This is a genomic window from Streptomyces sp. Sge12 (genome assembly GCF_002080455.1).
Taxonomy (GTDB): domain Bacteria; phylum Actinomycetota; class Actinomycetes; order Streptomycetales; family Streptomycetaceae; genus Streptomyces.
The window spans coordinates 5835607-5949065 of record NZ_CP020555.1 but is presented as its reverse complement, the minus strand read 5'-3'; the positions used below and the strand labels follow the sequence as shown (position 1 = coordinate 5949065).

The 113459-nt window shown below is 71.4% G+C and carries 102 protein-coding genes and 1 tRNA gene (2 of these 103 only partly in view); 43 read left to right on the top strand and 60 right to left on the bottom strand.

Annotation, left to right across the window (positions count from 1 at the left end):
• Positions 1 to 16, bottom strand: the start of a protein-coding gene (locus B6R96_RS26685; RefSeq protein WP_081523848.1) for an MFS transporter. 1226 nt of this gene lie to the left of the window's left edge; only the first 16 of its 1242 coding nucleotides appear in the window; its start codon is at positions 14 to 16; its stop codon lies off the left edge, out of view.
• Between the two features lie 80 nt (positions 17 to 96).
• Here B6R96_RS26685 and B6R96_RS26680 point away from each other — a divergent pair, with 80 nt between their 5' ends.
• Positions 97 to 1038 carry a winged helix-turn-helix transcriptional regulator gene (locus B6R96_RS26680; RefSeq protein ID WP_081523847.1) on the top strand — a complete coding sequence of 314 codons (942 nt, stop codon included), beginning with the start codon at positions 97 to 99 and terminating at the stop codon, positions 1036 to 1038.
• Here the strand turns inward: B6R96_RS26680 and B6R96_RS26675 are convergent.
• The 11 genes from B6R96_RS26675 to B6R96_RS26625 form a co-directional block, all read right to left on the bottom strand.
• Positions 1029 to 1580, bottom strand: a complete 552-nt coding sequence (locus B6R96_RS26675; RefSeq protein WP_030388900.1) for a TetR/AcrR family transcriptional regulator — start codon at positions 1578 to 1580, stop codon at positions 1029 to 1031. The two genes, B6R96_RS26680 and B6R96_RS26675, sit on opposite strands and share 10 nt — an antisense overlap.
• Positions 1580 to 1900: a DMT family transporter gene (locus B6R96_RS26670; protein ID WP_030388901.1), complete on the bottom strand. Its 321-nt coding sequence runs from the start codon at positions 1898 to 1900 to the stop codon at positions 1580 to 1582. Before B6R96_RS26670 ends, B6R96_RS26675 begins: the two co-directional genes overlap by 1 nt.
• A gap of 50 nt (positions 1901 to 1950) precedes the next feature.
• Positions 1951 to 3321: a hypothetical protein gene (locus B6R96_RS26665; RefSeq protein ID WP_443069967.1), complete on the bottom strand. Its 1371-nt coding sequence runs from the start codon at positions 3319 to 3321 to the stop codon at positions 1951 to 1953.
• A gap of 171 nt (positions 3322 to 3492) precedes the next feature.
• Entirely contained in the window at positions 3493 to 3837 is a 345-nt protein-coding gene (locus B6R96_RS26660; RefSeq protein ID WP_030388904.1) for a metal-sulfur cluster assembly factor, read from the bottom strand.
• A complete protein-coding gene (gene sufU / locus B6R96_RS26655) occupies positions 3834 to 4295 on the bottom strand; it encodes a Fe-S cluster assembly sulfur transfer protein SufU (RefSeq protein ID WP_030388905.1) in 462 nt (153 codons plus the stop codon). The genes B6R96_RS26660 and sufU overlap by 4 nt, the downstream gene beginning before the upstream one ends.
• A 22-nt stretch (positions 4296 to 4317) precedes the next feature.
• Complete coding sequence (locus B6R96_RS26650; protein WP_030009137.1) at positions 4318 to 5574, bottom strand: cysteine desulfurase; 1257 nt, start codon at positions 5572 to 5574, stop codon at positions 4318 to 4320.
• Entirely contained in the window at positions 5571 to 6335 is a 765-nt protein-coding gene (gene sufC / locus B6R96_RS26645) for a Fe-S cluster assembly ATPase SufC (protein WP_030388906.1), read from the bottom strand. Before sufC ends, B6R96_RS26650 begins: the two co-directional genes overlap by 4 nt.
• A 7-nt stretch (positions 6336 to 6342) precedes the next feature.
• Positions 6343 to 6660: a bifunctional 3-phenylpropionate/cinnamic acid dioxygenase ferredoxin subunit gene (locus B6R96_RS26640; protein WP_030388907.1), complete on the bottom strand. Its 318-nt coding sequence runs from the start codon at positions 6658 to 6660 to the stop codon at positions 6343 to 6345.
• A complete protein-coding gene (gene sufD, locus B6R96_RS26635; protein ID WP_053172044.1) occupies positions 6660 to 7838 on the bottom strand; it encodes a Fe-S cluster assembly protein SufD in 1179 nt (392 codons plus the stop codon). The genes B6R96_RS26640 and sufD overlap by 1 nt, the downstream gene beginning before the upstream one ends.
• Positions 7839 to 7913: 75 nt before the next feature.
• Positions 7914 to 9329: a Fe-S cluster assembly protein SufB gene (gene sufB, locus B6R96_RS26630; RefSeq protein ID WP_030388909.1), complete on the bottom strand. Its 1416-nt coding sequence runs from the start codon at positions 9327 to 9329 to the stop codon at positions 7914 to 7916.
• Positions 9326 to 10087: a helix-turn-helix transcriptional regulator gene (locus B6R96_RS26625; protein WP_030388910.1), complete on the bottom strand. Its 762-nt coding sequence runs from the start codon at positions 10085 to 10087 to the stop codon at positions 9326 to 9328. The genes sufB and B6R96_RS26625 overlap by 4 nt, the downstream gene beginning before the upstream one ends.
• Before the next feature lie 400 nt (positions 10088 to 10487).
• On the opposite strand from B6R96_RS26625, the gene B6R96_RS26620 reads away from it, so the two are divergent.
• From B6R96_RS26620 to B6R96_RS26605, 4 genes are all read left to right on the top strand, one after another.
• Positions 10488 to 11414: an ABC transporter ATP-binding protein gene (locus B6R96_RS26620; protein WP_081523846.1), complete on the top strand. Its 927-nt coding sequence runs from the start codon at positions 10488 to 10490 to the stop codon at positions 11412 to 11414.
• Entirely contained in the window at positions 11411 to 12193 is a 783-nt protein-coding gene (locus tag B6R96_RS26615) for an ABC transporter permease (RefSeq protein ID WP_053172047.1), read from the top strand. The genes B6R96_RS26620 and B6R96_RS26615 overlap by 4 nt, the downstream gene beginning before the upstream one ends.
• Positions 12194 to 12260: 67 nt before the next feature.
• Positions 12261 to 13394, top strand: coding sequence for a hypothetical protein (locus B6R96_RS26610; protein ID WP_159396372.1), 1134 nt, complete (start codon positions 12261 to 12263; stop codon positions 13392 to 13394).
• Between the two features lie 34 nt (positions 13395 to 13428).
• Positions 13429 to 14388, top strand: coding sequence for a COX15/CtaA family protein (locus B6R96_RS26605; protein WP_384508679.1), 960 nt, complete (start codon positions 13429 to 13431; stop codon positions 14386 to 14388).
• A 31-nt stretch (positions 14389 to 14419) separates the two neighbouring features.
• Here B6R96_RS26605 and B6R96_RS26600 read toward each other — a convergent pair whose 3' ends face one another.
• The 3 genes from B6R96_RS26600 to B6R96_RS26590 form a co-directional block, all read right to left on the bottom strand.
• Complete coding sequence (locus B6R96_RS26600) at positions 14420 to 15511, bottom strand: amidohydrolase family protein (RefSeq protein ID WP_081523843.1); 1092 nt, start codon at positions 15509 to 15511, stop codon at positions 14420 to 14422.
• 127 nt (positions 15512 to 15638) lie between these two features.
• A complete protein-coding gene (locus tag B6R96_RS26595; protein WP_037861155.1) occupies positions 15639 to 16016 on the bottom strand; it encodes a hypothetical protein in 378 nt (125 codons plus the stop codon).
• Positions 16017 to 16031: 15 nt separating this feature from the next.
• A complete protein-coding gene (locus tag B6R96_RS26590) occupies positions 16032 to 16979 on the bottom strand; it encodes a heme o synthase (RefSeq protein ID WP_078626602.1) in 948 nt (315 codons plus the stop codon).
• Positions 16980 to 17306: 327 nt separating this feature from the next.
• On the opposite strand from B6R96_RS26590, the gene tkt reads away from it, so the two are divergent.
• From tkt to pgl, 5 genes are all read left to right on the top strand, one after another.
• A complete protein-coding gene (tkt, locus tag B6R96_RS26585; protein ID WP_081523842.1) occupies positions 17307 to 19394 on the top strand; it encodes a transketolase in 2088 nt (695 codons plus the stop codon).
• 34 nt (positions 19395 to 19428) lie between these two features.
• Positions 19429 to 20547, top strand: a complete 1119-nt coding sequence (gene tal / locus B6R96_RS26580; protein WP_053702625.1) for a transaldolase — start codon at positions 19429 to 19431, stop codon at positions 20545 to 20547.
• 5 nt (positions 20548 to 20552) lie between these two features.
• Positions 20553 to 22079, top strand: coding sequence for a glucose-6-phosphate dehydrogenase (zwf, locus tag B6R96_RS26575; protein ID WP_052874932.1), 1527 nt, complete (start codon positions 20553 to 20555; stop codon positions 22077 to 22079).
• Positions 22076 to 23098, top strand: a complete 1023-nt coding sequence (gene opcA / locus B6R96_RS26570) for a glucose-6-phosphate dehydrogenase assembly protein OpcA (protein ID WP_081523841.1) — start codon at positions 22076 to 22078, stop codon at positions 23096 to 23098. Before zwf ends, opcA begins: the two co-directional genes overlap by 4 nt.
• A 124-nt stretch (positions 23099 to 23222) precedes the next feature.
• The gene (gene pgl, locus B6R96_RS26565; RefSeq protein WP_081523840.1) at positions 23223 to 24005 is read left to right on the top strand and encodes a 6-phosphogluconolactonase; all 783 of its coding nucleotides are present in this window, start codon (positions 23223 to 23225) and stop codon (positions 24003 to 24005) included.
• A gap of 84 nt (positions 24006 to 24089) precedes the next feature.
• Here the strand turns inward: pgl and pgi are convergent, their stop codons facing one another.
• The 13 genes from pgi to B6R96_RS26500 all read right to left on the bottom strand — a co-directional run bounded on the left by pgi (position 24090) and on the right by B6R96_RS26500 (position 39890).
• Entirely contained in the window at positions 24090 to 25796 is a 1707-nt protein-coding gene (gene pgi, locus B6R96_RS26560) for a glucose-6-phosphate isomerase (RefSeq protein ID WP_081525272.1), read from the bottom strand.
• A gap of 163 nt (positions 25797 to 25959) precedes the next feature.
• Positions 25960 to 26295 carry an RNA polymerase-binding protein RbpA gene (locus B6R96_RS26555; protein WP_010352468.1) on the bottom strand — a complete coding sequence of 112 codons (336 nt, stop codon included), beginning with the start codon at positions 26293 to 26295 and terminating at the stop codon, positions 25960 to 25962.
• Positions 26296 to 26476: 181 nt separating this feature from the next.
• Positions 26477 to 26707: a preprotein translocase subunit SecG gene (secG, locus tag B6R96_RS26550; protein WP_030388924.1), complete on the bottom strand. Its 231-nt coding sequence runs from the start codon at positions 26705 to 26707 to the stop codon at positions 26477 to 26479.
• A gap of 129 nt (positions 26708 to 26836) precedes the next feature.
• Positions 26837 to 27613, bottom strand: coding sequence for a triose-phosphate isomerase (tpiA, locus tag B6R96_RS26545; RefSeq protein ID WP_030388925.1), 777 nt, complete (start codon positions 27611 to 27613; stop codon positions 26837 to 26839).
• 6 nt (positions 27614 to 27619) lie between these two features.
• The gene (locus tag B6R96_RS26540) at positions 27620 to 28834 is read right to left on the bottom strand and encodes a phosphoglycerate kinase (RefSeq protein WP_081523839.1); all 1215 of its coding nucleotides are present in this window, start codon (positions 28832 to 28834) and stop codon (positions 27620 to 27622) included.
• Between the two features lie 131 nt (positions 28835 to 28965).
• A complete protein-coding gene (gap, locus tag B6R96_RS26535) occupies positions 28966 to 29973 on the bottom strand; it encodes a type I glyceraldehyde-3-phosphate dehydrogenase (RefSeq protein ID WP_081523838.1) in 1008 nt (335 codons plus the stop codon).
• A gap of 208 nt (positions 29974 to 30181) precedes the next feature.
• Entirely contained in the window at positions 30182 to 33142 is a 2961-nt protein-coding gene (locus B6R96_RS26530; RefSeq protein WP_081523837.1) for a M14 family metallopeptidase, read from the bottom strand.
• Positions 33143 to 33295: 153 nt separating this feature from the next.
• Positions 33296 to 34291, bottom strand: coding sequence for a DNA-binding protein WhiA (gene whiA, locus B6R96_RS26525; protein ID WP_030009075.1), 996 nt, complete (start codon positions 34289 to 34291; stop codon positions 33296 to 33298).
• On the bottom strand, positions 34282 to 35346 hold the full coding sequence (locus B6R96_RS26520; RefSeq protein WP_030388928.1) for a gluconeogenesis factor YvcK family protein: 1065 nt from the start codon (positions 35344 to 35346) through the stop codon (positions 34282 to 34284). Before B6R96_RS26520 ends, whiA begins: the two co-directional genes overlap by 10 nt.
• Positions 35343 to 36290, bottom strand: a complete 948-nt coding sequence (gene rapZ, locus B6R96_RS26515; RefSeq protein ID WP_030388929.1) for an RNase adapter RapZ — start codon at positions 36288 to 36290, stop codon at positions 35343 to 35345. Before rapZ ends, B6R96_RS26520 begins: the two co-directional genes overlap by 4 nt.
• Positions 36287 to 38296 (bottom strand): excinuclease ABC subunit UvrC, encoded by a 2010-nt coding sequence (gene uvrC, locus B6R96_RS26510; protein WP_081523836.1) that lies wholly within the window; start codon positions 38294 to 38296, stop codon positions 36287 to 36289. The genes rapZ and uvrC overlap by 4 nt, the downstream gene beginning before the upstream one ends.
• 188 nt (positions 38297 to 38484) lie before the next feature.
• Positions 38485 to 39276, bottom strand: a complete 792-nt coding sequence (locus B6R96_RS26505; RefSeq protein WP_081525271.1) for a hypothetical protein — start codon at positions 39274 to 39276, stop codon at positions 38485 to 38487.
• 5 nt (positions 39277 to 39281) lie between these two features.
• Positions 39282 to 39890, bottom strand: a complete 609-nt coding sequence (locus tag B6R96_RS26500; protein ID WP_030388932.1) for a papain-like cysteine protease family protein — start codon at positions 39888 to 39890, stop codon at positions 39282 to 39284.
• Between the two features lie 229 nt (positions 39891 to 40119).
• On the opposite strand from B6R96_RS26500, the gene B6R96_RS26495 reads away from it, so the two are divergent.
• Complete coding sequence (locus B6R96_RS26495) at positions 40120 to 41052, top strand: hypothetical protein (protein ID WP_081523835.1); 933 nt, start codon at positions 40120 to 40122, stop codon at positions 41050 to 41052.
• Positions 41053 to 41073: 21 nt separating this feature from the next.
• Here B6R96_RS26495 and B6R96_RS26490 read toward each other — a convergent pair whose 3' ends face one another.
• Positions 41074 to 41505 (bottom strand): Rieske (2Fe-2S) protein, encoded by a 432-nt coding sequence (locus B6R96_RS26490; protein ID WP_030388934.1) that lies wholly within the window; start codon positions 41503 to 41505, stop codon positions 41074 to 41076.
• A gap of 162 nt (positions 41506 to 41667) precedes the next feature.
• Here B6R96_RS26490 and B6R96_RS26485 point away from each other — a divergent pair, with 162 nt between their 5' ends.
• Complete coding sequence (locus B6R96_RS26485) at positions 41668 to 42552, top strand: carbohydrate kinase family protein (RefSeq protein WP_030388935.1); 885 nt, start codon at positions 41668 to 41670, stop codon at positions 42550 to 42552.
• On the opposite strand, the gene B6R96_RS37355 is transcribed toward B6R96_RS26485, so the two are convergent.
• Complete coding sequence (locus tag B6R96_RS37355) at positions 42542 to 42679, bottom strand: hypothetical protein (protein ID WP_159396371.1); 138 nt, start codon at positions 42677 to 42679, stop codon at positions 42542 to 42544. The two genes, B6R96_RS26485 and B6R96_RS37355, sit on opposite strands and share 11 nt — an antisense overlap.
• Before the next feature lie 119 nt (positions 42680 to 42798).
• Complete coding sequence (uvrA, locus tag B6R96_RS26480; protein ID WP_081523834.1) at positions 42799 to 45795, bottom strand: excinuclease ABC subunit UvrA; 2997 nt, start codon at positions 45793 to 45795, stop codon at positions 42799 to 42801.
• A gap of 187 nt (positions 45796 to 45982) precedes the next feature.
• On the opposite strand from uvrA, the gene B6R96_RS26475 reads away from it, so the two are divergent.
• From B6R96_RS26475 to B6R96_RS26465, 3 genes are all read left to right on the top strand, one after another.
• Positions 45983 to 46672 carry a maleylpyruvate isomerase family mycothiol-dependent enzyme gene (locus B6R96_RS26475; protein ID WP_053702617.1) on the top strand — a complete coding sequence of 230 codons (690 nt, stop codon included), beginning with the start codon at positions 45983 to 45985 and terminating at the stop codon, positions 46670 to 46672.
• 9 nt (positions 46673 to 46681) lie between these two features.
• A complete protein-coding gene (locus B6R96_RS26470; protein WP_030388938.1) occupies positions 46682 to 47338 on the top strand; it encodes an MBL fold metallo-hydrolase in 657 nt (218 codons plus the stop codon).
• A 207-nt stretch (positions 47339 to 47545) separates the two neighbouring features.
• On the top strand, positions 47546 to 48862 hold the full coding sequence (locus B6R96_RS26465) for an MFS transporter (RefSeq protein WP_081523833.1): 1317 nt from the start codon (positions 47546 to 47548) through the stop codon (positions 48860 to 48862).
• A 13-nt stretch (positions 48863 to 48875) separates the two neighbouring features.
• Here B6R96_RS26465 and B6R96_RS26460 read toward each other — a convergent pair whose 3' ends face one another.
• The 4 genes from B6R96_RS26460 to uvrB form a co-directional block, all read right to left on the bottom strand.
• Positions 48876 to 49859: a TerC family protein gene (locus B6R96_RS26460; RefSeq protein ID WP_030388940.1), complete on the bottom strand. Its 984-nt coding sequence runs from the start codon at positions 49857 to 49859 to the stop codon at positions 48876 to 48878.
• Between the two features lie 241 nt (positions 49860 to 50100).
• The gene (locus tag B6R96_RS26455; RefSeq protein WP_081523832.1) at positions 50101 to 52056 is read right to left on the bottom strand and encodes a TerD family protein; all 1956 of its coding nucleotides are present in this window, start codon (positions 52054 to 52056) and stop codon (positions 50101 to 50103) included.
• A 40-nt stretch (positions 52057 to 52096) separates the two neighbouring features.
• Complete coding sequence (locus B6R96_RS26450) at positions 52097 to 52675, bottom strand: TerD family protein (protein ID WP_053702614.1); 579 nt, start codon at positions 52673 to 52675, stop codon at positions 52097 to 52099.
• A gap of 87 nt (positions 52676 to 52762) precedes the next feature.
• On the bottom strand, positions 52763 to 54928 hold the full coding sequence (gene uvrB, locus B6R96_RS26445; RefSeq protein WP_081523831.1) for an excinuclease ABC subunit UvrB: 2166 nt from the start codon (positions 54926 to 54928) through the stop codon (positions 52763 to 52765).
• A 279-nt stretch (positions 54929 to 55207) separates the two neighbouring features.
• Here uvrB and B6R96_RS26440 point away from each other — a divergent pair, with 279 nt between their 5' ends.
• From B6R96_RS26440 to B6R96_RS26430, 3 genes are all read left to right on the top strand, one after another.
• Positions 55208 to 56158, top strand: coding sequence for a glycerophosphodiester phosphodiesterase (locus B6R96_RS26440; protein ID WP_081523830.1), 951 nt, complete (start codon positions 55208 to 55210; stop codon positions 56156 to 56158).
• A gap of 83 nt (positions 56159 to 56241) precedes the next feature.
• Positions 56242 to 56805 carry a methylated-DNA--[protein]-cysteine S-methyltransferase gene (locus B6R96_RS26435; RefSeq protein WP_081523829.1) on the top strand — a complete coding sequence of 188 codons (564 nt, stop codon included), beginning with the start codon at positions 56242 to 56244 and terminating at the stop codon, positions 56803 to 56805.
• 336 nt (positions 56806 to 57141) lie between these two features.
• Positions 57142 to 58362: an MFS transporter gene (locus B6R96_RS26430; RefSeq protein ID WP_081525270.1), complete on the top strand. Its 1221-nt coding sequence runs from the start codon at positions 57142 to 57144 to the stop codon at positions 58360 to 58362.
• Here B6R96_RS26430 and B6R96_RS26425 read toward each other — a convergent pair.
• Both B6R96_RS26425 and B6R96_RS26420 read right to left on the bottom strand, forming a co-directional pair.
• On the bottom strand, positions 58352 to 58732 hold the full coding sequence (locus tag B6R96_RS26425) for a cupin domain-containing protein (RefSeq protein WP_030388946.1): 381 nt from the start codon (positions 58730 to 58732) through the stop codon (positions 58352 to 58354). The two genes, B6R96_RS26430 and B6R96_RS26425, sit on opposite strands and share 11 nt — an antisense overlap.
• Before the next feature lie 11 nt (positions 58733 to 58743).
• Positions 58744 to 59580: a class I SAM-dependent methyltransferase gene (locus B6R96_RS26420; RefSeq protein WP_081523828.1), complete on the bottom strand. Its 837-nt coding sequence runs from the start codon at positions 59578 to 59580 to the stop codon at positions 58744 to 58746.
• 82 nt (positions 59581 to 59662) lie between these two features.
• Between B6R96_RS26420 and B6R96_RS26415 the strand changes: the two genes are divergently transcribed.
• Both B6R96_RS26415 and B6R96_RS26410 read left to right on the top strand, forming a co-directional pair.
• Positions 59663 to 60607 carry a pseudouridine-5'-phosphate glycosidase gene (locus tag B6R96_RS26415; protein ID WP_053702610.1) on the top strand — a complete coding sequence of 315 codons (945 nt, stop codon included), beginning with the start codon at positions 59663 to 59665 and terminating at the stop codon, positions 60605 to 60607.
• Positions 60604 to 61503, top strand: a complete 900-nt coding sequence (locus B6R96_RS26410) for a carbohydrate kinase family protein (RefSeq protein WP_081523827.1) — start codon at positions 60604 to 60606, stop codon at positions 61501 to 61503. Before B6R96_RS26415 ends, B6R96_RS26410 begins: the two co-directional genes overlap by 4 nt.
• A gap of 286 nt (positions 61504 to 61789) precedes the next feature.
• Here the strand turns inward: B6R96_RS26410 and B6R96_RS26405 are convergent, their stop codons facing one another.
• Positions 61790 to 62437, bottom strand: coding sequence for a uridine kinase (locus B6R96_RS26405; protein WP_053702608.1), 648 nt, complete (start codon positions 62435 to 62437; stop codon positions 61790 to 61792).
• Between the two features lie 93 nt (positions 62438 to 62530).
• Between B6R96_RS26405 and B6R96_RS26400 the strand changes: the two genes are divergently transcribed.
• Complete coding sequence (locus tag B6R96_RS26400) at positions 62531 to 63976, top strand: WGR domain-containing protein (protein ID WP_081523826.1); 1446 nt, start codon at positions 62531 to 62533, stop codon at positions 63974 to 63976.
• Positions 63977 to 64008: 32 nt separating this feature from the next.
• Here B6R96_RS26400 and B6R96_RS26395 read toward each other — a convergent pair whose 3' ends face one another.
• On the bottom strand, positions 64009 to 64392 hold the full coding sequence (locus B6R96_RS26395) for a hypothetical protein (RefSeq protein WP_203351660.1): 384 nt from the start codon (positions 64390 to 64392) through the stop codon (positions 64009 to 64011).
• Positions 64393 to 64531: 139 nt separating this feature from the next.
• On the opposite strand from B6R96_RS26395, the gene B6R96_RS26390 reads away from it, so the two are divergent.
• Positions 64532 to 65200, top strand: coding sequence for a DUF2293 domain-containing protein (locus B6R96_RS26390; RefSeq protein ID WP_237291529.1), 669 nt, complete (start codon positions 64532 to 64534; stop codon positions 65198 to 65200).
• Between the two features lie 220 nt (positions 65201 to 65420).
• A complete protein-coding gene (locus tag B6R96_RS26385; RefSeq protein WP_159396370.1) occupies positions 65421 to 66419 on the top strand; it encodes a S1C family serine protease in 999 nt (332 codons plus the stop codon).
• A 139-nt stretch (positions 66420 to 66558) separates the two neighbouring features.
• Here the strand turns inward: B6R96_RS26385 and B6R96_RS26380 are convergent, their stop codons facing one another.
• The gene (locus B6R96_RS26380; RefSeq protein WP_107475587.1) at positions 66559 to 67266 is read right to left on the bottom strand and encodes a chaplin; all 708 of its coding nucleotides are present in this window, start codon (positions 67264 to 67266) and stop codon (positions 66559 to 66561) included.
• Positions 67267 to 67393: 127 nt separating this feature from the next.
• On the opposite strand from B6R96_RS26380, the gene B6R96_RS26375 reads away from it, so the two are divergent.
• Positions 67394 to 67942, top strand: a complete 549-nt coding sequence (locus B6R96_RS26375; RefSeq protein WP_030388956.1) for a hypothetical protein — start codon at positions 67394 to 67396, stop codon at positions 67940 to 67942.
• Here B6R96_RS26375 and B6R96_RS26370 read toward each other — a convergent pair.
• The 3 genes from B6R96_RS26370 to B6R96_RS26360 form a co-directional block, all read right to left on the bottom strand.
• The gene (locus B6R96_RS26370; RefSeq protein WP_081523823.1) at positions 67923 to 69128 is read right to left on the bottom strand and encodes an SWIM zinc finger family protein; all 1206 of its coding nucleotides are present in this window, start codon (positions 69126 to 69128) and stop codon (positions 67923 to 67925) included. The genes B6R96_RS26375 and B6R96_RS26370 overlap by 20 nt on opposite strands.
• Positions 69125 to 71953 carry a DEAD/DEAH box helicase gene (locus B6R96_RS26365; protein WP_384739612.1) on the bottom strand — a complete coding sequence of 943 codons (2829 nt, stop codon included), beginning with the start codon at positions 71951 to 71953 and terminating at the stop codon, positions 69125 to 69127. Before B6R96_RS26365 ends, B6R96_RS26370 begins: the two co-directional genes overlap by 4 nt.
• Positions 71954 to 72063: 110 nt before the next feature.
• Positions 72064 to 73425 (bottom strand): helix-turn-helix domain-containing protein, encoded by a 1362-nt coding sequence (locus tag B6R96_RS26360; protein WP_081523822.1) that lies wholly within the window; start codon positions 73423 to 73425, stop codon positions 72064 to 72066.
• 186 nt (positions 73426 to 73611) lie between these two features.
• Between B6R96_RS26360 and B6R96_RS26355 the strand changes: the two genes are divergently transcribed.
• A complete protein-coding gene (locus B6R96_RS26355; RefSeq protein ID WP_159396369.1) occupies positions 73612 to 74229 on the top strand; it encodes a hypothetical protein in 618 nt (205 codons plus the stop codon).
• A 78-nt stretch (positions 74230 to 74307) separates the two neighbouring features.
• On the top strand, positions 74308 to 74568 hold the full coding sequence (locus B6R96_RS26350; protein WP_030388960.1) for a DUF6343 family protein: 261 nt from the start codon (positions 74308 to 74310) through the stop codon (positions 74566 to 74568).
• Positions 74569 to 74590: 22 nt separating this feature from the next.
• Here B6R96_RS26350 and B6R96_RS26345 read toward each other — a convergent pair whose 3' ends face one another.
• From B6R96_RS26345 to rpsA, 4 genes are all read right to left on the bottom strand, one after another.
• On the bottom strand, positions 74591 to 74992 hold the full coding sequence (locus tag B6R96_RS26345; RefSeq protein ID WP_081523820.1) for a tetratricopeptide repeat protein: 402 nt from the start codon (positions 74990 to 74992) through the stop codon (positions 74591 to 74593).
• Between the two features lie 66 nt (positions 74993 to 75058).
• Positions 75059 to 75667: a dephospho-CoA kinase gene (gene coaE / locus B6R96_RS26340; RefSeq protein ID WP_081525267.1), complete on the bottom strand. Its 609-nt coding sequence runs from the start codon at positions 75665 to 75667 to the stop codon at positions 75059 to 75061.
• A 31-nt stretch (positions 75668 to 75698) separates the two neighbouring features.
• Positions 75699 to 76637 (bottom strand): PAC2 family protein, encoded by a 939-nt coding sequence (locus B6R96_RS26335; RefSeq protein ID WP_052876653.1) that lies wholly within the window; start codon positions 76635 to 76637, stop codon positions 75699 to 75701.
• Between the two features lie 210 nt (positions 76638 to 76847).
• Positions 76848 to 78356 (bottom strand): 30S ribosomal protein S1, encoded by a 1509-nt coding sequence (gene rpsA, locus B6R96_RS26330; RefSeq protein WP_030010959.1) that lies wholly within the window; start codon positions 78354 to 78356, stop codon positions 76848 to 76850.
• A gap of 353 nt (positions 78357 to 78709) precedes the next feature.
• Here rpsA and B6R96_RS26325 point away from each other — a divergent pair, with 353 nt between their 5' ends.
• Together B6R96_RS26325 and hrpB are read left to right on the top strand one after the other, a co-directional pair.
• Entirely contained in the window at positions 78710 to 79558 is an 849-nt protein-coding gene (locus B6R96_RS26325) for a class I SAM-dependent methyltransferase (RefSeq protein ID WP_030388964.1), read from the top strand.
• 1 nt (position 79559) lies between these two features.
• Entirely contained in the window at positions 79560 to 82139 is a 2580-nt protein-coding gene (gene hrpB / locus B6R96_RS26320; RefSeq protein WP_081523819.1) for an ATP-dependent helicase HrpB, read from the top strand.
• Here the strand turns inward: hrpB and B6R96_RS26315 are convergent.
• From B6R96_RS26315 to B6R96_RS26310, 3 genes are all read right to left on the bottom strand, one after another.
• Complete coding sequence (locus B6R96_RS26315; protein WP_081523818.1) at positions 82129 to 83118, bottom strand: DUF3068 domain-containing protein; 990 nt, start codon at positions 83116 to 83118, stop codon at positions 82129 to 82131. The two genes, hrpB and B6R96_RS26315, sit on opposite strands and share 11 nt — an antisense overlap.
• Before the next feature lie 14 nt (positions 83119 to 83132).
• Entirely contained in the window at positions 83133 to 83273 is a 141-nt protein-coding gene (locus B6R96_RS36975; RefSeq protein ID WP_106971437.1) for an SPW_0924 family protein, read from the bottom strand.
• Positions 83274 to 83457: 184 nt separating this feature from the next.
• Entirely contained in the window at positions 83458 to 84720 is a 1263-nt protein-coding gene (locus B6R96_RS26310) for a lytic transglycosylase domain-containing protein (RefSeq protein WP_081523817.1), read from the bottom strand.
• Positions 84721 to 84904: 184 nt separating this feature from the next.
• Here B6R96_RS26310 and B6R96_RS26305 point away from each other — a divergent pair, with 184 nt between their 5' ends.
• Positions 84905 to 85765: a DUF4184 family protein gene (locus B6R96_RS26305; protein WP_081523816.1), complete on the top strand. Its 861-nt coding sequence runs from the start codon at positions 84905 to 84907 to the stop codon at positions 85763 to 85765.
• Positions 85766 to 85801: 36 nt separating this feature from the next.
• On the opposite strand, the gene polA is transcribed toward B6R96_RS26305, so the two are convergent.
• Entirely contained in the window at positions 85802 to 88456 is a 2655-nt protein-coding gene (gene polA / locus B6R96_RS26300; RefSeq protein WP_384509400.1) for a DNA polymerase I, read from the bottom strand.
• Between the two features lie 265 nt (positions 88457 to 88721).
• On the opposite strand from polA, the gene B6R96_RS26295 reads away from it, so the two are divergent.
• The 8 genes from B6R96_RS26295 (at position 88722) to B6R96_RS26260 (ending at position 98569) form a co-directional block, all read left to right on the top strand.
• Positions 88722 to 91007, top strand: a complete 2286-nt coding sequence (locus tag B6R96_RS26295; RefSeq protein ID WP_053705228.1) for an FdhF/YdeP family oxidoreductase — start codon at positions 88722 to 88724, stop codon at positions 91005 to 91007.
• 54 nt (positions 91008 to 91061) lie between these two features.
• Positions 91062 to 91535, top strand: coding sequence for a PaaI family thioesterase (locus B6R96_RS26290; protein ID WP_030385463.1), 474 nt, complete (start codon positions 91062 to 91064; stop codon positions 91533 to 91535).
• A 291-nt stretch (positions 91536 to 91826) separates the two neighbouring features.
• Positions 91827 to 92249: a hypothetical protein gene (locus B6R96_RS26285; protein ID WP_063782835.1), complete on the top strand. Its 423-nt coding sequence runs from the start codon at positions 91827 to 91829 to the stop codon at positions 92247 to 92249.
• A 541-nt stretch (positions 92250 to 92790) separates the two neighbouring features.
• Positions 92791 to 94026 (top strand): branched-chain amino acid ABC transporter substrate-binding protein, encoded by a 1236-nt coding sequence (locus tag B6R96_RS26280; protein WP_052876636.1) that lies wholly within the window; start codon positions 92791 to 92793, stop codon positions 94024 to 94026.
• Between the two features lie 109 nt (positions 94027 to 94135).
• Positions 94136 to 95068, top strand: coding sequence for a branched-chain amino acid ABC transporter permease (locus tag B6R96_RS26275; protein WP_030385466.1), 933 nt, complete (start codon positions 94136 to 94138; stop codon positions 95066 to 95068).
• 5 nt (positions 95069 to 95073) lie between these two features.
• The gene (locus tag B6R96_RS26270) at positions 95074 to 96795 is read left to right on the top strand and encodes a branched-chain amino acid ABC transporter permease (RefSeq protein ID WP_053168249.1); all 1722 of its coding nucleotides are present in this window, start codon (positions 95074 to 95076) and stop codon (positions 96793 to 96795) included.
• Between the two features lie 5 nt (positions 96796 to 96800).
• The gene (locus tag B6R96_RS26265) at positions 96801 to 97856 is read left to right on the top strand and encodes an ABC transporter ATP-binding protein (protein WP_203351752.1); all 1056 of its coding nucleotides are present in this window, start codon (positions 96801 to 96803) and stop codon (positions 97854 to 97856) included.
• Positions 97853 to 98569 carry an ABC transporter ATP-binding protein gene (locus B6R96_RS26260; RefSeq protein ID WP_030385469.1) on the top strand — a complete coding sequence of 239 codons (717 nt, stop codon included), beginning with the start codon at positions 97853 to 97855 and terminating at the stop codon, positions 98567 to 98569. The genes B6R96_RS26265 and B6R96_RS26260 overlap by 4 nt, the downstream gene beginning before the upstream one ends.
• A gap of 65 nt (positions 98570 to 98634) precedes the next feature.
• Here the strand turns inward: B6R96_RS26260 and B6R96_RS26255 are convergent, their stop codons facing one another.
• Positions 98635 to 99288, bottom strand: coding sequence for an ANTAR domain-containing response regulator (locus B6R96_RS26255; protein ID WP_030008501.1), 654 nt, complete (start codon positions 99286 to 99288; stop codon positions 98635 to 98637).
• A gap of 99 nt (positions 99289 to 99387) precedes the next feature.
• Here B6R96_RS26255 and B6R96_RS26250 point away from each other — a divergent pair.
• Positions 99388 to 99462 (top strand) — tRNA-Leu (locus tag B6R96_RS26250).
• A gap of 111 nt (positions 99463 to 99573) precedes the next feature.
• Positions 99574 to 100320 carry a helix-turn-helix domain containing protein gene (locus B6R96_RS26245; RefSeq protein ID WP_081525265.1) on the top strand — a complete coding sequence of 249 codons (747 nt, stop codon included), beginning with the start codon at positions 99574 to 99576 and terminating at the stop codon, positions 100318 to 100320.
• On the opposite strand, the gene B6R96_RS26240 is transcribed toward B6R96_RS26245, so the two are convergent.
• Both B6R96_RS26240 and B6R96_RS26235 read right to left on the bottom strand, forming a co-directional pair.
• Entirely contained in the window at positions 100317 to 100763 is a 447-nt protein-coding gene (locus tag B6R96_RS26240; protein ID WP_081523815.1) for a hypothetical protein, read from the bottom strand. The two genes, B6R96_RS26245 and B6R96_RS26240, sit on opposite strands and share 4 nt — an antisense overlap.
• A gap of 124 nt (positions 100764 to 100887) precedes the next feature.
• Positions 100888 to 101343, bottom strand: a complete 456-nt coding sequence (locus B6R96_RS26235) for a MarR family transcriptional regulator (protein WP_081523814.1) — start codon at positions 101341 to 101343, stop codon at positions 100888 to 100890.
• A 63-nt stretch (positions 101344 to 101406) separates the two neighbouring features.
• Here B6R96_RS26235 and B6R96_RS26230 point away from each other — a divergent pair, with 63 nt between their 5' ends.
• Positions 101407 to 101658 (top strand): EF-hand domain-containing protein, encoded by a 252-nt coding sequence (locus tag B6R96_RS26230; RefSeq protein WP_081523813.1) that lies wholly within the window; start codon positions 101407 to 101409, stop codon positions 101656 to 101658.
• 60 nt (positions 101659 to 101718) lie between these two features.
• Here B6R96_RS26230 and pyk read toward each other — a convergent pair whose 3' ends face one another.
• Both pyk and B6R96_RS26220 read right to left on the bottom strand, forming a co-directional pair.
• On the bottom strand, positions 101719 to 103146 hold the full coding sequence (gene pyk / locus B6R96_RS26225; protein WP_081523812.1) for a pyruvate kinase: 1428 nt from the start codon (positions 103144 to 103146) through the stop codon (positions 101719 to 101721).
• Positions 103147 to 103293: 147 nt separating this feature from the next.
• A complete protein-coding gene (locus B6R96_RS26220) occupies positions 103294 to 104016 on the bottom strand; it encodes an SIMPL domain-containing protein (protein ID WP_053169863.1) in 723 nt (240 codons plus the stop codon).
• Positions 104017 to 104145: 129 nt separating this feature from the next.
• Between B6R96_RS26220 and B6R96_RS26215 the strand changes: the two genes are divergently transcribed.
• Positions 104146 to 105948, top strand: a complete 1803-nt coding sequence (locus B6R96_RS26215) for a bifunctional metallophosphatase/5'-nucleotidase (protein ID WP_081523811.1) — start codon at positions 104146 to 104148, stop codon at positions 105946 to 105948.
• Positions 105949 to 106069: 121 nt separating this feature from the next.
• Here the strand turns inward: B6R96_RS26215 and B6R96_RS26210 are convergent, their stop codons facing one another.
• The 4 genes from B6R96_RS26210 to B6R96_RS26195 all read right to left on the bottom strand — a co-directional run bounded on the left by B6R96_RS26210 (position 106070) and on the right by B6R96_RS26195 (position 112604).
• Positions 106070 to 107479, bottom strand: coding sequence for a lysine N(6)-hydroxylase/L-ornithine N(5)-oxygenase family protein (locus B6R96_RS26210; RefSeq protein ID WP_081523810.1), 1410 nt, complete (start codon positions 107477 to 107479; stop codon positions 106070 to 106072).
• The gene (locus B6R96_RS26205; protein WP_081523809.1) at positions 107476 to 108867 is read right to left on the bottom strand and encodes a pyridoxal phosphate-dependent decarboxylase family protein; all 1392 of its coding nucleotides are present in this window, start codon (positions 108865 to 108867) and stop codon (positions 107476 to 107478) included. The genes B6R96_RS26210 and B6R96_RS26205 overlap by 4 nt, the downstream gene beginning before the upstream one ends.
• A gap of 786 nt (positions 108868 to 109653) precedes the next feature.
• On the bottom strand, positions 109654 to 112203 hold the full coding sequence (gene pepN, locus B6R96_RS26200; RefSeq protein ID WP_203351659.1) for an aminopeptidase N: 2550 nt from the start codon (positions 112201 to 112203) through the stop codon (positions 109654 to 109656).
• A 32-nt stretch (positions 112204 to 112235) separates the two neighbouring features.
• Entirely contained in the window at positions 112236 to 112604 is a 369-nt protein-coding gene (locus B6R96_RS26195; RefSeq protein ID WP_051779125.1) for a chorismate mutase, read from the bottom strand.
• A 145-nt stretch (positions 112605 to 112749) separates the two neighbouring features.
• On the opposite strand from B6R96_RS26195, the gene B6R96_RS26190 reads away from it, so the two are divergent.
• Positions 112750 to 113169, top strand: coding sequence for a hypothetical protein (locus B6R96_RS26190; protein WP_159396368.1), 420 nt, complete (start codon positions 112750 to 112752; stop codon positions 113167 to 113169).
• A gap of 14 nt (positions 113170 to 113183) precedes the next feature.
• Positions 113184 to 113459: the 5' portion of a winged helix-turn-helix domain-containing protein gene (locus B6R96_RS26185; RefSeq protein ID WP_237291528.1), read on the top strand. 75 nt of this gene lie beyond the right edge of the window; the window shows 276 of its 351 coding nt (coding positions 1–276); the start codon lies at positions 113184 to 113186; its stop codon lies off the right edge, out of view.

Below are 113459 nucleotides of genomic sequence, written 5' to 3'. Positions count from 1 at the left end.
TGAACCCTTGCAGCATGCCCCGCCCCCGAGTTAGTTCCTTTTGGGAACTGACTATGTCAGCATGACAACCTCGGGTCAACGGACAAAGGAGCTCCCATGGCCCAGCGCACACACCTCGGCGACGCGGACTGCGCCATCGCCCAGGCCCTCGATGTGGTGGGTGACTGGTGGACGCTGCTGATCGTGCGCGACGCCGCGCGCGGCTTGCACCGCTTCGACGAGTTCCAGCGCGAGCTGGGGATGTCCCGCAAGGTGCTGGCGGAGCGGCTCAAGCTGCTCGTCGAGGCCGGGGTGCTGACGCGCGAGCCGTACCAGGAGCGCCCGGTGCGGCACGCATACCGGCTGACCCCGCGCGGGCGGGGGCTGCTGCCCGTCCTGGTGGCCCTCCAGGACTGGGGAGACACCTGGGTCCTGGGAGAGGGAGAGATGACGGCGACGACGGGCGAGGCCTCGCGCGAGGCGGAACGGGTGCACGCGCTGCGGGGTACGCGGGTGCCGCCGCTGGTCCTGCCGGACCGTTTCGGCGGACTGAGCGACCCGGTGGCGGACACCCCGTTCACGGTCCTGTACTGCTTCCCGGGCGCGTACGCGCGCGCCGAGTCCTACCCGCCCGGCTGGGCCGGGATCCCGGGCGCCAAGGGCTGTACGTTCGAGTCGTGCACGTACCGCGACCAGCTCGCGGAGTTCACCGCGGCAGGGGCGACCGTGCACGGGGTGTCGGCCCAGCGCCCCGACGAGCAGCGGGAGTTCGCGGAGCATGAGCGGCTGCGGTTCCCGCTGCTGTCGGACGCGGACCTGGCGCTGACGGCCGCGCTGCGCCTGCCGACGTTCCGCACGGCGGGCACGAGCCGGCTCAAGCGGCTGACGCTGGTGATCGACCGCGACCGCACGGTCCGCGAGGTGATCTACCCGATCCAGGACATCGAGGCGAGCGTGCAGGCCGCTCTCGCCGCCGTCCGCACGGCCGCGGGCACGGCGGACACAGGAGCCGCCGCGGACACGGGAGCCTCGGCCGCCGCGGATCCGGCTCAGTCCTGACGCAGGATCCGCCGCAGCACCTCGCGGGCGTACGCCTCGTCGTAGGCGGTGTCCGTCAGCAGGACCTGGAGGCCGATCCCGTCCATCGCCGCCACCAGGGCCCGCGCCGTCACCGGGTCGGTCCGCGGAGTCAGCGCCGCCGCGGACGCCTCGCACCACTGCGCCGCCACCGGCCGCAGCGCCGGGCGGCGCAGGGCCGCGAGGTAGAGCTCGTACTCCAGCTCCACCCGGCCCCGGTCCGCCGCCAGGAGCTTCCCGAGCAGGCGGGCCAGGGCCGCGGCGAGGTCCGCGTCCGGGTCGGCCAGCGCGGCCGAGCCGGCCACCGCCTGCGCGAAGCCCTCGTTGGCCTGGTGCAGCGCGGCGACCAGCAGGTCGTCCAGCGTCTTGAAGTGGTAGGTCGTCGACCCGAGCGGTACGTCGGCCTCCGCCGCGACGCTGCGGTGGCTCAGCCCCGCGATGCCCCGGTCGCCCACCACCCTGATCGCCGCGTCGATGATCCGCTGGCGCCGGTCCGGGTCGTAGCGCCGCGCGCCGGAGGGCATCAGTGGGCCCCGCCGAGATTCAGCAGGACCACTCCTGCTATCACCAGGGCGATCCCGGCGATCTTGGCGGCGGTGGCCGCCTCCCCCAGGAACACCATGCCGATCGCGGCGATCGCGGCGGTGCCGACGCCCGCCCATATGGCGTACGCCGTGCCGACCGACATCGACTTCAGCGTCTGCGCGAGCAGGGTGAAGGCGATGACGTAGCCGAGCAGGGTGCCCAGCGACGGCCACAGTTTCGTGAAGCCGTCGCTGTACTTCATCGCGGTGGTTCCGGCGACCTCGGCGGCGATGGCCGCGGCAAGCATGACGTAGGGCATGCGTACAACTGTACACATCGATGCGTACGACCGTACACAACGACAGGGCATCAGCCCAGCGTGAACCAGGCCGCCCGGGCCTTCTTCCACTCGGCGTGCGTCAGGTCCTTGGCCTCGGCGCCGTCCCCGTACAGGTCCGCGGACCCGCTGTCGGTGATCAGCTGCACCCGGGCGCCCGCGACCGACAGGTCCGGCACCTCCACGATGGCCTCCCAGCCGCCGGGGTCGGTGGTCGGCAGGTCCGCGCGCTTGACCGGCGCGTGGCCGGGGACGCCGTCCCACTGGTACAGCGCGTACGGGTCGGAGTTGTCGTCCGCGGCCCAGGAGCCGGCCAGGATCAGGTACTGCCCGGCGGCGTTCTTGCGGAGGTCCCGGACGGAGAGCCCGCCGAGGTCCAGCTCGATGCCGGCGCCGAAGGTGGCCCTGGCCCCGCTCGCCAGGACCTGGTCGAAGTTGGTGACCGGCACGACCAGGGCCTTGCCGCCCGGCACGACCGGCGCCAGCGGCGCCCGGAAGCCCAGGTAGGCGGTGGTGGTCGAGCCCGGGGCGAATTCCAGCCCCTCCACGTTGAAGCCGTCGATCTGCTTCGGCGCCTCGCCCGCCGCCGTCCCGGCCGCGAAGCCGTACCGGTTCCCGTTCGCGACGTCCCAGGCCACCAGGTCGTCACGGAGCTTCTTGTACGAGCGCCCGTACGCCAGCTGCGTGCCCGAGCCGGAGCCGCTCACGGTGGTGGTGAAGACCGTGTTCCGGGGCGCCTTGTACTCGCCGTCCTTGTTGTTGCCGAGCGAGCCCGTCCAGTAGATCGTGTTGCCGATCCGCGTCGCCCCCTCGATGTCCACCTCCTTGCTGACACCGAGCTGCGCACTGAAGTCCCAGGTCTTCACCGGCGCGCCCGAGCGGGAACGGTCGTACAGGCGCAGCACGTTCGACTCGTCGTCGGCCACCACCGCGAAGCCGCCGCCCACGTCCACGGCGGCCGAGGCATCCGCGGAACCGGTGAGGTAGCGCGCGTCGGCCGGGTTCTGCACGGCCGCCGAAGCCGCGTAGTACAGCGTCTTGGTGGCGGTCTTGCCGCCGAGCCCGGTCACCTTGACGGTGAGGTTGGTGTAGCCGCGGCCGCGCGCGGCGACGGCCAGCTGCCGCACCGCCCCGGCGCCGGTGACGCTCACGTCCCCGGTCCCGGCGACCGAGGCCCTGCTCGACGCGGACGCGCTGACGGTGAGCGCGGAGGCATCGGCCCCGCTCTGGCCCACGGTGACGTTCACGACGGGGTCCCCGACCGCCCCGACGGCCCCGGAGAGGTAGGAGGCGGACAGCGCGATCGTCGGCGTCCCGTACGTCACGGCCTGGGCGGGCACGGTCAGCGCGGCAACCAGCAGGGCGGCAACACCGGCGGTGCCGGCGGCAAAACGAACGGTCACGGAAGGTCCTCTCGTCCACGGCGCCACGTCGTGACGGCCGTCGAGAAGATTCGGCCACGGCGGCCAACTCCCGGTGCACACCACCCATCCACCCGGAAAACAGCCTTCCGGAAAACCGCGAGGGCCCCCGGCACGAGTGTGCCGGGGGCCCTGTTGTGCGAGCGGGGGTGATCAGACGTTGAAGCCGAGTGCGCGCAGCTGCTCGCGGCCGTCGTCGGTGATCTTGTCCGGGCCCCACGGCGGCATCCAGACCCAGTTGATCCGGAGCTCGTTCACGATGCCGTCCGTCGCCGACTTCGCCTGGTCCTCGATGACGTCCGTCAGCGGGCAGGCCGCCGACGTCAGCGTCATGTCGAGGGTGGCGATGTTGGCGTCGTCGATGTGGATGCCGTAGATCAGGCCCAGGTTGACGACGTCGATGCCCAGCTCGGGGTCGACCACGTCGTAGAGGGCCTCGCGGACCTCTTCCTCGGTGGCCGGCTTGATCGACGCCTCGGGCGTCGCGTTCTCGGTCATGCCGTCTTCCTCTCCGCGCTGCCCAGAGCCTGGGCCGTCGCGTCCTTCCACGCCATCCAGCTCAGCAGAGCACACTTCACACGAGCCGGGTACTTGGAGACGCCGACGAACGCGACCGCGTCCTCCAGCACCTCCTCCATGGCCTCGTCGGGCTCGATCTTGCCCTTGGACTGCATCATCTCCAGGAAGACTCCCTGGATCTTCTGTGCCTCGGCCAGTTCCTTGCCCACGAGCAGCTCGTTCAGTACGGACGCGCTGGCCTGGCTGATCGAGCAGCCCTGGCCCTCGTAGGAGACGTCGGTCAACGTCTCGCCGTCGTACTTCACGCGCAGCGTGATCTCGTCACCGCACGTCGGATTGACGTGGTGCACCTCGGCGTCGCCGTCGCGCAGGCCACGCCCGTGCGGGTGCTTGTAGTGGTCCAGGATCAGTTCCTGGTACATCGAATCCAGCTTCACTGCGTCCTCGTCGCCTCGTCCGTCAGCCGAAGAAGTTCCGTACGTGCTCCAGCCCGTCGATCAGCGCGTCGACCTCGGCCGGAGAGGAGTACAGGTAGAACGACGCTCGCGTCGTCGCAGGAATTCCGTAGCGCAGGCAGACGGGGCGCGCGCAGTGGTGTCCCACGCGGACCGCGATGCCCTGCTCGTCGAGCACCTGGCCGACGTCGTGCGGGTGGATGTCACCCAGGACGAAGGAGATCGCGGCCCCGCGGTCCTCGGCCGTGGTGGGGCCGATGATCCGCAGGTCGGGCACCTCGGCGAGGCGCTTGATCGCGTACTCCGTGATCGCGTGCTCGTGCGCGGCGATCTTGTCCATGCCGATCGCGGTCAGGTAGTCCACGGCCGCGCCGAGGCCGACGGCCTGGGCGATCGGGGGCGTACCCGCCTCGAACTTGTGGGGTGCCGGGGCGTAGGTCGAGGCGTGCATCGACACGGTCTCGATCATCTCGCCGCCACCGAGGAACGGGGGCAGGTCCTCCAGGAGCTCCTGGCGGCCCCACAGGACGCCGATGCCGGTCGGACCGCACATCTTGTGACCGGTGAAGGCCACGAAGTCGGCGCCGAGCGCCTGCACGTCCAGCGGCATGTGCGGGGCGGCCTGGGAGGCGTCGATCAGCACGAGGGCGCCGACGTCCTGGGCGCGCCGGACGATCGCCTCGACCGGGTTGACCGTGCCCATGATGTTGGAGACCAGCGTGAAGGAGACGATCTTCGTCTTCTCCGTGATGACCTCTTCGATGTTGGACAGGTCGAGCCGGCCGTCGTCGGTGAGGCCGAACCACTTCAGCTTGGCGCCGGTGCGCTGCGAGAGCAGCTGCCACGGCACGATGTTGGAGTGGTGCTCCATCTCCGTGATGGCGATCTCGGTCTCGCGGTCGACCCGGTAGGGCTCGTCCGCCCAGCCGAGCATGTTCGCGACCAGGTTGAGCGACTCCGAGGCGTTCTTGGTGAAGATCACCTCGTCGCGGCTCGGCGCGTTGATGAAGGCGGCGACCTTGTCGCGGGCGCCCTCGTACAGCGCCGTGGCCTCCTCGGCGAGCACGTGCACGCCACGGTGGACGTTGGCGTTGTGCTGCTCGTAGTACTCGTTCAGCGCGTCGAGCACCTGGCGCGGCTTCTGGGAGGTCGCCGCGTTGTCCAGGTAAACGATCTTCTTCCCGTCGTGGACCACACGATCCAGCAGGGGGAAGTCCTTGCGGATCGCCTCGATGTCGAGGAGGCCAGGCAGCTGTGTCACGCGGTCGCGCCACCCTTCACGTACTTGTCGTAGCCCTCGGCCTCCAGCTGGTCGGCGAGCTCGGCGCCACCGGACTCGGCGATACGACCGTTCGCGAACACGTGCACGAAGTCGGGCTTGATGTAGCGCAGGATGCGCGTGTAGTGGGTGATCAGCAGGGTGCCGACCTCGCCGGTCTCGCGGACGCGGTTGACGCCCTCGGAGACGATGCGCAGCGCGTCGACGTCCAGGCCGGAGTCGGTCTCGTCGAGGATCGCGATCTTCGGCTTCAGGAGCTCCAGCTGCAGGATCTCGTGGCGCTTCTTCTCACCGCCGGAGAAGCCCTCGTTGACGTTGCGCTCGGCGAAGGCCGGGTCCATCTGGAGCTGCTCCATCGCGGACTTGACCTCCTTCACCCAGGTACGCAGCTTCGGCGCCTCGCCGCGGATGGCGGTGGCCGACGTACGCAGGAAGTTGGAGACCGAGACACCGGGGACCTCGACCGGGTACTGCATCGCGAGGAAGAGGCCGGCGCGGGCGCGCTCGTCGACGGACATCTCCAGGACGTCCTCGCCGTCGAGGGTCACGGTGCCACCGGTGATGGTGTACTTCGGGTGACCGGCGAGCGAGTACGCCAGGGTGGACTTGCCGGAGCCGTTCGGACCCATGATGGCGTGCGTCTCACCCTGCTTGACGGTGAGGTCGACGCCCTTGAGGATCTCGCGGGCGCCGTTCTCGGCCTCGACGGAGACGTGCAGGTCGTGGATTTCAAGCGTTGCCATGGATACCTCAGGACTCCTGGGTGAGGGAGACGAGCACGTCGTCCCCTTCGATCTTTACGGGGTATACGGGTACGGGGCGCGTCGCGGGCAGACCCGAGGGCTTGCCGGTGCGCAGGTCGAAGGCCGACCCGTGCAGCCAGCACTCGATCATGCAGTCTTCGACCTCGCCCTCCGAGAGCGAGACGTTCGCGTGCGAGCAGATGTCGTTGATCGCGAACACCTCCCCCTCGGTGGAGACGATGGACACCGGCGTGCCGTCGAGTTCCACCCGCTTCGGGGTGTCCTCCTCCAGCTCGCTGAGCGCACAGGCCTTGACGTAATTCATCAGACGGAACCCTGGAGCTCGGTCTCGATCTTGGTGAGCAGGCGCTCCTCGATGTCGTCGACACCGATCTGCTGCACGAGCTCCGCGAAGAAGCCGCGGACGACCAGGCGGCGGGCCTCGTCGGCCGGGATGCCACGGGCCTGCAGGTAGAAGAGCTGCTCGTCGTCGAAGCGGCCGGTCGCGGAGGCGTGGCCGGCGCCGACGATCTCGCCGGTCTCGATCTCCAGGTTCGGCACCGAGTCGACCCGGGCGCCGTCCGTGAGGACGAGGTTGCGGTTCATCTCGTAGGTGTCGGTGCCCTCGGCGGTCTTCTCGATGAGCACGTCACCGATCCAGACGGCGTGGGCGTCCTGGCCCTGGAGCGCGCCCTTGTAGACCACGTTCGACTTGCAGTGCGGGGCGACGTGGTCGACGAGGAGGCGGTGCTCCTGGTGCTGGCCGGCGTCGGTGAAGTACAGGCCGAACAGCTCGGCCTCGCCGCCCGGGCCGGCGTAGCTCACGCGCGGGTGGATGCGGACGAGGTCGCCGCCGAAGGTGATCACGATCGACTTGAAGGTCGCGTCGCGGCCGACCAGCGTGTTGTGCTGGGAGCAGTGGACGGCGGTGTCGTCCCAGTCCTGCACGGACACGACGGTGAGCTTGGCGCCGTCGCCGACGAGGAAGTCGACGTTGGCGGCGCGCACGCCGTCACCGGTGTGGTCGATGACGATGACGGCCTCGGCGAAGGCCTGGACGTCGAAGACGGTGTGACCGAAGGTCGTGCCGCCCTCGCCGTGCAGCGCCAGGCGCACCGGCTCGGTGAGGACCGTCTCCTTGGGCACGGTGACGACCGTGGCCTTGGCGAAGGAGGAGAACGCCTGGGCGGCGATCCGGTCCACCGGGGTGCCGGCCTTGCCGATGCGCGCGTCCCCGCGCTCCACCGACTCGACCGTGACGCCCTCGGGCGCGTCGATCTGGGCCTTCATGCTGCCGTTGGCGACCGCGGTGCCGTCGTGCAGGCCCTTGAGGCGGGCGAGCGGGGTGAACCGCCACTCCTCCTCGCGGCCGTTCGGAACCGGGAAGTCCGCCACGTCGAAGGACGGGGGCGCACTCATCCGGGTGGCGACAGTGGACTCGGCGGCCACCGCGATCGCGCCGGCGGTGGTCGAACCCGCCGGAATGTTCTGAGCCTCAGCCATGGCTGTCTTCGTGCTCGCTCTCTTTAAAACACACGTCTACGTCAAAGGATGTCTGCGGGACTCGGGCGGCCGGAACTAGCCGACCGAACCCTCCATCTGCAGCTCGATCAGCCGGTTCAGCTCGAGGGCGTACTCCATGGGCAGCTCGCGCGCGATGGGCTCGACGAAGCCGCGCACGATCATGGCCATCGCCTCGAACTCCGTCAGACCGCGGCTCATCAGGTAGAAGAGCTGGTCGTCGGAGACCTTGGAGACCGTGGCCTCATGGCCCATGGAGACGTCGTCCTCGCGCACGTCCACGTAGGGGTACGTGTCCGAGCGCGAGATGGTGTCGACCAGGAGCGCGTCGCAGAGCACGTTGGACTTCGCGCCGTGTGCGCCCTCGCCGATCTCGACCAGGCCTCGGTAGGAGGTCCGGCCGCCGCCTCGGGCCACCGACTTGGAGACGATGTTCGAGGAGGTGTGCGGCGCCATGTGCACCATCTTGGAGCCGGCGTCCTGGTGCTGGCCCTCGCCCGCGAAGGCGATGGACAGGGTCTCGCCCTTGGCGTGCTCGCCCATCAGGTAGACGGCCGGGTACTTCATGGTGACCTTGGAACCGATGTTGCCGTCGATCCACTCCATGGTCGCGCCCTCGTACGCCACGGCGCGCTTGGTGACCAGGTTGTAGACGTTGTTCGACCAGTTCTGGATCGTCGTGTAGCGGCAGCGGCCGCCCTTCTTGACGATGATCTCGACGACGGCGCTGTGCAGCGAGTCCGACGAGTAGATCGGGGCGGTGCAGCCCTCGACGTAGTGGACGTAGGCGTCCTCGTCGACGATGATCAGCGTCCGCTCGAACTGGCCCATGTTCTCCGTGTTGATACGGAAGTAGGCCTGGAGCGGGATGTCGACCTTCACGCCCTTGGGGACGTAGATGAAGGAGCCGCCGGACCACACCGCGGTGTTCAGCGACGCGAACTTGTTGTCGCCGACCGGGATGACCGTGCCGAAGTACTCCTGGAAGAGCTCAGGGTGCTCCTTGAGCGCGGTGTCCGTGTCGAGGAAGATGACGCCCTGCTCCTCCAGGTCCTCACGGATCTGGTGGTAGACGACTTCGGACTCGTACTGGGCAGCGACACCGGCGACGAGGCGCTGCTTCTCCGCCTCCGGGATGCCGAGCTTGTCGTACGTGTTCTTGATGTCCTCGGGCAGGTCCTCCCACGAAGCGGCCTGCTTCTCGGTGGAACGCACGAAGTACTTGATGTTGTCGAAGTCGATGCCCGAGAGGTCGGAACCCCAGTTCGGCATGGGCTTCTTGTCGAACAGCTTCAGGCCCTTGAGGCGGAGGTTGAGCATCCACTCCGGCTCGGACTTCTTCGCCGAGATGTCGCGGACGACATCTTCGGACAGACCCCGCTTGGCAGCGGCACCGGCCGCGTCGGAGTCGGCCCAGCCGTATTCGTAGGTGCCCAGGCCATCGAGCTCAGGGTGAGCGATCTCCGTGGTCATGCGGGGTTCCTCCCGGCCGTACTTGCAGATACTGATGTGTCGGTCTGTGTGGTGCTCGCGCTACGCGGAATGAACGTCGTGCACACCCCGTCGCCGTGGGCGATCGTGGCGAGGCGCTGCACATGGGTCCCGAGCAGGCGGGAGAAGACCTCGGTCTCCGCCTCGCACAGCTGCGGGAACTGCTCGGCGACGTGCGCGACCGGGCAGTGGTGCTGGCAGAGCTGTTCACCGCTGTGCGGACCGGGAGCGCTCTTCGCCGTAGCAGCGTACCCGTCCGCGGTCAACGCCCTGGCAAGGGCCTCCGTGCGCTCCTGCGGAGCGGCGGCCTCGACGGCCTCCCGGTAGGCCTTCGCCTGCGTTTCCATCCGCGCCCGGGCGAAGGCGGCGACGGCCACCTCGCCCTGCTCACCGCCGCCGACCGACTGCGCGATCCAGCGCAGGGCGTCCGCGGCGAGCGTGTCGTAGGACTGGTCGAAGGCGTCGCGGCCGCAGTCGGTGAGCGCGAAGACCTTGGCGGGCCGACCCCTGGTGCGCGCGCCGTAGACCCGCTGCTCGCGGGCTTCGACCACGTCGTCGGTGACGAGCGTGTCGAGGTGGCGGCGGACTGCGGCCTGGGTGAGGCCGAGGCGCTGGGCGAGGTCGGCGACGGTGGACGGACCGTGGTCCAGGATCGAGCGCGCCACCCGGTTGCGGGTTGACCGCTCCCCGGTGCCGAGCTCCCCCTGAGGGGTGTCGATCTGCCGTTCGCCGTATTTCACAACGCCATTGTTGCGTAATTAACCGAGCAGGGACAAGCCGTGATGGGGGTCACCCCTGGTGGCCTCCATCACTAAGGGTTACCTTATTTATCGACGCAGAGTTATTTGGAGGGCAGCATTCCGCAATGCCCCCGCACCTTCCGGAAGGCCCTGCGCACCGCTCCCACCAGCGATCCCGCGGCCTCGAGGCAGATCGGCAGGGCGCCCCGACGATTTCGGAAAAGATCACTGAAAGATGTCGCTGCGCTCTGGGCCGGGAGACTGAAAAAGAACCGTATTCGCAGGACCTCGTTCGAATCCGACCCGGAGGAAGAGGAGAGGAAGCGGAGGGGAAGGGGAGCGGAAGGGCCCCGACCCCGGGACCCGGGACCCCTCCCGGGGCTCCGTAGACTCACCCCTCATGAGCAACGACCCCGCCGTGGAGATCCGCGGACTGGTGAAGCGGTACGGCACCAAGACCGCGGTGGACGGCCTGGACCTCACCGTCCGGAGCGGCTCCGTCACCGCCGTCCTCGGTCCCAACGGCGCGGGCAAGACGACCACGGTGGAGACCTGCGAGGGCTACCACCGCCCCGACGCCGGCACCGTCCGTATCCTCGGCCTCGACCCGGTCGCCCGGGCCGAGGCCCTGCGCCCGCGGATCGGCGTGATGCTGCAGTCCGGCGGCGTCTACTCCGGAGCCCGCGCCGTCGAGATGCTGCGGCACATGGCCAAGCTGTACGCGAACCCGCTCGACGTCGACACCCTGGTGGAACGCCTCGGGCTCGGCGGCTGCGGCCGCACCCCCTACCGCCGGCTCTCCGGCGGCCAGCAGCAGCGCCTCGCCCTGGCCATGGCCGTCGTGGGCCGCCCCGAGCTGGTCTTCCTGGACGAGCCCACCGCCGGCCTGGACCCGCAGGCCCGCCGCGCGACCTGGGACCTCGTACGGGAGCTGCGCGCCGACGGGGTCACCGTCGTCCTCACCACCCACCACATGGACGAGGCCGAGCAGCTCTCGGACGAGGTCGCCATCGTGGACGCGGGCCGGGTCATCGTCCACGGGAGCCCCGAGCAGCTGTGCCGGGGCGGCGCCGAGAACACCCTGCGCTTCACCGGCCGCCCCTCCCTCGACCTCGCCTCGCTACTGAAGGCGCTGCCCGACGGCACCGAGGCCGCCGAGCTCACCCCGGGCGTCTACCGGGTCACCGGCGACGTCCACCCCCAGCTGCTGGCCACCGTCGCCTCCTGGTGCGCGCAGCACGGTGTGATGCCGAGCAGCCTCACGGTCGAGCGGCACACCCTCGAGGACGTCTTCCTCGAACTGACAGGCAAGGAGCTGCGCGCATGAGCGCCGGTACGTTCACCCCCCGCCCGGGGGCCGCGCCCGTGTCCCGCATGATCCTCGCGCAGACGGCTCTGGAGACCCGGATGCTGCTGCGCAACGGGGAGCAGCTGCTGCTGACCGTGATCATCCCGGCGCTGCTGCTGACCCTGTTCTCCACCGTGGACATCGTCTCCGTGCCCGTTGGGGAGGGCGGCAGCGGGAAGTCCGTGGACTTCCTCGCGCCCGGGATCCTGGCGCTCGCCGTGATGTCCACCGCCTTCACCGGCCAGGCCATCGCCACCGGCTTCGACCGTCGCTACGGGGTCCTCAAGCGGCTCGGGGCCTCCCCCCTGCCGCGCTGGGCCCTGATGGCCGCCAAGACCCTGTCGGTGCTGGTCACCGAGGTGCTGCAGATCGCCCTGCTGACGGTGATCGCCCTCGCGCTGGGCTGGTCCCCGCAGGGCGACCCGCTGTCGGTCGCCGTACTGATCCTGCTGGGCACCGCCGCCTTCTCCGGGCTCGGGCTGCTGATGGCGGGCACCCTCAAGGCCGAGGTGACCCTGGCCGCCGCCAATCTGGTCTTCCTGCTGCTGCTGGTCGGCGGCGGGGTGATCGTGCCGCTGGACAAATTCCCGGACGCCGTGCGGTCCGTGCTGGGGCTGCTGCCCATCTCGGCCCTGTCCGACGGGCTGCGCGAGGTCCTCCAGCACGGAGCCGCGCTCCCGTGGGGCGACGCGGCCGTACTGGCGGGCTGGGCCGTACTCGGTCTGGGCGCCGCGGCGCGGCTCTTCCGCTGGGAATGAAATCCCTCCCCCCGCGGGGGTGATGCCGCGAGGATGGGTCCCTCACACATGAAGCCGGGGGGCGGACATGGTGCAGCGGGAAGCCGTTCTACGGCTGGACGATCAATGGGCGCGGGTGCGGTCGGGGGCGCAGCACGCGGAACCCGGGGAGCGCGACCGGCTCCTCGACGAGCTGATCGGCGCCCTGCGCCCCTTCGACGACGACCCTCAGTGCACCGCGCTGCTCGGGCTGCGCCTCGCCGACCGGGCCGCCCTGCACTTCGCCGCGGGCGACCGCGCCGGCGCCCTCGCCACGATCGAGGAGGGGCTGCGCAGCTCCGAACGCGCGGCCGGGCAGTCTCCCGAGTTCGCCCGCTGGTACGCCCGAGGGCTGATCAACCACGGGGTCTGGCTGGCCTGGCCGCTGAGCGACGGGGCCCGGCTGCCGAAGCACCCGCTGGGGCCGGCCGCCGGGGAGGGGCCGAGCGCCATGGAGCGGGCGGCCGGTGAACGCGCCCGCGACCTGACCCGGACCGCGGTGGAGGTGTGGGCGGGACTGGACCAGCAGGATCCGGTCAACCGGCGCGGCCTGGCCCAGGCCAAGGTGTTCCTCGGGGACCGCCTCGCCGAGCTGGGCCTCACCGAGGAGGCCGTGGCCTGGGCGGTGGCCGCCGAGGCCGACTTCCGGCAGCTGCTGCGCGCGGGCCCGGGAGCGGAGGAGGCCGGGGAGGCCGAGGAGGCCCTCGACCACATCGGCCGCCAGCTGGAACTGCGCCTGCGCTTCCTGGGCTTCGACTCCCTGGCCGGTCTGCGGGCGCAGGGGCTGCTGCCCGAACGCCTGCTGCCCCGGGCCGTGGTGGCCGCCCGCATCCAGGGGGTGCCCGAGCCCGCGATCGCGGCCGGCCTGGGTCTCGACGCCGAGCAGGTGCGCACGATGCTGGAGGTCACGCCCTGGCTCGCGGTGTGGCGCTTCGAGGTGCGCGGACCCGACGGCCTGTGGAACGTACTTGAACATCCCTGGCACAGCGCCACAGAAGTAAGGAATCGGACGGCCGAGGACGTAGCGGGCGAACTGCACCGCGGGTTCGTCGGCTCGCCGGACTACCCGGGCGACGGCGTCCCTTGGCGCGTCCTGCTCTGGTGGCACGAGGAGGGCGAGCCCGCGGGGGCGAAGTACCGCCTGGTCGCCGGCCCCGACCCCACCACGGGCACCCCCTCGTGAAACTTTGCACAAGGGGTCGCCTACGATATGGGGCGTGTTGAACCCCCTCGCCCACATCGCCAGCCGCTGGACCCCGTCACCCCGGACCGTCCAGCGGGCCGCACTCGCCGCGCTCGTCATGAGCGTGGTCATCGTCGTCACCGGCGGCGCGGTACGGCTGACCGGATCAGGCCTCGGCTGCGACACCTGGCCCAAGTGCACCGACGACAGCCTGATCGTGACGCAGGAGCAGGGCTTCCACGGCGCCATCGAGTTCGGCAACCGCATGCTGACCTACGTGCTCAGCGCGGCCGTCGGCTGGGTGATCATCGCCGCCCGCTCGGCCGAGCCCTGGCGGCACTCCCTGACGAAGCTCGGCTGGGTGCAGTTCTTCATCGTGATGGCGAACGCCGTGCTGGGCGGCATCACCGTCCTGACCGGGCTCAACCCCTACAGCGTGGCCGGACACTTCCTGCTCGCCACCGCGCTGATCACCGTGACCACGGTCACCTGGCAGCGCACCCGCGAGGGCGACGGCGCTCCCCGGCCGCGCGTGCCCGGACCGGTGCGCAAGCTGTCGTGGGCGCTGCTCGCGACCACCCTCGTCCTGATCGCGGCGGGCACCGTGGTGACCGGCTCCGGTCCGCACGCCGGTGACAGCAGCGAGATCAGGCGGATGCCCTTCGACTGGGACACCACCGCGCACGTGCACGCCGTCGCCGCCTGGGTGGTGTGCGCGCTAGCCATCGCGATGTGGCTGGTCCTGCGCATCGTGGACGCCCCGGCCGACACCCGGGCGCGCGCCCGCGACCTGCTGGTCGTCCTGCTCGCCCAGGGCGCCATCGGCTACGTGCAGTACGCCACCCAGGTCCCCGAGGCCCTGGTCGCCGCCCACATGCTGGGCTCCTGCCTGGTGTGGATCGCCGTGCTCCGGGTCGCACTCGGGCTGCGCGAGCGGCCGGCCGAGCAGGCGGAGGTCCCCTACCGGGGCGACCCGCAGCTCTCCGCCGTCTGATCCGCCGGCCTCCGGGGCGCGGCGCGGCCCGTCACGGCCCGTCCAGACGGTAGACGCGGCGGGCATTGCCCGCCGCGACCATGGCGGCCACCCGTTCCGCGTCCCGCCAGGACCAGGAACCCTCGGCGGCCCATCCGCCCAGCACCCGGCCCAGCGCCTCGCGGAACAGCAGGGCGCCCACCGCGTGCAGCTCGGGCAGGTCCCGGCCGCCGCTGGAGAACAGCACCTTCCCGAACGGCGCGAGCTCCAGCAGCTCCGCCAGGACCGCCGCGGCCCGCGCCCCGGTCCGCCCGAGGGCCGCGCCCGCATCCGCGTAGACGTGCGGGAAGTCCGCCGCCAGCTGCGCCGTACGCCGGTGGTCCGGGTATCCGCCGAGCAGCACCAGCCGCGTCCCCAGGCCCGCGGTGGCCCGTACGAACCCGGTCAGCGCAGTGGTGTCGGCCGCTCCCGTGTGCAGCTGGAGCGGCAGCCCCGCGGCCACCGCGCTCCACAGCAGGTGGGCCAGGAGTACGGGGTCCCGTACGGCCCCGCCCCGCGGCCGCCCGGCGAGCCACCGCCCGGCCGCCCCCCGCACCTCCCCGGGACCGGGCGGCTCGGGCACGAGAGCGGGGGCGTCCGCGCAGGTGAAGGCCGTGGCGCAGGTGAAGGCAGCGGCTCCGGCGGCGGCGTGGTGGACGGCCTCGGCGAGATTGGCGAGGAAGGCGCCCACCGTTCCGGAGGTGTCGGCGACCTGCTCGGCCAGTAACTCCAGCCGGACGGTCTCGAAGGCCTCGGCGTCCCCGGCGAGCGCCAGCTCCTTGGGCCCAGTGAGGTCCCCGGCCGCCCCGGTGTCGACCAGGTAGGCGGCGACCCCGGATCCCCTCAGCAGCCGCCGGGCGGTCTCGGCCGCGCCCAGCTCGCGCCGCCGCGCCAGATAGCGGGCGGGGGTGGCGTGCGGCTCCAGCCCCAGCAGCGGCGGGCACCAGCGGCGTACTGCGAAGCCGGTCTGCGTGTCGAAGAAGGTGGTGCCCGCGGCGGGCGGGCCGGCCGAGCGCATCAGCTGGGCCTCGAAGGTGCCCAGGCCCAGCTCCGTACGGAGTACTCCGTGGCAGTACTGGTCCACCAGGGGCGGCGTTTCGATCATCCGGGCATCCCGTTGCGGACGTGAGGAAGGGGCTTCCACACGTCCTAACGGGTGAGCGGGGTGTGAGGTGTTGCTCGGGCTGTTGACCGAGACTGCACTCCCGGGTCGCCCGGGGGCGGTCCGGGGCTCAGGCCGCGGGGTTCTCGGGGCCGCCGATCTGGATGCCGGCCATCCGCGACCACTCGTACGGGCCCGTGCGCACGCGCGCGGCGAACTCCCCGTCGAACTCGTCGTGAAGGGTCAGCCCGGCCTTCTCCGCGGCCAGTTGCGCCACCGCGAAGGTGGGGGCCACCAGGTCGCCCCAGCCGCCGTCCGTACCCACGAGCACGATCCGGGTGCCGGCCTGGCCGATGTGGGCGAGCTGGCCCTCGGCGCCGCCGTGCTGCTTGGCGAACGCGCCGATCTGCTTGGCCAGCTTCGCGGCCCTGCGGTCCTGCTTCTTCTCCGCGGCGCCTGCGGCGGCAGGGGCGGCTGCGGTGTCTTCGGTGTCTCCCATGGAAGGCATGCTACCGGTGAGTAATCAGCGGAGGAAGGGATCCACGGCCACCGCCACGAACAGCAGCGACACATAGGTGATCGACCAGTGGAACAGCCGCATCTCCTTGAGCTTCGCGCCCACGACACCCGCCTTGGCGCGGGCGTGGAGTGCGTGCGCCTCCCACAGCCACCAGCCGCCCGCCGCCAGCGCGACCGCGGTGTAGAACCAGCCGGTGTACCCCAGCGGGGTCAGCAGCAGCGAGACCGCCACCATCACCCAGCTGTAGAGGACGATCTGGCGCGCGACGGCCCGGTTGCCCGCGACGACCGGGAGCATCGGCACGCCGGCCCGCGCGTAGTCGTCCTTGACCTTCATCGACAGCGGCCAGTAGTGCGGCGGCGTCCAGAAGAAGATGACGAGGAAGAGGATGACGGCGGCCCAGGAGACCTCGTTGGTGACGGCCGACCAGCCGATGAGCACCGGCATGCAGCCTGCGATGCCGCCCCAGACGATGTTCTGCGCGGTGCGCCGCTTCAGCAGCATCGTGTAGATCACGACGTAGAAGAGGAGCGCACCGAGCGACAGCGCCGCCGACAGCCAGTTGACGAGCAGGCCGAAGAAGAGGGTGGATACGACCGCGAGGGTGAGGCCGAAGGCCAGGCACTCCCGCGGGCTGACCATGCCGGTCACCAGCGGGCGCTGCGAGGTCCGGTCCATCAGCGCGTCGATGTCGCGGTCGATGTACATGTTCAGCGCGTTGGCGCCGCCCGCGGACAAGTAGCCGCCGAGGCAGGTCAGCAGGACCAGCCGCAGCGACGGCACACCCTGCTCCGCCAGGAACATCACCGGCACTGTGGTGATCAGCAGAAGTTCGATGATCCGCGGCTTGGTCAATGCCACGAAAGCCATGACGCGGGTCCCGAGCGGCCGCTGACCGGGGCTCGTCCCGAGCACCCCCGCTGGACGGGATTCGACGGCCGTCACGCACACCCCTGAGAGAGAATCCAGCAAGCTCCGACTCGGGCCGTTCACAACATGAAGGCCCGGTTAAGGCTTGCGCGTACCACGCCACTGTAGACGTTGCACTTACGTCGCCCTGCGCCGGGGTCGCATCGTGTTGGGCCGATCGGACCGTGCATATATACGGAGCACAGGCCGCGCCGGACACCCTTGGGCGGGTGAACGGGGGTCGGCGGCGCGGTGACGGACTGCCTGCACTCGAATAGCTGCACGCCGTTGCGGGGGTAGGCTCGGAATCGCGCCGGTGCACCGTTCGTCACCGGGATTCATACATGTGGAGAGGAGCCCTGACCCACGGTGAGCACCAAGCCGACCACCACAGAGCTCGAGTGGACCGAACTGGACCAGCGGGCCGTCGACACCGCCCGCATCCTGGCCGCTGACGCGGTCCAGAAGGTCGGAAACGGCCACCCCGGTACGGCGATGAGCCTGGCCCCCGCCGCGTACACCCTCTTCCAGAAGGTGATGCGGCACGACCCGGCGGACCCCGAGTGGGTGGGCCGCGACCGCTTCGTGCTCTCCGCGGGGCACTCGTCCCTCACGCTCTACACCCAGCTCTACCTCGGTGGGTTCGGGCTGGAGCTGGACGACCTGAAGGCCTTCCGCACCTGGGGCTCCAAGACCCCCGGCCACCCGGAGTACGGCCACACGACGGGCGTCGAGACCACCACCGGCCCCCTCGGCCAGGGCGTCGCCAACGCGGTGGGCATGGCCATGGCCTCCCGCTACGAGCGCGGTCTGTTCGACCCGGAGGCCCCCCAGGGCGCCTCCCCGTTCGACCACATGATCTACGCGATCGCGGGTGACGGCTGCCTCCAGGAGGGCATCTCCCACGAGGCGTCCGCGCTGGCCGGCCACCAGAAGCTCGGCAACCTCGTCCTGCTGTGGGACGACAACCACATCTCCATCGAGGGCGACACGGAGACGGCCGTCTCCGAGGACACCCTCAAGCGCTACGAGGCCTACGGCTGGCACGTCCAGCGCGTCGAGCAGCAGGAGAACGGCGACCTCGACCCGAAGGCGCTGTTCGCGGCCCTCCAGGCCGCCAAGGCCGAGACCGGCCGCCCGTCCTTCATCGCGGCCCGCTCGATCATCGCCTGGCCCGCCCCGCACGCCCAGAACACCGAGGCCGCCCACGGCTCGGCGCTCGGCGACGACGAGGTCGCGGCGACCAAGCGCGTGCTCGGCTTCGACCCGGAGCAGACCTTCGAGGTCGCCGACGAGGTCATCGCGCACACCCGCGCGCTGGGCGACCGCGGCCGCGAGGCCAAGGCCGCCTGGGAGAAGGAGTTCTCCGCCTGGCGCACCGCCAACCCGGAGCGCGCCGCCGAGTTCGACCGCATCAACGCCAACGAGCTGCCCGCGGGCTGGGAGGACAAGCTCCCCGTCTTCGAGCCCGGCAAGGGCGTCGCCACGCGCGCCGCCTCCGGCAAGGTCCTCGGCGCGCTCGGCGCGATCATCCCGGAGCTGTGGGGCGGCTCGGCCGACCTGGCCGGCTCCAACAACACCACCATCGACAAGGACTCCTCGTTCCTGCCGGTGGGCAACCCGCTGCCGGAGGCCGACCCGTACGGCCGCACCATCCACTTCGGCATCCGCGAGCACGCCATGGCCGCGGCCATGAACGGCATCACCCTGCACGGCCACACCCGCATCTACGGCGGCACCTTCCTGGTGTTCTCCGACTACATGCGCAACGCCGTCCGGCTGTCCGCGCTGATGCACCTGCCGGTGACGTACGTGTGGACGCACGACTCCATCGGTCTCGGCGAGGACGGCCCGACCCACCAGCCGGTCGAGCACCTCGCCTCGCTGCGCGCCATCCCGGGCCTGAACATCGTCCGCCCGGCCGACGCCAACGAGACCGCCATCGCCTGGCGCGAGATCCTGCGCCGCCACACCAAGGTCTTCGGCAAGGGTGCCCCGCACGGCCTCGCGCTGACCCGCCAGGGTGTGCCGACCTACGAGCGCAACGAGGCGGCCGCCAAGGGCGGGTACGTCCTGTTCGAGGCCGAGGGCGGCCCGGCGCAGGTCCTCCTCATCGCCACCGGCTCCGAGGTGCACGTGGCCGTCGAGGCCCGCGAGCAGCTGCAGGCGCAGGGCGTTCCCACCCGGGTCGTCTCGATGCCGTCCGTCGAGTGGTTCGAGGAGCAGGACCAGGACTACAAGGACAGCGTCCTGACGCCGTCGGTGAAGGCGCGCGTCGCGGTCGAGGCGGGCATCGGCCTGACCTGGCACCGCTACGTCGGCGACGCCGGCCGGATCGTCTCGCTGGAGCACTTCGGTGCCTCGGCCGATGCGAAGGTGCTCTTCCGCGAGTTCGGCTTCACCCCCGAGAACGTGGTGGCCGCCGCTCAGGAATCCCTCGCCGCCGCCGCGCGCTGACGCCGTTACGCAACCAAGTAGGAGATGTAATCCCATGACAGACGCACTCAAGCGCCTCTCCGACGAAGGCGTCGCGATCTGGCTGGACGACCTGTCCCGCAAGCGCATCACGTCCGGCAACCTGGCCGAGCTCATCGACCAGTCGCACGTGGTCGGTGTCACCACCAACCCGGCGATCTTCCAGAAGGCCATCAGCGGCGGCGAGGGCTACGAGCAGCAGCTCACCGACCTCGCGACCCGCAAGGTCACCGTGGAAGAGGCCCTGCGCATGATCACGACGGCGGACGTCAGGGACGCCGCCGACATCCTGCGCCCGGTCTTCGACCGCACCGACGGCCAGGACGGCCGCGTGTCGATCGAGGTCGACCCGCGCCTGGCGCACAACACCCCGGCGACCGTCGCCGAGGCCAAGCAGCTCGCCTGGCTGGTGGACCGCCCGAACACGCTCATCAAGATCCCGGCGACCAAGGCCGGCCTGCCGGCGATCACCGAGGTCATCGGCAAGGGCATCAGCGTCAACGTCACGCTGATCTTCTCGCTGGAGCGCTACCGCGAGGTCATGGACGCGTACCTGTCGGGTCTGGAGAAGGCCAAGGCCGCCGGCCTGGACCTCTCCCTGATCCACTCGGTCGCCTCCTTCTTCGTGTCCCGCGTGGACTCGGAGATCGACAAGCGCCTGGACGCGGTCGGCACCGACGAGGCCAAGGCCCTCAAGGGCAAGGCTGCCCTCGCCAACGCCCGTCTGGCCTACGAGGCCTACGAGGAGGTCTTCTCCTCGGACCGCTGGGCCGCCCTGGAGCGCGTCGGAGCCAACAAGCAGCGTCCGCTGTGGGCCTCGACGGGCGTCAAGGACCCGGCGTACAAGGACACCCTGTACGTGGACGACCTGGTCGCCCCGAACACGGTGAACACCATGCCGGAGGCCACCCTGGAGGCCACCGCCGACCACGGGCAGATCACCGGCGACACGGTGCGCGGCTCCTACGCGCAGGCGCGCGCCGAGCTCGACGCGGTCGCGAAGCTGGGCATCTCGTACGACGATGTGGTGCAGCTGCTCGAGGACGAGGGCGTCGAGAAGTTCGAGGCGTCCTGGAACGACCTGCTGAAGTCGACCGAGGCGGAGCTTGAGCGCCTTGCCCCCACGGAGGCCTGAACACCTTGTCTGTAAACGGAGCGAACCCGCTTCGTGACGCACAGGACCGGCGGCTCCCGCGCATCGCGGGGCCGTCCGGCCTGGTCATTTTCGGCGTTACGGGTGACCTGTCGCGCAAGAAGCTGATGCCTGCCGTCTACGACCTTGCCAACCGGGGCCTGCTCCCGCCGGGCTTCTCGCTGATCGGGTTCGCCCGCCGCGAGTGGCAGGACGAGGACTTCGCGCAGGTGGTCCACGACGCCGTCAAGGAGCACTCCCGGACGCCCTTCCGCGAGGAAGTGTGGCAGCAGCTCGTGCAGGGCTGCCGTTTCGTCTCGGGCGACTTCGACGACGACGCCGCCTTCGAGACGCTGAAGGCGACCATCGAGGAGCTGGACAAGGCACAGGGCACGGGCGGCAACTTCGCCTTCTATCTGTCCGTCCCGCCCAAGTTCTTCCCCAAGGTGGTCCAGCAGCTCAAGGACCACGGGCTGGCGCAGAAGGAGGGCTCCTGGCGGCGCGCCGTCATCGAGAAGCCCTTCGGCCACGACCTGAAGAGCGCCGAGGAACTCAACAAGGTCGTCCACGAGGTCTTCCCGCGTGACGAGGTCTTCCGGATCGACCACTACCTCGGCAAGGAGACCGTCCAGAACATCCTGGCGCTCCGCTTCGCGAACACGATGTTCGAGCCGATCTGGAACCGGTCGTACGTCGACCATGTGCAGATCACCATGGCCGAGGACATCGGCATCGGCGGCCGGGCCGGGTACTACGACGGTATCGGCGCCGCCCGTGACGTCATCCAGAACCACCTGCTCCAGCTGCTCGCGCTGACCGCGATGGAGGAGCCCGGCTCCTTCCACCCCAAGGCGCTGGTGGCCGAGAAGCTCAAGGTGCTGACGGCGGTGCAGCTGCCTGAGGACCTGGGCAAGCACACGGTGCGCGGCCAGTACGCGGCCGCCTGGCAGGGCGGCGAGAAGGTCAAGGGCTACCTCGAAGAGGACGGCATCGACCCCAAGTCGAAGACCGACACCTACGCGGCCGTCCGGCTGGAGATCAACAACCGCCGCTGGGCGGGCGTCCCGTTCTACCTGCGGACGGGCAAGCGCCTGGGCCGCCGGGTGACCGAGATCGCGGTCGTCTTCAAGCGGGCCCCGTACCTGCCCTTCGAGTCGGGCGCGACCGAGGAGCTGGGGCAGAACGCCCTGGTCATCCGGGTCCAGCCGGACGAGGGCGTGACGGTCCGCTTCGGCTCCAAGGTTCCGGGCACCTCCATGGAGGTCCGGGACGTGACGATGGACTTCGCCTACGGCGAGTCCTTCACGGAGTCGAGCCCCGAGGCGTACGAGCGGCTCATCCTCGACGTGCTCCTCGGCGACGCGAACCTCTTTCCGCGTCACCAGGAGGTCGAGCTGTCCTGGAACATCCTCGACCCGATCGAGGAGTACTGGGACAAGCACGGCAAGCCCGCGCAGTACCCTGCGGGCACCTGGGGGCCGGTCGAGGCGGACGAGATGCTCGCACGAGACGGACGGAGCTGGCGCCGGCCATGAAGATCGACCTCACGGAGACCAACTCCAGCAAGATCAATGCTGCGATGGTGCAGGCACGCCGGGACATCGGCACGCCGGCCATCGGCATGGTCCTCACGCTGGTGATCGTGACCGACGAGGAGAACGCGTACGACGCGCTCAAGTCGGCGAACGACGCGTCCCACGAACACCCCTCGCGGATCGTCGTCGTGGTCAAGCGGGCCAGCCGCTCCCCCCGCAGTCGCCGTGACGCCCGGCTCGACGCGGAGATCCGCGTCGGGGCGGACGCCGGCAGCGGGGAAACGGTGGTTCTGCGCCTGCACGGCGAACTGGTCGACCATGCCCAGTCGGTCGTGCTGCCGCTCCTGCTGCCCGACGCCCCCGTGGTGGTCTGGTGGCCGGGAGGGGCTCCTGCAGACGTGGCGGGCGACCCGCTGGGCGCGCTGGGACAGCGCCGGATCACGGACACGTACTCCTGCGAGCACCCGGTCGAGGCGCTCGGCGCCCGGGCGGAGGCGTACGCCCCCGGGGACACGGACCTGTCGTGGACCCGGATCACCCCGTGGCGCTCCATGCTGGCGGCGGCACTGGACCAGCAGGCCCTGACGGTCGCCTCGGCGACCGTCGAGGGCGAGGACGAGAACCCGAGCTGCGAACTGCTGGCCATGTGGCTGGCGGACCGGCTCAAGGTCCCCGTCCGGCGCACGCTGTCGCCGGGCCCGGGCCTGACCTCCGTACGGCTGTCCACCAAGGACGGCGACATCGTCCTGGACCGGGCGGACGGCTCGCTGGCCACGCTGTGCATGCCGGGGCAGCCCGACCGTGCGGTGGCGCTCAAGCGCCGTGACACGGCCGAGCTCCTGGCGGAGGAGCTGCGCAGGCTGGACCCGGACAACACCTACGAGGCCTCGCTGAAGTTCGGCGTGGCGCGGCTGGAGACGTCCACGCCCGCGGCGGCGTCCGACGCCGCCGAAGCCCCGGCGGACCCGGCCCCCGCCACGTCGGCCGCCAGGCCGACGAAGAAGGCCCGGGCCAAGTAGCCGTAGGCGTAGCCGCTGCGCGGAGCCGGCCCCGCCCCTTCCCGAAACCGGGGCGGGGCGGGGCACGGCTCCGCGCAGCGGCATCCGCACCCCCGATCTACCGACAAGGCGGAAGCACATGGGTATGACGACTCCCCAGGTCGTCGTCCACCGGGACAAGGAACTGATGGCCCGGGCCACCGCGGCCCGGCTCATCACGAAGATCGTGGACGCGCAGGCGGCCCGCGGCTCCGCGTCCGTCGTCCTCACCGGCGGACGCAACGGCAACGGCCTGCTGGCCGCGCTGGCCGCCGCCCCGGCGCGGGACGCCGTCGACTGGGCCCGGCTGGACCTGTGGTGGGGCGACGAGCGGTACGTCCCCGCCGACGACCCCGAGCGCAACCACACTCAGGCCCGCGAGGCACTGCTGGACGCGGTCCCCGTGGACCCCGCCCGCGTGCACGTGATGCCCGCCTCGGACGGCCCGTACGGGGCGGACGTGGACGCCGCGGCAGCCTCCTACGCGGCCGAGCTCGCCAAGGCGGCCGGCCCCGAGGACCACGGACCGGTCCCCCCCTTCGACGTGCTGATGCTGGGCGTCGGCCCGGACACGCACGTGGCCTCGCTGTTCCCGGAGCACCCGGCGGCCCGCGAGACCGAGCGCACGGTGGTCGGCGTCCACGGCGCCCCGAAGCCCCCGCCCACCCGGATCTCGCTCACCCTCCCGGCGATCCGGGCGGCGCGCGAGGTCTGGCTGCTGGCCGCGGGCGAGGACAAGGCCGGGGCGGTCTCCCTGGCCCTGGGCGGCGCGGGCCAGATCCAGGCCCCGGCGGCGGCCGCGTACGGCCGCTCCCGCACGCTGTGGCTCCTGGACCGCGCGGCGGCGGCGAAGCTCCCGACCGGGATGTACCCGCCGGCCTCCTCCTGACGACCGCCTGCGACTTACCACGTACGGCTTACGCAGAAGGGCCCGCCTCCCGGACACGGGAGGCGGGCCCTTCGCACATCCGGGTCAGCCGCGCCCGCGCAGCTTCCGGTACGTGGCCACCAGGGCCTTCGTCGAAGCGTCCAGACCGGGCACGTCCGCCCCCTCGGTCAGCGCGGGCTCGACGCGCTTGGCGAGCACCTTGCCGAGCTCGACGCCCCACTGGTCGAAGGAGTCGATGTTCCACACCGCGCCCTGGACGAACACCTTGTGCTCGTAGAGCGCGATCAGCTGGCCGAGCACCGCCGGGGTGAGCTCTTCGGCCAGGATGGTGGTCGTCGGGTGGTTCCCGTGGAAGGTCTTGTGCGGGACCAGCGACTCGGGGGCCCCCTCGGCGCGCACCTCGTCCGCCGTCTTGCCGAAGGCCAGCGCCTGGGTCTGGGCGAAGAAGTTCGCCATCAGCAGGTCGTGCTGGGCCGCCGTCGCCGCCTCCAGCTCCGCCACCGGCCGGGCGAAGCCGATGAAGTCCGCGGGGATCACCCGCGTGCCCTGGTGGATCAGCTGGTAGTAGGCGTGCTGCCCGTTGGTGCCGGGCGTGCCCCAGACCACCGGGCCCGTCTGCCACTCCACCGGATTGCCGTCGCGGTCCACGGACTTGCCGTTGGACTCCATGTCGAGCTGCTGCAAGTACGCGGTGAAACGCGAGAGGTAGTGGCTGTAGGGGAGCACCGCGTGCGACTGGGCGTCGAAGAAGGCGATGTACCAGATGCCCAACAGGCCCATCAGCAGCGGGGCGTTCTCATGGGCGGGCGCCGTACGGAAGTGCTCGTCCATGGCGTGGAAGCCGCCGAGCATCTCCCGGAAGGCGGCCGGGCCGATCGCGATCATCAGGGAGAGGCCGATGGCCGAGTCGAAGGAGTAGCGTCCGCCGACCCAGTCCCAGAACTCGAACATGTTGGCCGGATCGATGCCGAAGTCGGTGACCTTCTCGGCATTGGTGGACAGGGCCACGAAGTGCCGTGCCACGGCGGCCTGGTCGCCGCCCAGCCCCGCGAGCAGCCAGCCGCGCGCCGACGTGGCGTTGGTGATGGTCTCGATGGTGGTGAAGGTCTTGGAGGCGATGATGAACAGCGTCTCGGCCGGGTCCAGGTCCCGCACGGCCTCGTGCAGGTCCGCGCCGTCGACGTTGGAGACGAACCGCACCGTCAGATCCCGGTCGGCGAAGGCCCGCAGGGCCTCGTAGGCCATGGCCGGGCCCAGGTCGGAGCCGCCGATGCCGATGTTGACGACGTTCCTGATGCGCTTACCGGTGAAGCCGGTCCACTCCCCCGACCTGATCCGGTCGGAGAAGGCCGCCATCTTGTCGAGGACGGCGTGCACGCCGGGGACGACGTTCTCGCCGTCGACCTCGACGACCGCGTCGGCCGGTGCGCGCAGGGCGGTGTGCAGCACCGCCCGGTCCTCGGTCGTGTTGATCTTCTCGCCGCGGAACATCGCCTCGCGCAGCTCGGCCACGCCCGTGGCCTCGGCCAGCTCGCGGAGCAGCGTGAGCGTCTCGTCCGTGACGAGGTGCTTCGAGTAGTCGATGTGCAGGTCACCGACCTGCAAGGTGTAGCCGGAGCCGCGGCCGGGGTTCTCCTCGAACAGCTCGCGCAGATGCGTCTGCCCGAGCTCCTCCCGATGCTTGCCGAGTGCGAGCCACTCCGGCGTCCGGTTCAGCTTCGTACGTCCCTCCCGTCGCCCACCACCACCCTCGCTTGACGCGCTTCGCGCGGCGGCCTGATTTGCGTTCATCTCGGACATCAACCCACTTCTTCCGTCCTGTCGTGCCCCGCCGTTCTCCAACTTAAGGGATCACAAGCGGCAGAACGCACACAAAGAGGCCCGGTGCCACAGGAGAAGTTCCTGGGGCACCGGGCCTCGTGTCACACGCTTCGGGCCGTCGCTGCGGGCCGTCTCAGATCTCGCCGCGGAGCTTGGCGAGCGCCTCGGCGAGGATCGCCTCGCCGTCGGCGTCCGAGCGCCGTTCCCGTACGTACGCCAGGTGCGTCTTGTACGGTTCGGTGCGCGGCGGGGCGGGCGGGTTGTCCCGGTCCTGGCCGGCCGGGAACCCGCAGCGCGGGCAGTCCCAGGTGTCCGGCACCTGCGCGTCGCTGGCGAAGCTCGGCTGCGTCTCGTGCCCGTTCGAGCACCAGAAGGAGATGCGCAGGCGGGGCGCGGACTCGCCGCGCTCCGCCTCACCCATCGGCCCCGCTCCGACCCGGCTACCACGGATCGCGTTGCCACTTGCCACGGTCGTAACTCCCTGCGTGATGGTGCCGCGGAGTGTGTGTGGATTTCCGCCGCGGAGCGCCCAAGTCTACGTAAGGCCCAACGCACGTCCAATGAGCGGAGTTACTGATTCCACGCCATGAACGCCGACCCTCATAGTAGGCCGGGTGATGCCGACCGGACTGCCGGAATGGCCAGAACGGTCAGCTGCTCGACTTCATCAGCAGGCCGAGCGCGACGATGCACGCGAACCACAGCAGACCCACGACCACGGTGATGCGGTCCAGGTTGCGCTCCGCGACGGAGGAACCGCCGACCGACGACTGCATACCGCCGCCGAACATGTCGGAGAGGCCGCCGCCCTTGCCCTTGTGCATCAGCACGAGCAGCATCAGCAGGGCGCTGAAGACGATCAGGGCGATCGAGAACCCCATAATCACGGCTGATTCCTACTTTCTGGCTTTTCGGGCTTTCCGGCTTTGCGAGATGTGCGCGGGGGCCAGCGGCTGATGGTTCAGCCCCTGGCCCCCGCAAGGGTACGACGGATCCGCCCTACCGCATACTCACTGGTCGCGGAAGCGGACGATCTTGACGAACTCGTCCGCGTCCAGTGCCGCGCCGCCGATCAGGGCGCCGTCGACGTCGGGCTGGGCCATGATCGCCGCGATGTTCCCGGACTTCACGGAGCCGCCGTACTGGATGCGGACCTTGTCGGCCAGCTCCTGCGAGTACAGCTCGGCGAGGCGGCCGCGGATCGCCCCGCAGACCTCCTGGGCATCCTCGGGGGTGGCGACCTCGCCGGTCCCGATGGCCCAGACGGGCTCGTAGGCGATCACGATGGACTCGGCCTGCTCGGCCGGGACGTCCTTCAGGCCGCCGTCGACCTGGGCCAGCGTGTGCGCGACCTGGCCGCCGGCCTTGCGGACGTCCAGGCCCTCGCCGACGCACAGGATCGGGGTGATCCCGTGCTTGAAGGCGGCCTTGACCTTGGCGTTGCAGACCTCTTCGTTCTCGCCGTGGTACTGGCGGCGCTCGCTGTGGCCGACGGCCACGTACGTGCACTTCAGCTTGGAGAGCATCGGGCCGGAGATCTCACCGGTGTAGGCACCGGAGTCGTGCGCCGAGATGTCCTGGGCGCCGTACTTGATCTTCAGCTTGTCGCCGTCGACGAGGGTCTGGACCGACCGGAGGTCGACGAAGGGCGGCAGGACCGCGACCTCGACGGCGTCGTAGTCCTTGTCTGCGAGGGCGAAGGCGAGCTTCTGGACGTGGGCGATGGCCTCGAGGTGGTTGAGGTTCATCTTCCAGTTGCCCGCCATGAGCGGGGTGCGCGTGGTCATACGGGTTCAGCCCTCCAGGGCGGCGAGGCCGGGGAGCGTCTTGCCCTCGAGGTATTCGAGGGAGGCGCCGCCACCGGTCGAGATGTGGCCGAAAGCATTCTCGTCGAAGCCCAGGATGCGGACCGCGGCGGCACTGTCGCCACCGCCGACGACGGTGAAGGCATTGCTGTCGAGCAGGCCCTGGGCAATGGCCTTGGTGCCGTCGGCGTAGTCGGGGTGCTCGAAGACGCCCACGGGACCGTTCCAGAAGACGGTCTTGGCATCGGCGATCTTCGACGCGTACAGCTCACGCGTCTTGGGGCCGATGTCCAGGCCCTCCTTGTCGGCGGGGATCTTGTCCGCGTCGACGACCGTGAAGTCGGCCGGGGTCTTGCCCTTGAGGTCCGGGAACTCCGCGGAGACCAGTACGTCGACCGGGAGGACCAGCTCGACGCCCAGCTTCTCGGCGCGCGCCATGTACTCCTTGACGACGTCCACCTGGTCCTTCTGGAGCAGGGAGATGCCGACCTCGTAGCCCTTGGCGTAGAGGAAGGTGTAGGCCATGCCGCCGCCGATGAGGATGCGGTCGGCCTTGCCGAGCAGCTCGTCGATGACGGCGAGCTTGTCGGAGACCTTGGCGCCGCCGAGGACCACCACGTACGGGCGCTCGACCTCGGCGGTCAGCTTCTTCAGGACGCCGACCTCGGTGGCGATGAGGTAGCCGGCCGCGTGCGGGAGGCGGGCGGGCAGGTCGAAGACCGAGGCGTGCTTGCGGTGCACGGCGCCGAAGCCGTCACCCACGTAGACGTCGGCGAGCTCGGCGAGCTGGTCCGCGAAGGCGGCGCGCTCGGCGTCGTCCTTGGCGGTCTCACCGGCGTTGAAGCGCAGGTTCTCGATGACGGCGACCTGGCCGTCGGTGAGGGCCGCGACGGTCGCCTTGGCGGAGGCGCCGACAGTGTCGGTGGCGAACGCGACGTCCGTACCGAGCAGTTCGCCGAGGCGGGTGGCGGCCGGGGCGAGCGAGAAGGCCGGCTCCACGCCGGTGCCCTTCGGGCGGCCCAGGTGCGAGGCCACGATGACGCGGGCGCCGGCCTCGGCGAGCTTCGCGATCGTGGGCTGGACGGCACGGATGCGGCCGTCGTCGGTGATGGTGCCCTCGGCCAGCGGGACGTTCAGGTCCGCGCGGACGAAGACCCGCTTGCCCTTGACGCCTTCGGCGAGCAGTTCATCGATCGTCTTCATGTATTTCTACTCCTTTAGCCTTCACTCGAAGGGCGAGGAAGGAAATAACGAGGCAAGCAACAGGGCCCGTGCGGCGCTTCGTTGCGCTGCTCGGACCCTGTGCTCACATCGTGGTGCCTTGCCCTACGTTCTTAGAGCTGACCGCCGACGAAGACGGTGAGGTCGACGAGACGGTTGGAGTAGCCCCACTCGTTGTCGTACCAGCCGACGACCTTGACCTGCGTACCGTCCTGAACCATGGTCAGGGAGGAGTCGAAGGTGCAGGACGCGGGCCAGTTCACGATGTCGGAGGAGACGATCGCGTCCTCGGTGTAGTCGAGGATGCCCTTGAGCTGCCCCTCCGAGGCCTTCTGGAAGGCCGCGTTGATCTCTTCCACCGTGGTCTCGCGGGCGAGCTCCAGGACCAGGTCGGTGACCGATCCCGTCGGGACCGGCACGCGCATGGCGATGCCGTCCAGCTTGCCCTTGAGCTGCGGGAGGACCAGCGCGGTGGCCTTGGCGGCACCGGTGGAGGTCGGGATGATGTTCTCGGCGGCGGCGCGGGCGCGACGCAGGTCCGAGTGCGGGAAGTCCAGGATGCGCTGGTCGTTCGTGTACGCGTGGACCGTCGTCATCATGCCCTTGACGATGCCGAAGTTCTCGTCGAGGACCTTGGCCATCGGCGCCACGCAGTTGGTGGTGCAGGAGGCGTTGGAGATGACGTGGTGGTTGGCCGCGTCGTACTTGTCGTGGTTGACGCCCATCACGATGGTGATGTCCTCGTCCTTGGCCGGAGCCGAGATGAGGACCTTCTTCGCGCCTGCGGCGATGTGCTTGGCGGCGTCGGCCTTCTTGGTGAAGATGCCGGTCGACTCGATGACGATGTCGGCGCCCAGCTCACCCCAGGGGAGGTTGGCGGGGTCACGCTCGGCGAAGGTCTTGAAGGTCTGGCCGCCGACGGTGATGCTGTCGTCGGTGTGGGAGACCTCGGCCTTGAGTCGGCCCAGGATGGTGTCGTACTTGAGCAGATGCACCAGGGTCGCGTTGTCAGTCAGGTCGTTGACACCGACGATCTCGATGTCCGCTCCCTGCTCCAGGAGCGCCCGGAAATAGTTACGGCCAATTCGACCAAAACCGTTGATGCCTACGCGGATCGTCACGAACCGATCTCCTCGTTGGTGCGCCGGTAAGAGCGCCGGCGAGCTGTATGGGATGTCCCCGACCGCTTACGACCCTACCTCTCCGTGAGCTTTTGGGTGACATCGGTCGGGGCCTGACACGCCCCGGGGTCCCGTTCCGGACGCGGTGGAACGGGACCTCGGGACCTTGGCCCCGGTCACTCAGGGTGAATGAGAACCGGGGCTCTGATCAGCGGTGCAGCGAGCGAAGTGACTTACCGACGAGTAGCGCGCGGTCCGCCGCGGTCGGCATGTGCTCCAGGCCGAAGCCCAGCAGTACGGTGTCACGCGTGGTGACGGCCGCATAGGACTTGAACAGTTCGCCGGTCCGGGACCAGTCGCCCGCGACCTCCGGGCTTCCGGCAGGCGCACCCTGTGCGGTCCACGCGCCGAGCGAGGTCTCGAATCCCTCGACGGACTGGTCCGCGCCGTTGACGGACAGGCGCGCGTCGTCCGCGAAGACCCCGCGGCCGCCCGAGCCCGGGTCGGTGATGTAGGAGAGCGAGAGCTCCACGGTCCGGCCCGCGTAGGCGCTCAGGTCGAAGGAGACCTGCTTCCAGCCGCCGGAGGAACCGGTGAAGCTGTTCCACTGACCGCTGGTGCCCTGCGGGGTGCAGCCGCCCGAGTCGAGCGTGAGGTAGCGGCGCAGGAACGGGTGGCCGTTCAGGAAGAATCCGGCCGCGCACTCCTCCGGGACGGTGTTGCTGGTCAGGCCGCCCAGCTCCGGCAGCGTGGTCCAGTCGTCGCCGCCGGCGGTCCGGCCCTCCAGGGCGGCGTGGTCGTAGCCCTCCTCGGTGTTCCAGTTGAGGGCCAGCTTGAGCTTCGGCTGGTCGGCCGCGGTGACGCCGGTGAGGTCGATCGTGCGGACGAGGCGCTTCCAGTCGTCGTCGGTGTGCAGGGCGGAGGCCATGCCGGAGCCGGCGTAGGGGGCGTACGGGTTGACGACCCCGGTGAAGGCTCCCGCCTGGGCGCTCTTGAACTGCGGGAACGCGGCGGGCGCCAGGGTGTCGGAGGTGACGGTGTACCCGCCGGGGGCGTTGAGCGGGTTGCCCGCGGCGTCACCGACGTTGCCCCGCGCCCCGTTCAGGGCGCCGGCTCCGGCGAAGCCGGTGGCTCCGGGGGTGCTCGTACGGCTGTAGGCGCCGAGCCAGTACTGGCTGAAGTCGTTGGTCACGGCGCGGCCGACCTGGGCGTTGCCGCCGGCGAGCTCACCGGCCTCGATCAGCTTGCCGCCCTCGTTCAGGAAGTCGCGCACGGCCAACTGGGTTTCGCCGCCGGGGGTCTTGGCCCCGGTGTAGTGGACGACCGTACCGAAGTGGGAGAGGACGCCCAGGTGGTCCGGGGCGCCCTGGACGGCGACGTCCCAGACCGCCGCGGACCTGCCGTTGGCGCGCAGGGCGTCGACGTAGGTCTGGGCGTGCTGGGCCTTGGCCCCCTCTTCCGCGATCACCAGGACGTCCGCGCGCGGCCGCTCGGCCACCGTGTACGTGAAGTGCTCGCTGGAGACCTGCTTGCCGGAGCGGTCGCGGCCGGTGAACCAGACCTCGACCTTGTCGCCGGGCTTCGCGCCGTCGACCTCGGCGCGGTACTCGTCGAACCAGTTGTTGTCGTCGCCGCCGTAGACCTCGCCGCCCTTCCAGGGCTTCAGGTCCTCGTCGTGCGTGCGGCCGCCGTTGATGCGGAACTTCAGTTCCTTGTCCTTCAGCGCCTTGCGGGCCGTGACGGAGACCGCCTGGTCCTCGCCGCGGGCGGCGTAGGAGGTGGCGAAGGCGTCCGGCGTGAAGTCCGCGGCGCTCAGCCCCAGCGAAGACTTCGGGCGGTCCGGGGTGGCGGCGCTCTCGCCGACCGACAGGGCGAAGGGGACGTTCTTGGCGAACTCGGCCTGGATGAGCTTCTCGTCGTCCGGGAAGTTGAAGCCGGAGGCGCAGTCCTCGGGCTTCCACTGGTCGTTCGGGTCGCTCGCCGAGGCGGTCTGGCAGGTGGTCATCTCCGGCGTGAACATCATGATGCCGTTGACGTTGGAGGCGTGACCGTCGGCCTCGCCGTTGGTGGTGTAGAGCTCGGAGGAGACCTGCGGGTAGTAGCCGGGGACGGCCGGGTTCTCCGGGGTGCCGGCGAGCGCCTTGTACGCGACGTCGTCGGGGGTGGGGGTGGCCACCTGCCAGCCCACGCCGTACAGGAGCAGCTCGGCCGCGGAGTGGTAGTTGATCGCGTACTCGAAGCCGATGCGCTTCTGGAAGCGGTCGAGGGCGGCGGTCTCCGGCTCGGAGGAGGCGCTCGGGCCGCGATAGGTCTCGCTCGCCCGGTTCGGCGAGGAACCCTCGTTGTCGTAACCCCACTTGAAGGCGAAGTTCCGGTTCAGGTCGACGCCGTCGCCGGGGCCGGTCTTCCCGTCGCCGTCGTTGTCGCGCAGGTTCTTGCGCCACAGCCGCTGGCCGTCGGCCGCGTGCGTGTAGTCGTACCCGTCGGGATTGGCCGAAAGCAGGAACCACAGCTCGCTGGAGTCCACCAGCTTGGTGATCCGCTGGTCCTTGCCGTAGTTGTCGAGCGTGTGGTGCATCAGCCGCCGGGTCATCTCGGGGGTGATCCACTCACGGGCGTGCTGGTTGGACATGTAGAGCACGGCCGGCTTGTCGCCGTCCTTGGTCTTCCGGGCGTTCTTGCCGACCTTCAGGGCGAGGATGTCCTTGCCCTGGACGGTCTTGCCGATGGAGACGACCTTGGTGAGTCCCGGGTTCTCCTGTGCGGTCCGCAGGATCTCCTCCTGGAGGCCGCCCTTGCCGCTGTACGGGCGGAACACCCCGTCGCCGGCGGCCTTGGTGCGGGCCAGGCCCTGGGCGGGGACCTTGCGCTCGGCCAGCTTGACGCCCTGGGCGGCCAGTTCCCCGGCCTGGGCGCCGCTGAGGAACAGCTCCACCCGGGCCGTCCCGGTCTCCGGGGCCCGCTCGGAGAGCTCGTGCGCGTCCTGTCCGGCGGCGAGGACGAGCGGGACCTGTTCCCGGGTGATGTCGGCGTCGTAGACCCGTACCTCGTCGGCGCCGGATGCGGCGCCGGGTCCCGGCTGGGCCTGCGCCGCCGCGGGCAGCACGGCGAGTGTGGTTCCGAAGACGAGTGCGCTTGCGGCGAGGATCGATCTCGCGCGGTGACTCATGTGCCCCCCTGGGCGTCGTCTGCCACGAAAGCGTTCGGACGCCAGACTCAAGACCGGCCCATGCTCATGTCAATGGGGCGTGCGGCAAAGGGGCCCGCACGAGTGATCGCGCGGGCCCCTTCGGCCGAATCCGGAAGCGGGCTGCCGGTCCGGTCAGCCGGCCATGTTGTCGGCCATCTCCTCGCTGAGGTCCAGGTTCGACTCGGTGCCCGGGATGCCGAGGTCCTGGGCCCGCTTGTCGGCCATCGCCAGCAGGCGGCGGATCCGGCCGGCCACCGCGTCCTTGGTCAGCGGCGGGTCGGCGAGCGCGCCCAGCTCCTCCAGGGAGGCCTGCTTGTGCTCCATGCGCAGTCGGCCGGCCGCCGCCAGGTGCTCGGGGACCTCCTCGCCGAGGATCTCCAGCGCACGCTGCACGCGGGCTCCGGCGGCCACCGCGGCCCGCGCCGAGCGGCGCAGGTTGGCGTCGTCGAAGTTGGCCAGGCGGTTGGCGGTGGCGCGCACCTCGCGCCGCATCCGCCGCTCCTCCCAGGCCAGCACCGACTCGTGCGCGCCGAGCCGCGTCAGCAGGGCCCCGATCGCGTCGCCGTCGCGGACGACGACCCGGTCCACGCCGCGGACCTCGCGCGCCTTGGCGGCGATGGACAGCCTGCGGGCGGCGCCCACCAGGGCCAGGGCGGCTTCCGGGCCGGGGCAGGTGACCTCCAGGGAGGACGACCGGCCCGGCTCGGTGAGCGAGCCGTGGGCCAGGAAGGCGCCGCGCCAGGCCGCCTCGGCGTCACAGGTGGCCCCGGAGACCACCTGCGGCGGAAGGCCCCGGATGGGGCGCCCGCGGCCGTCCACGAGGCCCGTCTGGCGCGCCAGCTGGTCACCGCCGGCCACGACGCGGACCACGTAGCGGCTGCCGCGGCGCAGTCCGCCCGGTGCCATCACCACCAGGTCCGAGGAATGGCCGAAGATCTCCAGGATGTCCTTGCGCAGACGTCTGGCGGCGATCCCGGTATCCAGCTCCGCCTCGATGACGATGCGGCCGCTCACCAGGTGCAGCCCGCCGGCGAACCGAAGGATCGCCGAGACCTCCGCCTTCCTGCAGCAGGTGCGGGTGACGGGCAGGCGGGAGATCTCATCCTTCACCGCAGGCGTCATCGCCATGGGCCGATCCTTCCATGCATCCGAAAAATACGGTCGTACGCGGCGGCCAGCAGCTCCGGATCGTGCTTCGGAGAACCGTCCTGCCTGGCCACGGGAGCCAGCTCGACCGCGGCACCGAAGCGTTTCGCGGCATCGGAGAGGGACTCGCGGTCGGGCACGGCGGCCTCGTCGGCCAGCACCACGTCCAGGGCGAGTTTAGGGGCGTGTCGGGCCAAAACCTCCAAATGACGCTGCGGAGAGAAGCCCTCTGTTTCGCCGGGCTGCGGCGCGAGGTTCAGCGAGAGGACCCGCCGGGCCTTCGTCTCCATCAGCGCTTCCAGCAGTTCCGGCACCAGCAGGTGCGGAATGACGGAGGAGAACCACGACCCCGGGCCGAGCACCACCCAGTCGGCGTCCAGCACCGCGGCGACCGCCTCCGGCACCGCCGGCGGGTCGCTCGGCACCACCTGTACGGAGAGCACCTCGCCCGGGGTCAGCGCCACCGTGGCCTGCCCGCGGACGGTGTCCACGTCCTCGGGGCGGGCCGGGTCGTGCCCCCTGACCAGGGCCTGGAGCTCCAGCGGGACCGCCGACATCGGCAGGACGCGGCCCTGTGCCCCGAGCAGCTTGCCGACCAGGTCGAGGGCCTGGACGGGATCGCCGAGCTGTTCCCACAGGGCGACGATCAGCAGGTTGCCGACGGCGTGCCCGTGCAGGTCGCCCTCGGACTGGAAGCGGTGCTGGATGACCCGGGCCCAGGTCTGGCCCCAGTCGTCGTCCCCGCACAGCGCGGCCAGCGCCTTGCGCAGGTCGCCGGGCGGGAGCACGCCGAGCTCCTCCCGGAGCCGGCCGCTGGATCCGCCGTCGTCGGCGACGGTGACCACGGCGGTGAGGTCACCGGTGATGCGGCGCAGGGCGGCGAGGGAGGCCGACAGGCCCTGGCCGCCGCCGAGCGCCACCACCTTGGGCGTGGCGCCGCGCCGGCGGCCGGAGCGGCCGGAGCGGCCCACGCCGTCCTCGCCCCGTCCCGGGGTGAGGCGGCGCAGGCGGCTCAGCCGCGGGGTCCGTGCGGTCACTCGCGCCCCATGTCCCGGTGGACTACGACGGTCTCGACTCCCTCGGAGGCAAGGCGGGCGGCGAGCTTCTCGGACATGGCCACGCTGCGGTGCTTGCCGCCCGTGCAGCCGACCGCGATGGTCACGTACCGCTTGCCCTCGCGGCGGTAGCCGGTGGCGATGAGCTGGAGCAGCTCGGTGTAGCGGTCGAGGAACTCCTTGGCGCCGGGCTGGCTGAAGACGTACCCCGACACCTCCTCGTTGAGCCCGGTGAAGGGGCGCAGCTCCGGGACCCAGTGCGGGTTGGGGATGAAGCGGCAGTCGACGACCAGGTCGGCGTCGACGGGGAGGCCGTACTTGTAGCCGAAGGACATGACGGTGGCCCGCAGCTCGGGCTCCTCGTCCCCGGCGAACTGGGCGTCCATCTTGGCGCGCAGCTCGTGCACGTTCAGGCTGGAGGTGTCGATCACCAGGTCGGCGTCGCCGCGCAGCTCGCGCAGCAGGTCTCGCTCGGCGGCGATGCCGTCGGTGATGCGCCCGTCGCCCTGGAGCGGGTGCGGGCGGCGGACCGACTCGAAGCGGCGGACCAGCGCGTCGTCGGAGGACTCCAGGAAGACGATGCGGCGGGTGACGCCCTTGCTGTCGAGGTCGGCGAGGGACTCGCGCAGGGCGTCGAAGAACTGGCGGCCGCGGACGTCCACGACGACGGCGATGCGCGCCACGTTGCCCTGGGAGCGTGCGCCGAGCTCCACCATGGTCGGGATCAGGGCCGGCGGGAGGTTGTCGACGACGAACCAGCCGAGGTCCTCCAGACACTTGGCCGCCGTGCTGCGGCCGGCCCCGGACATGCCGGAGATGATCACCAGCTCGGGGATGGCCGCCTCGGCGGTCTCGCCGGGCTCCGCTGTCGTGCCCGTACTCACCTGTGCTCCGTCTCGGTCGTGCGTGGTCTCGTGCTCGGTCATTGCTCGGTCCCCCGTTCGGACGATGCTCCCGCTGGCGCGGGGGTCTCATCCTCAATGATCTCTCCTGTGGCCGTGTTGACGGCAGGACCGGCGGGAACCGCCCGGGCGAGGGCCGCGACCACGGTCTCGGCCGTCTTCCGGCCTATGCCCGGGACCTCGCAGATCTGGTCGATTGTCGCCTGTCTCAGCTTCTTCACCGAACCGAAGTGCTTGATCAGGGCCTGCTTGCGGCTCTCGCCGAGGCCGGGCACCTCGTCCAGGGGCCCGGATTTCAGGCGCTTGCCGCGCTTGTTGCGCTGGTACTGGATGGCGAACCGGTGGGCTTCGTCACGCACCCGCTGGAGCAGGTAGAGCCCCTCGCTGGTGCGCGGGAGCACGACCGGGTCGTCCTCGCCGGGCACCCAGACCTCCTCCAGCCGCTTGGCCAGGCCGCACACGGCGACGTCGTCGATCCCGAGCTCCTCCAGGGCCCGCTTGGCGGCGGCGACCTGCGGCTGCCCGCCGTCGACCACGACGAGCTGGGGCGGGTACGCGAAGCGCTTGGGCTTCCCGTCGTCCTCGGGCACCTCCCCGTCGCCGTCCTCGGGGTCCCACTCCCCCGTCCTGAGCTTCTCCTGGAGATAGCGGCGGAAGCGCCGGGACACCACCTCGTGCATGGAGCGGACGTCGTCCTGCCCCTCGAAGGACTTGATCTGGAAGCGCCGGTACTCGCTCTTGCGGGCCAGGCCGTCCTCGAAGACGACCATCGACGCGACGACGTCGTCGCCCTGGAGGTGGGAGATGTCGAAGCACTCGATGCGCAGCGGGGCGCTGTCGAGGTCCAGGGCTGCGGCGATCTCCTCCAGGGCCCGGGAGCGCGTGGTGAGGTCGCTGGCGCGCTTGGTCTTGTGCAGGGCGAGGGACTGGAGCGCGTTGCGGTGGACGGTCTCCATGAGGGCCTTCTTGTCGCCGCGCTGCGGTATCCGCAGGCTGACCTGGGACCCCCGCCGGTCGGCGAGCCACTGGCTCAGCACCGGCGTGTCCTCGGGGAGCGCCGGGACCAGCACCTCCTTGGGCACGGCCTCGCCCTTCTCCTCGCCGTACAGCTGCTGGAGGGCGTGCTCGACGAGTCCGGCCGTGTCGACGGCCTCGACCTTGTCGGTGACCCAGCCGCGCTGGCCGCGGACCCGGCCGCCGCGGACGTGGAAGATCTGCACGGCGGCTTCGAGCTCGTCCTCGGCGACGGCGATCAGGTCGGCGTCGGTGGCGTCGGCGAGCACCACGGCGTTCTTCTCCATGGCCCGGCGCAGTGCCCCGATGTCGTCGCGCAGCCGGGCGGCCTTCTCGTACTCCATGTCCTCGGCCGCCGCGTGCATCTCCTTCTCCAGCCGGGAGAGGTAGGTGCCGGTGCGGCCGGCCATGAAGTCGCAGAAGTCCTCGGCCAGTTCGCGGTGCTCCTCGGGGGTGACCCGGCCGACGCAGGGGGCGGAGCACTTGCCGATGTAGCCGAGCAGGCAGGGCCGGCCGATCTGGGCGGAACGCTTGAACACGCCGGCGGAGCAGGTCCGGACCGGGAACACCCGGAGCATCAGGTCGACGGTCTCGCGGATCGCCCAGGCGTGTCCGTAGGGCCCGAAGTAGCGCACGCCCTTCTTCTTGGGCCCCCGCATGACCTGGACCCGCGGGTACTCCTCATTGAGGGTGACGGCGAGGGAGGGGTAGCTCTTGTCGTCCCGGTACTTGACGTTGAACCGGGGGTCGAACTCCTTGATCCACGAGTATTCCAGCTGGAGCGCCTCGACCTCGGTGGAGACCACGGTCCACTCGACGGAGGCGGCCGTGGTCACCATCGTGGCGGTACGGGGATGCAGGCCGGCGAGGTCCTGGAAGTAGCTGGCCAGGCGCTGGCGCAGGCTCTTGGCCTTCCCGACGTAGATCACCCGGCGGTGCTCGTCGCGGAACTTGTAGACCCCCGGGGAGTCAGGGATCTGTCCCGGCTCGGGACGGTAGCTGGAAGGGTCGGCCATGCCAACCACCCTACTTGCGCCCACCGACAACGGACGGTAGGCCTCCGTCCCGGTGCGCGGATCCGGGGCGCCTGCCGCGCGAGCTCCCCGGGCTCCGCCCGGACCCGGTCCTCAAACGCCGGACGGGCTGAAATACAGCCCCGCCGGCGTTTGAGGCGCGGGGGTCCGGGGGCGGAGCCCCCGACGGGCTAAGCCCGGGCGGCCCGACGGCGCCGCAGGGCGACCAGCACACCGCCCCCGCCCAGCGCGGCGAGCGCACCGGCGCCGCCGGTCACCGCCGCGACCGGAGTCCCGTCACCCCCGGCCGGGGCTTCGGCGTAGCCGCCGGCCGTGCCGCGCGCGGCGTAAGGGGAGCCGGGGAGCTTGTCCCCGTACGCCCCGGTCACCCGGGCCCGGTAGGCGGCCAGGCTCGTACCCCCGGCGCCCACGGCCCGTTCCGCGTCCTCGTCCAGCGGCAGCACCCTGCTGCCCCCGGTCACGTACCAGGCGTCGATCTGCGGTTCCCGGAACACCGTTCCCCCGGGCAGTTTCTCTGCACCCAGCCGGGCGTAGCGGAACTCGTCGTCGCCGGTGGCGATGTTCACGACCTGCCAGCCGGCCTCCGTGCGCGCCGTCCACAGCGCGGCCTGCTGCCCGTCGGAGGAGACGGCCCTGCTGGCGAGGAACTCCAGCCGGGCGACCGGCGCGCCCGCTCTGCCCGCGACGAACTCCGGGGACAGGTGGTTGACGGGTATCGCCTCGCCGTCGATCCGGGGCTGCGCGGCCGTGAGGGAGACCTTGCCCTCCCGGGCGAAGAAGCGGGAGAGGGTGGCGAGGGTGTCGGGTGCGGTGGCCGCCCGTGTGGCGGCGGCCCGGTTTTCGGCGGTGGCGGCCTCGGGCTGCGGCACGGGGCCCCCGGGAGCCGCGGCCGCGAGTGGGGCGGGGCCGAGGAGGGCGGTGGCGGCGAGGACCGCGGCTGCGGCGGTGGCGCGCAGGGTCATGGCGGTCACGCCCCGATCCGGTAGAGCGAGTGGGTCCAGGAGAAGGTGTTGTTGTTGACGTACCAGGCGTGCGAGGCCCAGTTGTAGCGGTCGCTGGAGGGCCAGGGGTCGCCCCAGTAGACCCAGTTGCTCGCGGTGTCGTAGCCGTAGACGACGTGCATGTGGCCGCCGCCGTTGGACCATTGGATCCGGGTCTCGATCGGCCGGTTGGCGTTGATCTCGGTCTGGACGGTGGAGTACTGGAGCCAGCCGGTGACGTAGGAGCCGGGGTTGATGCCCGCCCAGCGCAGCCCGGTCTGGACGTTGCCGAGGGTGGCCTGGTTGTTGGGGCATTCGCTGCCCTGCTGGCGGTTGAAGGCGGCGTTGCAGAACTGGTTCTGGCTGTAGTTCCGGCCGAACCAGGTGGCGATGGTGTTGCCGCCGGCGGCCCAGCACCAGTTGGTCTTCGTCTGCGCCTGCATGGTGATGTTCAGGCGCTTGGTGGCGAGGGCGGAGTCGGTGCCGGCATCGGCAGCGGCGGCGGTGCCGGTGCCGATGGGCAGGGCGAACAGCAGGGCGGTGAGCACGGCGGTGAGCGAGGCGGCTGGGGAAAGCCGCCGGTTTCGGTTGCGCATCGCGTTCCTCCCAGTGTGGGGATTGGGGGGTGGAGGAGCGCGTCCGGACGCTGTTCAGGAGCATCAGGGAGTTGTCGCGATCAGGTCAACACGCTTCAATACGCGTTGACATTGCGGTGTGAACGGTGGGGCTGCGGTGTGAACGGTTGCTGTCGTGTCACCTGGTCCCCCCGAGCCGCCACCGCGATCCCCCGCACCGGCCCGTGTGAACGTTCACAGAGGAGTCGCCATGCGACCGACCGGCGACACGGCGGAACTCGGCCGGTTGCTGCGCGGCGGCCCCTTCCACCTCGCCCTGCGCGCCGCCCTCGCCGCGCGCGGACTGCCCCTGCACCGGGTCCAGCACCGGCTCGCGGCGCAGGGCATCAAGGTCGGCGTCACCAGCCTCAGTTACTGGCAGCAGGGTGCCCGGCGGCCGCGTCACCCCGAGTCGCTGCGGGCGGTCGGCGCCCTGGAGCGGATCCTGGAACTGCCCGACGGCGCCCTCCTGCGGCTGCTGGCCGCCCCCGAGGCCGGCCCCGGGCCCGCCCGACCGACCACCCGCTCGTACCGGGCCCTGTTCAGCATGGGCGGGACGGTGGAGCGGCTGCTGAACGGAATGGACCTCCCGCCGGACGGCGGGCTGCACTCGGTCGGGCACCACGAGCGGGTCCGCATCGGCGCGGCGGGGGAGCTGCGGGTCCGTGAGTCGCAGCAGATCGTCCGGGCGCACCGGGACGGGGTCGACCGCTACCTCGCCGTCCACCACGGCGACCAGGGCTGCGACGTGTCCCGGATCCGCGTATCGGCGTACGAGAACTGCCGCACGGGCCGGGTGCGGTGCCACCCGGAATCCGGGGTGGTGGTCGCGGAACTGCTCTTCGACGCGCGGCTGCGGCGCGGGGACACCCACGTCTTCGGCTATGTGGTCGAGGACGGTACGGGCGCCCGCAGCAGCGAGTACGTGCGCGGGTTCAGTTACGCCGGCGGCCAGTACATGCTCCAGGTCGGCTTCGACGAGGCGGCCCTGCCGGTGCGCTGCCGGCGTTTCGCGCGGGGCGGCCCCGAGGCCCCGCGCACCGGCTTCGTGGACCTGACGCCCAGCGGCCGGCATCGGGCGGTGCACCTGGTGGAGCAGTCGGTGCGGCGCGGGATCCTCGGGATCGCCTGGGACTGGGACTGATCCCGCTGCCCGCCGTCCCGGTCAGCCGGCGACGAGGTTGCCGTTCTCGGCCCGGACCGGGACGGCGGGCAGCGGCGCGGAGGCCGGGCCGCGCAGGACCTTGCCGGTGTTCACATCGAAACGGCTGCCGTGGCAGGGGCAGTTCCCCTCGCCCTCGACGATCTTGTCCAGGACGCAGCCGGCATGCGTGCACTGGGCGCTGAACGCCTTGTACTGGCCCTCGGCCGGGCAGCTGACGATCAGCTTCTTCTCCCGGTACAGCTTCGCGCCGCCCACCGGGACGTCGGCCGCGGCGCCCAGGTCCACCGGCTCGGCGGGAGTGGCGGGGGTGTTGCCCCCACTGTGGGTCTCGGTGGAACAGGCCGCGAGGGCCGCTCCCGCGCCCGCAGCCCCGGCGAGCGCGGCGGCGCCCCTGAGGACGGTACGGCGGGCGGGCGACTGCGGCGCGGGCATGCGGTTCTCCTGGGCTACGGGGGCTGCGGCACGGGTGTGCGGTGCGGTGCGGATGTGCGGTGCGGTGTGCGGGTGCACGGCCAGGACCGGACCGGGCCGGTACTCGACGGGGGCACCGGCCCACCCGACGATACCGCCGCCCCATGAGGTAGCTTCCCCCGCGTGATCGTCGTCGGCGGAGAAGCCCTCATCGACCTGGTGCCCGCGGCACGGCCGCCCGGCGCACTGCTGCCCCGGCGGGGCGGCGGACCGTACAACACCGCGCTCGCGCTCGGCCGGCTCGGCGCCGAGGTGGCCTTCTGCTCGCGGGTCTCCTCGGACGGCTTCGGCGAGAGCCTGCTCGCCGGGCTGCGGGCGGCCGGGGTGGACCTGTCGCTGGTCCAGCGCGGTCCGGAGCCCACCACGCTCGCCGTGCCCTCGCTGGCCCCGGACGGCTCGGCCTCCTACGGCTTCTACGTCGAGGGCACGGCGGACCGGCTGTTCACGCTGCCGCCCGCCCTGCCGGACGGGGTACGGGCCCTCGCGCTCGGCACCTGCTCGCTGGTCCTGGAACCGGGCGCGAGCGCGTACGAGGCCCTGCTGCGCCGGGAGTCCCGGCGCGGGCTGCTCACCCTGCTGGACCCCAACATCCGGCCGGCGCTGATCGCGGACCCGGCGGCGTACCGCGCCCGGTTCCTGGAGCGGCTGCTGCCGCACACGAGCGTCCTCAAGCTGTCGGAGGAGGACGCGGCCTGGCTGGGCGGCCGGGTCGAGGACTGGCTGGCGGCCGGACCGTCGGCGGTGGTGCTGACCCGGGGCGCGGCGGGCCTGACGGTCTGGACCCGGGAGGGCGCGCAGCACTCGGCGGCGGCCCGCCCGGTCGCGGTGGTGGACACGATCGGCGCGGGCGACACCGTCAACGCGGCCCTGCTGCACCGGCTCACCGCCGCCGGGCCGGGCGGGCCGGTGGACTGGCCGGAGGTGCTGGCCCACGCCGCCCATGCGGCGGCCCTGACCTGTACCCGGGCGGGGGCGGAACCTCCGTACGCGGCGGAGCTCAGCGGATAGCGGCCCAGCCGGTCCGGGCCACGGGCGGGGCGGACTCCTCGACGGGCTGGACCACATGCGCCCCGGAGAAGTGCAGGAAGAAGGCCCGCTGGAAGCAGGCGCCGAGCAGCAGGGCCGCGCGGCCCACGGATCGGCGTCGGGCCGCAGCCGCCCGGCTTCGAGCTCGCGCCGCCGCCGCCCGGGCGGACGCAGGAGGGCCCGGCCATCGGCCGGGCCCTCCCGTCGGACGCGAACGCGGCGCGGCGGCTACGCCTTGCGCGCCCGGGCCGTCGTCTTCTTGGCCGGGGCCGCCTTCTTCGCGGCGGCGGCCTTGGTCGCCACCGCCTTCTTCGCCGGGGCCTTCTTGGCCGGGGCCTTCTTCGCCGTGGCCCGCACCGGGGACGCCCCCGCGTCGGAGACCCGGTCCGCGCCCAGGATGTCCCGCAGGAACTTGCCGGTGTGGCTCGCGCCCACCGAGGCCACCGCCTCGGGGGTGCCCTCGGCCACCACCAGACCGCCGCCGTAGCCGCCCTCGGGGCCCATGTCGATGACCCAGTCCGCGGTCTTGATGACGTCGAGGTTGTGCTCGATGACGATCACCGAGTTCCCCTTGTCCACCAGCCCGGACAGCACCTTGATCAGCTTCGAGATGTCCTCGAAGTGCAGACCCGTGGTCGGCTCGTCCAGCACGTAGACCGTCCGGCCCGTGGAGCGCTTCTGGAGCTCGGAGGCCAGCTTGACGCGCTGCGCCTCACCGCCCGACAGGGTCGGTGCCGACTGGCCGAGGCGGACGTAGCCCAGCCCGACCTCGTTGAGCGTCTTGAGGTGACGCGCGATCGTCGGCACCGCCTCGAAGAAGCCCAGCGCCTCCTCGATCGGCATGTTCAGCACTTCCGCGATGGACTTGCCCTTGTAGTGGACCTCCAGCGTCTCCCGGTTGTACCGGTCGCCGTGGCAGACCTCGCAGGGGACGTAGACGTCCGGCAGGAAGTTCATCTCGATCTTGATCGTGCCGTCGCCGGCGCAGTTCTCGCACCGGCCGCCCTTCACGTTGAAGGAGAAGCGGCCCGGCAGGTAGCCGCGCACCTTCGCCTCCATGGTCTCCGCGAAGAGCTTGCGCACGTGGTCGAAGACGCCCGTGTACGTCGCCGGGTTGGACCGCGGGGTCCGGCCGATCGGCGACTGGTCGACGTGGACGACCTTGTCGACGAGCTCGTCGCCCTCCACCCGGGTGTGCCGCCCGGGCACCGAGCGGGCGCCGTTCAGCTCGCGGGCCAGGTGCGTGTAGAGGATGTCGTTGACCAGCGTCGACTTGCCCGAGCCCGACACGCCGGTCACGGCCGTCAGCACACCCAGCGGGAAGGACACGTCGATGTCCCGCAGGTTGTTCTCCTTGGCGCCGTGCACGGTCAGCTTGCGCTCGCCGTTCACGGGCCGGCGCACGTCCGGGATCTCGATGGACTTCTTGCCCGAGAGGTACTGCCCGGTCATCGACTCGGTGTTCTTCAGCAGCTCCTTGAGCGAACCGCTGTGCACCACCTTGCCGCCGTGCTCACCCGCGCCGGGACCGATGTCGACGACCCAGTCGGCCACCTTGATGGTGTCCTCGTCGTGCTCGACCACGATGAGCGTGTTGCCCATGTCCCGCAGTCGCACCAGGGTCTCGATCAGCCGGTGGTTGTCGCGCTGGTGCAGACCGATGGAGGGCTCGTCCAGCACGTAGAGCACGCCGACCAGGCCGGAGCCGATCTGGGTGGCGAGCCGGATGCGCTGGGCCTCGCCACCGGACAGGGTGCCGGCGGCCCGGTTGAGGGAGAGGTAGTCGAGACCGACGTCCACGAGGAAGCGGAGCCGCTCGTTGACCTCCTTCAGGACCCGCTCGGCGATCTTCTTGTCGCGGGCGTCGAGGCGCATCCGCCCCAGGAAGTCCGCGCACTCGCTGATCGACATGGCGGCGACCTCGGCGATGGACTTCTCCATCACCGTCACCGCGAGCACGATCGGCTTGAGGCGGGTGCCCTCACAGGTCGGGCAGGGCACCTCACGCATGTAGCCCTCGAAGCGCTCGCGGCTGGCGTCGCTCTCCGACTCCGCGTGCCGCCGCTTGACGAACGGCACGGCGCCCTCGAAGGCCGTGGTGTAGGCGCGCTCCCGGCCGTACCGGTTGCGGTAGCGGACCTCGATCTGCGTCTTGTGCCCGTACAGCAGGGCCTTCTTCGCGCGCACCGGCAGCCCGGCCCACGCGATGTCGGTCCGGAATCCGAGCTCCTCGGCGAGCGCGCCGATCAGCCGCTGGAAGTAGTCCTTGGTGTGGCCGAGCGACCACGGCGAGACCGCGCCCTCGTCCAGGGACTTGTCCTCGTCCGGAATGATCAGCTCCGGGTCCACCTCCATGCGCGTACCGATACCGGTGCACTCGGGGCAGGCTCCGAAGGGCGAGTTGAAGGAGAAGGAGCGCGGCTCCAGCTCCTCGAAGGACAGGTCGTCGTACGGGCAGTAGAGGTGCTCGGAATACATCCGCTCACGCTCGGGGTCGTCCTCGGCGAGGTCGACGAAATCCAGGATCACCATGCCGCCGGACAGGCCGAGGGCGGTCTCCACGGAGTCCGTGAGCCGGCGCTTGGCGCTCTCCTTGACGGTGAGGCGGTCGATGACCACCTCGATGGTGTGCTTCTCCTGCTTCTTCAGCGTGGGCGGCTCGGAGAGCTGGATGGTCTCCCCGTCCACCCGCGCCCGGCTGTAGCCCTTGGTCTGGAGGTCGGAGAAGAGGTCGACGAACTCGCCCTTGCGCTCGCGCACCAGCGGCGAGAGCACCTGGAAGCGGCTGCCCTCGGGGAGCGCGAGCACCTTGTCGACGATCGCCTGCGGCGACTGGCGCGAGATGGGCCGGCGGCACTCGGGGCAGTGCGGCTTGCCGATCCGGGCGAAGAGCAGGCGCAGGTAGTCATAGACCTCGGTGATGGTGCCCACGGTGGAGCGCGGGTTGCGCGAGGTCGACTTCTGGTCGATCGAGACGGCCGGGGAGAGGCCCTCGATGAAGTCGACGTCGGGCTTGTCCATCTGCCCGAGGAACTGGCGGGCGTACGACGAGAGCGACTCGACGTAGCGGCGCTGGCCCTCGGCGAAGATCGTGTCGAAGGCCAGGGAGGACTTGCCCGACCCGGAGAGTCCGGTGAAGACGATGAGTGAGTCGCGGGGCAGGTCGAGCGAGACGTTCTTCAGGTTGTGCTCGCGAGCGCCACGAACGATGAGACGGTCGGTCACGCCGGTCCGCACCTTTCTTGAGAGAGCGGGGGCACGGGCCCCCGTCCCAGGGTATGGGGGGCGCCTCTGCGATGGACTTGGTCCTTGGACTTCCGAGCGTATAGCACGCACATTCGATTTACGGCACTCCGCAGACCGCTTCACCCAATCGTGTGGCGGTGCGGGGTGAGCCACTAGGCTCGCCGTCATGACTGATCATGTGCACGACCTGCGATCTGTACGTGAAGCCACGGACCGACTGCTGACCGCAGTCGCGAAACTGGACAACGCAGCCCTCGCCGAGGAGTCACACCTCCCGGGCTGGACCCGCGGCCACATCCTGGCCCACCTCGCACGCAACGCGGACGCCCTCGTCAACGTCTTCGAGGGGCGCCCCATGTACGAGAGCGCCGCCGCCCGCGACACGGACATCGAGCGCGACGCCGGCCGGCCTCTGGAAGAACACCTGACGGACCTCCGTGATTCCGCGGCCCGCTTCATGGCCACCACCGAGCCCGACCAGGACTGGTCCCGCACGGTCGAGCTGCGCAACGGCGTCACCGATCTCGCCGCCAACGTGCCCTTCCGCCGCTGGGTCGAGGCCGACCTGCACCACGTCGACCTGAACATCGGCTACGAGCTCACCGACCTCCCGGCGGAGTTCACCGACCGCGAGATCGCCTTCCTCGCCGACCGCTGGTCCGGCCGCCCCGAGGTGCCGCCGGTGGCCCTGGTAGCGGGCGACGGACGGAGCTGGCGCACCGGCTCCGCCGGGGATCCGGCCGTGACCGTGTCCGGCACCGCCGCGGGGCTGCTGGCCTGGCTGGCCGGCCGCGGCGACAAGGGCGCCTCCCTGACGACCTCGGGCGGCCCCCTCCCCGAGCTCCCCCCGCTCTAGGATCAAGACATGACGTACACCGGAGAGGTCAAGGTCGGCGGTCCGGCCGACGTGCACGAACTCGCGGACCTGATGATTTCCAAGGTCGCGGTGGGTCCGATGAACAACAACGCCTACCTGCTGCGCTGCCGCGCCACCGACGAGCAGCTGCTCATCGACGCGGCCGCCGAGGCCGACACCCTGCTCAACCTGATCGGCGACGACGGCATCGCGTCCGTCGTCACCACCCACCGGCACGGCGACCACTGGGGCGCGCTCGCCGAGGTGGTCGAGGCGACCGGCGCGCGGACCCTCGCGGGCGCCCTCGACGCGGAGGGCATCCCCGTCGGCACGGACGTCCTGGTCGGCGACGGGGACACGATCACGGTCGGGCGGGTCTCGCTGACCGCCCGCCACCTGGTCGGGCACACCCCCGGCTCGATCGCGCTGGTCTACGACGACCCGCACGGACACCCGCACGTGTTCACCGGCGACTGCCTCTTCCCGGGCGGCGTCGGCAACACCCACGACGACCCGAAGGCCTTCGCCAGCCTCATCGACGACGTGCAGCACAAGCTCTTCGAGCAGCTGCCGGACGAGACCTGGGTCTACCCGGGCCACGGCAACGACACCACCCTCGGCGCCGAGCGTCCGCACCTGGCCGAATGGCGCGAGCGCGGCTGGTAGGCACCGCAACGCGTCAACTTCCCGGCGCGACGCACTCCTTCCGGTCGGCTACCACCGAACTCCCGCCCCGAGGGGCGGGAAAGGGGTATGTGGTGCGGCATGCCACAGGACCCTTCTCCGCCCCTCGCCTCCTCCGCCCCCGAGGCCTCCCCGGCCCCCTCGCCGACACCCCGGTCCCCCGGGGCCGGCGGGCCCACCGGGCCCGGCATGCTGCGACTGGCCACGGCCTCGCTCGCCGGGACCGCGATCGAGTTCTACGACTTCTTCGTGTACGGGACGGCGGCCGCCCTCGTGCTCGGCCCGCTGTTCTTCCCCTCCTTCTCCCCGCTCGCCGGAACCCTCGCCGCATTCGGCACCTTCGGCGTCGGCTTCCTCGCCCGCCCGCTCGGCTCCGCGGTCTTCGGCCACATCGGCGACCGCTACGGCCGGCGCCCGGTCCTGCTGGCCTCCCTGCTGCTCACCGGCCTGGCCACGGTCGCCGTCGGCTGTGTGCCCACGTACGGCTCGATCGGCACGGCCGCGCCGGTCCTGCTGCTCCTGCTGCGCTTCCTCCAGGGCCTCGGGCTCGGCGGCGAATGGGGCGGCGCCGTGCTGCTCACCGCCGAGCACGCACCCGAGCGGCGGCGCGGACTGTGGTCGAGCTTCCCGCAGATGGGCCCGGCGGTGGGCTTCCTGCTCGCCAACGGTCTGATGCTGGGGCTGTCCGCCTCGCTGACCGACGCCCAGTTCACCTCCTGGGGGTGGCGGGTCCCCTTCTGGGCGGCCGGGGTGCTGGCCCTGGCCGGGCTGTGGCTGCGCCACTCGGTGGAGGAGACCCCGCAGTTCCGGGCGCTCGCGGCGACGGATCGGCGGGCCGAGGCCCCGCTGGCGGAGGTGTTCCGGGGCCACTGGCGGCTGCTCCTGCTGACCGGCGGGGCGCTCGCCGTGGGGTACGCCGTCTTCTACGCCGTCACCACCTGGTCCCTCGCGTACGCCACCGAGCACCTCACCGTGAACCGCACGACGATGCTCGCCTGCATCATGGCCTCGGTCGCGATCAAGGGCCTGGTGACCCCGCTGATCGCGATGCTCGGTGACCGCTACGGGCGGCGGCCGCTGTGCCTGGCCGGGTGTGCGCTGTGCGCCGTGTGGATGTTCCCGCTGGTGGCCCTGTTGCGGACGGCCGATCCGCTGCTGATGACGATCGGCTTCACCGGCGCGCTGCTCGGCATGGTCACGATGTTCTCGGTGGTGGCCGCGTACCTGCCGGAGCTGTACGCGCCGCGGATCCGCTGCACGGGTGCGGCCGTCGGCTACAACCTGGGCGGTGTCCTGGGCGGGGCGCTGACCCCGATCGTGGCGACCGCGCTGGCGGACGGCTCGGGTCCGCCGTGGGGCGTCGCGCTGTACCTGACCGGCATCGCCCTGGTCAGCCTGGTCTGTTTCGCGCTGCTGCCGGAGACCGGTCCGGCGGCCGTGCGCAAGCGGGCGGCCGCGGCCCGGGGCACGGAAACGGGGGCGGCCGAAGCGGCCGCCCCCGCGTAGCTCCGCGGATCCGTCAGACGTCGGCGCTCTCGCTGCGGGTGGCGGCCTCGGCCGCCGCCTGCTTCTTCGAGGCGATGAGGCTGGTGATCGTGGTGATGACCAGGACACCGCAGATGACGCCCAGGGAGACCGGGATCGAGATGACCGGGACGTGCACGCCGGACTCGTGCAGGGCGTGCAGCACCAGCTTGATGCCGATGAAGCCGAGGATGATCGACAGGCCGTAGCTGAGGTGGACCAGCTTCTTGAGCAGGCCGCCGATGAGGAAGTACAGCTGGCGCAGACCCATCAGCGCGAAGGCGTTGGCCGTGAAGACGATGTACGGGTCCTGGGTGAGGCCGAAGATCGCGGGGATCGAGTCCAGGGCGAACAGGACGTCGGTGGTGCCGATGGCGAGCATGACGACCATCAGCGGGGTGAGGACGCGCTTGCCGTTGCTGACGATGAAGAGCTTGGTGCCGTGGTACCGGTCGGCGACGCCGAACTTCTTCTCGACGGACTTCAGGAGGCGGTTCTCCTCGAACTCGTCCTCGTCCTCGTCCTTGCGGGCCTCCTGGATCAGCTTCCACGCGGTGTAGATCAGGAAGGCGCCGAAGATGTAGAAGACCCAGGAGAAGCTCGCGATGATCGCGGCGCCGGCGGCGATGAAGACCGCGCGCAGGACCAGGGCGATCAGTACGCCGATGAGCAGCACGCGCTGCTGGAGGTGGGAGGGCACCGCGAACTTCGCCATGATCAGGACGAAGACGAAGAGGTTGTCGACGCTCAGGGACTTCTCGGTGATGAAGCCCGCGAAGAACTCCTGGGAGGCCTGCGGGTTACCGAAGAACCACAGGCCGAGCCCGAAGAGGGCGGCGAGGACGATCCAGACGACCGTCCAGGTGCCGGCTTCCTTGATCGAAACGTCGTGCGGCTTGCGGCCGATGAAGAAGTCGGCGCCGATGAGGAGGGACAGACCGAGAATGGTCGCAGCCCAAAGGGCCCAGGAAACTTCCATGATGTGAACACGCCTCCGGCGGATGGCTCAGCACTTTGTCAGCGTCATCGCTGCCGGAGGTCTCTTCCACCCGGACGGCCTGGAGGCCGCGGGCCGACGCCCCGGGAGCACCTGCATTCATCCAACCGCAGGTGGTCCGTATTGACGGGTACGCCGTAGCAGGAAAGCAGGAATACTCCCCTCCGCACACACGAGCATACCCATCAAGGGCCGAAAAGGTAAAGGGAATGCCAAAGGATGGTCACGGGCGGGTAGTGCGCCGGGCCTCCGCCACCCGGTCCAGCGCCTGGTCGAGGACCCGGCTGCCCTGCGGGGGCAGGTTCGGTTCGAAGGTCCACGCGTGGTGCACCCAGGGGTCGGCAAGGTGGTTGTCCGGGACCGGCGACAGCCGCATCAGGGAGCGCCACAGCGGGTCGAGCAGCGGCCCGTAGGCCGAGGCCTCGTCGCGGTCGGCGACCATCAGCAGGTGCACGCCGACCGCCGCACCCTCGTCGGCGAGGTAGCGCAGCTGGGTGACGGCGCGGTCGTCGAAGCCGTGCGGGAAGTCGTGCACGATCAGCAGCTGGTCGGCCGTGTCCACGTCCGGCGGCAGGTCCTCGGGGGCGCCGGCACGCAGCGCCATCTGTACGAGGTCCACCCGCCGGGTCAGCCGTGCCAGGGTCTGGGTGACCCCGGCGGCCCCGGCGGCGGGCGGGGCGGCCAGCACCCCGGCGCGTACCAGTGGTGCCAGGGAGGCGGAACCGGCTCCGGCCGCGTCGATGACGTGCACGGAGAACCGGTCGGCGGGGTGGACCGCGAGCAGCCGGACCGCGAGGGTGACGGCCATGTCCATGGCGGCCCGGCGCAGCAGGTCGGTGTCCATGGTCATGGCGGCCTCGGAGCCGGTGCGGCCGTTGTCGATCCAGAGTCCGCGCTCCAGCGGGACCCGGGTCAGCATGGGGATGCGCAGGTCGGGCCGCTCGGGCAGGTGCAGGTCGCCCAGGCGCAGGGCCAGCGGGCTCTCCTCGGGGGTGCGGTGCCCGTGCCAGACGGGGTTGTCCCAGCGGGCGTACGCGGCCGGCAGCGCGGGCTCGACGACCTCCGACTCGGCGATCAGCTGGGCCAGGTCCCGGTCGAGGACGGCCTGGGCCTGGGCGACGAGCTCCTCGCGGCGGGCCCGGGCGGTGTCGCGGGCGGCGTTCCCCGAGCCGCCGAGGCGGTGGCGCGGGTCGGACAGGGCCTCGTCGAGCTCGCGGTCCATCCGGGAGTCGGCGAACTCGACGGCGCTGCGGTAGGCGGCGACCGTGCGGGCCAGGTCCTCGAACATGCCCCAGACCTGGTTGTAGAGCCGCTCCTCCATGGACCAGCCGCTGGCGTCCCCGGCCACGGGCCGCGGGGCCTGTCCCGGCTCCTGCGCTGCGGCGGCCCGCGGCGCGGGCTCGGGCGGCTCGGTGCTGGTGCGGCGGCGCCGCGGATGGGCGTAGCTGATGGTGGGCGGGGAGGCCGGGGTGTCGCCACCGGGCCCGGGCGTACCGGCGTACGGGTGCCCGGGGGCGGGGACCGGGTCCGGGGGCTCGGGGACGGGCGCGGGGGCCGGGGCCGGGGTCTGCGGGGCGCGCAGGTCGCCGACGAGGGTGGGCATGGTCGCCAGGGTGATGTCGGACTCCCCGGTGCGGGCGGCCGTGCGCAGCGCGGCGGCGGCCAGCTCCGCGGCCTGCGGTGCGGCCAGTCCGCCGTCGGCGAGCAGGGCGCCGAGGCCCTCGGCGTAGCCCTGGCCGACGGCGCGGACCTTCCAGGCACCCTGGCGCCGGTACAGCTCCAGCGCGACCACGGCCGTCTCGGCGTCGAGCCCGGTCAGGGTGTACCCGGCGAGTTCGGCGCCGTCCGGGTCGGCCACGGCCACGTAGGAGGCCGGTACTGCGCCGAAGCGCACCGGACCGCCGGGCGGCAGGACGAGCAGGACGCCGAGCCGGTGCACGTCCGCGGCGACCTCGTCGAGGTCGACGGCGAAGGTGTGCCGTTCGGCGAGCTCGCCCGGCGACCGCACGCCGGGGAGGGACCTCGCGCCCGGGTGGGCCAGTATCCCGTCGCCGGAGAACCGGCCCTGTTCGTCGGCGAGCGAGGCCAGGGCCAGCACGGGTGTGCCCGCCGAAACCCTGATCTCCACCCGGCTCTGGGACACGGGGTGGTTCTGCCCCCGGACCAGTTCGGCCGTCATCGTGCAGCCCCTCCCCCGTGCCTTCTTCTCTTGTCCGGTACTACAGGTGCGGCAGGATCGCCGGCATGAGGTCCTGGAAGGTGCGGCCGTTGGCCGGGTTCCCGAGGGCCGTCATCTGCCAGCCGGCACCCTGGCGGGACACCTTGGCCATGATCTGCGCGGTGTACTGACCGCCGCCGTCCAGGGTGTAGCGGGCCAGCTCCTGGCCGTTGGTCTCGTCGACGATGCGGCAGAACGCGTTCTGCACTTCCTGGAACGTCTGGCCGGTGAAGGAGTTCACCGTGAACACGATCTGGTCGATGTGGACCGGCACGCGCTGGAGGTCGACGAGGATCGCCTCGTCGTCCCCGCCCTGGCCGACGCCGCCGACGAGGTTGTCACCGGTGTGGCGCACCGAGCCGTCGTCGCTCTGGAGGTGGCGGAAGAACACCACGTCCACGGGCTGCTTGTCGGCGAAGAGCACCGCCGAGGCGTCGAGGTCGATCTCCCGGGTGCGCGAGCCGAACAGCCCGCGGCGCTTCGCCGCCTGCCAGCCGAGGCCCATACGGACCGCGGTCAGCGTGCCTCCGTCCGCCTTCTGCAGACTGATGGCCTGACCCTTGGTCATGTTGACCGTCACGTACTGTCCCCTCTCCCTGGCCCGCCCCATGACGGGCGTGCAGCATGTACCTGCGGCTGATACCCAACCCTACTGACAGGCCTCCGGTCAGGCGAGGCCCGCTTCCTTCATCTGCCGCAACTCCTTCTTCAGCTCGCCCACCTCGTCGCGGATGCGGGCCGCGACCTCGAACTGGAGCTCGGCGGCAGCCCCGCGCATGCGCTCGGTCATCTGCTCGATGAGCGCGGCCAGTTCGGCCGCGGGCCGGTCGGTCAGCACCTCGGCGCCCGCGTCGCCCTTGCCCCCGGCCGTCCCCTTCGAACCCTTTCCGCCCGTCTTGCCCGCGGCCGCCCGGCCGCCGAGCGCCGGCACCGGGGCCTTGGCCCCCTTGCCGTCCTTCGCCTGGCGGTACCCGGTGCCGAGGAGCTCCTCGGTGTCGAGCTCCTCACGGGCGATGGTGGCCACGATGTCGTTGATCTTCTTGCGCAGCGGCTGCGGGTCGATGCCGTTCGCCGTGTTGTAGGCGATCTGCTTCTCCCGGCGCCGGTTGGTCTCGTCGATGGCCTTCTCCATCGCCGGGGTCATCTTGTCCGCGTACATGTGGACCTGGCCCGAGACGTTGCGCGCCGCGCGTCCGATGGTCTGGATCAGGGAGGTCCCGGAGCGCAGGAAGCCCTCCTTGTCGGCGTCGAGGATGGCCACCAGGGACACCTCGGGCAGGTCGAGGCCCTCACGGAGCAGGTTGATGCCGACCAGGACGTCGTACTCGCCGGCCCGCAGCTCGCGCAGCAGCTCGATGCGGCGCAGGGTGTCCACGTCGCTGTGCAGGTAGCGGACCTGGATGCCGAGCTCCAGGAAGTAGTCCGTGAGGTCCTCGGCCATCTTCTTGGTGAGCGTGGTGACCAGGATCCGCTCGTCCTTCTCGACGCGCTGGCGGATCTCGTGGACCAGGTCGTCGATCTGCCCCTCGGTGGGCTTGACCACGACCTCGGGGTCGATGAGGCCGGTGGGGCGGATGATCTGCTCGACGAAGCCGTCGCCGCGCGAGAGCTCGTACTTCCCGGGGGTCGCCGACAGGTAGACGGTCTGGCCGATGCGCTCCTGGAACTCCTCCCACTTCAGCGGCCGGTTGTCGAGGGCGGACGGCAGCCGGAAACCGTGGTCGACGAGGGTCCGCTTGCGGGAGGCGTCGCCCTCGTACATGGCGCCGATCTGCGGCACGGTGACGTGCGACTCGTCGATGACCAGGAGGAAGTCCTCCGGGAAGTAGTCGATGAGGGTGTTCGGAGCGGAACCGCGCTCGCGGTCGTCCATGTGCAGCGAGTAGTTCTCGATGCCGGAGCAGGACCCGATCTGGCGCATCATCTCCAGGTCGTAGGTGGTGCGCATGCGCAGCCGCTGCGCCTCCAGCATCTTGCCCTGCTTCTCCAGCTCGTCGAGGCGCTCGGCCAGCTCCGCCTCGATGCCGCGGACCGCCTTCTCCATGCGCTCGGGCCCCGCGACGTAGTGGCTGGCGGGGAAGACGTAGAGCTCGCGGTCCTCGCTGATGACCTCGCCGGTCAGCGGGTGCAGCGTGGACAGGGCCTCGATCTCGTCGCCGAACATTTCGATGCGGACGGCCAGTTCCTCGTAGACCGGGAAGATCTCGATGGTGTCCCCGCGGACCCGGAAGGTGCCGCGGGTGAAGGCGACGTCGTTGCGCGTGTACTGGATGTCCACGAAGCGGCGCAGCAGCTGGTCCCGGTCGATCTCCTCCCCCACCTTGAGGGAGACCATCCGGTCGACGTACTCCTGTGGGGTACCGAGGCCGTAGATGCAGGACACGGAGGCGACGACGATCACGTCGCGCCGGGTCAGCAGCGAGTTGGTCGCGGAGTGGCGCAGCCGCTCCACCTCCTCGTTGATCGAGGAGTCCTTCTCGATGTACGTGTCCGACTGCGGAACGTAGGCCTCGGGCTGGTAGTAGTCGTAGTACGAGACGAAGTACTCGACGGCGTTGTTCGGCAGGAGCTCGCGGAACTCGTTCGCCAGCTGGGCGGCGAGCGTCTTGTTCGGCGCCATGACCAAGGTGGGGCGCTGGAGCTTCTCGATCATCCAGGCCGTGGTCGCCGACTTGCCGGTGCCGGTCGCACCCAGCAGGACGACATCCTTCTCACCTGCACGGATGCGCTTCTCCAGCTCGGCGATGGCCGCCGGCTGGTCGCCGCTGGGCTGGTAGGGGCTGACGACCTCGAAAGGCGCCACCGTGCGTTCGATCTTCGATACGGGCCGCATGGGTCAACCGTACGACCCCCCACTGACACTCACGTAGCGCCGCGGGTCGGCGGGCCGCTCCGCCCGTCGCTCCGGGCGCCGCCGCCGGGCGCCGCCGACCGCCGCCCGCCACCGCCGGCCGCCCGGGCCGCCGTCATTCGTTCTGGTCCGTTTGTCGTAGTTCGGTGGCGGCTCGGTGATCTTCAACCCCATGATCGCGGTGAAGTGCATCGCCACAACGTCTGCCGCTCCGCACCCGTCTGACGCAGGAACAGGGCTCACGACCCGAGGAGAACGCACATGTACGTCCGACCCGCCGCCGCGGCCGCGGCCGCATTCCTGGGCTTCACTCTCACCCTGCTGGGCGGGACCGCCTCGTACGCCGCCACCGGCCCCGGATCCGGCTCGGCCACCGGAACCGGCACCGGACCCGGAACCGGAACCGGGACCCGACCCGTCCGGGCGGCGCTGGGGCTCCCCGTCGTGTACGCCCACCGGGGAGCCTCCGCCTACGCCCCGGAGAACACCCTCGACGCGATCGACCTGGCCATGCAGATGGGCTTCGCCTGGGTGGAGAACGACGTGCAGCGCACCAAGGACGGCGTGCTGGTGGTGATCCACGACGACACGCTGTCCCGGACCACCGACGTCGAGCAGCGGTTCCCGGGCCGGGCGCCGTGGAAGGTGAAGGACTTCACCTGGGCCGAGATCTCCCGGCTGGACGCGGGCAGCTGGTTCGGCGACGAGTACGCCGGCGCCGCCGTGCCGAGCCTGCGGCAGTACCTCGACCGGGTGCAGCGCAACCAGCAGCGGCTGCTGCTGGAGATCAAGAAGCCGGAGCTGTACCCGGGGATCGAGGAGGAGACCCTGAAGGTGCTGGACGAGGCCGGCTGGCTCGACGAGCGGCACGTCGGCAAGCGCCTGGTGGTGCAGAGCTTCAGCGCCGACTGCGTGCGCATCGTCCACGGGCTGCGCCCGGACCTGGTGACCGCCTTCCTGGGCACCCCCACCGTGGCGGACCTGCCCCGGTACGCGGAGTTCACCGACCGGATCAACCCGTGGCACACCACGATCTCGGCCGACTGGGTCTCGGCGGTGCACGGCCTGCGCGGCGCCCACGGCAAGGCCATGGAGGTGGACACCTGGATCGTGGACGACGCGGCGACGGCCCGGAAGGTGCAGGCCATGGGCGTGGACGGCATCATCACCAACGCCCCGGACGTGGTGCAGAACGCGGTCGGCGGCTTCTGAGGCCGGGCCGGAGCGCGCCGACTGCGTTGCCGGGAGTCGCCGGCGCCGACCGCATTGTCGGTGGCCGGCCGTACCGTGGACCTGTGGACAGCACCGAGCGGCCCCGCGGGCCGCACCTCGAATGGACCGTCGTCGCCAGCGACATCGGGCCCCTGCTCCTGGCCGCGACCCCCGAGGGTCTGGTCCGGGTCGAGTTCCATGCCCAGCCGGACCGGGTGGACCGGATGATCGGCCCGCTCGTCTCGCGGCTCGGCGCCGATGCCCGGCGCACCGCACCAGGTGAGGAGGAGCTGCTGGCCGAGCCGATACGCCAGCTCGCCGCGTACTTCGCAGGTTCGCTGCGGCGCTTCGATCTGCCGCTGGACTGGCGCCTGAGCTCCGGCTTCAACCGGCAGGTGCTCCAGGAGCTGGACCGCTCCGTGCCCTACGGCTCGGTCGTCGGCTACGGGGAGCTGGCCGCCCGCGTCGGACAGCCCGGCGCCGCCCAGGCCGTGGGCAACGCCATGGGCTCGAACCCACTGCCGCTGGTGGTGGCCTGCCACCGGGTCGTGGAGAACGACGGGGGCATCGGGGGATTCGGCGGCGGGGTGGAGACCAAGCGGCAGCTGCTCGCGCTGGAGGGAGTGCTTCCGCAGCCGCTGTTCTGAGCGGCCCCCTGACCTGCGCACCCGGCCCGTGGGCATTACGGCGACCGGGCTCGGCCCGGGCCCTGCGCGGGCTCGGCCCGGGCCCCACACGGGCACGGCCCGGGCCCCACACGGGCACGGCTCCGGTGCGGTTCCGCCGGGCGGTAAGGGCTGGCACACTGCGGCGGTGACTACTCCTGCCGCCGCACCCGGCCTCCCCGCGTCCCCCGCGCCCCGCGTCGCGCCCCCGCGACACCGGTGTACGCCGTGACCGCCTCGCCCGGCACCGACCGGCCCGTGCGCCCGCCGGCCCCGACCGAGCTGGAACGGCTGCAGCGGCGCACCTCCCGGGTCCTCATGGCCGGTCAGGTCCTCGGCGGCCTCGGCGTGCCCATCAGCATCGCCCTGGCCCCCGTACTCGCCACCGAGGTCAGCGGCACCGAGGCACTGTCCGGTGTCGCCTCCACGGCCGCGGTGATCGGTACCGCCGTGGTCTCACTGCCCCTCGCCGCCCTGATGAACGCACGCGGCCGCCGCCCCGGACTGGTCCTGGCCTACGCGATCGGCGCCGCCGGAGCGGGCCTGGTCGTCCTCGCCGCCACCATCGGCAACTTCCCGCTGCTGCTGCTCGGCATGGCCGCCTTCGGCGCCGCCTCCTCGGCCAACCTCCAGGCCCGGTTCGCCGCGGCCGACCTCGCGGCCCCGGACCACCGCGCCCGCGCCATCTCGCTCGTGGTGTGGGCGTCGACCCTCGGCGCAGTGCTCGGCCCCAACCTGTCCGCGCCGGCCAGCCGCAGTTTCGCCGGCACCGCGATACCCGAGACGGCCGGCCCGTTCGTCTGGGCCGCCGCCGTCTTCCTGCTCACCGGCACGCTGATCGGCGTGCTCCTGCGCCCCGACCCGCTGCTGACGGCCCGGGCGCTCGCCGCCCCCGAGGAGCAGACCCGCGAAGGACGCTCGCTGCGGGCCGGTATCGCCGCGGTGAAGGCCTCCCCGCGGGCCCGGCTCGCCCTCCTCACCGTCGCCGTGTCCCACACCACCATGGTCTCGATCATGGTGATGACGCCGATGGACCTGAGCCACCACGGCGCCGGCCTGGAGCTCATCGGACTGGTGATCAGCGGTCATATCGCCGGCATGTTCGCCTTCTCCCCCGTGATGGGCTGGCTCGCGGACCGGCTCGGCCGGCTCTCCGTGATCGGGCTGGCCGCCGGCCTGCTGTCCGTCGCCGCGCTGCTCGCCGGAACGGCCGGCCCCAGCCACGGCCGGAGCGCGCTCGGCCTGTTCCTGCTCGGCCTCGGCTGGTCCGCCGGAATGGTGTCCGGCTCGGCCCTGCTGACCGACTCGGTGCCGCAGCCCGCACGGGCCGCCGTACAGGGCCTGAGCGACCTCACGATGAACACGGCCGCGGGCCTGGGCGGAGCGGCCGCCGGGCTGATCATGTCCCAGGCGGGCTACGGCTGGCTGAACGCCGTCGGCGCCGCGCTGCTGCTGCCGATGGCGGCGCTCGCGCTGTTCACGGCCCGCCGCCATCCCGTGACCGGCCGCGGCGCCGCGAAGGGGGCCGTCAGTAGCTGATGTGGTAGGCCTTGCGCAGCGTCTCGTGCACGGTCCAGGTCGTCCGGTCGCCCTCCCGGAGCACGCAGGCGGAGCCGGGGCCGACCTCCAGGGTCTCGCCGCCCTCGACCTCGACGGTGGCGCGGCCGCTGACCACCACGAAGAGCTCGTTGGCCTCGACGTCGGTGACCACGCCGGGGGTGATCTGCCAGATCCCGCGCACCTGCTTGCCGTCGGCCGATTCCCACAGCACCTTGCCCGTCACGACGGGGTCCCCGGAGACGATCTGCTCGGGGTCGAGGTCATCGGCCTCCAGCTCGACGTCCGCGACGGAGACGGAGAAGGACCCGGGGGCGGGGGCGTGGGTGGCGGAGTGATCGCTGGTGCTCATGGCGCGCCAGCCTAGTGCGGCCCACCGCGCGAAGCGGTGACCACAGCGTCCAGCAACGGCCCGCCGGACGAGTCATCCTGTCCAGCCCCCGGCCGCCCGGCGGTGAGTACCGGCTGGGGGAAGCCGGTGTCCGCGGGTGCCCGCCAGAGCACGTCGGCGAACCCGGCCCGCCGGGCGTACCCCGCCGTCTCCTCCTCCGGCAGCGCCCAGTACGTCGCGCTCGACGTCCGCGTGGTCCAGGTGGCGCCGGTCGGCAGCAGCTGGAAGAGCTCCACGTCGTACCGCTCCCCGTCGGCGTGCCAGTGCCACAGCTGGAAGGTCACCGTCCGCCCTTCGGGGCCCGTGTGGACGTGCGGGGGTTCGCTCTGCGGGCGGGTGCGGCGCAGTTCTCCGTAGGGGCGCGTGGAGAGCAGCAGCAGCCCGCCGGGGCGCAGCACCCGCAGGGTTTCGGCCAGGGCCGTGCCCACGTCGCGGGCGGTCAGCAGGTGCGGCAGGGCGTTGTCGGCGCAGACCACGGCGTCGAAGGAGGCCTCCGCGAAGGGCAGGGCCCGCATGTCGGCGACGGCGAGGGGCAGGGCGAGCCCGCGCCGCGCGGCCTCGCGGGCGGCGCGGGTGACGGAGGCGGGGCTGAGGTCGGTCCCGGTGACCCGGTGGCCGAGCGCGGCGAGGCCCAGGGACTGGGTTCCGATGCCGCAGGCGGTGTCGAGCACGGTGTGCGGTCCGGGGCCCAGTGCGGCGGTGAGCAGGGCGTCGAGGGCCCGGCCCTGGCGGGCGGTGCTCGCGTCCCAGTCCGCGTAGATGAGGTCGTAGCGGTCGGCCAGCCCGTCGTAGAAGCCGCGCGTGTCCATGGGGGCACGCTACTCGGACAGCTTGGGACGGGTGTGGCGGGAGAGCGTTTGGAGGCGTCAATCCCGTGCCATGGATGGGGACATGTCACAGCACAGAGCAGATGCGTCCCTGTCCGGTGGACCGGTCCTGTCGGCGGAGGTGCGCGAGGCACTCGCCCGGGGGAAGCCCGTGGTGGCCCTGGAGTCGACGATCATCGCGCACGGTCTGCCCCGGCCCCGCAACCTGGCGGTGGGCCTCGAACTGGAGGCCCTGGTCCGAGCGGAGGGAGCGGTTCCGGCGACGGTCGCGGTCCTGGACGGGGTGCCGTACGCGGGCCTGGACAAGGAGCAGCTGGAGCGGATCGCGGCGGGGGACGGCGTGCGCAAGCTCGGCCACCGGGACCTGGCGCCCGCACTGGCGGCCGGGGCCACGGGGGCGACGACGGTGTCCGCGACGGCCTTCCTCGCCGCCCGGGCGGGCCTGCGGGTCTTCGCCACGGGCGGGCTGGGCGGGGTGCACCGGGAGTGGGCCCGGACGCAGGACGAGTCGGCGGACCTGTCGCTGCTGGCGCGGACGCGGATCACCGTGGTGTGCGCCGGGGTGAAGTCGATCCTGGACGTGCCGGGCACGCTGCAGCGGCTGGAGACGCTGGGGGTGGGGGTGCTCGGCTACGGGACCGACCGCTTCCCCGGCTTCTACCTGGCCGACTCCGGCGAGCCGGTGGACTGGACCGTGCACCGCCCCGAGGAGGTCGCGGCGGTGATGGCCGCTCAGGACGCGCTGGGCGGACCGGAGTCGGCGCTGCTGGTGGCCAATCCGGTGGCGCGGGAGGACCAGCTGGATCCGGAGCTGCACGACCGGGTCCTCGCGGAGGGGCTCGCCGAGTGCCGCGAGCGCGGGATCACGGGGCAGGCGGTGACGCCGTTCCTGTTGGGGTTCCTGGTACGGGCGACGGACGGGGCCTCGCTGGAGGCGAACCTGGCCGCGGTACGCGGCAACGTGCGGCTCGGGGCCCGGATCGCGGGGGCCTGGGCGGCGCGCGCATGACCGGCCCGGGGGCGTTGCTCGTCGTCGGGGACGTGGTGACGGACGTGGTGGCCATACATCCGGAACCACTGGCCCCGGCCACCGACACGACGGCCCGCATCCGGACCCTGCCGGGCGGCGCCGGGGCCAACGCCGCCTGCTGGGCGGCCCGTACGGGGACCGCGGAGGTACGCCTCCTGGCGCGGGTGGGCGTCGAATCGGCGCGCTGGCACGAGCGGGCGCTGGTGGACGCGGGGGTGCGGCCGCGCCTGGTGATCGACTCGCAGGAGCCCACCGGGACGGTGGTCGCGCTGGTCGGCAAGGACGCGGAGCGGACGTTCCTCACGGACAGCGGGGCCTCGCTGCGGCTGTGCCCGGCCGACTGGGCCCCCTCCCTGCTGGACGGGGCGGCCCATCTCCACCTGTCCGGTTATCTGTTCTTCGCCGACAGCAGCCGGGAGCTGGCCATGGTCGCGCTACGGGCGGCCCGGACCCGGGGGGTGCCGGTGAGCGTGGATCCCGCCTCGGCCGGGTTCCTGGCCGCCCTGGGGCCGCAGCGTTTCCTGGACTCCGTGGCGGGGGCGGGCGTCCTGCTGCCGAACGAGGACGAGGCCCGGCTGCTGGCCGGGCTGCCGGAGCCGGCGGGGGTGGCGCGGGCGGCGGCGGCGCTCAGCCGGCGCGTCCCGCTGGTGGTGGTGACCCGGGGCGCGGCCGGGGCACTGATCGCCGAGCACGGCCGGATCACCGCCGAGGTGGAGGCGGAGCCGGCCGAGGCGGTGGACACCACGGGCGCCGGGGACGCGTTCACCGGGGGCTTCCTCGCGGCCCGGCTGGAGGGCGCGGACCCGGCGGAGGCGGCCCGCGCCGGGTGCCGGGCGGCGGCCCTGGCGGTGACCCGGGTGGGCGGCCGCCCGTAGGCCGTCTCTTTCGGATCTTGCCGGCCGAGCCCGCGGTGTCCGGTGCCGTGCACGGCAAGGCGGAGGGGCGCCCGTGTACTGGACGTACTCGGTCGTCCCGACAACGCGGCCGGGTGCGGTGCTGGGCGTCGCGGGCCCGGCAAGATCCGGAAGAGACGGCCTAGGCCCGAGCAGCGCCCGACCCCAGCTGCGCCGGCGATTGAGGCGCGGGGCCGGGCGGCGCCCTGAGGACCGCGGGAGGGCGCCGGGGCGGGGTTCCGCGCAGCGGGACCGGACCGCGGCCGGGTCAGCCGGCGCCGATGCCCGTCCAGGCGGGGTGGCGGGGGTCGTCGGCCCGGACCACCACGTCGGCGGCCGACGCCGGGTCGGTGTCGGCCTCGTAGCGCGCGAAGGCGGGGAGCGTCCAGCGCGCCGACTCCTCGGTGCGTCGGGCCAGGGCTCCCGCGGACAGCCGGATGTGGACGCTCAGGTCGAAGGGGAACCAGTGCCCCAGCAGCAGCGGGCCGTGCACGAGGAGCACGCCGCCGGGCGGGAGTTCGACGTAGGGGCTGCGGGTCGCCCGGTCGGTCACCGGGTCCCAGAGGTCCGGCAGCACCCGCCCGGTGCCGCCGGGGTCGGTGGGGCCGAACACCTCCCGCCAGAGCGCCGCCGTGTCGTACCAGCCGCCGAGGTAGGAGTCCACGTCCTCGCGGCCGAACTCGAAGCGCAGGGAAGCCGGTCGCAGGAAACCGTCGGCCGGCACCACCAGGGACGGCCGCCCGCGCAGGCGCAGCGCGTCGGCGAGTCGACCGGCGAGCACGCCCGTCTCGGCGGCGGGGGCTCCGTCAATGCCCACCCGCTGCCAACTGCCCTGCTCAGGGGCATGGTCGGGGTTGTCGAGGTGACCGGCGAGCCGCTCGGCCATCCGCTGCCATGTGATCGCTTCCCACTGCACCGGCCCATTGTCAGTGGTGGGCCTTAGCGTTTTTCACGAGGGATCGCCGGCCGGAAGGAAGCCGGCGGCCCTGCCTTTGGGGAGAGGTTTGTCATGGCTCGGGAGACGACGTATCTGGAGCTGTCGCAGGACGACGGCGGGGCGCACAAGTTCTACGAGGTGACCGTCGACGGCACGGTCGTGTCCGTGCGGTACGGGCGCATCGGCGCGGACGGCCAGTTGCAGAGCTCCTCGTTCCCGAGTGCGGAGAAGGCCCGGGCGGCCGCCGCGAAGAAGATCGGCGAGAAGGTGCGCAAGGGATACGCGCCGGCCGTGCAGGGGCAGCGCGCGGCCCGTTCGGTGACGCGCCGCCAGGTGGCCTCGGCCCCGTCGACGGCGCGTGCGGTGGCTCCGGTGCTGTGGCGTTTCCGTACGGGCTCGTCGGCGTTCGGCATCCACGTGGACGAGGACCGCTGCTGGGTCGGCAACCAGGCGGGCGACGTGTACACGCTGAGCCACGGTGGTGAGGTGCTGGCCCGCTATTCGCTGCCGGACGGGGTGAAGTGCCTGGTGGCGGATGAGTTCTGGATATACGCGGGCTGTGACGACGGCACGGTGTACGACCTGTCGTCGAAGGTTCCCTTCGGGGCCTACGCGATCGCGGCGGACGTGGACATCTACTGGCTCGACATCCACGAGGGCGTGCTGAACGTCTCCGACGCGGGCGGCGGCCTGACCGTCATCGACCACGAGGACGAGCACCAGTGGTCGCGGAAGTCCGCCGGCAGCGGCGCGTGGATGGTGCGGGCGGACGAGCGGGCGGTCTTCCACGGGCACAGCGGCGGTGTGACGGCCTACGCGGCTGACGGCAGCGGGCAGTTGTGGCACACGAAGACCCCCGGCGGGGTGCTGTTCGGCTGGCAGGAGGACCACGCGGTGTATGCGGGCACGGTCCGCAACACCGTGCAGCGGCTGTCGAAGGCGACGGGGGCTGTGGAGGCCTCCTACGCGTGCGATGCGGCGGTGTACTCCTGCGCGACCTCGCCCGACGGCCGGCACGTCTTCGCCGGCGACTCGTCCTCCTCGGTCTACTGCTTCGACGCCGACGGCCGGCGGCTGTGGAAGCTGGGGACGGGCGGCGGGTCGGCGCTGTCCATGCAGTACCTGGACGAGCGGCTGTACCTGGTCACCACGGACGGGTCGCTGGTGTGCGTGGATGCGACCGAGCAGGCGATCGCGGCGGCCCAGCAGGGCTCGGTGCCGGCGCCGATGGACGTGAAGTCGGCGGCGGCGCTGCCGGTGTTCACCCCGGCCGCGTCGGCCTCGGCGGTGGCCACGGTGTCCATGGCGGCGGCCCCGGCGGGCGGCGTGGTGGTCGAGTGCGTCCAGCAGGGCGGCCGGATGCGGGTCCAGGTGGTCTCCGGCGGCTTCGAGCCCTCGTGGAACGTGCAGTTCCCGCGCGGGATACGGGAGGCGGGCGCCCGGTACGTGGTGGACGGGCTGCATGCGGCCTCGGGCGGCTTCTACCGGGTCCGCGGGGAGATACGCCGACTGGTGTGAGGCTGCCTGGCGGCGGGCCTGCCCGTCCGGGTTCAGGGGATGTGCCGCGGGCTGTGGTGCCCGCAGTCCGCCGGAGTGATCCCGGCCGGTGGCGGGGTGGGTATGGAGAAGGGTGTCCCCGCCGGGAGCGCGGGGGTCACGTGGAGCACCACCGGCTCGGTGCCGAGGTTGTGGCCCAGGTGGATGTGCCCGATGCCCGCCGCTTCGACGAAGGTGGTCCCGGCCGTGTGCACCTCGACGGTGCGGTCGTGCAGGACCCGGGTCAGGGTGCCGGACAGGACCACCGCGTCGAGTCTGACGCGGTGGAAGTGCCAGCCGGTGCAGCCGCCCGGCGGTATGACTATCTCCCGGCCAGTCGGGAGCGTGGCGACACACGTCCCGCCCGTCCGTGCCGTCATCGTCTGCCGCCCACCCATGTGTCCTCCTCGGCGGGGCCGTTCATGGCCCACCGCCCCACGGTAAAAGGGCCACGCGGCATCCAGAAACAGTCGGCGAAACATCAACATGCCTTCTCCACCAGGTGATATGAGGGTCATACAGCGGTATCACACCATCATGAGCCTGGTGGTTTTTGAGTCGTTCAAGCAGATCCACTGCGCCGACTGCCGGCAGGGCCCGCTCCGGCACCTCGTCCGCGAGTCCGGTGTCCCGCGCTGCCTGGACTGTACGGATCTCGGCCATCTCGTGTATCTGCCGCGGGGGGACACGGCGCTCACCCGCCGTTCCCGCGAGGGCAGTTCGCTCTGCGCCGTGGTCGTCCGCTTCAACAAGCGCCGCCACCGGTACGAGCGGCTGGGGCTGCTCGTCGAGGAAGCCGCCCTGGCCGGCGCGGAGCGCGCCTGCCTCGCGGACTCCGAGGCCCGGGCGCGGCGCCGGGAGCGTGACCGGCGGCGCCGGGCGGCCGAGGACGTCCGGTTCACGGCGGCGTTCGCCGCGGAGATCGTGCGGCTGTTCCCCGGCTGTCCGGCCGACCGGGCGGTGGCGATCGCCACCCATGCGTCGGTGCGCGGCAGCGGCCGGGTGGGCCGTACCGCGGCCGGCCGCGCCCTGGACGAGCCTGCGGTCTCGGTCGCGGTGCGCGCGGCGGTGCGGCACACCGACACCGAGTACGACGCCCTGCTGATGGCGGGGGTCCCCCGGTTCGCGGCCCGCGCCCGGCTGGCCCCGCAGATCGACGCGATCCTGGACGGCTGGCGCACGCGGCCCAGGGACGAGAACTCCTAGGTCAGTGCCGGTCCCCCGAGGGGCGGATGAGCCGTCGCCAGGACACCCGGGGGCCGCGGAGCTACGGTGAAGAGAGAGGCGGTCGGCGGTTGCGCCGACGCCCGAAGGAGATCTGCCACACGAGTACGACCACCTGTCCAGAGGGAGGTCCTCGGTGAGGGTCCATGTCAACCTCTTCGCGTCGGCCCTTCTGATGTCGATGTGCGGGGCCACGGGAGCGATGGCGGACGAGCCCCCTCCGGGCAACCGGGAGCAGGCCGAGGCTGCTGTCGTGCAGGTGACGAACAACACCGGCGCCGGTAGCGGATTCGTCTATGACGCCGGCGGCGGTCTGATCGCCACCACCGCGTCCACCATTGCGGGAAACAGCGGCCTTGAAGTGATCGCGGAGGGCAAGCCTCCGGTGACCGCCCAATTGCTGGGAAGCGACCTCTGTCAGGATCTGGCGGTCCTCAAAGTCCAACCACCGCCGGCGGGCGTGAAGAGCTTGCCGTTCGGGGACAGCGATCTGCTGTTCAACGGTGACGTCGTCGTCTCCCTCGGCTACCCGGACGCGGGCGACCCCGCGGCGAAGACGGTCTCGGTGTCCGGTGCGGCGTACGAGCCCGTGGGCGACGTCGCGCACCTGTCGAGCCCCGACTACCCCTCCTTGATCCACCATTCCGTCCAGATGAAGAGCGGGCTCCTCGGAGGGCCCGTCCTGAACAAGGACGGCGAAGTGGTCGGCATCAACACGGGGCAAACGGTGACGGACAAGTCGACGGGGGAAGAACGCATTGCGGCGGAGGCCATCAGCAGTAATCAGGCCCAGTCCGAGCTTCCCGCTCTCGCTGCCGGATCGATGAAGAACGATCCCGGATGGTGGCTCGGCGCCGTGTCGGATCGAGACGTCGTCGCGTGGTCCTCGCTCGCCGGGATCGACAAGGCCTCAATCCAGAAGGCTCAGAAGCGCCTTCAGGACGAGGGAACCGACGGCCTCTTCGTTCTCGACGTCCGCAACGACTCCGCGGCCCAGAAGGCCAAGGTCCAGCAGGGCTACGTGATCACCACGGTGAACGGGGAGGCCGTGTCCTCGTTCCCCGAGTTGTGCGACGTCCTCGACCCCGTGGAACCCGGCGCCGCGCTGAGCGTCCAAGGGGTCCATTCAGGAGTCGGCAGGGACAGTGGCCACGCGTTCGGCGACGAGTGGACCGCCGACGTGGTGCTGGCAGACCGGTAGGGCAAGGGAGCACAGCCGCTCCGTCCGTTCCGGCGACCCCGCCACCTCGCCACCCCGGCCCACACTCTGCCCCTCGTCCGTCGGGACGAGCCGTGTGGGCCGCGATTGTGCTGTCGCATGCGGCGTGCGTCCTACGTCCTCAGTTGAGGCGGAAGCGGCGGTACAGGAGGACCCCGCCCAGCAGGAGCGCACCACCGCTCGGCAGCAGGTAGCCGAGGCCGTCGGACCCGGTGTGGGCGAGGGCCTCGTGCTGCGGGGCCTCGGGCGGGGTGACCCGTGTGACGGGCGCGGTCGGTACGGCCGGGACGACCGGGGTCACCGGCTGTTCCACGACGGGCGGCTGGACGGGCTTGCCGCCGGTGGGCTCCTCGCCGTTGACGGACGTGTTGCCGAGCGAGGGGTTGCCGACGCCGACCACGTTCACCGAGTTGCCGCTGACGTTCAGCGGGAGGTCGATCGGAAGCTGGAGCCCGTTGCCGGACAGCACTCCCGGTGAATCCTTTCCGCTTCCCTCGGCGCTCGCCCCTCCGCCGTTCCCGCTGCTCGGTTTCGCCGTATCTGCGGCCCTCGTACCGGAATGTCCGCTGCCGCCCTTCGGCGCCTCGTTGCTACAGCGGTTCCCGGCGGCCGAGTTGAGCACGCCGACCACGCTGACGGTGTTCCCACACGCGTTCACCGGGATGTTGACCGGCAGTTGTACGAGGTTTCCGGACAGCAGCCCCGGCGAGCGCTCGGCCCGGCCACCCGCGTCCGCATCGGCATGGGCGAACCCGCCCACACCCGCGACCGCCAGTCCGCCTCCCGCAACCACCGCCGCGATCAAGCCATTCCGACGACTGTGACGCATCAGTTTTCCTGCCTTCCGGAGAAGTTCGCGGGCAATGTCCCCGCACCGGAAACAACGCTCTGACCCCATTCGGGTTATAGAGACGGTAGGCATTTCACTCAATCGTGTACTGGGTACTGGGTACTTCATGACCGATCGCCCGCTGCTCCTCCTCGACGTGGACGGCCCCCTGAACCCGTTCCGCTCCCCCCTCGCCGGCCTGCGCGGATACCGGAGCCACCGGATGTGGCCGGACGTCTGGCTCTCCTACCGCGACCCGGAGTCCCGCAGGGCCAGGCGCGGCGCCCGGGTGCGCCTCCATCCCTCCCACGGTGCCCGGCTGCTGGCCCTGCCCTTCGAACTCGCCTGGGCCACCGCATGGACCCACCAGGCCAACTCGATGATCTCCCCGCACATCGGGCTGCCGGGCGACCTGACGGTCGTCGAGTGGCCCGAACTGTTCGCCAAGGACCCCGACGGCCTCTCGTGGAAGACCCGCCACCTGCGTGACTGGGCGGCCGGTCGCCCCTTCGCCTGGGTCGACGACATGATCACCGCCCGCGACCGCGCCTGGGTCGCCGAGCACCATCCGGCCCCGGCCCTCCTGCTGCGCGTCCACCCGCGCCACGGGCTGCGCGACCGCGATTTCACCGCCCTGACCCGCTGGGCGGAGGGCATCAGTCCAGCAGCGCGCTGACCGGGTCCGCGGAGGGGCGGCCCGTCGGCCACCAGTCCTGGTCGCCGTGGCGGTCCGTGTAGCAGTACCAGAGCCCCTCGCGACCGAGGCGGAGCTGGCGGGCACGGGTCGTCAGCCGGTTGCGGTCGGGGCGGAAGGCACCCTGGCCCGCGGCGAGCAGGGCCGGCCGGGCCCGGTCGAAGGGGCCCGCCGGCGGGTCCCAGGGCTCTTCGAGGGCGGCGAGCGCGGCGCGGCCGCCCTGGCGCCAGGCCGCCGCGGCGCGGGCGAGGTCGGTGGTGCTGCGACCGGTGGCCCGGGCCAGGTCCCGGTACAGGGTGCGGGCGGCGCCCGTCAGCCCCGCCGTGGGGTGCGCGGACGCCAGCCGGACGGCGTCCTGCCAGAGGGTGAGCCCGGCGATCGGGTCCTCGCCGGAGGTCAGGAGCGCGAGGGCGCGGGCGGCCGCGTCGCAGGCGAGCTGGTCGAGCGCCAGCGGGTCCGGGGCCGCCGGGTCGGCCGGGTAGGCGGGCGGCAGGCCCACGGCGGCGGGCGCGGGCAGCGGCGCGGGCAGCAGCGGCAGACCGGTGCGGGCCAGTGCCGCCCGGGCCGGAACGCCGGGGAAACCGGGCGCCGCATCGGGCTGTTCGCGCGCGGCGTGGGCGGCATTGCGGCGGGTGAGCTCATCGAGGAGCTCCCGCTCCCCGCGGCCGCGCAGGAGCAGCAGGACGAACGGGTCCTCGTCCAGGAGGCGGGCCGCCCGGTAGCAGAGGGCCGCCGCGTGCTTGCACGGCGGACGCCCGAAGTCCGGGCAGGAGCAGCGCGGGACGAGCTCTCCCGCGCCGGGCAGCACGGCCCCCGCGAGCGACTGCGGTACCTCCCGCTCCAGCAGCGAGGCGAGCGCGGCAGGGTCGGCCGCGACCGACTCCAGCAGTTCGTCCCACTCCGGGTCCGCGAAGGCGGGCAGGGTCAGCTCGGTGCGGTACGGGCGGGGCCGGCTGCCCCGGACGTACGCCACGATCCGCCCGGGGGTGACGGTGACCGCGTCGACGTGCCCCTCCTCGGCGTAGGTGCGCCCCCGGCCCAGGCGGGCGGTGTCGCGGGAGACCTCCTCCAGCGCCGACACCCAGGCCCGGCCCCACCAGCTGACCGCCTCGACCCCGGCGGGCACGGTCTCGAAGGTGCGGCGGCGGTCGTCCCGCGCGGTGATCATCCGGGCCTCCGCAGGGAGACGAGGTCGGCCAGCTCACGGTCGGTCAGCTCGGTCAGTGCCGACTCACCGGACCCCAGGACCGCGTCGGCCAGGGCCCGCTTCGCCTCCAGCATCTCGGCGATGCGGTCCTCGACGGTGCCTTCGGCGATGATCCGGTGGACCTGTACGGGCTGGGTCTGGCCGATGCGGTAGGCGCGGTCGGTGGCCTGTTCCTCGACGGCCGGGTTCCACCAGCGGTCGAAGTGGATGACGTGCCCGGCCCGGGTGAGGTTCAGGCCGGTGCCCGCCGCCTTCAGCGACAGCAGGAAGACCGGGACCTCGCCCGCCTGGAAGCGGTCGACCAGCTCCTCGCGGCGCGGCACCGGCGTCCCGCCGTGCAGCAGCTGCGAAGCGATCCCGCGGGCCTGGAGGTGCCGTTCGATCAGGCGGGCCATCGTCACGTACTGGGTGAAGACCAGCACCGAGCCGCCCTCGGCCAGGATCGTGTCCAGCAGCTCGTCCAGCAGGGCGAGTTTGCCCGAGCGGTGGGGGATCCGGGGCTGCTCCTCCTTCAGGTACTGGGCGGGGTGGTTGCAGATCTGTTTGAGCGAGGCCAGCAACTTCATGATCATGCCGCGCCGTTCCATGCCCTCGCTCGACTCGATCACGGCCATCGCCTCGTCCACCGCGGCCCGGTAGAGCGATGCCTGCTCCCGGGTGAGGGAGACCGGATGGTCGGTCTCGGTCTTCGGCGGCAGCTCGGGCGCGATCCCCGGGTCGGACTTCTTGCGCCGCAGCAGGAACGGCCGGACGAGCGCGGCCAGCCGGGCGACGGCCGCCTCATTGCCGCCGTCCTCCTCCTGCTGGTGCTCCACGGGGCGGGCATGACGGGCCCGGAACGCGGTCAGCGGGCCCAGCAGCCCCGGCGTGGTCCAGTCGAGCAGTGCCCACAGCTCGGAGAGGTTGTTCTCCACCGGGGTGCCGGTCAGCGCCACCCGGGCCGGCGCCGGAACCGTGCGCAGTGCCTTCGCCGTCGCCGAATGCGGGTTCTTGACGTGCTGCGCCTCGTCGGCGACGACCATGCCCCAGCTCTGTTCGGCGAGCAGCGCGGCGCTGGCGCGCATCGTCCCGTACGTGGTGAGCACGAACCCGCCGGCGCACGAGGTCAGATCCTCGATGCTGCGGCTGCCGCCGTGGAAGCGGCGCACGGGCGTGCCGGGGGCGAACTTCTCGATCTCCCGCTGCCAGTTGCCGAGGAGGGACGCCGGGCACACGACGAGCGTCGGCTCCGGCCGGTCCCGGTGCAGGTGCAGCGCGATCAGCGTGACGGTCTTGCCGAGGCCCATGTCGTCGGCGAGGCAGCCGCCGAGGCCGAGGGAGGTCATCAGGTCCAGCCAGGCCAGGCCGCGCGCCTGGTAGTCGCGCAGGGTGGCCTTGAGGGCGGCGGGCTGCGGCAGCGGAGCGTGCTCCCCCGTCAGCCGGTCGCGCAGGGCGGCCAGTGCCCCCACCGGCACCGCCTCGACGGGCGCGCCGTCGACCTCGGCCGTCCCCGTCAGTACGGTGGCCAGCGCGTCGACCGGGTCCAGCACCCCCAGCTCCCGCTTGCGCGCCTTGCGCACCAGCTCCGGATCGACCCGCACCCACTGGTCGCGCAGCCGGACGACGGGCCGGTGCGCCCGGGCGAGCGCGTCCATCTCCCCGGGGGTGAGCCGGTCGCCGCCCAGCGCCAGCTCCCAGGAGAAGGCGAAGAGGTGCTCGGCGTCGAAGAAGGCGGTCCCGTCGGTCGCGGATCCGGGCGCGGTGGACCGTACGACGGCGGTCGCCGACAGCGTACGGGCCAGCTCGCGCGGCCAGTGGACCAGGACTCCGGCGGCCGCCAGCCGGCTCGCGACCACCCCGAGCAGGTCCTCCAGCTCCGGGTCGGACAGGGCGAGGGCGTCGGGCACGGGCTGGTCCAGCAGGCGCAGCAGCGGCGGCCAGACCCGGGCGGCCCGGCGCAGCGCGAGCACCGCGTCGATCCGGGCCCGCGGGCCGAAGCCGGCCGCCGCGGTGCCCGCCCACAGCTGCCCGGCATCGGTGACCAGGGTCGGATCGGCGAGGCTGTGGACCTGGACGACGGCGGCCCCGGCGCGGTGGATGTCGGCTTCCTCCGCCTCGTCGAAGAGACGGAAGGACGACAGGTCGAGCCGGAGGGAGATTCCCACCCCGGTGTCGGCGCCGACCGCGACCTGCGCGGCCCAGTCCTGTATGCCGGGCACCCGCTGCGGCTCCCGCGCGGCGAACGGCCGCCCGGCGGCCACGGCGGCGGCCGGGGTGCGGGGCAGGCTGTCGGCGACCGCGTCGAGGAACGCGCGGACCAGAGCCTCCGGTTCGGGCAGCTGGAGGGGGCGGCGGCCGGCCAGGGGGGTCGCGTACCCCTCGTGCGGCAGCGCGGCGGCGACCGCGCGGAGGTGGTCGATGTCGGCGGCGTCGAGCGGCCCGGCCCGCCAGGCGTCGACGCCCTCGGGGGTGAGCCCGGGCAGGAGCCGGCCACGGGCGGCCAGGGTGAGCGCCTGCCGGGCGGCGGTGCCCCAGGCGCGGGTGGCGGGATGCGCGGCGGGGCTGCGCGGTGCCTGCGCGAGCAGCGGCAGGGCGGCGGCGACGGTGAAGGTCACCGCGGGCACCGTCCGGCTGCGGACCCCGTCGCCGTGCGGGCGTACGACGGTGAGCGGCCCGGACTCGCCCGCCTCGGGCAGGGCGTCCCCGTCGGGCGCCCAGAAGGCGACCCGCCCCTCCCGGGGGACGGCAGCGGGCAGGAAGACGGCGGCGTGCCGCAGCAGTGCGGTGGCCTGCGGCTGCATGCTCATCGCTGTCCCCCTCCCCCGTCGTCCCTCGGTGGTGCCCGGCGGCGCCGTCGGTGTGCCCCCGTGTCGACGAGTCTAGGCGCGGCCACCGACAACACCCTCTGACCTGCGGTTCAGCGGGCCCAGCGGCCCTGCTCCAGCGCGTACCCGTACACCGGACGACCGGTCGCGGCGCTGGTGCGCAGCGGCCGTCCGCCGTCGTCGATGCGCAGGGTGCCCGACCCGGACGGGCCGGTCCACCGCAGGTCGAGCGACCAGTCGCAGTCGCATCCCGTGGTGCTCGCCTCCACCCGCAGGACGACCGGCTCGGCGGCCGAGACGCGCAGCGGGAAGGCGGGGGCGGGCAGCGGGCTGCCGGCGTCGTTCCCGGCGACGGGCCGGGCCAGGGGGCGCGGCGCGTCCAGGTTGACGGCGAACACGGCGGGGGTGAGCCCGCCGCCGCAGCCCTGCGACATCTGGTAGACGTTCCAGGCCGGCGGCTTGCGGCGGGCGGCCACCCGTACCTCCAGATCCTCCAGGACCACGGCGCCCGGGCCGGTGCCGTGCAGGGTGACCTCCACGATCTGCGACCCGGCGTGCACGGCACGCTGCGCCGACGCCCAGGCGGGCGCGTCCGCCTCCACGGGCGGCGGGGCCACGGAGCCGGGACCCCGCTCGGAGAGGTAGGCGTGGTCGCAGCCGGCGGTCCACACGTGCGAGCGGACCGCCGCCTTGAGGGGCGCGGCCGGGGCCCGGCCCGGGGCCCGGGCCGGCGGCGACGCGGACGGCGGGCCGGTGGGCGGGCCGGATCCCGGCACCGATGCCCCGGTCGGGTCCGTCGAAGCCGTCGGCCCGGGCGCATCGGCCGACGACGCCGGCTGCGGTGCGCCGGGCGCCGCCGGTACCGATGCGGCGGGCGGGGTCGCGCCCGTGCCCGTACTCCCACCCGTGCGCGGCGCGCGGGAATCGGGGCCGGCCGCCGCCAGCAGCGCCACGGCCACCGCCCCGGCCGCCAGCCCCGCCGCGGCGACCACGGCGGCCCGCCGCCGGTACCGGGCCCGCCGGACCACCGGCTCCGACGCCCCGACGACAAGGGACTCGGCCTCGGGCTCCGGCTCGGGCTCGGGCTCGGGCTCGGTCACGGGTTCCTGCCCGGACTCGGTCACGGTCATGGGCTCGGGCCCGGTCACGGGCTCGGTCACGGGCTCGGGCCGAAGCGCAGGCCCCGGCAGAGGCACCGGCACCGCCCCCGCACGCCGCCGCGCGTCCGCCAGCAGCCAGGCCCGGTGCAGGTCCACGGCCTCCCCCTGCGATGCCCCGCACGCCCGGGCGAAGCGGTCCACCACGGCGAACTCCGCCGGCAGCGCCTCCCCGTTGCAGTACCGGTGCAGCGTCGACGTACTCGTGTGCAGCCGGCGCGCCAAGACCCCGTAACTGAGCCCCGCACGCCCCTTCAGATCCCGCATCAGCCGCGCGAAATTCTCGGCCTCACTCACGCTCTCCCCCGTTCCGCGTCCCGCGACAGCGTTCCATGCATGAGGTGTTCCCCCAGGTGACAGCGCGTACGGACGTTCCAGCGTCCCGGATTCGCCCCAATCCGTCGCCCGCCACGCCGTCCGGGGAACAGGCTCATCAGGCACACAGCACAGCGCAGCACTCGACGCTCACGGGGAGAACCGACCATGTTCCGACGCACCGACACCGCCGCCACGCTCGCCACCGCGATCGTCGCGGCGGCCGCCGCCCTCGTCCTGACCGCCTCCACCTCGGCCGCGGCGGCCACCGCCCCCGGCTTCCTGGCCGGCGCCGACCTCCCGCCGCACCCCTCCTCGCCCTGGTACGCGGGCGCGGTCACCAAGGGGCTGCCCGAGACCCCGCCGTTCTGCCTGGACGGCGTGCTGCCGACCGCGGGCAGCTGGCACCGCGTCTTCGGCACCGAGTTCGACACGGGCGCCGTTCAGGTCTCCGTACGGTCCGCCTCGCCCGCCGCGGCGGCCAAGCTCGCGGGCACCCTGGAGCGCAAGGTCGCGGCCTGCGCCGCAGACTGGCTGCGGACGACCCCGGGCGGCACCGCGTCCTGGCAGGACTACGGCACGCTGCCCGTCGAGGAGGGCGCGCACGTCTACGGGGTCCACGTCTCGATCCCCGAGTCCGAGCCCGGCGTGCACCTGTTCGGGATCGGGCGCGACGGCTCCACCGTGACCGTCGTCCAGTGGGGTCAGATGGGCGACCTGTCCCACGCCCCGGTCCCCGAGTTCAAGAAGACGACCACCAAGGCCGTGCACAAGCTCAACCCGTAGCCGAAGCCGTAGCCCGACCCATGCCCCGCCCCGCGGCCGCCGACCGGAGTGGGACCATGGACGGGAGAGGCGATGTCCATGCGTTCCGGAAACGAGCCCGTGACCGCGCGCAGTCCGCTGCGGCTGCGGTTCTGGCTGGGTGTGTGGGGGCTGGTCTGGGCCGCCGCCGGCACGGCCGTGTTCTCGCTGGTGGGCCGCCCGGGATGGGCGGCCGCCTGCGGGGTCCTGGCGGTGATCGTGGCCGTGGACCTGTTCATGATCGTGCGGCACATGCGCCAGGGGCCGCACTACCAGCCCGGCCCGGACGTCCCGCCGTACGAGCCGCCCGAAAACCGGTGACGCGTGGCCGGAAGCGCGTGCGTCAGGCGGAGTCGCCCGCGGCCGGGTCCTCGAAGCGGGCCGCCGCAAGGTACTCGGGCTGCGGGTCGAGGGCCGCCGCGAGGCGGAAGTGCCGGCGCGCCTGCTCCGGCCGGCCCGAGCGCTGGAACGTCCGGGCCAGCGCGAAGTGGGCGAAGGCGTTGTCCGGCTCCCGCTCCAGCACGAGCTCGAACTCGAGCTCCGCCGGACGCAGTTGCGCCGCGGCGAAGAAGGCCCGGGCGCGCAGCAGCCGGGCCGCCGTGTTCTCCGGGTGCGCGGCTATCACCGAGTCGAGCAGCTTGACCGCACCGCGCGGGTCCCGGGCGGCGAGCAGGTGCTCGGCGGCCCGGTAGTCGATGACGTGGGTTTCCGGACTGGGCGGGGTGGGGCGCGTGGTCTCGGACACGGTCGAAATCCTTCCCTCTACGGGCGCGTTCAACGCCCCCGCCCCACCCGCTATTCCGTGCACACGTCAGGCGGACCCGCCGGAGGCCCGCTCCACGAGGTCTTCCCACACCGTGCGCACCTGAGGTTCCAGCGCCTCCAGCGGCCCGTCGTTGTCGATCACGAGGGTCGCCACCGCGAGCCGCTGCTCCCGCGTGGCCTGCGCGGCCATCCGGGCCCGCGCCTCCTCCTCGGCCATCCCGCGCAGCGCGGTGAGCCGGGTCAGCTGGGTCTCCGGGGACGCGTCCACGACGACGACGAGGTCGTAGAGGGGCGCCAGGCCGTTCTCCGCGAGCAGCGGTACGTCGTGCACCACGATCGCGTCGGCCCCCGCGGCGGCCTCCAGCTCGGCCGACCGGGCCCCCACCAGGGGGTGCACGATCGCGTTCAGCGTCTGCAGCTTCGCCGGGTCCGCGAACACGATGGAGCCCAGCTTGGGGCGGTCCAGCGTGCCCTGTGCGGTCAGCACCGACTCCCCGAAGGCCGCGACGACGGCCGCGAGTCCCGGCGTACCGGGCTCGACGACCTCTCGCGCGATCCGATCGGCGTCGACGACGATCGCCCCGTACCCCGCCAGCAGTCGCGAGACCTCGCTCTTGCCGGCACCGATTCCGCCCGTCAGGCCTACTTTCAGCATGCCCCGCAGCATAGGGGGCGCCGTCCGTACGTCAGTTCTCGCCCTCGCGCTCCGCGAGGAAGCGCTCGAACTCGCGGCCGATCTCGTCCGCCGACGGCAGCTCCGCCGGCTCGGCGATCATGTTGCCCCGGGTCTCGGCCCCGGCAGCCGCGTCGTACTGGTGCTCCAGCCCCTGCACCAGGCTGACCAACTCCTCGTCGCCCTCGCGGATCTGCCGGTCGATCTCCGTCTGGGTGCGGTGCGCCTCGGTGCGCAGTGCGTGCGCCACGGCCGGCAGCACCAGCCCGGTCGCCGCCGTGATCGCCTCCAGCACGGTCAGCGCGGCGTCCGGGTACGGGGAGCGCGCGACGTAGTGCGGTACGTGGGCGGCGACACCCAGGACGTCGTGCCCGGCCTGGGCCAGTCGGAACTCCACGAGGGACTCGGCGCTGCCCGGGACCTGTGCCTCGTCGAAGGGGCTGCGGTGGCCCGGCATCAGGTCGGTCCGGTTGCCGTGCGGGGTGATGCCCACGGGACGGGTGTGCGGGACGCCCATCGGGATGCCGTGGAAGTTGACGGAGAGGCGGACGCCGAGGCGCTCGACGATCTGCCGGACGGCGACGGAGAAGCGCTCCCACTCCACGTCCGGCTCGGGGCCGGACAGCAGCAGGAAGGGGGCGCCGGTGGCGTCCTGGACGAGCCGGACCTCCAGCCGCGGCTCCTCGAACTCCGTCCAGTGGTCGCGCTGGAACGTCAGCAGCGGGCGCCGGGCCCGGTAGTCCACCAGCCGGTCGGCGTCGAACCGGGCGACCACCTGGTGGGGCAGGGTGTCCAGCAGCCGCTCGACGATCTGCTCCCCGGCCTCACCCGCGTCGATGTACCCCTCGAAGTGGTACAGCATGACCAGCCCGGCCGAGTCCTGGGCGACTGCCAGGTCGGCCACCGCCAGGCCCTTGGCATCCCATTCGTACAAACCCTGTGGATCAAGCACCGTCACCACTCCTCCTCGCCTCGTTCTCAGCCAAGAACGTTCAAGGAGGCCCGGCCATTCCCCAGTTGGCCGCATTCACAGGAACGGGGCGGATCACTCGGGGCGGACCGGGCGGGTGGAACGCGGTAAGGCCCGCCCCCCGAAGGGGACGGGCCTTACCGTTCAACGCAGTTCAGCTCGGCTCACACCGGAGTGTGATGCGCGCTGCGATCAGCTCTGGCCGCCGGCCAGCTTCTCGCGGAGCGCGGCCAGGGCCTCGTCCGACGCCAGGGCGCCGGAGGTCTCGTCCGACTCCGAGGAGTACGAACCACCCGAGATGCCCGCACCGGCGTTGCCACCGGCGGCCGGGGCGGCAGCGCCCTCGGCAGCAGCGGCCTCGTCGGCCTCGCGGCTCTTGATGACCTGAGCCTGGTGCTGCTCGAAGCGCTGCTGCGCCTCGGCGTACTGGGTCTCCCAGGCCTCGCGCTGCTTGTCGAAGCCCTCGAGCCAGTCGTTGGTCTCGGGGTCGAAGCCCTCGGGGTAGATGTAGTTGCCCTGGTCGTCGTAGGACGCGGCCATGCCGTACAGGGTCGGGTCGAACTCGACCGACGCCGGGTCGGCACCGAAGGACTCGTTGGCCTGCTTCAGCGACAGCGAGATCCGGCGACGCTCGAGGTCGATGTCGATGACCTTGACGAAGATCTCGTCGTTGACCTGGACGACCTGCTCCGGGATCTCCACGTGGCGCTCGGCCAGCTCGGAGATGTGGACCAGGCCCTCGATGCCCTCGTCCACGCGGACGAACGCACCGAACGGAACCAGCTTGGTGACCTTACCCGGGACGACCTGACCGATCTGGTGGGTCCGGGCGAACTGCTGCCACGGGTCCTCCTGCGTCGCCTTCAGCGACAGGGAGACACGCTCGCGGTCCATGTCCACGTCGAGGACCTCGACGGTGACTTCCTGGCCGACCTCGACAACCTCGGACGGGTGGTCGATGTGCTTCCAGGACAGCTCGGAGACGTGGACGAGACCGTCGACGCCACCCAGGTCCACGAAGGCACCGAAGTTGACGATCGAGGAAACGACGCCGGAGCGGACCTGACCCTTCTGCAGGGTGGTGAGGAACGTCTGGCGGACCTCGGACTGGGTCTGCTCCAGCCAGGCACGGCGGGACAGGACCACGTTGTTGCGGTTCTTGTCCAGCTCGATGATCTTCGCCTCGAGCTCCTTGCCCACGTAGGGCTGGAGGTCGCGGACACGACGCATCTCGACGAGAGAGGCCGGCAGGAAGCCGCGGAGGCCGATGTCGAGGATGAGACCACCCTTGACGACCTCGATGACGGTACCGGTGACGATGCCGTCTTCTTCCTTGATCTTCTCGATCGTGCCCCAGGCACGCTCGTACTGAGCGCGCTTCTTGGACAGGATCAGACGGCCTTCCTTGTCCTCCTTCTGGAGAACCAGGGCCTCGATCTCGTCGCCGACCTTGACGACCTCGTTCGGGTCGACGTCGTGCTTGATCGAGAGCTCGCGGCTCGGGATCACGCCTTCGGTCTTGTAACCGATGTCGAGCAGGACCTCGTCCCGGTCGACCTTCACGATGACGCCGTCGACGATGTCGCCGTCGTTGAAGTACTTGATCGTCTCGTCGATCGCGGCGAGGAAGGCTTCCTCGTTACCGATGTCGTTGACCGCTACCTGCGGAGTGGTAGAGGTGGTCTCGGTGCTGCTCGTCATGTGGGAAAGGGCTCCGGTTACGGACAGAAAGTCGTAGGTACTGCTACGCCGGGAGCCCTTATCGGCATCTGCCGAAGAAGCCGGACAGCCAAGGAGACCCCCTTCCGCGAAGAGCGGCGGGGCCTCGAAAACCGAGGGGACATCAACAGATGCAAGCGCAGCCTGCTAGGTCTGAGGAGCACAGGCTCGCAGCGCAACTTGTAGCATACGGGGGCAGCCGGACAGGGTCAATGCGCGAAGGCGCACACCCCGGGCGGATCACCGCACAACCGGCACAATTCATGGGCGGGAAGCCCTTCCTGACGCTTCCTGCCACATTCAGAAGACATTCGCAGACTACGACGACGGGCCCCATGAACCAAGAGGACTACGCCTCCGAAGACGCGCACACCGCCGATCCGGCCTCCGGGGACGACGCCGAGGCCACCCGGCGTGACGCGGGGGAAGCGGAGAGCAGCCGGGCCAGCCGGAGCTGGTGGGACCGCAACGCCGACGAGTACCAGAGCGACCACGGCGCCTTCCTAGGCGACGACCGCTTCGTCTGGGGACCCGAGGGGCTGGACGAGGCCGAGGCGGCCCTCCTCGGCCCCGCCGCCTCCCTCAAGGGCAAGGACATCCTGGAGATCGGCGCCGGCGCCGCCCAGTGCGCCCGCTGGCTGGCCGCCCAGGGCGCCCGCCCCGTGGCCCTCGACCTCTCCCACCGCCAGCTCCAGCACGCCCTGCGCATCGGCGAGGACGTCCCGCTCGTCGAGGCCGACGCCGGACGCCTCCCCTTCCGTGCCGGCTCCTTCGACATGGCCTGCTCCTCCTACGGCGCCGTCCCCTTCGTCGCCGACCCCGTCAACGTCATGCGCGAGGTGCACCGGGTCCTGCGCCCCGGCGGCCGCTGGGTCTTCTCCGTCACCCACCCGATCCGATGGGCCTTCCCCGACGAGCCCGGCCCCGAGGGGCTGTCCGTCGCCGCCTCCTACTTCGACCGCACCCCCTACGTGGAGCAGGACGAGCGGGGCCGCGCCCTGTACGTGGAGCACCACCGCACGATCGGCGACCGGGTCCGCGACGTGGTCGCGGGCGGCTTCCGGCTGCTCGACCTGGTGGAACCCGAATGGCCGGCATGGAACAGCCAGGAGTGGGGCGGCTGGTCCCCGCTGCGCGGCAATCTGATCCCGGGCACCGCGATCTTCGTCTGCGAGCGCGACTGACGTGATCCGCACCGCCGCCCTCGACGCCCTGCCCGTACGGGAGGCCGTGCCCGCGCTCGTCTCGGCGCTGGACGGCCACGGCACGGCGGTGCTCTGCGCGCCGCCCGGCACCGGCAAGACCACGCTGGTCCCGCTGGTGCTGGCCGGGCTGGTGGGCGGCGGGCCGCGGCGCCGGGTGGTCGTCGCGGAGCCCCGGCGGATCGCCGCCCGGGCCGCCGCGCGGCGGATGGCCTGGCTGCTGGGCGAGCGGGTCGGCGCCGCGGTGGGCTTCACCGTCCGCGGGGAGCGGGTGGCCGGCCCGGACACCCTGGTGGAGGTGGTGACCACCGGCGTACTCCTCCAGCGCCTCCAGCGCGACCAGGAGCTGACCGGGGTCGACGTGGTGGTCCTGGACGAGTGCCACGAGCGGCACCTGGACGCCGACACGGTCGCCGCCTTCCTCCTCGACGTACGGGAGACCCTGCGCCCGGAGCTGCGACTGGTGGCGGCCTCGGCGACCACGGACGCCGCCGGCTGGGCGCGCGTCCTCGGCCGGGGCGGCCCGGGCGACGCGCCGGTGGTGGAGGCCGCGGGGGTCTCGTACCCGGTGGAGACGGTCTGGGCGCCGCCGGCCCGGCCGGTGCGGCCCCCGCACGGGATGCGGGTGGATCCGGCGCAGCTGACGCACGTGGCCTCGGTGGTGCGGCGGGCGCTGGCGGAACGCACCGGCGACGTGCTGTGCTTCCTGCCCGGTGTCGGCGAGATCGCGCGGGTCGCGGGGCAGCTGGGCGGGGTGGACGCCGAGGTGCTCCAGATACACGGCCGGGCCCCGGCGGCGGTCCAGGACGCGGCGCTCTCCGCCGCCGGACACCGCCGGGTGATCCTGTCCACCGCCGTGGCGGAGTCGAGCCTGACCGTCCCCGGGGTGCGCGTGGTGGTGGACTCCGGGCTGGCCCGCGAGCCCCGCACGGACCACGCCCGGGGGCTGGGCGCGCTCGCGACCGTACGGGCGTCCCGCGCGGCCGGGCGCCAGCGTGCGGGCCGGGCCGGGCGCGAGGCGCCGGGCACGGTGTACCGCTGCTGGGCCGAGGCGGAGGACGGCCGGCTGGCCGCGTTCCCCTCGCCGGAGATCCGGATCGCCGACCTGGCGCAGTTCGCGCTGCAGGTCGCGTGCTGGGGCGACCCGGACGCGACCGGGCTGGCGCTGCCGGACCCGCCGCCCGCCGGGGCCATGGCCGCGGCCCGGGAGGTGCTGGTGGCCGTCGGCGCGGTGTTCCCGGCCGGCGGGGTCACCGCGCGCGGGCAGCGGATGGCCCGGCTGGGGCTGCACCCGCGGCTGGCCCGCGCCCTGCTGGACGGCTCGACCGCGCTCGGTGCCCGCCGGGCGGCCGAGGTGGTGGCCCTGCTGAGCGAGGAGCCGCCGCGGGAGTACGGGGACGACCTGGCCGGCGCCTGGCGGCGGGCCCGCGCGGGCGGTGACCCGTACGGGGCCCGCTGGCGGGCGGAGGCCGGGCGCCTGGAGCGCGCCGCCGCGGAGCGGCACGGCGAGGCCGGAACGTCAGCCCCTCCGGCGTTCGAGGAGCGGGGTACGGGGCGGGGCCCCGGCAGCGGTGCGGCGTCCGACGACGCCGCCGCCGGGCTCGTCGCCGCGCTCGCGTTCCCCGAGCGGGTCGCCAGGGCCAAGGGCCAGGGGGCTTTCCTCATGGCCTCCGGCACCGCGGCCGAGCTCGGCGACGGCTCGCCGCTGCGCAGCGCGCCCTGGCTGGCCGTCGCGGTCGCCGACCGTGCCCCGCACTCGGCCTCCGCACGGGTCCGGCTGGCCGCGGTCATCGACGAGGACACCGCCCGCACCGCCGCCGCGCACCTGCTCACCGACGTCGAGGAGGTCCACTGGGAGGACGGCGACGTCGTCGCCCGCTCCGCGCACCGCCTCGGGGCGATCGAGCTGGCCGTGCGTCCGCTGCGCACCCCGGATGCGGCGCTCGTCCGGGCCGCCCTCCTGGACGGGCTGCGCGCCGAGGGACTCGGCCTGCTGCGCTGGTCCCCGGACGCGCGGGCGCTCCGGGCCCGCCTCGGCTTCCTGCACCGGACGCTCGGCGGCGCGTGGCCCGACGTGGCCGACGACGGGGCCCTGCTGGAGCGCGCCGACGACTGGCTGGAGCCGGAGCTGTCCCGGGCCCGGCGCCGCGCCGACCTGGCCCGGATCGACGCCGGGCAGGCCCTGAACCGGCTGCTGCCGTGGGCCACCCGGGAGGCGGCCCGGCTGGACGAGCTGGCTCCGGAGCGCCTGGAGGTGCCCAGCGGCTCCCGGATCCGGCTGGACTACTCCGCCGAGCACGGCCAGCCGGTCCTCGCGGTGAAGCTGCAGGAGCTGTTCGGGCTGGCGCAGACCCCGCGGGTGGCGGGCGTACCGGTGCTGGTGCACCTGCTGTCGCCCGCGGGCCGTCCCGCCGCGGTCACCGCCGACCTCGCCTCCTTCTGGCAGGGCGGCTACCGGGCCGTCCGCGCGGAGCTGCGCGGGCGCTACCCCAAGCACCCCTGGCCGGAGGACCCGGCCACGGCCGAGCCCACCCGGCACACCAACGCCCGCCTCAGGGGCTGACCTCCGCCTCCGGCACGCGTTCGGCCCGGCCGCGGCGGCCGCGGGCCTCCAGCCAGAGCGCGGCCCCGAGCAGGACGAGCCCGCCGGCGGCCAGGCCGATGGGGGCGTAGGTGTGCAGGGCGAGGACCTTCGTACGGTTCGACCTGACGAGGTCGACCGTGTAGTCGGAGTAGTCCTCGCGCATCGTGACGTGCCCGGCGAAGGCGGTGAGCTTGCCGTCGGGGCCGCCTGCGGCGATGCCGCCGCGCATCTCCTGCTGGATGTCCTGCTCGGCGTTGACGGGCGCCCCGGTCACCGGGTCGACCCAGAACTTCGCCTTGACCGTGTACCAGAGGGTGGTTCCGGTGGCCGCCTCGATCGTCGAGGGGTCGATGCCCTCGATGGGCATCTTCTTGGGCATGGCGACCTTGGTCCACGGGACGGTCTGCTCGAAGTAGTAGACGTCCATGCCCTTGAAGGTGCGCGGGCCGACGTAGTGGATGGGCGAGGAGGTACGGGTCTGCGCGTCGAAGTACAGGTAGTCGCGCGGCTCGGTGAAGAAGGGCCACTTGAACTCGATGCCCTCGCGCTTGACGGGGTCCCCGTCGACCATCTCCCCGGTGGCGTGGACCGGGTCCTGGGTGTGCGCGTCGAAGATGTAGCGCTCGGGTATCTGGGAGACCATCTTGCCGTCCGGGCCGATGATGTAGGACAGCGTGTCCCAGACGACGACGTCCTTGCCGGCGCTCGCCTCGATCTCCTTGGACGCCTCGACGTTGCCCTTGAGGGTCTGGACGATGGTGACCTTGTCGACCTTCTTGGGCTGCATGCCTCCGGTGTAGTCGAGGAGCGTCGCGTCCTTCGCCTCCAGGACCATCTCCTGGTACTGGTTCGGCGGGATCTTGGCGAGGCGGGGGTACGCGTACCAGCGCAGCAGCGGCGCGAGGGCTGCGCAGAACACGGCAAGGGCCAGCAGGACAAGGCTCGCTCTGCGTCGCACGGCCGGGCCCTCCTCTACTTTCCGGGCGCGGGGGGCGCGGTGGTGAGCAGGGGCTTGGGTGAGGTCTCGCCCTCGGGCACTCCGAAGGCCGTGATGGCGAACACGAGGGCCAGCGCGGCCGCGAGGCCGATGACGGCGGCGACGAATGCGCGCATGCCGGGCTCCGGAATCTGATGAGGCGTCAGAGATGGGGCACCGTAGCAACGCGGGCACGAGATGAGAACCGTTCGGCGTGATCCGCGGACCGCGACCCCTCCAGGGAGGGGCGAGCGCCCTCCCCCGCCCCCGGAACAGCGGGGGTGTCAGGGGGAGGGCGGTCGGCCGTCGGCTCCGCCCGGCCTAAGGGGTACCGGTCGCGCTCGCGCTCGGCGCCGGCGTCCGGCTCGGCGCCGGCGTCGGAGTCGGACGCGGGGTCGGCTTGGAGCTCGCCGTGGGGCTGGGCTTCGACGACGGGGCCACGGTCGGGGTGGGGGTCGGCGTGGGCGTCGGCGTGGGCTTCGGTTCAGGCGTCGGCGTAGGCGTGGGGGTCGGCGTCGGAGTGGGCGTCGGCGTAGGTGTGGGGGTCGGCGTCGGAGTGGGCGTCGGCGTAGGTGTGGGGGTCGGCGTCGGAGTGGGGGTCGGCGTGGGGGTGGGCGTGGGCTTCGGCTCGGGTGTCGGTGTCGGGGTCGGGGTCGGCTTCGGCGTCGGGGTGGGGGTGGGGGTGGGTTTCGGCGGGGTGGGCTTCGGGGGCTCGGCCGTGCCGGCCCGGTCCGGGATCTCGTGCGTGCCCTTCAGGTAGTACGTGAACCAGGACCGCACCGTCCGCAAGTACTCCGTGGACCGGTTGTAGGACAGCACCGCCCGGTCCAGGTCCGCGTCCGCCCGCAGGTCCCGGCTCCCCGCGCACAGGTACCGGGCGGCCGCGAGGGCCGCGTCGTGCACGTTGTTCGGGTTGCGCCGGCCGTCGCCGTCCGCGTCCTGGCCCCATGCCGCCCAGGTGGAGGGGATGAACTGCATCGGCCCGACCGCCCGGTCGTAGCGGGAGTCCCCGTCGTAGGCCCCGCCGTCGGTGTCCGAGATGTTCGCGAAGCCGTTGCCGTCGAGCACGGGCCCCAGGATCGGCCGCAGGGTCGTCCCGACGGCGTCGACCTGGCCGCCGCGCGCCTGTCCGGACTCCACCTTGCCGATCGCCGCGAGGAGTTGCCAGCGCAGTCCGCAGCCGGGGTCGCTGCGCCCGACCTTCTTCTCCGCGCCCATGTACGCCGCGAGGACGCTCGCCGGTATCCCCTGCGCCCCTTCCGCGGGCCCGGTCACCACCGACGCCGGTGCGGCCCCGGACCCCGTCGGCGCCTGCGGCTGCGCCGTCGGTCCGGCTTCCGGCAGCAGCACGTCCGGCGGCTGCGGGCTCGTCAGCGGCGGGAGTTCGGTGAAGTAGTCGGAGTCGCCGCCCGCGGTGTCCGCGGCCTGCGGCTGCTGTGCGGCGCCCTCCCCGGCGGCGGAGAGCCGGTCGCCGCTCCCGCCCGCCGGGCCCTGGGACGCGGTCACCGCGGCGATCACCAGAGCGGAGACCAGGGCGGCCGTCGTACCCCTGCGCAGCCTGCGTCCGATTATTCGAGCCGACATGAGCCGGACTCCTCCCCCTCGACGTCCGCGTGACCCTACGTCAGCTCACTGCACACAGCACGCAAGGTCGCCCGGAATTCACCGGATCCCCACGTCCCACGGCAGGTCACGCATACTGTCCGGACCCTTCGGGAGCATTGGCCCGAAGTAAGGAACGTCCACAGGAACACCGAGGAGAGGCCCCATGCCGTTCACTCTCAGCCACGCGGCCGCTGTACTTCCGGCCATCCGTCGGACCGGGCGTGCGCGGGGCCCCCTCGTCGCCTCGGCGCTCGTCCTCGGGTCGTTCGCGCCCGACACCTTCTACTTCACGGACGCGGTCGTCGAGGGCGCGATGGCGTACGGGAACTTCACGCACTCACTGGCGGGGATCTTCACCCTGGACGCCGTGCTGACGGCCGTCCTGGTGGCCTTCTGGCTTCTGCTGCGCGAGCCGCTGATCGCGCTCCTGCCGCGCAACTGGCGGGGCAGGGTGCACGCCTTCGTCCGGGGCGAGGAGTGGCGCGCGCGACCCCGGCCGGCCGCGCTCGCCGCCTGGTTCTACCTCTCGGCGGTCGTCGGTTCCCTCACGCACGTGGTGTGGGACAGCTTCACGCACCTGGACCGCTGGGGGACGAACGCGCTGCCGCGGCTCGGCGAGCCGATCGCCTTCGGCTTCCCGCCCTACACCTTCCTCCAGTACGGCACGTCGGCGCTCTCGGCGTGCCTCCTGCTGTGGTTCACGACGACCGCGCTGCGCCGGCTGCCCGCCTCCCCCGTCCCGGCGTCGGTGCCCGTGCTCTCCCGCGCGGAGGTCCTGGGTGCGCTCGCCCTGCTCGTGGTGTGCGTGGCCGTCGCCGTCACCGTGCGCATCGTCCGCTTCTTCACGTTCTTCGACCGGATCCGTACGCCGCTCGACATCATTCCGACCATCTGCTTCGGTGCGGGCGGCGGCCTCGCGGTGGCCCTGCTGATCTACGGAGTCCTCGTACGGCTGCGGCACCGCAACGACCGGACCGGGCGCCCCGCGGACGAGGAAACGCGAACGCCCGTCCCCACCGCCTGAGCAGCGGGGACGGGCGCCGGGCCTGCCGTACGGGGGTCAGTGCGCGGCGGACTCCCAGTCCGGGCCGACGCCCACCGACACGTCCAGCGCGGCCCGGAGCTCGACGGCGGCGCCCATCTCGCGGCGCACCAGCTCCTCGACCTGCTCGCGCTCGCCCGGGGCGATCTCCAGCACGATTTCGTCGTGGACCTGGAGCAGCATGCGCGAGCGCAGGCCGGCCCCGGTGATGGCCTTGTCCACGCGCAGCATCGCGACCTTGACGATGTCGGCGGCGGTGCCCTGGATCGGGGCGTTGAGCGCCATCCGCTCGGCTGCCTCGCGGCGCTGGCGGTTGTCGCTGTTGAGGTCGGGGAGGTACCGGCGGCGGCCGAAGATCGTCGCCGTGTATCCGGTGGCGCGGGCCTCGTCGACGACCCGGCCGAGGTAGTCGCGGACCCCGCCGAACCGCTCGAAGAAGGTCTCCATCAGGCCGCGCGCCTCGGCGGGCTCGATGTTCAGCTGCTGGGCGAGACCGAACGCGGAGAGCCCGTAGGCGAGTCCGTACGACATGGCCTTGATCTTGCGGCGCATCTCGGCGTCGACGGCGGACCGCTCCACCCCGAACACCTGGGAGGCGACGGTGGTGTGCAGGTCCTCGCCGGTCGCGAAGGCCTCGATCAGGCCCTCGTCCTCGGAGAGGTGGGCCATGACGCGCAGCTCGATCTGGCTGTAGTCGGCCGTCATCAGGGACTCGAAGCCCTCACCGACGACGAAGCCGCGGCGGATGGCGCGGCCCTCGTCGGTGCGCACCGGCACGTTCTGCAGGTTGGGGTCGGTGGAGGACAGGCGGCCGGTCGCGGCGACGGTCTGGCTGAAGCTGGTGTGCACCCGGCCGTCGGCGGCGATGGTCTTCACCAGGCCCTCGACGGTGACGCGCAGCTTGGCCTGCTCCCGGTGCCGGAGCATGATCACCGGGAGTTCGTGGTCGGTCTGCGTGGCCAGCCAGGCGAGCGCGTCCGCGTCCGTGGTGTAGCCGGTCTTGGTCTTCTTCGTCTTCGGCAGGTCCAGCTCGCCGAAGAAGACCTCCTGGAGCTGCTTGGGCGATCCGAGGTTGAACTCGTGGCCGACGGTGGCGTGCGCCTCCTTGACGGCCTGCTGCACGGCTCCCGCGAACTGCTGCTCCATGGCCTCCAGGTGGTCGCGGTCGGCGGCGATGCCGGAGCGCTCCATCCGGGCCAGGAGCTCGGAGGTGGGCAGCTCCATGTCGTGGAGCAGCTCCGCGGCGCCGACCTCGGCGAGCTTGTCGGTGAAGGCGTCGCCCAGGTCCAGGACGGCGCGGGCCTGCGCCATCAGCGCCTCGGCCTCGGCGGTCTCGTCGGCGCCGAAGGCCAGCTGGCCGTCGGCGGCGGCGGGCGCCAGCTCACGGTGCAGGTATTCCATGGACAGGGCGTCCAGGGCGAAGGACCGGCGGCCGGGCTTGACCAGGTAGGCGGCGAGCGCGGTGTCCATGGCGACCCCGGCGAGGGTCCAGCCGTGCTCGGGGAAGACCCGCATCAGGCCCTTGGCGTTGTGCACGACCTTGGTGCGCGCCGGGTCGGCGGCCCAGGCCGCGAAGGCCCGCTCGTCGGCCTCGTCCAGCTCGGCCGGCGTGAACCAGGCGGCGGCGCCCCCGGCCGCGGCCAGCGCGATCTCGCTGACATTGCCCTGGCCCAGCGCCCAGCTGTCGACGGTGGAGATGCCCAGCGGCCCGCCCGCGTGGCTCTCCAGCCACGGCGCCAGCTCGCCGGTGCCCAGCACGGACGCGTCCAGTTCCACTCCGGCCGCCGGAGCCGGGGCCTCCTCCACGGCCGCGCCCGGGTCCACGGTGAGCAGCCGCTCGCGCAGCGAGGCGTTGCGGATCTCCAGCACGTCCAGCACGCCGAGCAGGGCGGTCCGGTCGTAGGCGACGCGGGCCAGGTCGGCGGGGCCCTTGGGCAGCTCCACGTCCTTGACCATCTCGGTCAGGACCCGGTTGAGCTTGACGGCCTCCAGGTGGTCCCGGAAGTTCTGCCCGGCCTTGCCCTTGACCTCCTCGGCGCGCTCGACGAGCTCCGCGAACGACCCGAACTGGGTGATCCACTTGGCCGCGGTCTTCTCGCCGACGCCCGGGATGCCCGGCAGGTTGTCGGACGGGTCGCCGCGCAGCGCCGCGAAGTCCGGGTACTGCTGCGGGGTGAGCCCGTACTTCTCCTCGACCTTCTCCGGGGTGAACCGGGTGAGCTCGGAGACGCCCTTGGTCGGGTAGAGCACGGTGGTGCGCTCGGAGACGAGCTGGAAGGAGTCCCGGTCGCCGGTGACGATCAGCACGTCGAAGCCGGCCGCCTCGGCCTGCGTCGCGAGCGTCGCGATCACGTCGTCGGCCTCGAACCCGTCGACGGCGAACCGCGGCACGTGCATCGCGTCGAGCAGCTCGCCGATCAGCTCGACCTGCCCCTTGAACTCGTCCGGGGTCTTGGAGCGGTTCGCCTTGTACTCGGGGAACTCCGTCGAACGCCACGTCTTGCGGGAGACGTCGAACGCCACCGCGAAGTGCGTGGGGGCCTCGTCGCGCAGCGTGTTCGCCAGCATCGAGGCGAAACCGTAGATTGCGTTGGTCGGCTGCCCCGTCGCGGTCGTGAAGTTCTCCGCGGGCAGCGCGAAGAACGCCCGGTAGGCCAGGGAGTGCCCGTCCATGAGCATCAGGCGGGGACGGTCCGCTGCGGGCGGCTGGTCGGTCTTCTTCGCTGATGAATCTGCCACGCCCCCGATCCTAGGCGCCCCCACCGACAATTCCGGCCCGTCGCCTCCCCCGGCGCATCCGCCCCACCGGACGCCCCCGGCGCACCCGCGCGGGCGCACCGAGCACCGGACCGCCCTCCCCTCGTTCCGTGGTCCGTGCAAGGATCGAAGGACGCGGCCACACGTGCTGCATACGTACGCACGCTCGAAGGGGAGCGCGATGGCGACCAAGCCGCCCACAGGCGATCCGGTACAGGACTCACCGCAGGTCACACCGCCCAAGCAGGCGGCCGCCGGCCTTCCGGCGATCGGCCACACGCTGCGGATCGCCCACCAGCAGATGGGCATGGCCCGTACCGCCCGCACGCTCCTCAAGGTCAACCAGAAGGACGGCTTCGACTGCCCGGGCTGCGCCTGGCCCGAGGGCGACAAGCGGCACACGGCCGAATTCTGCGAGAACGGCGCCAAGGCCGTCGCGGAGGAGGCCACGCTGCGCCGGGTCACCCCCGCGTTCTTCGCCGCGCACCCGCTGGCCGACCTGGCCACGCGGTCCGGCTACTGGCTGGGCCAGCAGGGCCGCATCACCGAGCCCATGCTCCTGGAGCGCGGGGCGACGCCCGGGGACGAGGACCGGTACGTGCCGGTCAGCTGGGAGAAGGCCTTCGAGGTCATCGCCGAGGAGCTGACCGCCCTCGACTCCCCCGACGAGGCCCTCTTCTACACCTCGGGCCGCACCAGCAACGAGGCCGCGTTCCTCTTCCAGCTCTTCGCCCGCGAGTTCGGCACCAACAACCTGCCCGACTGCTCCAACATGTGCCACGAGTCCTCGGGCTCCGCACTGACGGAGACCATCGGCATCGGCAAGGGCAGCGTCTCCCTCGAAGACCTCCACCGCGCCGACCTGATCATCGTCGCGGGACAGAACCCGGGCACCAACCATCCGCGCATGCTCTCCGCCCTGGAGAAGGCCAAGACCGCCGGCGCCCGGATCATCTCGGTGAACCCGCTGCCCGAGGCCGGCACGGAACGGTTCAAGAACCCGCAGACCCCGATCGGCATGTTCAGGGGCACCGCCCTCACCGATCTCTTCCTGCAGATCCGCATCGGCGGCGACCAGGCCCTCTTCCGCCTCCTGAACAAGCTCGTCATCGAGACCGGCGGCGCCACCGACGAGGCCTTCATCCGCGAGCACACCCACGGCTACGAGGACCTCGCGGCCGCCGCCGAGGACGCCGACTGGGACGAGACGCTCACCGCGACGGGCCTGACCCGCCCCGAGATCGAGCAGGCCCTGGCCATGATCCTGGCCTCCGAGCGCACCATCGTCTGCTGGGCCATGGGCCTGACCCAGCACAAGCACTCCGTCGCCACCATCCGCGAGGTCGTCAACCTCCTGCTGCTGCGCGGCAACATCGGCCGCCCCGGCGCCGGCGTCTGCCCCGTCCGCGGCCACTCCAACGTGCAGGGCGACCGCACCATGGGGATCTTCGAACGCCCCGCACCCGCCTTCCTCGACGCCCTCGACAGGGAATTCGGCATCACCTCGCCCCGCGGGCACGGCTTCGACGTGGTCCGCTCCATCCAGGCGCTGCGCGACGGCCGGGCCAAGGTGCTCTTCGCGATGGGCGGCAACTTCGTCGGCGCCACCCCCGACACCGAGGTCACCGAGGCCGCGATCCGGCGGGCCGCCCTGACCGTGCACGTCTCCACCAAGCTCAACCGCTCCCACGCGGTCACCGGCCGGCGGGCCCTGATCCTGCCCACCCTCGGCCGTACCGACAAGGACGTCCAGGAGAGCGGCAAGCAGTTCGTGACCGTCGAGGACTCCATGGGCATGGTCCACGCCTCCCGCGGCAACCTCGCCCCGGCCTCCCCGCACCTGCTGTCCGAGCCCGCGATCGTGGCCCGGATGGCGCGCGCCGTCCTCGGCCCGGCCTCCGCCACCCCGTGGGAGGAGTTCGAGCGCGACTACGCCTCGATCCGCGAGCGGATCTCCCGCGTGGTCCCCGGCTTCGAGGACTTCAACGCCAAGGTGGCCCGCCCCGGCGGCTTCCAGCTCCCGCACGCCCCGCGCGACGAGCGCCGCTTCCCGACGAAGACCGGCAAGGCCAATTTCACGGCCGCGCCCGTGGAGTACCCGCGGGTCCCGGCGGGACGGCTGCTCCTGCAGACCCTGCGCAGCCACGACCAGTACAACACCACGATCTACGGCCTCGACGACCGCTACCGCGGCATCACCGGCGGCCGCCGCGTCGTCATGGTCAACCCCGCCGACGCCGCCGAGCTGGGCCTGGCCGACGGCTCGTACACGGACCTGGTGAGCGAGTGGAAGGACGGCGTGGAGCGGCGCGCGCCCGGCTTCCGCGTCGTGCACTACCCGACGGCCCGCGGCTGCGCCGCCGCGTACTACCCGGAGACCAACGTGCTGGTGCCGCTGGACTCGACCGCGGACGTCAGCAACACCCCGGCCAGCAAGTCCGTCGTCGTGCGCTTCGAACCGGCCTGATAGAACGACCTCAGGACAAGAAGGTTAACGAGCGTTGACGAACGGAGCCTGACCATGGGCGAGCAGCACGCAGTGAAGTTCCCGCAGGAGGTGCTCGACGAGTACGCGGCCCTGGGCATCGACCTGCCCGCGCTGTTCTCGGCGGGGCACCTCGGCGAGCGGATGGACATCCGCATCCTGGAGGCCTCGGCCGACCGCGTCGTCGGCACCATGCCCGTCGAGGGCAACACCCAGCCGTACGGGCTGCTGCACGGCGGCGCCTCGGCCGTGCTGGCCGAAACCCTCGGCTCGGTCGGCGCCATGATGCACGGCGGCATCACCAAGATCGCCGTCGGCGTGGACCTGAACTGCACCCACCACCGGGGCGCCCGCAGCGGCATCGTCACCGGCGTCGCCACCCCGGTGCACCGCGGCCGTACGACGACCACCTTCGAGATCGTCATCACCGACGAGCAGGACAAGCGGATCTGCACCGCCCGCCTGACCTGCCTGCTGCGCGACGCCGACCAGGCCGCCGCCCAGGCCTGACCCGAACGACCCGGCCGGCCGGCCCGAACGACGGGCCCGAACGACGGGCCAAAACGGCATGGACGGCCGGCCGCGCACCACCCGCAGGCCCGGATCCCGCCCCACGCGGCGGCGGATCCGGGCCTGCGCCCGTTTCCCGCCACCCCCGGCCCCTTCCCCGGCCCGTCCGCCGGCACGTTCCCACTCGTTCCCGGACCGGTCCGCGCCCGGCAACCGCCCGGAATCCGCCAGTCCGCACGCTGCGCGGCGACAGCTGTTGTGTCACCAATGGTGACCGCCTACCTTCCCCTCATGGGGACCATGCCACGCACGGCCCGGTACGCCGCCCACATCCTCCTCGCGGCGCTCGCCCTGTCCGGATGCCGATCCTCCGCACCACCCTCCGCGGCAGGCTCCGGGGCGCCCTCCACCAGCCCCTCCGGCGAGCCCTCCGCCGCCCCCTCCACGCCCGTGCAGGTCTGCACGAGCCTGGTGTCGTACTGGGCGAAGGAGACCCTCCTGGGCACCAAATGGTCCGGTCTGGACTGGGAACAGAAGGGCCTGTCGAACGGCCAGTACACGATCCACGAGGACGCGGTCGCCGCGGGCCGCACCGAAGAGCGAACTGCCGGACGGGACAAGGCACTTGAGCTGATCGACCGCTTCGTCGCCCAGCGCTGCACCGAACAGGACGGCGCGACCGCCAGTTCGGAGAACTGGCGTCCCCCGACGTGACCGGCATCACCGCATTCCCGAGCGCGGTGTCCGGCTTCCGGGCAGATCCCCCCGCAGGACCGAACCGCAGGTGAGAGGCCACAGGCCGACTCGAACAAGATCCGTTCGAGTTCGAAAGTCACCTCTTGACCGTCACTGTGCGTAATGCCCACCAGGGCCTTAATCCGCCTTTTCCCTAAAGAAAGACCACCCGGAGGATTCCTTTGAGCACGCGCAGCCACATTCGGCCGAAAATGATCTAAGACAGGTGCATGGAGGCCTCAAGCCCCTTAGAGGAACAGGTATTTCTCAGGATGCGGACACCCGTCAAGGTAAGAAAACGTCCGTTTTGTCCACACTACCGCCACACATTCTTGGCCTTGGCATAACAAGAGCGTCACATCCTCCTTTCCCTGCTCCCCGTGTTCACCACCTCGGGCCTAGAGTCACGGCCAGTCACCGCGCCGCAGGGCGCAATCAGCACGGCCGTGGACCTCCCAGTGCGGCCCGGCGACCCAACGGCACCTCTCAGGAGAGAGCCGCGCCAGGGAAAGGAAGAATCGTGCGACACCGTTCTTTGCTCGTCCTCACCACCGTGATCACCACGGGAGCACTGACCCTCACCGCTTGCGGATCGCGCGACGGCGGAGACTCCAAGGACAACAGCGGCGGCAAGAAGACCACCGTCGTCATCGGTGTGGACGCCCCGCTCACCGGCTCGCTCTCCGCGCTCGGCCAGGGCATCAAGAACTCCGTCGACCTCGCGGCCAAGACGGCCAACAAGAACAACGAGGTCCCGGGCATCGAGTTCAAGGTCGAGGCCCTCGACGACCAGGCCGTCCCCGCCTCCGGTCAGGCCAACGCCACCAAGCTCGTCGGCAACAAGGACGTCCTCGGCGTCGTCGGCCCGCTGAACTCCGGCGTCGCCCAGCAGATGCAGGGCGTCTTCGCCTCCGCCAACCTGGCGCAGGTCTCCCCCGCCAACACCAACCCCGCGCTCAGCCAGGGCGACAACTGGGGCAAGGGCGAGTTCAAGCGCGGCTTCAAGACCTACTTCCGCACCGCCGCCACCGACGTGGTCCAGGGCAAGTTCGCCGCCCAGTACCTCTTCAAGGACGCCGGCAAGAAGAAGGTCTTCATCGTCGACGACAAGCAGACCTACGGCGCCGGCCTCGCCGCCATCTTCGCCGACGAGTTCAAGAAGCTCGGCGGCGAGGTCGTCGGCACCGACCACGTCACCGTGAAGGAGACCGACTTCTCCTCCACCGCCGACAAGGTCAAGTCCTCCGGCGCCGACTCCGTCTACTTCGGCGGCCAGTACCCCGAGGGCGGCCTCCTCGCCGACCAGATCAAGAAGACCGGCGCCAACGTCCCCCTCATGGGCGGCGACGGCATCCAGGACCCCGCCTTCATCAGCGCCTCCGGTGAGGCCAACGAGGGCGACCTCGCCACCTCCATCGGCTACCCGGTCGAGAAGCTGGACACCGCCAAGAAGTTCATCGAGGACTACAAGACCGAGGGCTACAAGGACCCGTACGCCGCCTACGGTGGCTACTCCTACGACGCCGGCTGGGCCGTCATCCAGGCCGTCAAGGCCGTCGCCGCCGCCAACAGCGGCAAGCTGCCCGACGACGCCCGCGCCAAGGTCGTCGAGGCACTCGGCAAGGTCTCCTTCGAGGGCGTGACCGGCAAGGTCGCCTTCGACGAGTACGGCGACACCACCAACAAGCAGCTCACCGTCTACAAGGTCGAGGGCGGCAAGTGGGTCGACGTCAAGAGCGACACCTTCAACCAGTAAGCCCGTAGTCCCCAGCACCACCCGTAACACCTGAACCATCCGCCGCGCGAGGGCGCAAACAGCGCCCTCGCGCGGAGTCTTATCCGACACGCTCATCGGAGGCCCTGCGGTGCACGAACTGCCGCAACAGCTGGCCAACGGCCTGGCCCTCGGTGCTCTCTATGGCCTCATCGCCATCGGGTACACCATGGTCTACGGCATCGTCCAGCTCATCAACTTCGCCCACGGCGAGATCTTCATGATCGGCGGCTTCGGCGCGCTCACCGCCTACGCCATCCTCCCGACCGGCACCTCCCTGCTGATCGCGATACCCGTCATGATCGTCGGCGGTGCCATCTGCTCCGTCGCCGTGGCATGCGCAGCCGAACGCTTCGCCTACCGCCCCCTGCGCAGCGCCCCCAGGCTCGCACCCCTCATCACCGCAATCGGCCTCTCGATCGCGCTCCAGCAGCTCGTCTGGCAGTTCTACCCGGACGCCAAGAAGGCCGTCAGCTTCCCCGAATTCAAGGGCGCGGCCTTCAAGATCACCGACAGCCTGGCGATCCAGCGCGCGGACCTCTTCGTCCTCATCCTCGCCCCGCTCTGCATGCTCGCCCTCGGCGTCTTCGTCCAGAAGAGCCGCAGCGGCCGCGCCATGCAGGCCACCGCGCAGGACCCCGACACCGCGAAGCTGATGGGCATCAACACCGACCGCATCATCGTCATGGCCTTCGCCATCGGTGCAGCGTTCGCCGCCGTCGCCGCCGTCGCCTACGGCCTCGACAAGGGCCAGATCAACTTCGAGATGGGCTTCATCCTCGGCCTCAAGGCCTTCACCGCAGCCGTCCTCGGCGGCATCGGCAACATCTACGGAGCCATGGTCGGCGGCGTCGTCCTCGGACTCGCCGAAGCCCTCTCGATCGCCTACATCGAAGAGATCCCCGGCATGCAGCAGCTCGGCGGTGGAGCCTGGTCCAACGTCTGGGCGTTCGTACTCCTCATCGTCGTCCTCCTCGTGCGGCCACAAGGCCTGCTCGGTGAGCGCGTCGCGGATCGGGCGTGAGAACCATGACCACCAACACCACCCCGCAGACCGACACGGTCAAGCAGGGCCCCGCCCCCACCGCCCTCCTCTACGCGGTCATCGGCGGCAGCCTCCTCACCATCGTCAGCGCCTTCCTCGCGTGGACCTGGACCGCCGAATTCCCCGGCGACCTGACCTACTACGGAAGCCCCGCCAGCATCCAGTACGTCACCCTCGCCGGAGCGGCCCTCACCCTCGCCTACGCGCTCTCCGCACTCGGCGTCAAGGGCCTCGGCTGGCTCGCCCCCACCGGCACCCGCAAGGCCATCTGGTTCCTGGCCCTCGGCAGCCTCGCCGCCACCTGGTTCACGGTCATCTCCATCACCGTCGTCCTCGGCGGAGTGATCAACCTCGAACCCGGCGCCTACGTCGCCCTCGTCGGCTCGCTCATCCCGGCCCTCGCCGCGTACAAGCTCCCCGACGACACCCGCAAGGCGACCCCCGCCAAGCAGCTGCCCTCCTGGGCCGAAATCCTCGTCATCACCGGCGTCTTCGCCCTCGGCCTCTTCGTCATCACCTTCGGCATCGACACCGATGACAAAGAACCGCAGCTCTTCGTCGCCTACCTGATCACCGTCGGCTTCGTCGCCCTCGCGCTGAACAAGGCCGGCCTCTTCGCCCGCCTCGGCGGCATCACCGCCAAGCACCGCCAGGTCACCCTCATCGGAACCGCGGCCGCGGCGATCGCCTTCCCGTTCATCCAGCAGAGCGGCGACACCTACACCCTCATCGCGGTCAACATCCTGATCTTCGCGACCGTCGCCCTCGGCCTCAACGTCGTCGTCGGCCTCGCCGGCCTCCTCGACCTCGGCTACGTCGCCTTCCTCGGCGTCGGCGCCTACGCCGCGGCCCTGGTCTCCGGAAGCACCGCATCCGCCTTCGGCATCCACCTCCCCTTCTGGGCAGCGGTCATCGTCGGCGCCCTCGCCTCGCTCATCTTCGGCGTGGTCATCGGAGCCCCGACCCTGCGCCTGCGCGGCGACTACCTCGCCATCGTCACCCTCGGCTTCGGAGAAATCTTCCGCATCGCCATGGGCAACCTCGACGGCACCTCCGGCCCCGACATCACCAACGGCCCCAACGGCATCCCCAACATCCCCCACCTCGAAATCCTCGGGTGGAACTTCGGGGAATCCCACGTGGTCGGCGGCATCACCCTCGGCGCCTACGCCAACTACTACTTCCTGATGCTGCTCGTCATGGCACTGGTCGTCGTGGTCTTCGCCCGAGCCGGCAGCAGCCGCATCGGCCGCGCCTGGGTCGCCATCCGCGAGGACGAGACCGCCGCCGAAGCCATGGGCATCAACGGCTTCAAGGTCAAGCTCATCGCCTTCGCCCTCGGCGCCACCCTCGCCGGCCTCGCCGGCACCGTCCAGGCACACGTCAACAGCACCGTGGTCCCCGAGAACTACGTCTTCGCCGGGCCCGTCCCGCCGAACTCCGCGTTCCTCCTCGCCGCCGTCATCCTCGGCGGCATGGGCACCATCCGCGGCCCCATCCTCGGCGCCGCACTCCTCTTCCTCATCCCGGCGAAGCTGGCCTTCCTCCAGGACTACCAGCTCCTCGCCTTCGGCATCGCCCTCATCCTGCTCATGCGCTTCCGCCCCGAAGGCCTCATCGCCAACAAGCGCGCGCAGCTCGAGTTCCACGACGACACCGCTGACCAGGCCCCCACGGACCTGGCCACCGCCAAGGCGGGGGCGTGAACATCATGACGACCACCACGGACACCACCACCAAGACCACGGTCCTCGAAGCCAAGGGCGTCACCATGCGCTTCGGCGGCCTCACCGCCGTCAAGGGCGTCGACCTCCAGGTCAACGCGGGCGAGATCGTCGGACTCATCGGCCCCAACGGCGCCGGCAAGACCACCTTCTTCAACTGCCTCACCGGGCTCTACGTCCCCACCGAGGGCAGCGTCCGCTACAAGGGCACCGTCCTGCCTCCCAAGCCCCACAAGGTCACCGAGGCCGGCATCGCCCGCACCTTCCAGAACATCCGGCTCTTCCACAACATGACCGTGCTGGAGAACGTCCTCGTCGGACGCCACACCCGCACCAAGGAAGGCCTCTGGTCCGCACTCCTGCGCGGCCCCGGCTTCAAGAAGGCCGAAGCCGCCAGCGAAGCCCGCGCCATGGAACTCCTCGAGTTCATCGGGCTGGAGAACAAGGCCCAGCACCTGGCCAAGAACCTCCCCTACGGCGAACAGCGCAAGCTGGAAATCGCCCGCGCCCTCGCCAGCGACCCCGGCCTCATCCTCCTGGACGAGCCCACCGCCGGCATGAACCCGCAGGAAACCCGCGCTGCCGAAGAACTCATCTTCGCCATCCGCGACATGGGCATCGCCGTCCTCGTCATCGAGCACGACATGCGCTTCATCTTCAACCTCTGCGACCGCGTCGCCTGCCTCGTCCAGGGCGAGAAGCTCATCGAGGGCACCGCGTCCGAGGTCCAGGGCGACGAGCGCGTCATCGCCGCCTACCTCGGCGAGCCCTTCGAGGGCGACCCGGGCGCCGCCGAGGTCGCCGAGGTCGAGGCAGCGGAAGCCGCCGCCGAAGAGGCCGCGGAAGCCGCGTCCGAGCCGGCCGCCGCCACCGAGGCCGAGCCGGAGGCCGAGGCAGAGGCCCCTGCCGAGGCCGAGGCCCCGGCCGAGCCGGAAGCCGAGACCGAGGCCGACGCGGAGTCCACCCCGGACCCCGACGCCCCGGCCGACACCGACTCGGACAGCACCACCCGCACCACCAGCACGGAAGGAGAGGCCAAGTGACCGCACTGCTCAAGGTCGAAGACCTCAAGGTCGCCTACGGCAAGATCGAAGCCGTCAAGGGAATCTCCTTCGAAGTCAACGAAGGCGAAATCGTCTGCCTCGTCGGCACCAACGGCGCCGGCAAGACGACCACCCTGCGCACCCTCTCCGGGCTCATCAAGCCCAAGAGCGGCACCATCACCTTCGACGGCCAGCCCCTGGCCGCCGTACCCGCCCACAAGATCGTCTCCCTGGGCCTCGCCCACTCCCCCGAGGGACGCCACATCTTCCCCCGGCTGACGATCGCCGAAAACCTCCAGCTCGGCGCCTTCCTGCGCACCGACAAGGACGGCATCGAGCAGGACGTCCAGCGCGCCTACGAGATGTTCCCCATCCTGGGCGAACGCCGCAAGCAGGCCGCCGGCACCCTCTCGGGCGGCGAGCAGCAGATGCTCGCCATGGGCCGCGCGCTCATGTCCCGCCCCAAGCTCCTGATGCTCGACGAGCCCTCCATGGGCCTGTCCCCGCTGATGATGCAGAAGATCATGGCGACCATCAAGGAACTCAAGGCCACGGGCATGACCATCCTGCTCGTCGAGCAGAACGCCCAGGCGGCGCTCTCGCTCTCCGACAGCGCGCACGTGATGGAGATCGGCAAGATCGTTCTCTCCGGCACCGGCCGCGACCTCCTCCACAACGAGGACGTCCGCAAGGCCTACCTCGGCGAGGACTGACACCACGTGTGAGGCCCGCCTCCCCTCGGGGGGAGGCGGGCCTCACGCATGTCCGGGAGGGGCCGCTACTTGCCGCTCTCCTTCTTCTTCGCCTCGGCGTCCTCGATGACCACCTCGGCGACCTGCTGCATGGACATCCGACGGTCCATGGACGACTTCTGGATCCAGCGGAACGCGGCCGGCTCCGTCAGCCCGTACTGCGTCTGCAGGATGCTCTTCGCACGGTCCACCAGCTTGCGGGTCTCCAGCCGCTGCGAGAGGTCCGCGACCTCCTGCTCCAGCGCGCGCAGCTCCGCGAAGCGCGACACGGCCATCTCGATGGCGGGCACCACGTCGCTCTTGCTGAACGGCTTCACGAGGTACGCCATGGCCCCGGCGTCCCGGGCCCGCTCGACGAGGTCGCGCTGCGAGAACGCGGTGAGCATCAGGACGGGCGCGATGGACTCCTCCGCGATCTTCTCGGCCGCGGAGATCCCGTCCAGGACGGGCATCTTCACGTCGAGGATGACCAGGTCGGGACGGTGCTCGCGCGCGAGCTCGACGGCCGTCTGGCCGTCGCCGGCCTCGCCGACGACGGAGTAGCCCTCTTCTTCGAGCATCTCTTTCAGATCGAGACGGATGAGCGCCTCGTCCTCGGCGATGACGACGCGGGTCGTCAGCGGCGGAACGTGCGACTGGTCGGCGTCGGGCGTGGGCGTCGACTCGTGCTCGGCGGTCACGAAGGCTCCTCGTTGCGGGGCATAACAAGCTCCCCCGAGCCTACCTAGCTGCGGTAAGGTGGACATGCAGCGGGTCGGGGCGAACCTTCGATTCACTGGGCCCCGGTAGCCCAATTGGCAGCAGGCGATGGATTCAAAACCCATTCAGTGTCGGTTCGAGTCCGACCCGGGGCACTTTTCCTTATTTTCCAAGGTCACGCGAGAATCGCGTGACCTTCACTCGTATCAGCGAAGCGTGCCGAAATGCACCACGTGAGCGAATTTACGGGCAGCACTGTCGACCGCATGTACGACGTAGCTACCCGCAAGCACGCACTTCGACTCCTCGCCGACGGGCGCAGCATGAACTCCGTCAGCAAGGAAACCGGAATATCCCGGGCCGCGATCCGCGCCTGGAAGGTGCGGATCGAACCACTCCCCCGCCTGAACCAGACAGCTCCCTGCACGGCACCGGCTGACCGAGCCGCCTATGCCTACCTTCTCGGCCTCTATCTCGGCGACGGCTGCATCAGCCCCCACCCCCGGGGCGGCGAGTATCTCCGGATCGCCTGCGCGGACGCCTGGCCCGGCCTGATCGAGCTGTGCCGCGCGGCAATCCTCGCGGTCCGCCCGTCCGACAAGGTCTACGTCCTGCAGCGCCAGGGCTGTGTCAACGTCACCAGCTACGGGCGGCACTGGACGTGCATGTTCCCGCAGCACGGGCCCGGCAGGAAGCATGAACGGCGGATCGTTCTAGAGGGCTGGCAGCAGGAGATCGTCGATGCGCATCCGTGGGAGTTCCTGCGGGGGCTGATCCATTCCGACGGGTGTCGGGTCACCAACTGGACCGTCCGCAACGGGAAGCGCTACGAGTATCCGCGGTACTTCTTCACCAACAAGTCCGATGACATCCGCAGGCTCTGTACCGACACGCTCACCGCGGTCGGGGTCCGGTGGACCGTGCTGGCGCGGGGCAGTGACCCGCTCAACGTGTCCGTCGCGCGCAAGGCGTCCGTCGCGTTGATGGACGCCCATATCGGACCGAAGTACTAGCTCCAGCGGTGGGTGGCGGTCCCCGTCGACGGGTCGTGGGTGATCAGGGGCGGCAGTTCGTGGTGGCCGGTCACGGTCTCGGCGGTGAGGACGGCCGGGCGGCCGCAGGCCGTGGCCAGTTCGGTCAGGAAGCGCAGGACGTCGGCGACGTGGTCCCCGTCCTCGATGTCGTCGGGCCAGAGGGAGAATTCGATCCCGTCGACCGGCAGGTGGCCCGTGAACCGGGTGCGGCCGCAGCGGACGGAGAGGGTTGCCGTGTATCCCTCCTCCATCGTGGCGAAGGGGTCCTCGGTGTCGTTGGGGCCGATGTCCCGTCCTTCGGCGCCGTCGTACCAGGTGAGCTGGTCGGCGGCGCCGCGGAAGTGGTGCAGGACCTGCGGCCAGTCGGTGTCGTCGGTGTCGGTGACGGTGATGTCGCGGAGGCTTCCGTCGACGTAGAACACGCGGCACATCCATGGTTCGGGCAGTCGGCAAGTGCCCGGGCGGGGTTCGCAGTCGTGGTGCGGTCGCTGCGTGGTCATTCGGTCCGTCCCCCGTGTGTGTCCGTCGTCAGGGCCCAGTATGGCGTTACGGGAGGTCGCCGTTGCCGCCGAGGTTGGCAACCAGGCGGCGGAGGGTGTTGATGGTGGCCGCGTATGCGGCGTCGTCGATGCCCTCCCGCATCGCCGCGTGGACCTTGGCGTTGCGGTCGTGGGCGCGGAGGCGGCCCGCTTCGCCGGCTTCGGTGAGGGTGAGGTGGTCGTCGGCCTCGGTGAGCCAGCCGCGGGCGGTGAGGTCGGCGTAGAGGGCCTCGAAGTCGGTGTCCTGGTCGTCGAAGGGGGCCAGTTTCCCGGTGAGGGCCTCGCGGGTCCAGTGGTCGGGGGTGGCGGCTATGTGGTTGAGGGTCCACCAGTGGGGCTGGGTGAGCTGCTCCTCGGCGAGGGCGGTGCGGAGGCCGCCGATCACCAGGTCGGCCGCGGCGCGGGTCCAGTAGCCGATGGGCTGGGCGGCGAGCTGCTGCTGGGGGTATTCCTTGATCGTCATGCGGTGACCGTATGACCTCAGGTTAGGTTGAGGTCAAGGGTTTGGTTGACGAAGGAATGTGTGATGAGTGAGAAGGCCCGGAAGTTGTTCGCTGCGCTCGACCTGAATGATGACGGGGAGCTGACGCGGGCGGAGGTGATCTCGGCGCTGCGGTCGAAGGGGCCGGCTTTGGCGGCGCGGGGGGATCTGCCGTTCTGGGGTGTGGGTGATGCGGTGGCGTCGTCGGCGTTGTTCGATGCGGCGGATGCGAATGGGGATGCGGTGTTGTCGTTCGAGGAGTTCGCGGTGGTGGTGGATCGTCGGTTCGGCTGGTAGGTGCGGGTGCGGGGGGGGTGACCGCGTCGGGTGTGGGCCCGACGCGGTGTTTCGCGCTCGTCAGCGGACGGGGTCGCCGATGTGGTGGATGCGGACGAGGTTGGTGGAGCCGGTGACGCCGGGGGGTGAGCCGGCGGTGATGACGACGACGTCGCCGGGGACGCAGCGGCCGATGCGCAGGAGTTCTTCTTCGACCTGGGCGACCATGGCGTCGGTGGAGTCGACGTGGGGGCCGAGGAAGGTTTCGACGCCCCAGGTGAGGTTGAGTTGTGAGCGGGTGGCCTGGTCGGGGGTGAAGGCCAGGAGGGGGATGGGTGAGCGGTAGCGGGAGAGTCGGCGGACGGTGTCGCCGCTCTGGGTGAAGGCGACGAGGAATTTGGCGTCGAGGAAGTCGCCCATTTCGGCGGCGGCTCGGGCGACGGCGCCGCCTTGGGTGCGGGGCTTGTTGCGGTCGGTGAGTGGGGAGAGGCCCTTGGCGAGGATGTCTTCTTCGGCGGCTTCGACGATGCGGGACATGGTGCGGACGGTTTCGACGGGGTATTTGCCGACGCTGGTTTCGCCGGAGAGCATGACGGCGTCGGTGCCGTCGATGATGGCGTTGGCGACGTCGCTGGCTTCGGCGCGGGTGGGTCGGGAGTTGTCGATCATCGAGTCGAGCATCTGGGTGGCGACGATGACGGGTTTGGCGTTGCGCTTGGCGAGTTTGACGGCGCGCTTTTGGACGATGGGGACTTGTTCGAGGGGCATTTCGACGCCGAGGTCGCCGCGGGCGACCATGATGCCGTCGAAGGCGGCGACGATGTCGTCGATGTTGTCGACGGCCTGGGGCTTTTCGACCTTGGCGATGACGGGGAGGCGTCGGCCTTCTTCGTCCATGATGCGGTGGACGTCTTGGATGTCGTGGCCGCTGCGGACGAAGGAGAGGGCGATGATGTCGGCGCCGGTGCGCAGGGCCCAGCGGAGGTCTTCGATGTCTTTTTCGGAGAGTGCGGGGACGGAGACGGCTACTCCGGGGAGGTTGAGGCCTTTGTGGTCGGAGACCATGCCGCCTTCGATGACGCGGGTGTGGACGCGGGGGCCGTCGACCGCGGTGACTTCGAGGGTGACGCGGCCGTCGTCGACGAGGATGCGTTCGCCGGTGGTGACGTCGGCGGCGAGTCCTTTGTAGGTGGTGCCGCAGGTGTGGCGGTCACCTTGGTGGTCTTCGACGGTGATGGTGAATTCGTCACCGCGTTCAAGGAGTACGGGTCCTTCGCGGAAGCGGCCGAGTCGGATCTTCGGGCCTTGAAGGTCGGCGAGGATGCCGACGCTGCGGCCGGTCTCGTCGGAGGCCTTGCGTACGCGCTGGTAGCGCTCCTCGTGTTCGGCGTAGGTGCCGTGGCTGAGGTTGAAGCGGGCGATGTCCATTCCGGCTTCGACCAGGGCTTTGATCTGGTCGTATGAGTCGGTTGCGGGGCCCAGGGTACATACGATTTTCGCTCGGCGCATGGGTCGAGCGTATTCCCCTACCTGCGGGTAGGTAATCGCTTCCGGGTGTCCACTCAACAACCTTTGAGCAAAAGCTTGTTGACAACTGTTGAATGTGCATGGGGGTGCTCTGATGAGCACCCCCGGGGTGCTGAATTCGTCTGTTTTTCAGAGCTGGGGCGGGGTCATGGTGAACCGGGCGTTCACCTGTGCGTGGACGGTCTGCCGTTGGGGTTCGAGGTCGAGCGGCGGGGGGCCGGCGTCCTCGGTGGTGCTGAAGGCCATGGTGCGCATGCCGCCGCCGGGGTGGGTGGGGAAGGGTTCGGCGTTCTCGGCGCCGAGGTCGGCGAGTTCGACGAGGGCGGCGAGGTTCGCGCCGAGGGCTTCGGCGTATTCGCGGGCGCGCTGGACGGCTTCGAGTACGGCTTGGCGGCGGGCTTGGCCGTGGGCGGGTGAGGTGGGGCGCAGGGCCCACCAGGGGCCGTCGACCTGGGTGAGTTCGAGGTCGGCGAGGCGGGTGGTGAGTTCGCCGAGGGTGGTGAAGTCGTTGAGTTCGGCGGTGATGTGGACGCGGCCGTGGTAGGCGCGGATGCGTTCGGCGCGGCCGTGGCGGGTGAGTTCGGGGGTGATGGAGAAGGCGCCGGTTTCGAGTTTTTCGACGGGGTCGCCGTAGCTCTTGATGAGGTCGAGGACGGTGTTGTTGCGGCGGGTGAGGTCTTCGAGGGCGGTGCGGCGGTCGGTGCCGCGGGCGCTGACGGTGATGCCGATGCGGGCGATTTCGGGGTCGACTTCGATGCGTGCTTCGCCGCGGACCGCTACGCGGGGTACTTCGGGGGTTCCGTAGGGCTGGTGGGGTGTGTGGGGTGCGTGCGTTGCGTCGTCCTGGGTCATGGTTTCCACTGTCGCACTGCCGCTCGTACGGGTGTGGTCATCGGATCGAAACCTTGCGGGGGTGTTGCGGCTTGTTACTGCTGGGTCAGAATCTACGCGCGTTGTTCACGCCTCAAAAGGGGAGATGGTATGGCGTTCGACCGTAGGACTTTTCTGGGTACGACGGCTGCGACGGGTGCGGCTGTGGCGTTGGCGGGGGCCACGAGCACCCCGGCCGCCGCGGCCGTGCAGGATGCGAAGGGGTCCGGGCCCCGGACGTACGCGTTCACGGTGATGGGGACGACGGACCTGCACGGGAACGTCTTCAACTGGGACTACTTCACGGACAAGGAGTTCGACGACAAGGCGCACAACGACGTCGGTCTGGCGAAGATCTCCACGCTGGTGAACCAGGTGCGGGCGGAGAAGGGGCGGCGCAACACGCTGCTGATCGATGCCGGTGACACGATCCAGGGCACGCAGCTGTCGTACTACTACGCGAAGGTGGATCCGATCACCGCGCGGCGCGGTCCGGTGCACCCGATGGCGCAGGCGATGAACGCGATCGGCTATGACGCGGCGGCGCTGGGGAACCACGAGTTCAATTACGGCATTCCGGTGCTGCGGAAGTTCGAGGAGCAGTGCGACTTCCCGTTGCTGGGGGCGAACGCGCTGGATGCGAAGACGCTGCGGCCGGCGTTCGCGCCGTACAGCATGCACAAGCTGCGCACGCCGTGCGGGCGGGATGTGAAGGTGGCGGTGCTGGGGCTGACGAACCCGGGTATCGCGATCTGGGACAAGGCGAACGTGCAGGGGAAGATGACGTTCCCGGGGCTGGAGGAGCAGGCGGCGAAGTACGTGCCGAAGCTGCGGTCGATGGGCGCGGATGTGGTGATCGTGTCGGCGCATTCCGGTTCGAGCGGTACGTCCTCGTACGGGGACCAGTTGCCGTACATCGAGAACGCTGCGGCGTTGGTGGCGGAGCAGGTGCCGGGGATCGACGCGATCCTGGTGGGGCACGCGCACACGGAGATCCCGGAGTACCGGGTGAAGAACGCGGCGACCGGCAAGGAGGTGGTGCTGTCGGAGCCGCTGAAGTGGGGGCAGCGGCTGACGCTGTTCGACTTCGAGCTGACGTGGGTGAAGGGCCGCTGGTCGGTGGCGAAGGTGTCGGCGAAGGTGCTGAACTCGAACACGGTCGCGGAGGACCAGAAGATCACGCGGCTGCTGTCGGACGAGCACCGCAAGGTCGTGGCGTACGTGAACCAGGTGATCGGTACGTCGACGCAGGCGATGTCGTCGGCGGAGGGGGCGTTCAAGGACGTCGCGATCATCGATCTGATCAACCATGTGCAGGCGGAGACGGTGAAGGGGGCGCTGGCCGGTTCGGAGTGGGCGGCGCTGCCGGTGCTGTCGCAGGCGTCGTGCTTCTCGCGGACGGCGGCGATCCCGGCCGGGCAGGTGACGATCCGGGATGCGGCGGGGCTGTATCCGTTCGAGAACACGATGGAGGCGCGGCTACTGACGGGTGCGCAGGTGAAGGACTACCTGGAGTACTCGGCGCGGTACTTCGTGCGGACGGCGCCGGGTGATGTGGTGGATCCGGCGAAGCTGACGAACTCCGAGGGCATTCCGGACTACAACTACGACGCGGTGTACGGGCTGGCGTATGACATCGACATCGCGCAGCCGGTGGGTTCGCGGATCGTGGGGTTGTCGTTCCAGGGGAAGCCGGTGGATCCGGCGGCGCAGTTCGTGCTGGCGGTGAACAATTACCGGGCTTCGGGTGGCGGGAACTTCCCGCACGTGCCGCAGGCGAAGCAGGTGTGGGCGAACTCGGACGAGATCCGCAACACGATCATCCAGTGGGTGAAGGCGAAGGGGACCATCGATCCGGTGCAGTTCGCGTCGGTGGACTGGCGGCTGACGCGGGGCGGGGCTCCGGTGTTCTAGTCGGTTTCGGGTGGTGTGCGGCCGGGTCCTGCTGTGGCGGGTCCCGGCCGCTCGTGGTTCGCGTCCCGGAGCAGGGCGAGCGGGCCGGGGTGGGCGTGGCGCCGCCCCGGGGCGGCGGGCCTCAGGGGTGGTCGACGAGGGGGCGGAGTTCGCCGGCCGGGCGGGGGCGGGTGTGTTCGCGCTGTTCGAGGCCGAAGGTGGTGAAGGCGGTGCGGTCGGGCTGGGGGTAGGGCTCTTTGCCGGTGAGGGTGTTGAGGATGGCGGCGCTGCGCCAGGCGGCGAGGCCGAGGTCGGGGGCGCCGACGCCGTGGGTGTGGCGTTCGCCGTTCTGGACGAAGATGCTGCCGCTGACGGTGGGGTCGAGGAGCATCCGGTAGCGGTCGTCGATGCGGGGGCGGCCGGAGGAGTCCTTGCGCAGGTAGGGGTCGAGGCCTGCGAGGAGGCTGCCGAGGGGGCGTTCGCGGTAGCCGGTGGCGAGGACGACGGCGTCGGTGGTGAGGCGGGAGCGGGTGCCCTGGTCGATGTGTTCGAGGTGGAGTTCGACCTTGGTGGTGGCGACGCGGCCGGCGGTGCGGACGGTGACTCCGGGGGTGAGGACGGTGTCGGGCCAGCCTCCGTGGAGGGTGCGGCGGTAGAGCTCTTGGTGGATGGCGGCGATGGTGTCGGCGTCGATGCCCTTGTGGAGTTGCCATTGGGCGGGGACGAGGCGGTCGCGTACGGGTTCGGGGAGGGAGTGGAAGTAGCGGGTGTAGTCGGGGGTGAAGTGTTCGAGGCCGAGCTTGGAGTACTCCATGGGGGCGAAGGAGGGGGTGCGGGCGAGCCAGGTGAGGCGTTCGTGGCCGGCGGGGCGGGAGCGGAGGAGGTCGAGGAAGACTTCGGCGCCGGACTGGCCTGCTCCGATGACGGTGACGTGGGCGGCGCCGAGGATGCGCTGCCGGTTGTCGAGGTAGTCGGCGGAGTGGATGACGGGGACGGTGGGGGCTTCGGCGAGGGGGCGCAGGGGTTCGGGGACGTAGGGGGCGGTGCCGATGCCGAGGGCGAGGTTGCGGGTGTAGGTGCGGCCGAGGGCTTCGGCTTCGCCGGTGGCGTCGAGTTGGGTGAAGTCGACTTCGAAGAGGTCGCGTTCGGGGTTCCAGCGGACGGCGTCGACCTGGTGGCCGAAGTGGAGGCCGGGGAGGCGGCCGGCGACCCAGCGGCAGTAGGCGTCGTACTCGGCGCGGTGGATGTGGAACTGCTCGGCGAAGTAGAAGGGGAAGAGCCGTTCCTTGTGCTTGAGGTAGCTGAGGAAGCTCCAGGGGCTGGCCGGGTCGGCGAGGGTGACGAGGTCGGCGAGGAAGGGGACCTGGAGGGTGGCTCCTTCGATGAGGAGGCCGGGGTGCCAGCGGAAGTCGCGGCGCTGGTCGTAGAAGGCGGTGGCGAGTTCGCCGGCTCCTTGTCGGGGCAGTCCGTGGGCGAGGGCTGCGAGGGACAGGTTGAAGGGGCCGATCCCGATTCCGACGAGGTCGTGGGGGGTGTCGAGCTGGGCGGTCATCGGTGGGTGCCTTCCAGGAGGGAGATGAGGGAGTCCAGGTCCTCCGCTGTGGTGTGCGGGTTGAGCAGGGTGGCTTTGAGCCACAGGCGGCCGTCGGCGTGGGTGCGGCCGAGGACGGCGCGGCCTTCGTGCAGGAGGGTGCGGCGCAGGGTGGCGAGGTGGTCGTCGTCGGCGTGGGTGGGCCGGAAGAGGACGGTGCTGATGGTGGGGGGTGCGTGGAGTTCGAAGCCGGGGTGGGCGTCGAGGAGCCGGGCGAGGTGGTGTGCGGTGTCGATGGTGCGGTCGATCAGTGCGGTGAGGCCGTCGCGGCCGAGGGCGCGGAGGGTGGTGGCGATTTTGAGGGCGTCGGGGCGGCGGGTGGTGCGCAGGGATCGGCCGAGGAGGTCGGGCAGGCCGGCTTCGGTGTCGTCGGTGGCGTTGAGGTAGTCGGCCTGGTGGGCGAGGGGGGTGAGGAGGGTGGTGTCGGGGACGGCGAGGAGGCCCGCGGCGACGGGCTGCCAGCCGAGTTTGTGCAGGTCGATGGTGACGGAGTGGGCGCGGCCGAGACCGGCGAGTTTGTCGCGGTGGCGGGGGCTGAGGGCGAGGAGGCCGCCGTAGGCGGCGTCGATGTGGAGGTCGGCGCCATAGCGGTCGCAGAGGTCCGCGATGCGGTGGATCGGGTCGATGAGGCCAGCGTCGGTGGTGCCGGCGGTGGCGGTGACCAGGGTGGGGCCGGGGGCGGTGGCGAGGGCTTCCGCGAGGCGGGCCGGGTCGAGGATGCCGGTGGGGGTGGGGAGTTCGGTGGCCGGGGGGAGGCCGAGGAGCCAGGCGGCGCGGGGGACGGAATGGTGGGCGTTGGCTCCGTGGAGGACGGAGAGGGTGGGGCCGTGGCGCTCGCGGGCCAGGAGTACGGCGAGTTGGTTGGCTTCGGTGCCGCCGGTGGTGACGAGGGCATCGGCGTGGGGGGTGTCGTAGAACTCGGCGGCGAGCGTGCGGGTGAGAAGGGCTTCCAGGGCGGAGGCGGCCGGGGCCTGGTCCCAGGAGTCGAGGGAGGGGTTCAGGGCGGAGGCGGCGAGGTCCGCGGCGGCGGCGACGGCGAGCGGCGGGCAGTGCAGGTGGGCCGCGCAGAGGGGGTGGGCGGGGTCGGCGGCGCCTGCGGCGAGCGTGTGGACGAGGGTGCGGAGGGCTTCGTGGTCGCCGGTGCCGTGGGTGGGTAGCAGGCCGGTGTCGCCGAGGGCGGTGCGGACGCGGGCGGTGACGTGGTCGGGGCCGCCGGCGGGGAGGGGGCCGTGGCGGTCTTCGGCGCCGGTGGTGAGGGCGTCGAGGACGGTGTCGAGGAGGGGGCGCAGAGCTTCGGGGCCGTGGGGGCCGCCGGCGAGCGGGGGCGGTGTGCCGGGCGGCGCGGTCATCGGGTCCTCCGGGGGCTGGCCGGGTGCGGTGGGGGCACCCGGCCAGTACAACGATCAGACCCGAATGGGGTAACCGCCGGGGTTTGTCCGAATCGACCGGGGCCCTGCGGGCGGCTTGGCCGTGGGGGTGCTCGCCGGTGCGGGTCCGCCGGTGCCGGGGCGGGGGCGGTGCGGGTCCGCCGGTGCCGGGGCGGGGGCGGTGCGGGTCCGCCGGTGCCGGGGGCGGGGGCGGTGCGGGTCCGCCGGTGCCGGGGGCGGGGTGGGGTGCCGTCCGGGACTGCATGATTTATGGCGCCCTGGCCGGGTGGCCCCGTACGGGCAGCGGTTGCGCCAACAAATCACGTTTTACGTCCCGGACAGCACCCCACCCCGCCCCCGTCACCGGCTCTCGCACCGCCCCGCCGACGCGGCCGGGGGTGGGGGTGGGGGCACCGGCTCTCGCACCGCCCGACGCGGCTGGGGGTGGGGGTACCGGCTCTCGCATCGCCCCGCCGACGCGGCCGGGGGTGGGGGTGGGACGGGGTGTCGGCCGGGACGTAGAACGTGATTTGTGGCGCTTGTCGGCTCGTACGGGCCTGTGCCGCCGGGGCGCCATAAATCATGCAGTCCCGGACGGCACCCCGTCCCACCCCCACCCCCGGCCCCGGCCGCGCCCCCGTCCCGGCCCCGGTCGTGGCAGCGCCCCCGTCCCGGCCCCGTCCCGGCCCCGTCCCGGCCCCGTCCCGGTCGCGGCCGCGCCCCCGGCCCGGCCTCGGCTCCGTCCCGGGCCCGGGGCGCCCGTTTCGTTTAGCTCCCCGCAGGGGATCGGCGGATTTTGAGGGCGCGGGCCAGGTCGTCGAGTTGGTCGACCAGTTTGCGGCGCAGGAGGGGGAGGATGTTCGGGTCGGTGAGGCAGGCGTGGCCCGCCTGGAGGTTGGCTTCGTCGATGGCGTACGCGGGGAACGCCCAGCGGCCCGCGTATTCGCCCATGGCCGGGCCGCGGCGGGCGCCGAGGGCGATGGCCTCCGGGTAGTAGCGGGTGACGTATTCGGCTAGCAGTTCGGTCTGTTCGGGCTGCCAGAAGCCCTGGGCGGTGGCGCTGAAGAGGTAGTTGGACAGGCTGTCGTCGTGGAAGAGGCGGTCCCAGGCGGCGGCCTTGGCCTGCGGGGTGGGGAGGGCGGCGCGGCAGCGGGCGGCGCCTTCCTGGCCGGTGGCGCTGGTGTCGGCGGCGAGGGCGGCGTCGATCTCGGTCTCGCCGACGGCGCCGAGGACGGCGAGGCGGCCGAGGATGCGCCAGCGCAGTTCGGGGTCGAGTGCGGGGCCGCCGGGGACGGTGTCGTCGGTGAGCCAGGCGGCGATGGTGTCGGGCTGGGTGGCGCTGTCGACGAGGGTGCGTACGGCGGTGAGCCGCATGCCGGGTTCGGAGCCGTCCTCGGTGCGCCGGAGCAGGTCGCGGGCGATGGTGGTGAGGGTGGCGAGGGCGGCGGTCCGCCCGTCGGGGGCGATGTAGCGTCCGGCGATCTGGGTGTGGGCGAAGGTGAGGACGCCCTGGACGATGGCGAGGTCGTTCTCCTCGGGCAGGTGTGCCGCGGCGGTCTCCAGGTAGTCGTGGGGGTCGAGTTCGCCGTCGCGGACCATGTCGCGCAGGGCGTTCCAGACGACGGCGCGGGTGAGGGCGTCGGGGATGCCGGCCAGGCCGCGCAGGACCGTTTCGAGGGAGTTCTCGTCGAGCCGGACCTTGGCGTAGGTGAGGTCGACGTCGTTGAGGACGAGGAGCGCGGGGCGGGGCCCGGTCACGGAGATGATCTCGTCGGAGGGGACGTCGAGGTCGAGGAGTTCGCGCAGTTCGAGGAAGCGGCCGTCGACGGGGTCGCGGTCGTAGACGCCCACGGCGATGTGGTGGGGGCGGCTGCCGTGGCGGTCGACGGCGAGGGTCCAGCCGGGGGCGCTGTCGGGGCGGCCTTCGGACTCCTCGACGCGGGGGGTGAGGGTGTCGATGCCGGTGCTGCGCAGCCAGATGTCGGCCCAGGCGCGGACGTCGCGTTCGGTGTGGGCGGCGAGGGAGTCGACGAAGTCGTCGAGGGTGGCGTTGGCGAACTTGTGGCGGGCGAAGTGGGTGTTGATGCCGGCCAGGAAGTCCTTCTCGCCGAGCCAGGCGACGAGTTGGCGCAGGACGGAGGCGCCCTTGGCGTAGGAGATGCCGTCGAAGTTGAGGAGGGCGGAGGCGGTGTCGGGGACGTCTTCGGGGGCGGGGGCGACGGGGTGGGTGGAGGGGCGCTGGTCGGCGTCGTAGCCCCAGGGTTTGCGGGTGACGCCGAAGTCGGTCCAGGTGTCGGTGAAGCGGGTGGCTTCGGTGAGGGTCTGGTAGCCCATGTATTCGGCGAAGGATTCGTTGAGCCAGATGTCGTCGAACCAGGCGAGGGTGACGAGGTCGCCGAACCACATGTGGGCCATCTCGTGGGCGATGACCATGGCGCGGGACTGGCGTTCGGTGTCGGTGACGGCGGAGCGGAAGATGAGCTCGTCGCGGAAGGTGACGAGTCCGGGGTTCTCCATGGCGCCGGCGTTGAACTCGGGTACGAAGGCCTGGTCGTAGGAGTCGAAGGGGTAGGGCTCGGTGAACTTCTCCTGGTACCGGTCGAAGCAGTCCTTGGTGATGGAGAGGATTTCGTCGGCGTCGACGTCCATGTGGGGGGCGAGGGACTGGCGGCAGTGGATGCCGAAGGGCAGTCCGGCGTGCTGGGTGCGGATGCTGTGCCAGGGGCCGGCGGCGACGGCGGCGAGGTAGGTGGGGATGAGGGGGGTGGGGGCGGACTTCCAGATGCCGGCGCCGTTGCCGTCGGGGGCGTCGCCGGTGCGGGTGGTGATGCCGTTGGCGAGGACGGTCCAGTGGGCGGGGGCGGTGACGGTGAATTCGAAGACGGCCTTGAGGTCGGGCTGGTCGAAGGCCGGGAAGACCCGCTGGACGTCGTCGAGGAACATCTGGGAGTAGACGTACGTGTGTCCGTCCGCGGGGTCGGTGAAGCGGTGGAGGCCCTCGCCGGTGCGGGAGTAGCGCATGCGGGTGTCGAGGTGCAGCTCGTGGGGGCCCTCGGTGAGGCCGGTGAGGGGGAGGCGGTCGTCGGCGAGGGCTGCCGGGTCGAGGGCGGTGCCGTCGAGGGTGGCGGAGCGCAGTTCGACGGGCTTCAGCTCGATGAAGGTGTCTGCGGCGGCCTTGGCGGTGAACCGGATGACGGTGGTGGTGTCGAAGGTGTCTTCGTCGCCGGTGAGGTCGAGGGTGACGGCGTAGTGCTGGACGTCGATGAGCTGGGCTCGGAGCTGCGCTTCGGTGCGCGTCAGTGCGGACATGGGGCCCATGCTGCCGCAGTGGGCGGCCGGACCCCCTGCGTTTACTCCTCGCCCGCGGCGATCGTCTCGTGGTGGCGGATGACCTCGGCGATGATGAAGTTGAGGAGCTTCTCGGCGAAGGCGGGGTCGAGTTTGGCGTTCTCGGCGAGCTGGCGCAGGCGGGCGATCTGGCTGGCTTCGCGGCTCGGGTCGGCGGGGGGCAGCTGGTGCCGGGCCTTGAGGTGGCCGACCTGCTGGGTGCACTTGAAGCGTTCGGCGAGCATGTGGACGACGGCTGCGTCGATGTTGTCGATGCTGTCGCGCAGGCGGGCGAGTTCGGCGGTGACGCTCTCGTCGATGCCTGCGGCGTCCTTGGCCGCTCCCGCGCCGGGGCCCGTGCCGGTGCCGTTGTCGAGGTCGCTGATGTTCATGGTTCCCGAGAATACGTGGCGGTGGCCGTTGGTTCCTCGGGCAGTCGGCCTGTGAGACGGCGACCGACTACTTGCCAGAGTGGAAAGTACTCACCATAGTGGAAATCGTCAGGGACGATCATCCGTGTGCGCGCGAGGGGGAACCATGCACGAGACGGCGAGGGCTGCTGGGGCATTGGGCCGGGCGGCCGGTCTGGAGAAGGCGGCGCGGCAGCGCAGCGGCTGGTACGCGCGCTACCTGGGGGCGTTCGCTGCCGGGCAGCTGGTGCTCGTACCGATCGCCGTGCTGGGGCGCGGTCCGGTCTCGGCGGTGGTGATGGGGGTGGCCAACGTGCTGCTCGTGACCGGGCTGAGCCTGTACGCGGCGCGGCAGCGGGTGGTGCGGCGGGGGTTCGGCCCGAAGCACGGTCTGCTGGTGGGGTCCTGGGCGGTGGTCTTCGCCCTGGTGGTCGTACTCGGCGTCACGGTGTTCGGCCGCAGCGTGCCGTTCGCGGTGGGGGCCGCGCTGGCGTGTGCGCTGCCGCTGGCCGTCGGTGCCTGGACCGAGATGCGGGGCACGGCATGACGCAGGAGCCGACGGTGGAAGAGCGAGCCGGAGCGGAAGGGGGAGCGGGAGGGGCGGCGAAGCGTGGCGGACATCCGCGGCACGATCTCGCGCCGCTGCTGAACGCGCCCGTACGGCTGTCCGTGGTGGCGGCGCTGGCCCCGCTGGACAAGGCCGAGTTCGGTTTCGTACGGGACCTGGTCGAGGTCTCGGACTCGGTGCTGTCCAAGCAGGTCGCGGCGCTGGAGGAGGCGGGCTGGGTGGAGGTCCGCAAGGGCCGGGTGGGGCGGAGGCCCCGCACCTGGCTCTCG

Excerpts from the sequence above, each read along its gene's own strand:
- B6R96_RS26680 (WP_081523847.1), top strand. The coding sequence starts at position 97 with ATGGCCCAGCGCACACACCTCGGCGACGCGGACTGCGCCATCGCCCAG.
- B6R96_RS26675 (WP_030388900.1), bottom strand. The coding sequence starts at position 1,580 with ATGCCCTCCGGCGCGCGGCGCTACGACCCGGACCGGCGCCAGCGGATC.
- B6R96_RS26670 (WP_030388901.1), bottom strand. The coding sequence starts at position 1,900 with ATGCCCTACGTCATGCTTGCCGCGGCCATCGCCGCCGAGGTCGCCGGA.
- B6R96_RS26660 (WP_030388904.1), bottom strand. The coding sequence starts at position 3,837 with ATGACCGAGAACGCGACGCCCGAGGCGTCGATCAAGCCGGCCACCGAG.
- sufC (WP_030388906.1), bottom strand. The coding sequence starts at position 6,335 with ATGGCAACGCTTGAAATCCACGACCTGCACGTCTCCGTCGAGGCCGAG.
- B6R96_RS26640 (WP_030388907.1), bottom strand. The coding sequence starts at position 6,660 with ATGAATTACGTCAAGGCCTGTGCGCTCAGCGAGCTGGAGGAGGACACC.
- sufD (WP_053172044.1), bottom strand. The coding sequence starts at position 7,838 with ATGGCTGAGGCTCAGAACATTCCGGCGGGTTCGACCACCGCCGGCGCG.
- sufB (WP_030388909.1), bottom strand. The coding sequence starts at position 9,329 with ATGACCACGGAGATCGCTCACCCTGAGCTCGATGGCCTGGGCACCTAC.
- B6R96_RS26620 (WP_081523846.1), top strand. The coding sequence starts at position 10,488 with ATGAGCAACGACCCCGCCGTGGAGATCCGCGGACTGGTGAAGCGGTAC.
- B6R96_RS26615 (WP_053172047.1), top strand. The coding sequence starts at position 11,411 with ATGAGCGCCGGTACGTTCACCCCCCGCCCGGGGGCCGCGCCCGTGTCC.
- B6R96_RS26610 (WP_159396372.1), top strand. The coding sequence starts at position 12,261 with ATGGTGCAGCGGGAAGCCGTTCTACGGCTGGACGATCAATGGGCGCGG.
- B6R96_RS26600 (WP_081523843.1), bottom strand. The coding sequence starts at position 15,511 with ATGATCGAAACGCCGCCCCTGGTGGACCAGTACTGCCACGGAGTACTC.
- B6R96_RS26595 (WP_037861155.1), bottom strand. The coding sequence starts at position 16,016 with ATGCCTTCCATGGGAGACACCGAAGACACCGCAGCCGCCCCTGCCGCC.
- tal (WP_053702625.1), top strand. The coding sequence starts at position 19,429 with ATGACAGACGCACTCAAGCGCCTCTCCGACGAAGGCGTCGCGATCTGG.
- opcA (WP_081523841.1), top strand. The coding sequence starts at position 22,076 with ATGAAGATCGACCTCACGGAGACCAACTCCAGCAAGATCAATGCTGCG.
- pgl (WP_081523840.1), top strand. The coding sequence starts at position 23,223 with ATGACGACTCCCCAGGTCGTCGTCCACCGGGACAAGGAACTGATGGCC.
- pgi (WP_081525272.1), bottom strand. The coding sequence starts at position 25,796 with ATGAACGCAAATCAGGCCGCCGCGCGAAGCGCGTCAAGCGAGGGTGGT.
- secG (WP_030388924.1), bottom strand. The coding sequence starts at position 26,707 with ATGGGGTTCTCGATCGCCCTGATCGTCTTCAGCGCCCTGCTGATGCTG.
- tpiA (WP_030388925.1), bottom strand. The coding sequence starts at position 27,613 with ATGACCACGCGCACCCCGCTCATGGCGGGCAACTGGAAGATGAACCTC.
- B6R96_RS26540 (WP_081523839.1), bottom strand. The coding sequence starts at position 28,834 with ATGAAGACGATCGATGAACTGCTCGCCGAAGGCGTCAAGGGCAAGCGG.
- B6R96_RS26530 (WP_081523837.1), bottom strand. The coding sequence starts at position 33,142 with ATGAGTCACCGCGCGAGATCGATCCTCGCCGCAAGCGCACTCGTCTTC.
- whiA (WP_030009075.1), bottom strand. The coding sequence starts at position 34,291 with ATGGCGATGACGCCTGCGGTGAAGGATGAGATCTCCCGCCTGCCCGTC.
- rapZ (WP_030388929.1), bottom strand. The coding sequence starts at position 36,290 with ATGACCGAGCACGAGACCACGCACGACCGAGACGGAGCACAGGTGAGT.
- uvrC (WP_081523836.1), bottom strand. The coding sequence starts at position 38,296 with ATGGCCGACCCTTCCAGCTACCGTCCCGAGCCGGGACAGATCCCTGAC.
- B6R96_RS26505 (WP_081525271.1), bottom strand. The coding sequence starts at position 39,276 with ATGACCCTGCGCGCCACCGCCGCAGCCGCGGTCCTCGCCGCCACCGCC.
- B6R96_RS26500 (WP_030388932.1), bottom strand. The coding sequence starts at position 39,890 with ATGCGCAACCGAAACCGGCGGCTTTCCCCAGCCGCCTCGCTCACCGCC.
- B6R96_RS26495 (WP_081523835.1), top strand. The coding sequence starts at position 40,120 with ATGCGACCGACCGGCGACACGGCGGAACTCGGCCGGTTGCTGCGCGGC.
- B6R96_RS26490 (WP_030388934.1), bottom strand. The coding sequence starts at position 41,505 with ATGCCCGCGCCGCAGTCGCCCGCCCGCCGTACCGTCCTCAGGGGCGCC.
- B6R96_RS26475 (WP_053702617.1), top strand. The coding sequence starts at position 45,983 with ATGACTGATCATGTGCACGACCTGCGATCTGTACGTGAAGCCACGGAC.
- B6R96_RS26470 (WP_030388938.1), top strand. The coding sequence starts at position 46,682 with ATGACGTACACCGGAGAGGTCAAGGTCGGCGGTCCGGCCGACGTGCAC.
- B6R96_RS26465 (WP_081523833.1), top strand. The coding sequence starts at position 47,546 with ATGCTGCGACTGGCCACGGCCTCGCTCGCCGGGACCGCGATCGAGTTC.
- B6R96_RS26460 (WP_030388940.1), bottom strand. The coding sequence starts at position 49,859 with ATGGAAGTTTCCTGGGCCCTTTGGGCTGCGACCATTCTCGGTCTGTCC.
- B6R96_RS26455 (WP_081523832.1), bottom strand. The coding sequence starts at position 52,056 with ATGACGGCCGAACTGGTCCGGGGGCAGAACCACCCCGTGTCCCAGAGC.
- uvrB (WP_081523831.1), bottom strand. The coding sequence starts at position 54,928 with ATGCGGCCCGTATCGAAGATCGAACGCACGGTGGCGCCTTTCGAGGTC.
- B6R96_RS26440 (WP_081523830.1), top strand. The coding sequence starts at position 55,208 with ATGTACGTCCGACCCGCCGCCGCGGCCGCGGCCGCATTCCTGGGCTTC.
- B6R96_RS26430 (WP_081525270.1), top strand. The coding sequence starts at position 57,142 with ATGGCCGGTCAGGTCCTCGGCGGCCTCGGCGTGCCCATCAGCATCGCC.
- B6R96_RS26425 (WP_030388946.1), bottom strand. The coding sequence starts at position 58,732 with ATGAGCACCAGCGATCACTCCGCCACCCACGCCCCCGCCCCCGGGTCC.
- B6R96_RS26420 (WP_081523828.1), bottom strand. The coding sequence starts at position 59,580 with ATGGACACGCGCGGCTTCTACGACGGGCTGGCCGACCGCTACGACCTC.
- B6R96_RS26415 (WP_053702610.1), top strand. The coding sequence starts at position 59,663 with ATGTCACAGCACAGAGCAGATGCGTCCCTGTCCGGTGGACCGGTCCTG.
- B6R96_RS26410 (WP_081523827.1), top strand. The coding sequence starts at position 60,604 with ATGACCGGCCCGGGGGCGTTGCTCGTCGTCGGGGACGTGGTGACGGAC.
- B6R96_RS26400 (WP_081523826.1), top strand. The coding sequence starts at position 62,531 with ATGGCTCGGGAGACGACGTATCTGGAGCTGTCGCAGGACGACGGCGGG.
- B6R96_RS26395 (WP_203351660.1), bottom strand. The coding sequence starts at position 64,392 with ATGGGTGGGCGGCAGACGATGACGGCACGGACGGGCGGGACGTGTGTC.
- B6R96_RS26390 (WP_237291529.1), top strand. The coding sequence starts at position 64,532 with ATGAGCCTGGTGGTTTTTGAGTCGTTCAAGCAGATCCACTGCGCCGAC.
- B6R96_RS26385 (WP_159396370.1), top strand. The coding sequence starts at position 65,421 with ATGGCGGACGAGCCCCCTCCGGGCAACCGGGAGCAGGCCGAGGCTGCT.
- B6R96_RS26380 (WP_107475587.1), bottom strand. The coding sequence starts at position 67,266 with ATGCGTCACAGTCGTCGGAATGGCTTGATCGCGGCGGTGGTTGCGGGA.
- B6R96_RS26375 (WP_030388956.1), top strand. The coding sequence starts at position 67,394 with ATGACCGATCGCCCGCTGCTCCTCCTCGACGTGGACGGCCCCCTGAAC.
- B6R96_RS26370 (WP_081523823.1), bottom strand. The coding sequence starts at position 69,128 with ATGATCACCGCGCGGGACGACCGCCGCCGCACCTTCGAGACCGTGCCC.
- B6R96_RS26365 (WP_384739612.1), bottom strand. The coding sequence starts at position 71,953 with ATGAGCATGCAGCCGCAGGCCACCGCACTGCTGCGGCACGCCGCCGTC.
- B6R96_RS26355 (WP_159396369.1), top strand. The coding sequence starts at position 73,612 with ATGTTCCGACGCACCGACACCGCCGCCACGCTCGCCACCGCGATCGTC.
- B6R96_RS26350 (WP_030388960.1), top strand. The coding sequence starts at position 74,308 with ATGCGTTCCGGAAACGAGCCCGTGACCGCGCGCAGTCCGCTGCGGCTG.
- coaE (WP_081525267.1), bottom strand. The coding sequence starts at position 75,667 with ATGCTGAAAGTAGGCCTGACGGGCGGAATCGGTGCCGGCAAGAGCGAG.
- rpsA (WP_030010959.1), bottom strand. The coding sequence starts at position 78,356 with ATGACGAGCAGCACCGAGACCACCTCTACCACTCCGCAGGTAGCGGTC.
- B6R96_RS26325 (WP_030388964.1), top strand. The coding sequence starts at position 78,710 with ATGAACCAAGAGGACTACGCCTCCGAAGACGCGCACACCGCCGATCCG.
- B6R96_RS36975 (WP_106971437.1), bottom strand. The coding sequence starts at position 83,273 with ATGCGCGCATTCGTCGCCGCCGTCATCGGCCTCGCGGCCGCGCTGGCC.
- B6R96_RS26310 (WP_081523817.1), bottom strand. The coding sequence starts at position 84,720 with ATGTCGGCTCGAATAATCGGACGCAGGCTGCGCAGGGGTACGACGGCC.
- B6R96_RS26305 (WP_081523816.1), top strand. The coding sequence starts at position 84,905 with ATGCCGTTCACTCTCAGCCACGCGGCCGCTGTACTTCCGGCCATCCGT.
- polA (WP_384509400.1), bottom strand. The coding sequence starts at position 88,456 with ATGGACGGGCACTCCCTGGCCTACCGGGCGTTCTTCGCGCTGCCCGCG.
- B6R96_RS26295 (WP_053705228.1), top strand. The coding sequence starts at position 88,722 with ATGGCGACCAAGCCGCCCACAGGCGATCCGGTACAGGACTCACCGCAG.
- B6R96_RS26290 (WP_030385463.1), top strand. The coding sequence starts at position 91,062 with ATGGGCGAGCAGCACGCAGTGAAGTTCCCGCAGGAGGTGCTCGACGAG.
- B6R96_RS26285 (WP_063782835.1), top strand. The coding sequence starts at position 91,827 with ATGGGGACCATGCCACGCACGGCCCGGTACGCCGCCCACATCCTCCTC.
- B6R96_RS26270 (WP_053168249.1), top strand. The coding sequence starts at position 95,074 with ATGACCACCAACACCACCCCGCAGACCGACACGGTCAAGCAGGGCCCC.
- B6R96_RS26265 (WP_203351752.1), top strand. The coding sequence starts at position 96,801 with ATGACGACCACCACGGACACCACCACCAAGACCACGGTCCTCGAAGCC.
- B6R96_RS26245 (WP_081525265.1), top strand. The coding sequence starts at position 99,574 with ATGTACGACGTAGCTACCCGCAAGCACGCACTTCGACTCCTCGCCGAC.
- B6R96_RS26235 (WP_081523814.1), bottom strand. The coding sequence starts at position 101,343 with ATGACGATCAAGGAATACCCCCAGCAGCAGCTCGCCGCCCAGCCCATC.
- B6R96_RS26230 (WP_081523813.1), top strand. The coding sequence starts at position 101,407 with ATGAGTGAGAAGGCCCGGAAGTTGTTCGCTGCGCTCGACCTGAATGAT.
- pyk (WP_081523812.1), bottom strand. The coding sequence starts at position 103,146 with ATGCGCCGAGCGAAAATCGTATGTACCCTGGGCCCCGCAACCGACTCA.
- B6R96_RS26220 (WP_053169863.1), bottom strand. The coding sequence starts at position 104,016 with ATGACCCAGGACGACGCAACGCACGCACCCCACACACCCCACCAGCCC.
- B6R96_RS26215 (WP_081523811.1), top strand. The coding sequence starts at position 104,146 with ATGGCGTTCGACCGTAGGACTTTTCTGGGTACGACGGCTGCGACGGGT.
- B6R96_RS26210 (WP_081523810.1), bottom strand. The coding sequence starts at position 107,479 with ATGACCGCCCAGCTCGACACCCCCCACGACCTCGTCGGAATCGGGATC.
- B6R96_RS26205 (WP_081523809.1), bottom strand. The coding sequence starts at position 108,867 with ATGACCGCGCCGCCCGGCACACCGCCCCCGCTCGCCGGCGGCCCCCAC.
- pepN (WP_203351659.1), bottom strand. The coding sequence starts at position 112,203 with ATGGGCCCCATGTCCGCACTGACGCGCACCGAAGCGCAGCTCCGAGCC.
- B6R96_RS26195 (WP_051779125.1), bottom strand. The coding sequence starts at position 112,604 with ATGAACATCAGCGACCTCGACAACGGCACCGGCACGGGCCCCGGCGCG.
- B6R96_RS26190 (WP_159396368.1), top strand. The coding sequence starts at position 112,750 with ATGCACGAGACGGCGAGGGCTGCTGGGGCATTGGGCCGGGCGGCCGGT.